This window comes from Streptomyces sp. Tu 3180 (assembly GCF_009852415.1).
Classification (GTDB): domain Bacteria; phylum Actinomycetota; class Actinomycetes; order Streptomycetales; family Streptomycetaceae; genus Streptomyces.
In genome coordinates this window covers 1,424,925-1,537,489 of record NZ_WOXS01000002.1, presented here as the reverse complement: position 1 = coordinate 1,537,489, position 112,565 = coordinate 1,424,925, and the positions used below count along the sequence as shown (strand labels likewise).

Annotated in this window: 108 protein-coding genes, 2 pseudogenes and 1 riboswitch (2 of these 111 cut by a window edge); of the genes and pseudogenes, 56 read left to right on the top strand and 54 right to left on the bottom strand. The window is 75.0% G+C overall.

Translation table 11 applies throughout. The annotated features are described in order from the left end of the window. The 3 genes from GL259_RS07820 to ccrA form a co-directional block, all read left to right on the top strand. Window positions 1–6,820, top strand: partial view of a non-ribosomal peptide synthetase gene (locus GL259_RS07820; RefSeq protein WP_159530503.1) — the 3' portion only. The gene continues 1,916 nt to the left of window position 1, outside the view; only the last 6,820 of its 8,736 coding nucleotides appear in the window; its start codon lies off the left edge, out of view; the stop codon is at window positions 6,818–6,820. Continuing rightward, entirely contained in the window at window positions 6,813–10,616 is a 3,804-nt protein-coding gene (locus tag GL259_RS07815; RefSeq protein WP_159530501.1) for a type I polyketide synthase, read from the top strand. Before GL259_RS07820 ends, GL259_RS07815 begins: the two co-directional genes overlap by 8 nt. Before the next feature lie 73 nt (window positions 10,617–10,689). Further along, window positions 10,690–11,919 carry a crotonyl-CoA carboxylase/reductase gene (gene ccrA / locus GL259_RS07810; protein WP_159530499.1) on the top strand — a complete coding sequence of 410 codons (1,230 nt, stop codon included), beginning with the start codon at window positions 10,690–10,692 and terminating at the stop codon, window positions 11,917–11,919. A gap of 84 nt (window positions 11,920–12,003) precedes the next feature. Here ccrA and GL259_RS07805 read toward each other — a convergent pair whose 3' ends face one another. The 3 genes from GL259_RS07805 to GL259_RS07795 form a co-directional block, all read right to left on the bottom strand. Then, window positions 12,004–12,747: an enterobactin synthetase gene (locus GL259_RS07805; protein ID WP_159530497.1), complete on the bottom strand. Its 744-nt coding sequence runs from the start codon at window positions 12,745–12,747 to the stop codon at window positions 12,004–12,006. Window positions 12,748–12,973: 226 nt separating this feature from the next. Then, entirely contained in the window at window positions 12,974–14,458 is a 1,485-nt protein-coding gene (locus tag GL259_RS07800; RefSeq protein ID WP_159530495.1) for an AMP-binding protein, read from the bottom strand. Then, complete coding sequence (locus GL259_RS07795; RefSeq protein WP_159530493.1) at window positions 14,458–14,706, bottom strand: acyl carrier protein; 249 nt, start codon at window positions 14,704–14,706, stop codon at window positions 14,458–14,460. The genes GL259_RS07800 and GL259_RS07795 overlap by 1 nt, the downstream gene beginning before the upstream one ends. A gap of 378 nt (window positions 14,707–15,084) precedes the next feature. Here GL259_RS07795 and paaA point away from each other — a divergent pair, with 378 nt between their 5' ends. The 9 genes from paaA (at window position 15,085) to GL259_RS07750 (ending at window position 22,705) form a co-directional block, all read left to right on the top strand. Then, a complete protein-coding gene (paaA, locus tag GL259_RS07790; RefSeq protein WP_243762550.1) occupies window positions 15,085–16,053 on the top strand; it encodes a 1,2-phenylacetyl-CoA epoxidase subunit PaaA in 969 nt (322 codons plus the stop codon). Continuing rightward, window positions 16,050–16,361 carry a 1,2-phenylacetyl-CoA epoxidase subunit PaaB gene (gene paaB, locus GL259_RS07785; protein WP_159530489.1) on the top strand — a complete coding sequence of 104 codons (312 nt, stop codon included), beginning with the start codon at window positions 16,050–16,052 and terminating at the stop codon, window positions 16,359–16,361. The genes paaA and paaB overlap by 4 nt, the downstream gene beginning before the upstream one ends. An 82-nt stretch (window positions 16,362–16,443) precedes the next feature. After that, the gene (gene paaC, locus GL259_RS07780) at window positions 16,444–17,178 is read left to right on the top strand and encodes a 1,2-phenylacetyl-CoA epoxidase subunit PaaC (RefSeq protein WP_243762549.1); all 735 of its coding nucleotides are present in this window, start codon (window positions 16,444–16,446) and stop codon (window positions 17,176–17,178) included. After that, complete coding sequence (paaD, locus tag GL259_RS07775) at window positions 17,175–17,687, top strand: 1,2-phenylacetyl-CoA epoxidase subunit PaaD (protein ID WP_243762272.1); 513 nt, start codon at window positions 17,175–17,177, stop codon at window positions 17,685–17,687. Before paaC ends, paaD begins: the two co-directional genes overlap by 4 nt. A gap of 47 nt (window positions 17,688–17,734) precedes the next feature. After that, complete coding sequence (locus GL259_RS07770; protein ID WP_347814648.1) at window positions 17,735–18,868, top strand: 2Fe-2S iron-sulfur cluster-binding protein; 1,134 nt, start codon at window positions 17,735–17,737, stop codon at window positions 18,866–18,868. 57 nt (window positions 18,869–18,925) lie between these two features. Beyond that, entirely contained in the window at window positions 18,926–19,702 is a 777-nt protein-coding gene (locus tag GL259_RS07765; protein ID WP_159530483.1) for an SDR family oxidoreductase, read from the top strand. A 33-nt stretch (window positions 19,703–19,735) separates the two neighbouring features. After that, entirely contained in the window at window positions 19,736–20,584 is an 849-nt protein-coding gene (locus tag GL259_RS07760) for a tryptophan 2,3-dioxygenase family protein (protein WP_159530481.1), read from the top strand. After that, on the top strand, window positions 20,574–21,422 hold the full coding sequence (locus GL259_RS07755) for an alpha/beta fold hydrolase (protein WP_159530479.1): 849 nt from the start codon (window positions 20,574–20,576) through the stop codon (window positions 21,420–21,422). The genes GL259_RS07760 and GL259_RS07755 overlap by 11 nt, the downstream gene beginning before the upstream one ends. Then, the gene (locus GL259_RS07750) at window positions 21,419–22,705 is read left to right on the top strand and encodes an aminotransferase class V-fold PLP-dependent enzyme (protein WP_159530477.1); all 1,287 of its coding nucleotides are present in this window, start codon (window positions 21,419–21,421) and stop codon (window positions 22,703–22,705) included. Before GL259_RS07755 ends, GL259_RS07750 begins: the two co-directional genes overlap by 4 nt. Window positions 22,706–22,877: 172 nt before the next feature. On the opposite strand, the gene GL259_RS07745 is transcribed toward GL259_RS07750, so the two are convergent. Beyond that, window positions 22,878–23,789: a GNAT family N-acetyltransferase gene (locus GL259_RS07745; protein WP_208026450.1), complete on the bottom strand. Its 912-nt coding sequence runs from the start codon at window positions 23,787–23,789 to the stop codon at window positions 22,878–22,880. 418 nt (window positions 23,790–24,207) lie between these two features. Between GL259_RS07745 and GL259_RS07740 the strand changes: the two genes are divergently transcribed. From GL259_RS07740 to GL259_RS07725, 4 genes are all read left to right on the top strand, one after another. Continuing rightward, window positions 24,208–24,837 carry a PadR family transcriptional regulator gene (locus GL259_RS07740; protein ID WP_159530475.1) on the top strand — a complete coding sequence of 210 codons (630 nt, stop codon included), beginning with the start codon at window positions 24,208–24,210 and terminating at the stop codon, window positions 24,835–24,837. A 288-nt stretch (window positions 24,838–25,125) separates the two neighbouring features. Beyond that, window positions 25,126–25,713, top strand: coding sequence for a Clp protease N-terminal domain-containing protein (locus GL259_RS07735; protein WP_159530473.1), 588 nt, complete (start codon window positions 25,126–25,128; stop codon window positions 25,711–25,713). A gap of 80 nt (window positions 25,714–25,793) precedes the next feature. Further along, window positions 25,794–26,798, top strand: coding sequence for an EamA family transporter (locus GL259_RS07730; protein WP_159530471.1), 1,005 nt, complete (start codon window positions 25,794–25,796; stop codon window positions 26,796–26,798). A gap of 222 nt (window positions 26,799–27,020) precedes the next feature. Next, window positions 27,021–27,977: an EamA family transporter gene (locus GL259_RS07725; protein WP_159530469.1), complete on the top strand. Its 957-nt coding sequence runs from the start codon at window positions 27,021–27,023 to the stop codon at window positions 27,975–27,977. 50 nt (window positions 27,978–28,027) lie between these two features. Here the strand turns inward: GL259_RS07725 and GL259_RS38625 are convergent. Together GL259_RS38625 and GL259_RS07720 are read right to left on the bottom strand one after the other, a co-directional pair. Further along, window positions 28,028–28,437: pseudogene (locus tag GL259_RS38625) on the bottom strand (hypothetical protein); the annotation flags it as partial. Then, window positions 28,437–29,120, bottom strand: coding sequence for a pyridoxamine 5'-phosphate oxidase family protein (locus tag GL259_RS07720; protein WP_159530467.1), 684 nt, complete (start codon window positions 29,118–29,120; stop codon window positions 28,437–28,439). The pseudogene GL259_RS38625 and the gene GL259_RS07720, both read right to left, overlap by 1 nt. A 35-nt stretch (window positions 29,121–29,155) precedes the next feature. On the opposite strand from GL259_RS07720, the gene GL259_RS07715 reads away from it, so the two are divergent. Beyond that, window positions 29,156–30,493, top strand: coding sequence for an aminotransferase class I/II-fold pyridoxal phosphate-dependent enzyme (locus GL259_RS07715; RefSeq protein WP_159530465.1), 1,338 nt, complete (start codon window positions 29,156–29,158; stop codon window positions 30,491–30,493). 34 nt (window positions 30,494–30,527) lie between these two features. Here the strand turns inward: GL259_RS07715 and GL259_RS07710 are convergent, their stop codons facing one another. Beyond that, a complete protein-coding gene (locus GL259_RS07710) occupies window positions 30,528–31,475 on the bottom strand; it encodes a DMT family transporter (RefSeq protein WP_208026449.1) in 948 nt (315 codons plus the stop codon). A gap of 74 nt (window positions 31,476–31,549) precedes the next feature. Here GL259_RS07710 and GL259_RS07705 point away from each other — a divergent pair, with 74 nt between their 5' ends. After that, entirely contained in the window at window positions 31,550–32,503 is a 954-nt protein-coding gene (locus GL259_RS07705) for a LysR family transcriptional regulator (RefSeq protein WP_159530461.1), read from the top strand. Window positions 32,504–32,580: 77 nt separating this feature from the next. Here the strand turns inward: GL259_RS07705 and GL259_RS07700 are convergent, their stop codons facing one another. After that, window positions 32,581–33,051, bottom strand: a complete 471-nt coding sequence (locus GL259_RS07700) for a pyridoxamine 5'-phosphate oxidase family protein (protein WP_159530459.1) — start codon at window positions 33,049–33,051, stop codon at window positions 32,581–32,583. 114 nt (window positions 33,052–33,165) lie between these two features. Next, window positions 33,166–33,689, bottom strand: a pseudogene (locus GL259_RS07695) (Rieske (2Fe-2S) protein). Between the two features lie 212 nt (window positions 33,690–33,901). Between GL259_RS07695 and GL259_RS07690 the strand changes: the two are divergent. Both GL259_RS07690 and GL259_RS07685 read left to right on the top strand, forming a co-directional pair. Further along, the gene (locus tag GL259_RS07690; protein ID WP_159530457.1) at window positions 33,902–34,666 is read left to right on the top strand and encodes a HipA family kinase; all 765 of its coding nucleotides are present in this window, start codon (window positions 33,902–33,904) and stop codon (window positions 34,664–34,666) included. Further along, window positions 34,663–35,046 (top strand): DUF3037 domain-containing protein, encoded by a 384-nt coding sequence (locus tag GL259_RS07685; protein WP_159530455.1) that lies wholly within the window; start codon window positions 34,663–34,665, stop codon window positions 35,044–35,046. Before GL259_RS07690 ends, GL259_RS07685 begins: the two co-directional genes overlap by 4 nt. Window positions 35,047–35,083: 37 nt before the next feature. On the opposite strand, the gene GL259_RS07680 is transcribed toward GL259_RS07685, so the two are convergent. Beyond that, the gene (locus GL259_RS07680; protein WP_159530453.1) at window positions 35,084–35,644 is read right to left on the bottom strand and encodes an excalibur calcium-binding protein; all 561 of its coding nucleotides are present in this window, start codon (window positions 35,642–35,644) and stop codon (window positions 35,084–35,086) included. A 297-nt stretch (window positions 35,645–35,941) separates the two neighbouring features. Here GL259_RS07680 and fabG point away from each other — a divergent pair, with 297 nt between their 5' ends. The 5 genes from fabG to GL259_RS07655 all read left to right on the top strand — a co-directional run bounded on the left by fabG (window position 35,942) and on the right by GL259_RS07655 (window position 40,712). Then, window positions 35,942–36,703 (top strand): 3-oxoacyl-ACP reductase FabG, encoded by a 762-nt coding sequence (fabG, locus tag GL259_RS07675; RefSeq protein WP_159530451.1) that lies wholly within the window; start codon window positions 35,942–35,944, stop codon window positions 36,701–36,703. A gap of 14 nt (window positions 36,704–36,717) precedes the next feature. Then, window positions 36,718–37,476: an SDR family oxidoreductase gene (locus GL259_RS07670; protein WP_159530449.1), complete on the top strand. Its 759-nt coding sequence runs from the start codon at window positions 36,718–36,720 to the stop codon at window positions 37,474–37,476. 223 nt (window positions 37,477–37,699) lie between these two features. Next, the gene (locus GL259_RS07665) at window positions 37,700–39,286 is read left to right on the top strand and encodes an ABC transporter substrate-binding protein (RefSeq protein ID WP_166461441.1); all 1,587 of its coding nucleotides are present in this window, start codon (window positions 37,700–37,702) and stop codon (window positions 39,284–39,286) included. Between the two features lie 90 nt (window positions 39,287–39,376). Beyond that, the gene (ung, locus tag GL259_RS07660) at window positions 39,377–40,060 is read left to right on the top strand and encodes a uracil-DNA glycosylase (protein WP_159530445.1); all 684 of its coding nucleotides are present in this window, start codon (window positions 39,377–39,379) and stop codon (window positions 40,058–40,060) included. A 136-nt stretch (window positions 40,061–40,196) separates the two neighbouring features. After that, a complete protein-coding gene (locus GL259_RS07655) occupies window positions 40,197–40,712 on the top strand; it encodes a tetratricopeptide repeat protein (protein WP_159530443.1) in 516 nt (171 codons plus the stop codon). A 103-nt stretch (window positions 40,713–40,815) separates the two neighbouring features. Here GL259_RS07655 and GL259_RS07650 read toward each other — a convergent pair whose 3' ends face one another. The 3 genes from GL259_RS07650 to GL259_RS07640 all read right to left on the bottom strand — a co-directional run bounded on the left by GL259_RS07650 (window position 40,816) and on the right by GL259_RS07640 (window position 42,548). Beyond that, window positions 40,816–41,247: a hypothetical protein gene (locus GL259_RS07650; protein ID WP_243762271.1), complete on the bottom strand. Its 432-nt coding sequence runs from the start codon at window positions 41,245–41,247 to the stop codon at window positions 40,816–40,818. A 152-nt stretch (window positions 41,248–41,399) separates the two neighbouring features. Further along, window positions 41,400–41,912: a DinB family protein gene (locus GL259_RS07645; protein ID WP_159530441.1), complete on the bottom strand. Its 513-nt coding sequence runs from the start codon at window positions 41,910–41,912 to the stop codon at window positions 41,400–41,402. Between the two features lie 30 nt (window positions 41,913–41,942). Then, window positions 41,943–42,548 (bottom strand): TetR/AcrR family transcriptional regulator, encoded by a 606-nt coding sequence (locus GL259_RS07640; RefSeq protein ID WP_159530439.1) that lies wholly within the window; start codon window positions 42,546–42,548, stop codon window positions 41,943–41,945. An 88-nt stretch (window positions 42,549–42,636) separates the two neighbouring features. Between GL259_RS07640 and GL259_RS07635 the strand changes: the two genes are divergently transcribed. Both GL259_RS07635 and GL259_RS07630 read left to right on the top strand, forming a co-directional pair. Beyond that, window positions 42,637–43,860, top strand: coding sequence for an FAD-dependent monooxygenase (locus GL259_RS07635; RefSeq protein ID WP_159530437.1), 1,224 nt, complete (start codon window positions 42,637–42,639; stop codon window positions 43,858–43,860). A gap of 13 nt (window positions 43,861–43,873) precedes the next feature. Beyond that, window positions 43,874–44,779 (top strand): Gfo/Idh/MocA family oxidoreductase, encoded by a 906-nt coding sequence (locus GL259_RS07630; RefSeq protein ID WP_159530436.1) that lies wholly within the window; start codon window positions 43,874–43,876, stop codon window positions 44,777–44,779. On the opposite strand, the gene lnt is transcribed toward GL259_RS07630, so the two are convergent. Further along, a complete protein-coding gene (gene lnt, locus GL259_RS07625) occupies window positions 44,703–46,268 on the bottom strand; it encodes an apolipoprotein N-acyltransferase (protein ID WP_159530435.1) in 1,566 nt (521 codons plus the stop codon). The genes GL259_RS07630 and lnt overlap by 77 nt on opposite strands. Window positions 46,269–46,336: 68 nt before the next feature. Further along, a complete protein-coding gene (locus tag GL259_RS07620; protein WP_159530434.1) occupies window positions 46,337–46,822 on the bottom strand; it encodes a nuclear transport factor 2 family protein in 486 nt (161 codons plus the stop codon). Between the two features lie 83 nt (window positions 46,823–46,905). Between GL259_RS07620 and GL259_RS07615 the strand changes: the two genes are divergently transcribed. Then, window positions 46,906–47,526, top strand: coding sequence for a DUF4291 domain-containing protein (locus GL259_RS07615; RefSeq protein WP_159538458.1), 621 nt, complete (start codon window positions 46,906–46,908; stop codon window positions 47,524–47,526). Between the two features lie 47 nt (window positions 47,527–47,573). After that, entirely contained in the window at window positions 47,574–48,314 is a 741-nt protein-coding gene (locus GL259_RS07610) for a glucose 1-dehydrogenase (RefSeq protein ID WP_159530433.1), read from the top strand. Window positions 48,315–48,338: 24 nt separating this feature from the next. Here the strand turns inward: GL259_RS07610 and GL259_RS07605 are convergent, their stop codons facing one another. The 3 genes from GL259_RS07605 to GL259_RS07595 all read right to left on the bottom strand — a co-directional run bounded on the left by GL259_RS07605 (window position 48,339) and on the right by GL259_RS07595 (window position 50,123). Next, window positions 48,339–48,518 (bottom strand): hypothetical protein, encoded by a 180-nt coding sequence (locus GL259_RS07605; RefSeq protein ID WP_159530432.1) that lies wholly within the window; start codon window positions 48,516–48,518, stop codon window positions 48,339–48,341. A 69-nt stretch (window positions 48,519–48,587) separates the two neighbouring features. Beyond that, complete coding sequence (locus tag GL259_RS07600) at window positions 48,588–49,463, bottom strand: undecaprenyl-diphosphate phosphatase (RefSeq protein ID WP_159530431.1); 876 nt, start codon at window positions 49,461–49,463, stop codon at window positions 48,588–48,590. 189 nt (window positions 49,464–49,652) lie between these two features. Continuing rightward, window positions 49,653–50,123: a helix-turn-helix domain-containing protein gene (locus GL259_RS07595; RefSeq protein WP_159530430.1), complete on the bottom strand. Its 471-nt coding sequence runs from the start codon at window positions 50,121–50,123 to the stop codon at window positions 49,653–49,655. A 118-nt stretch (window positions 50,124–50,241) separates the two neighbouring features. Here GL259_RS07595 and GL259_RS07590 point away from each other — a divergent pair, with 118 nt between their 5' ends. After that, entirely contained in the window at window positions 50,242–51,411 is a 1,170-nt protein-coding gene (locus GL259_RS07590) for a thiolase family protein (protein WP_159530429.1), read from the top strand. Window positions 51,412–51,418: 7 nt separating this feature from the next. On the opposite strand, the gene GL259_RS07585 is transcribed toward GL259_RS07590, so the two are convergent. After that, a complete protein-coding gene (locus GL259_RS07585; protein WP_159530427.1) occupies window positions 51,419–52,222 on the bottom strand; it encodes a TVP38/TMEM64 family protein in 804 nt (267 codons plus the stop codon). Between the two features lie 49 nt (window positions 52,223–52,271). Between GL259_RS07585 and GL259_RS07580 the strand changes: the two genes are divergently transcribed. The 3 genes from GL259_RS07580 to GL259_RS07570 all read left to right on the top strand — a co-directional run bounded on the left by GL259_RS07580 (window position 52,272) and on the right by GL259_RS07570 (window position 55,450). After that, on the top strand, window positions 52,272–52,994 hold the full coding sequence (locus tag GL259_RS07580) for a DNA alkylation repair protein (RefSeq protein WP_159530425.1): 723 nt from the start codon (window positions 52,272–52,274) through the stop codon (window positions 52,992–52,994). Between the two features lie 365 nt (window positions 52,995–53,359). Next, complete coding sequence (gene tuf / locus GL259_RS07575; protein WP_159530423.1) at window positions 53,360–54,529, top strand: elongation factor Tu; 1,170 nt, start codon at window positions 53,360–53,362, stop codon at window positions 54,527–54,529. A gap of 75 nt (window positions 54,530–54,604) precedes the next feature. Continuing rightward, window positions 54,605–55,450, top strand: a complete 846-nt coding sequence (locus GL259_RS07570) for a fused MFS/spermidine synthase (protein ID WP_159530421.1) — start codon at window positions 54,605–54,607, stop codon at window positions 55,448–55,450. Here GL259_RS07570 and GL259_RS07565 read toward each other — a convergent pair. Both GL259_RS07565 and GL259_RS07560 read right to left on the bottom strand, forming a co-directional pair. Beyond that, a complete protein-coding gene (locus GL259_RS07565; RefSeq protein ID WP_159530419.1) occupies window positions 55,412–56,722 on the bottom strand; it encodes an MFS transporter in 1,311 nt (436 codons plus the stop codon). The two genes, GL259_RS07570 and GL259_RS07565, sit on opposite strands and share 39 nt — an antisense overlap. A 60-nt stretch (window positions 56,723–56,782) precedes the next feature. Continuing rightward, the gene (locus GL259_RS07560) at window positions 56,783–57,793 is read right to left on the bottom strand and encodes a hypothetical protein (protein WP_159530417.1); all 1,011 of its coding nucleotides are present in this window, start codon (window positions 57,791–57,793) and stop codon (window positions 56,783–56,785) included. Between the two features lie 198 nt (window positions 57,794–57,991). On the opposite strand from GL259_RS07560, the gene GL259_RS07555 reads away from it, so the two are divergent. Next, window positions 57,992–58,429: a DUF4442 domain-containing protein gene (locus GL259_RS07555; protein ID WP_159538456.1), complete on the top strand. Its 438-nt coding sequence runs from the start codon at window positions 57,992–57,994 to the stop codon at window positions 58,427–58,429. Window positions 58,430–58,515: 86 nt separating this feature from the next. Here GL259_RS07555 and GL259_RS07550 read toward each other — a convergent pair whose 3' ends face one another. Together GL259_RS07550 and GL259_RS07545 are read right to left on the bottom strand one after the other, a co-directional pair. Continuing rightward, complete coding sequence (locus GL259_RS07550; protein ID WP_159530415.1) at window positions 58,516–59,184, bottom strand: CBS domain-containing protein; 669 nt, start codon at window positions 59,182–59,184, stop codon at window positions 58,516–58,518. Between the two features lie 78 nt (window positions 59,185–59,262). After that, window positions 59,263–59,727, bottom strand: coding sequence for a cyclic nucleotide-binding domain-containing protein (locus tag GL259_RS07545; RefSeq protein ID WP_159530413.1), 465 nt, complete (start codon window positions 59,725–59,727; stop codon window positions 59,263–59,265). 223 nt (window positions 59,728–59,950) lie between these two features. On the opposite strand from GL259_RS07545, the gene GL259_RS07540 reads away from it, so the two are divergent. Together GL259_RS07540 and GL259_RS07535 are read left to right on the top strand one after the other, a co-directional pair. Further along, on the top strand, window positions 59,951–60,895 hold the full coding sequence (locus GL259_RS07540) for a universal stress protein (RefSeq protein WP_159530411.1): 945 nt from the start codon (window positions 59,951–59,953) through the stop codon (window positions 60,893–60,895). Window positions 60,896–61,159: 264 nt separating this feature from the next. Further along, window positions 61,160–63,538, top strand: coding sequence for a phosphoketolase family protein (locus GL259_RS07535; protein WP_159530409.1), 2,379 nt, complete (start codon window positions 61,160–61,162; stop codon window positions 63,536–63,538). 3 nt (window positions 63,539–63,541) lie between these two features. Here the strand turns inward: GL259_RS07535 and GL259_RS07530 are convergent, their stop codons facing one another. Beyond that, window positions 63,542–64,075, bottom strand: coding sequence for a gamma carbonic anhydrase family protein (locus GL259_RS07530; RefSeq protein ID WP_159530407.1), 534 nt, complete (start codon window positions 64,073–64,075; stop codon window positions 63,542–63,544). 107 nt (window positions 64,076–64,182) lie between these two features. Between GL259_RS07530 and GL259_RS07525 the strand changes: the two genes are divergently transcribed. The 3 genes from GL259_RS07525 (at window position 64,183) to GL259_RS07515 (ending at window position 66,330) form a co-directional block, all read left to right on the top strand. Then, the gene (locus tag GL259_RS07525; RefSeq protein ID WP_159530405.1) at window positions 64,183–65,013 is read left to right on the top strand and encodes an acyltransferase; all 831 of its coding nucleotides are present in this window, start codon (window positions 64,183–64,185) and stop codon (window positions 65,011–65,013) included. A 144-nt stretch (window positions 65,014–65,157) separates the two neighbouring features. Then, window positions 65,158–65,730, top strand: a complete 573-nt coding sequence (locus GL259_RS07520; RefSeq protein ID WP_166461631.1) for an XRE family transcriptional regulator — start codon at window positions 65,158–65,160, stop codon at window positions 65,728–65,730. Between the two features lie 42 nt (window positions 65,731–65,772). Then, a complete protein-coding gene (locus GL259_RS07515; protein ID WP_159530403.1) occupies window positions 65,773–66,330 on the top strand; it encodes a YbaK/EbsC family protein in 558 nt (185 codons plus the stop codon). A 55-nt stretch (window positions 66,331–66,385) separates the two neighbouring features. Here the strand turns inward: GL259_RS07515 and GL259_RS07510 are convergent, their stop codons facing one another. Then, window positions 66,386–67,456, bottom strand: coding sequence for a cation diffusion facilitator family transporter (locus GL259_RS07510; protein WP_159530401.1), 1,071 nt, complete (start codon window positions 67,454–67,456; stop codon window positions 66,386–66,388). A gap of 61 nt (window positions 67,457–67,517) precedes the next feature. On the opposite strand from GL259_RS07510, the gene GL259_RS07505 reads away from it, so the two are divergent. Beyond that, window positions 67,518–67,877: a metalloregulator ArsR/SmtB family transcription factor gene (locus GL259_RS07505; protein WP_166461439.1), complete on the top strand. Its 360-nt coding sequence runs from the start codon at window positions 67,518–67,520 to the stop codon at window positions 67,875–67,877. 30 nt (window positions 67,878–67,907) lie between these two features. Here the strand turns inward: GL259_RS07505 and GL259_RS07500 are convergent, their stop codons facing one another. Beyond that, window positions 67,908–69,131 (bottom strand): 4-hydroxybenzoate 3-monooxygenase, encoded by a 1,224-nt coding sequence (locus GL259_RS07500; RefSeq protein ID WP_159530399.1) that lies wholly within the window; start codon window positions 69,129–69,131, stop codon window positions 67,908–67,910. Between the two features lie 98 nt (window positions 69,132–69,229). Beyond that, window positions 69,230–69,637, bottom strand: a complete 408-nt coding sequence (locus GL259_RS07495) for a CoA-binding protein (RefSeq protein WP_159530397.1) — start codon at window positions 69,635–69,637, stop codon at window positions 69,230–69,232. 117 nt (window positions 69,638–69,754) lie between these two features. On the opposite strand from GL259_RS07495, the gene GL259_RS07490 reads away from it, so the two are divergent. The 5 genes from GL259_RS07490 to GL259_RS07470 all read left to right on the top strand — a co-directional run bounded on the left by GL259_RS07490 (window position 69,755) and on the right by GL259_RS07470 (window position 76,035). After that, complete coding sequence (locus GL259_RS07490) at window positions 69,755–70,519, top strand: hypothetical protein (RefSeq protein ID WP_159530395.1); 765 nt, start codon at window positions 69,755–69,757, stop codon at window positions 70,517–70,519. Continuing rightward, complete coding sequence (locus tag GL259_RS07485; protein ID WP_159530393.1) at window positions 70,516–71,049, top strand: histidine phosphatase family protein; 534 nt, start codon at window positions 70,516–70,518, stop codon at window positions 71,047–71,049. The genes GL259_RS07490 and GL259_RS07485 overlap by 4 nt, the downstream gene beginning before the upstream one ends. A gap of 67 nt (window positions 71,050–71,116) precedes the next feature. Then, on the top strand, window positions 71,117–71,743 hold the full coding sequence (locus tag GL259_RS07480; RefSeq protein ID WP_159530391.1) for a YigZ family protein: 627 nt from the start codon (window positions 71,117–71,119) through the stop codon (window positions 71,741–71,743). Window positions 71,744–71,881: 138 nt separating this feature from the next. Then, a complete protein-coding gene (locus GL259_RS07475) occupies window positions 71,882–73,045 on the top strand; it encodes an exonuclease SbcCD subunit D (RefSeq protein WP_159530389.1) in 1,164 nt (387 codons plus the stop codon). Further along, a complete protein-coding gene (locus tag GL259_RS07470; protein WP_159530387.1) occupies window positions 73,042–76,035 on the top strand; it encodes an SMC family ATPase in 2,994 nt (997 codons plus the stop codon). Before GL259_RS07475 ends, GL259_RS07470 begins: the two co-directional genes overlap by 4 nt. 30 nt (window positions 76,036–76,065) lie before the next feature. Here GL259_RS07470 and GL259_RS07465 read toward each other — a convergent pair whose 3' ends face one another. Next, window positions 76,066–76,512 carry an Lrp/AsnC family transcriptional regulator gene (locus GL259_RS07465; RefSeq protein WP_159530385.1) on the bottom strand — a complete coding sequence of 149 codons (447 nt, stop codon included), beginning with the start codon at window positions 76,510–76,512 and terminating at the stop codon, window positions 76,066–76,068. A gap of 93 nt (window positions 76,513–76,605) precedes the next feature. On the opposite strand from GL259_RS07465, the gene GL259_RS07460 reads away from it, so the two are divergent. Beyond that, window positions 76,606–77,082, top strand: a complete 477-nt coding sequence (locus GL259_RS07460; protein WP_159530383.1) for a rhodanese-like domain-containing protein — start codon at window positions 76,606–76,608, stop codon at window positions 77,080–77,082. A 188-nt stretch (window positions 77,083–77,270) separates the two neighbouring features. Here the strand turns inward: GL259_RS07460 and GL259_RS07455 are convergent, their stop codons facing one another. Both GL259_RS07455 and GL259_RS07450 read right to left on the bottom strand, forming a co-directional pair. Next, window positions 77,271–78,959: a DUF885 domain-containing protein gene (locus GL259_RS07455; RefSeq protein ID WP_159530381.1), complete on the bottom strand. Its 1,689-nt coding sequence runs from the start codon at window positions 78,957–78,959 to the stop codon at window positions 77,271–77,273. Between the two features lie 32 nt (window positions 78,960–78,991). Beyond that, the gene (locus GL259_RS07450) at window positions 78,992–79,483 is read right to left on the bottom strand and encodes an Lrp/AsnC family transcriptional regulator (protein ID WP_159530379.1); all 492 of its coding nucleotides are present in this window, start codon (window positions 79,481–79,483) and stop codon (window positions 78,992–78,994) included. 60 nt (window positions 79,484–79,543) lie between these two features. Between GL259_RS07450 and GL259_RS07445 the strand changes: the two genes are divergently transcribed. Continuing rightward, entirely contained in the window at window positions 79,544–80,731 is a 1,188-nt protein-coding gene (locus GL259_RS07445; protein WP_159530377.1) for a PLP-dependent transferase, read from the top strand. A 69-nt stretch (window positions 80,732–80,800) separates the two neighbouring features. On the opposite strand, the gene GL259_RS07440 is transcribed toward GL259_RS07445, so the two are convergent. The 3 genes from GL259_RS07440 to GL259_RS07430 form a co-directional block, all read right to left on the bottom strand. After that, window positions 80,801–82,075, bottom strand: a complete 1,275-nt coding sequence (locus GL259_RS07440) for a GNAT family N-acetyltransferase (RefSeq protein WP_159538450.1) — start codon at window positions 82,073–82,075, stop codon at window positions 80,801–80,803. Window positions 82,076–82,172: 97 nt separating this feature from the next. Then, the gene (locus tag GL259_RS07435) at window positions 82,173–83,759 is read right to left on the bottom strand and encodes an alkaline phosphatase D family protein (RefSeq protein WP_159530375.1); all 1,587 of its coding nucleotides are present in this window, start codon (window positions 83,757–83,759) and stop codon (window positions 82,173–82,175) included. A gap of 120 nt (window positions 83,760–83,879) precedes the next feature. Next, entirely contained in the window at window positions 83,880–84,713 is an 834-nt protein-coding gene (locus tag GL259_RS07430; RefSeq protein ID WP_159530373.1) for an alpha/beta fold hydrolase, read from the bottom strand. Window positions 84,714–84,895: 182 nt separating this feature from the next. Here GL259_RS07430 and GL259_RS07425 point away from each other — a divergent pair, with 182 nt between their 5' ends. Next, complete coding sequence (locus GL259_RS07425; RefSeq protein WP_159530371.1) at window positions 84,896–85,780, top strand: RNA polymerase sigma-70 factor; 885 nt, start codon at window positions 84,896–84,898, stop codon at window positions 85,778–85,780. Between the two features lie 249 nt (window positions 85,781–86,029). After that, window positions 86,030–86,791, top strand: a complete 762-nt coding sequence (locus GL259_RS07420) for a GntR family transcriptional regulator (protein WP_159530369.1) — start codon at window positions 86,030–86,032, stop codon at window positions 86,789–86,791. A 76-nt stretch (window positions 86,792–86,867) separates the two neighbouring features. Here GL259_RS07420 and GL259_RS07415 read toward each other — a convergent pair whose 3' ends face one another. The 3 genes from GL259_RS07415 to GL259_RS07405 form a co-directional block, all read right to left on the bottom strand. Further along, window positions 86,868–88,025, bottom strand: a complete 1,158-nt coding sequence (locus GL259_RS07415; RefSeq protein WP_159530367.1) for an ROK family transcriptional regulator — start codon at window positions 88,023–88,025, stop codon at window positions 86,868–86,870. 101 nt (window positions 88,026–88,126) lie between these two features. Further along, complete coding sequence (locus GL259_RS07410; RefSeq protein WP_159530365.1) at window positions 88,127–88,786, bottom strand: response regulator transcription factor; 660 nt, start codon at window positions 88,784–88,786, stop codon at window positions 88,127–88,129. Window positions 88,787–88,800: 14 nt separating this feature from the next. Continuing rightward, on the bottom strand, window positions 88,801–89,970 hold the full coding sequence (locus GL259_RS07405) for a histidine kinase (RefSeq protein ID WP_159530363.1): 1,170 nt from the start codon (window positions 89,968–89,970) through the stop codon (window positions 88,801–88,803). Between the two features lie 109 nt (window positions 89,971–90,079). On the opposite strand from GL259_RS07405, the gene GL259_RS07400 reads away from it, so the two are divergent. After that, on the top strand, window positions 90,080–91,000 hold the full coding sequence (locus tag GL259_RS07400; RefSeq protein WP_159530361.1) for an ABC transporter ATP-binding protein: 921 nt from the start codon (window positions 90,080–90,082) through the stop codon (window positions 90,998–91,000). Between the two features lie 2 nt (window positions 91,001–91,002). After that, entirely contained in the window at window positions 91,003–91,728 is a 726-nt protein-coding gene (locus tag GL259_RS07395) for an ABC transporter permease (RefSeq protein WP_159530359.1), read from the top strand. A gap of 42 nt (window positions 91,729–91,770) precedes the next feature. On the opposite strand, the gene mug is transcribed toward GL259_RS07395, so the two are convergent. The 8 genes from mug to GL259_RS07355 all read right to left on the bottom strand — a co-directional run bounded on the left by mug (window position 91,771) and on the right by GL259_RS07355 (window position 101,224). Further along, window positions 91,771–92,268, bottom strand: coding sequence for a G/U mismatch-specific DNA glycosylase (mug, locus tag GL259_RS07390; RefSeq protein ID WP_159530357.1), 498 nt, complete (start codon window positions 92,266–92,268; stop codon window positions 91,771–91,773). A gap of 44 nt (window positions 92,269–92,312) precedes the next feature. Next, the gene (gene purB / locus GL259_RS07385; protein ID WP_159530355.1) at window positions 92,313–93,755 is read right to left on the bottom strand and encodes an adenylosuccinate lyase; all 1,443 of its coding nucleotides are present in this window, start codon (window positions 93,753–93,755) and stop codon (window positions 92,313–92,315) included. A 91-nt stretch (window positions 93,756–93,846) separates the two neighbouring features. Continuing rightward, the gene (locus GL259_RS07380) at window positions 93,847–94,623 is read right to left on the bottom strand and encodes an SGNH/GDSL hydrolase family protein (RefSeq protein WP_159530353.1); all 777 of its coding nucleotides are present in this window, start codon (window positions 94,621–94,623) and stop codon (window positions 93,847–93,849) included. Between the two features lie 99 nt (window positions 94,624–94,722). Next, window positions 94,723–95,736: a hemolysin family protein gene (locus GL259_RS07375; protein WP_159530351.1), complete on the bottom strand. Its 1,014-nt coding sequence runs from the start codon at window positions 95,734–95,736 to the stop codon at window positions 94,723–94,725. Then, window positions 95,733–97,130: a hemolysin family protein gene (locus GL259_RS07370; RefSeq protein ID WP_159530349.1), complete on the bottom strand. Its 1,398-nt coding sequence runs from the start codon at window positions 97,128–97,130 to the stop codon at window positions 95,733–95,735. Before GL259_RS07370 ends, GL259_RS07375 begins: the two co-directional genes overlap by 4 nt. Window positions 97,131–97,288: 158 nt before the next feature. Further along, window positions 97,289–97,714 carry a GNAT family N-acetyltransferase gene (locus GL259_RS07365; RefSeq protein WP_159530347.1) on the bottom strand — a complete coding sequence of 142 codons (426 nt, stop codon included), beginning with the start codon at window positions 97,712–97,714 and terminating at the stop codon, window positions 97,289–97,291. 71 nt (window positions 97,715–97,785) lie between these two features. Further along, window positions 97,786–100,353, bottom strand: a complete 2,568-nt coding sequence (locus GL259_RS07360) for an ABC transporter permease (RefSeq protein WP_159530345.1) — start codon at window positions 100,351–100,353, stop codon at window positions 97,786–97,788. Window positions 100,354–100,357: 4 nt separating this feature from the next. Beyond that, window positions 100,358–101,224 (bottom strand): ABC transporter ATP-binding protein, encoded by an 867-nt coding sequence (locus GL259_RS07355; protein ID WP_243762270.1) that lies wholly within the window; start codon window positions 101,222–101,224, stop codon window positions 100,358–100,360. Between the two features lie 193 nt (window positions 101,225–101,417). Here GL259_RS07355 and GL259_RS07350 point away from each other — a divergent pair, with 193 nt between their 5' ends. Further along, window positions 101,418–101,693: a toxin-antitoxin system HicB family antitoxin gene (locus GL259_RS07350; RefSeq protein ID WP_159530343.1), complete on the top strand. Its 276-nt coding sequence runs from the start codon at window positions 101,418–101,420 to the stop codon at window positions 101,691–101,693. Between the two features lie 4 nt (window positions 101,694–101,697). Continuing rightward, entirely contained in the window at window positions 101,698–102,072 is a 375-nt protein-coding gene (locus GL259_RS07345) for a fic family toxin-antitoxin system, toxin component (protein ID WP_159530341.1), read from the top strand. Window positions 102,073–102,081: 9 nt separating this feature from the next. On the opposite strand, the gene GL259_RS07340 is transcribed toward GL259_RS07345, so the two are convergent. The 4 genes from GL259_RS07340 to bioB all read right to left on the bottom strand — a co-directional run bounded on the left by GL259_RS07340 (window position 102,082) and on the right by bioB (window position 106,173). Further along, window positions 102,082–102,774: a class I SAM-dependent methyltransferase gene (locus GL259_RS07340; protein WP_159530339.1), complete on the bottom strand. Its 693-nt coding sequence runs from the start codon at window positions 102,772–102,774 to the stop codon at window positions 102,082–102,084. A 151-nt stretch (window positions 102,775–102,925) separates the two neighbouring features. After that, window positions 102,926–103,642, bottom strand: a complete 717-nt coding sequence (bioD, locus tag GL259_RS07335) for a dethiobiotin synthase (protein WP_159530337.1) — start codon at window positions 103,640–103,642, stop codon at window positions 102,926–102,928. A 1-nt stretch (window position 103,643) separates the two neighbouring features. Next, window positions 103,644–104,924, bottom strand: a complete 1,281-nt coding sequence (locus tag GL259_RS07330) for an adenosylmethionine--8-amino-7-oxononanoate transaminase (protein ID WP_159530335.1) — start codon at window positions 104,922–104,924, stop codon at window positions 103,644–103,646. Continuing rightward, the gene (bioB, locus tag GL259_RS07325) at window positions 104,917–106,173 is read right to left on the bottom strand and encodes a biotin synthase BioB (RefSeq protein WP_159530333.1); all 1,257 of its coding nucleotides are present in this window, start codon (window positions 106,171–106,173) and stop codon (window positions 104,917–104,919) included. Before bioB ends, GL259_RS07330 begins: the two co-directional genes overlap by 8 nt. 147 nt (window positions 106,174–106,320) lie before the next feature. On the opposite strand from bioB, the gene GL259_RS07320 reads away from it, so the two are divergent. Next, window positions 106,321–107,448 (top strand): 8-amino-7-oxononanoate synthase, encoded by a 1,128-nt coding sequence (locus GL259_RS07320; RefSeq protein WP_159530331.1) that lies wholly within the window; start codon window positions 106,321–106,323, stop codon window positions 107,446–107,448. A gap of 50 nt (window positions 107,449–107,498) precedes the next feature. Here the strand turns inward: GL259_RS07320 and GL259_RS07315 are convergent, their stop codons facing one another. Both GL259_RS07315 and GL259_RS07310 read right to left on the bottom strand, forming a co-directional pair. Next, window positions 107,499–107,723, bottom strand: a complete 225-nt coding sequence (locus tag GL259_RS07315) for a DUF397 domain-containing protein (protein ID WP_159530329.1) — start codon at window positions 107,721–107,723, stop codon at window positions 107,499–107,501. A gap of 9 nt (window positions 107,724–107,732) precedes the next feature. Then, window positions 107,733–108,587, bottom strand: coding sequence for a helix-turn-helix transcriptional regulator (locus tag GL259_RS07310; protein ID WP_159530327.1), 855 nt, complete (start codon window positions 108,585–108,587; stop codon window positions 107,733–107,735). Window positions 108,588–108,798: 211 nt separating this feature from the next. On the opposite strand from GL259_RS07310, the gene GL259_RS07305 reads away from it, so the two are divergent. Further along, window positions 108,799–109,272, top strand: coding sequence for an ATP-binding protein (locus GL259_RS07305; RefSeq protein WP_159530325.1), 474 nt, complete (start codon window positions 108,799–108,801; stop codon window positions 109,270–109,272). A 285-nt stretch (window positions 109,273–109,557) separates the two neighbouring features. On the opposite strand, the gene GL259_RS07300 is transcribed toward GL259_RS07305, so the two are convergent. The 3 genes from GL259_RS07300 to GL259_RS07290 form a co-directional block, all read right to left on the bottom strand. Further along, window positions 109,558–110,031, bottom strand: a complete 474-nt coding sequence (locus GL259_RS07300) for a C40 family peptidase (RefSeq protein WP_159530323.1) — start codon at window positions 110,029–110,031, stop codon at window positions 109,558–109,560. A 3-nt stretch (window positions 110,032–110,034) separates the two neighbouring features. Next, a riboswitch (cyclic di-AMP (ydaO/yuaA leader) is annotated at window positions 110,035–110,237 on the bottom strand. A gap of 335 nt (window positions 110,238–110,572) precedes the next feature. Further along, complete coding sequence (locus GL259_RS07295; protein ID WP_159530321.1) at window positions 110,573–110,881, bottom strand: hypothetical protein; 309 nt, start codon at window positions 110,879–110,881, stop codon at window positions 110,573–110,575. A gap of 6 nt (window positions 110,882–110,887) precedes the next feature. After that, window positions 110,888–111,523, bottom strand: a complete 636-nt coding sequence (locus GL259_RS07290) for an ATP-dependent Clp protease proteolytic subunit (RefSeq protein ID WP_159530319.1) — start codon at window positions 111,521–111,523, stop codon at window positions 110,888–110,890. A gap of 104 nt (window positions 111,524–111,627) precedes the next feature. Between GL259_RS07290 and GL259_RS07285 the strand changes: the two genes are divergently transcribed. Continuing rightward, window positions 111,628–111,915: a type II toxin-antitoxin system Phd/YefM family antitoxin gene (locus GL259_RS07285; protein ID WP_159530317.1), complete on the top strand. Its 288-nt coding sequence runs from the start codon at window positions 111,628–111,630 to the stop codon at window positions 111,913–111,915. A gap of 101 nt (window positions 111,916–112,016) precedes the next feature. On the opposite strand, the gene GL259_RS07280 is transcribed toward GL259_RS07285, so the two are convergent. After that, window positions 112,017–112,565, bottom strand: the 3' portion of a protein-coding gene (locus tag GL259_RS07280) for an ABC transporter permease (protein ID WP_159530315.1). 483 nt of this gene lie beyond the right edge of the window; the window shows 549 of its 1,032 coding nt (coding positions 484–1,032); its start codon lies off the right edge, out of view; the stop codon is at window positions 112,017–112,019.

Here is a 112,565-nt window from a genome sequence, read left to right as displayed (position 1 = left end):
GGAGCACTTCGACTTCGGCGCCGACGACGTCTGGACGCTGTTCCACTCCTACGCCTTCGACTTCTCGGTCTGGGAGATCTGGGGCGCCCTGCTGCACGGCGGCCGGGCCGTCGTCGTCCCGTACGCCGTCAGCCGCTCGCCCCGGGACTTCCTGGAGCTGCTGCACCGGGAGGGCGTCACCGTCCTCAACCAGACGCCCTCCGCCTTCGAGCAGCTGATCGACGCCGACCTCGAACGGGACGGCGGGACGGGCGCGTTGCGCTACGTGGTGTTCGGCGGCGAGGCCCTGCGCCCGGAGCGCCTGCGCCCCTGGGCGGACCGGCACGGCCTGGACCGCCCGGCGCTGGTGAACATGTACGGCATCACCGAGACCACCGTGCACGTCACCCACCACCGCCTCACCCGCGCCGACCTGGACGACCCGCGCCGCACCGGCGTCATCGGCCGCCCGCTCGCCGATCTGCGCGTGCACCTGCTCGACGCCGGCGGACGCCCGGTGCCGCCCGGCGCGACCGGCGAGATGTACGTCTCCGGCGCGGGCGTGGCCGCCGGATACCTGAACCGGCCCGAACTGACCGCCGAACGCTTCCTGGACGACCCCCACGGCCCGCCCGGCACCCGGATGTACCGCTCGGGCGACCTGGCCCGGCGCCGCGCGGACGGCACGCTCGACTACCTCGGCCGGGCCGACGCACAGGTGCAGATCCGCGGCTTCCGCGTCGAACCGGGCGAGATCGAGGCCGCCCTCGCCACCCACCCGGGCGTCGCCCGGGCCGCCGTGGTGGTCCGCCGCGCCGACAACGGCGCCCAGCAGCTCGTCGCCTACACCGTCCCCGCCGGCGGCGAACCGCCGAGTCCCGCCGACCTGCGTGCCCACGCCGCGGCCCGGCTGCCCGAGCACATGGTCCCGGCCGCCTGCGTGCCCGTCGAGACCCTGCCGCTGACCGCCAACGGCAAGCTGGACACCGCGGCCCTGCCCGCCCCGGACTTCGCCGCCGCCGCGTCCGGCGCCCGCCCCGCCACACCCCGACAGGTCCTGGTGTGCGGCCTGTTCGAGGACGTCCTGCGGCTGCCGCGCGACACCGTCGGCACCGACGTGAACTTCTTCGACCTCGGCGGCGACTCCCTGCTCGCCACCCGCCTGCTGGCCCGCCTGCGGCACGAGACCGGCGCCGAGATCCCCATCACGGCCCTGTTCGAGACGCCGACACCGGCCGCCCTCGCCGAACGGCTCACCGAACGGACCGGCACCGCCCTCCCGCGCCCCGCCCTGGGCGACGCCGTACGCCCGGAGCGCGTGCCGCTGTCCTTCGCCCAGGAACGCATGTGGTTCCTCCACCGGCTCGACGACGGAGCGGCGACCTACCACATCCCCCTCCTCGTCCCGGCGCCCGCCGGCCTCGACACCGAGGCGCTGCGCGCGGCCCTCGGCGACCTGGCCGACCGCCACGAGACCCTGCGGACGGTGTTCGCCGAGCACGACGGCGTGCCGTACCAGCGCGTCCTGCCGCCCGGCGGCCTGCGCCCGCGGCTGCGCCTGGTGGACTGCCCCGCCGCGGAGACCGCCGCCCACGTCACCGCCGCGCTGCGGCACCGCTTCGACCTGACCGCGGAAAGCCCCCTCGCCGCCTGGCTGCTGGGCACCGGAACCGACCGCACCCTGCTGCTCGTCCTGCACCACGGCGCGGCCGACGGCTGGTCGCTGCGCCCCTTCGCCGACGACCTGAGCACCGCCTACGCGGCCCGCCGCGCCGGCCGGGCGCCCGAGTGGGCCCCGCTGCCCGTGCAGTACGCCGACTACGCCCTGTGGCAGCGCGCCCTGCTGGCCCCCGAGCCGGACGGCCCGGGACGGCTGGAGCGGCTGACCGCCCACTGGCGCACGGCGCTCGCCGGCCTGCCCGAGGAGTGCACCCTGCCCGGCGACCGGCCGCGTCCCGCCGCGCCGCGCGGCGGCGGCGCGCACGTCGAGGCCGACGTCGACGCCGCCCTGCACCGCGACCTGCTGGGCCTGGCCGACCGCGCGGGCGCCAGCCTGTTCATGGTGCTGCACGCCGCGGTCAGCGCCCTGCTCACCCGCTGCGGCGCCGGCGAGGACATCGTCCTCGGCACCCCGGTCGCGGGCCGTACCGAACCCGCCCTGGACCACCTGATCGGCCTGATCACCAACACCCTGGTCCTGCGGGCCGACACCTCCGGCGACCCCGCCTTCCGGGACCTCCTCGCCCGGCTGCGCAAGGACGACCTGGCCGCCCTGGACCACCAGGACCTGCCCTTCGACCGCCTGGTGGACGACCTCAACCCGCCCCGCACGCCCGGCCGGCACCCGCTGTTCCAGGTGATGCTGGCCCTGCAGAACAACGAACCCGCCGAACTCCTGCTGGACGGAAGGCGGAACCGGCTGCGGCCGACCGCCACCGGCACCGCGAAGTTCGACCTCTTCGTCGACGTCCTGGAACGGCGCACCCCCGAGGGCGCGCCCGACGGCCTCACGGTCCACGTCGAGTACGCCACGGACCTGTACGACGCCGGCACCGCCGAGGCGTTCACCCGCGCCCTGCACGACGTCCTGCGCACGGTGTGCGCCGATCCCGGCGTCCGCCTCGGGGAACTGCCGGCGCTCCCGGAGCGCACCCCGGTCCCGCCCGCGCCCGGCACCGCGGAGCTGGAGGGCGCGGCGCTGTCCGTGCCCGGCATCCGCGACGCCCGCGCCCTCCCGGGCACCGACGGCCGTCCGCCGCGCCTGTACGTGGTGCCGGGACGCGCGGACGCCGCCGAACGCGTCGAGGAGGTCCTGCACCGCGCCGGCCACGGCACGGTCCGCGTCACGGCGGTCAGCACGCTGCCCCTCGACGGCGACGGCGCCGTCGACACCGAGGCGCTGCGCGCCCTGCCCGCCGCCGACCGCACCGCGGCCGGGACCTGGCGGGAGCACCTGGCCCGCGTCCCCGGCGTCACCGCCGCCGAGGTGACGGCGGAGGACGTCCCCGAGGAACTCGGCCGCCGCCACACCGGCCTGCCCGACCGCACCGAACCGCCCGCCGCGACCGCCGCCACCGGTCCCGCGTCCACCGTCCCGGCGCTCAGCGAGGGCCCCGCCCTCCGCGAACCGTCCGTGTCCGGCTGGGCGCAGGCCCTGCGGCGCGCCGCCGAGCGGGACCGGGGCGACATCGTCCACGTCCACGCCGACGGCAGCGAGCACCGGCGCAGCTACGCCTCCCTGATCCCGGAGGCCTCCCGGGTGCTCGCCGGACTGCGCCGGGCCGGGCTGCGCCCCGGTGACCAGGTCATCCTCCAGTGCGACGCGAGCGAGGACTTCCTCGCCGTGCTCTGGGGCTGCATCCTCGGCGGCTTCGTCGCCGTCCCGCTGACCGTCCCCGCCTCCTACGCCACGCCCTCCGCGGCGCTGACCAAGCTGGAGGGCATCTGGCGGATGCTCGGCAGGCCCTGGATCGTGTGCTCGGCCGACCGCGAGGCCGGGCTGCGCGACCTCGCAACCCGGCAGGAGTGGCCCGGGCTGCGGCTGACCACGGCCGACGCGCTGCGCGAGGCGCCCGAGGACCACGACTGGCACCCCGCCCGGCCCGACGACCTCATCCTGATGCTGATGACGTCCGGCAGCACGGGCCTGCCCAAGGCGGTGCGCCTCACCCACCGCAACGTGCTGACCCGCTCCGCCGCCACCGAGCAGATGAACGGGCTCGGCGCGGCGGACGTCTCCCTGAACTGGATCCCGCTCGACCACGTCACCGGCGTGGTGATGTTCCACCTGCGCGACGTGTACCTGGGCTGCCGTCAGATCCACGCGCCCACCTCCTGGATCCTCCAGGACCCGCTGCGCTGGATGGACCTCGCCGACCGGCACCGGGTCACCGTCACCTGGGCGCCCAACTTCGCCTTCGGGCTGCTCGCCGAACAGGCCCACCGCTTCGCGGACCGCACCTGGGACCTGTCGCCGATGCGGCTGGTGATGAACGCGGGCGAGGTCGTCGTGGCCGCCGCGGCCCGCCGGTTCCTGCACGCGCTCAGGCCCTTCGGCCTGCCGCAGGACGTGATGCACCCCGGCTGGGGCATGTCCGAGACCTGCTCGGTGGTCACCGACGCCGTGCTGCCGGCCGAACCCGCCGACGGGGAGGGTACGTTCGTCAGCTGCGGCCTGCCCTACCCCGGGTTCGCCATGCGGATCGTCGACGACGCCGGCACGGTGCTCGCCGAGGGCGACGCCGGACGGCTCCAGGTCCGCGGCACCTCCGTGACCGGCGGCTACCACGACAACCCGGAGGCCAACGCCGAGGCGTTCACCGGGGACGGCTGGTTCGACACCGGCGACCTGGCGTTCCTGCGCGACGGCGAGCTGTACATCACCGGCCGCGCCAAGGACGTCATCATCGTCAACGGCGTCAACCACTACAGCCACGAGATCGAGGCCTGTGTCGAGGAACTGCCGCACGTGGTGCGCAGTTTCACCGCCGCGGTCGCGGTGCGCTCCGACCCGTCGGCGCCCACCGACGAACTGGCCCTCTTCTTCCAGCTCGCCCCCGAGGCCCGCGAGACCTCCGGAGGGGACACGGCCGCCGCCCTGCGCGAGATCGCCGGCAAGGTGACCCGGGAGATCGGCGTCAGCCCCGCCTTCCTGATCCCGGTGGAGGCGGACGCCGTCCCCAAGACCGAGATCGGCAAGATCCAGCGCACCAGGCTGCGCAAGAGCTTCGAGGCGGGCGCCTTCGACGAGGAGGTCCGCCGGGCCCAGCTGCTGCTGGGCACCGCCGCCACCGTGCCCGACTGGTTCCTGCGGCCGGTGTGGCGGCGCGCCCGCGCGCACCGGCCCGCCGCGGTCCCGCCCGGCCGGCACACCCTCGTCCTGGCGGGCGCCGACCCGCGCGTCCACCGGCTCGCCGGGCGGGTCGCCGACGCGCTGCGCTCCGGCGGCGGACTGTGCACCGTGGTCACCGACGGCACGGCGTACACCCGGCTCGACGCCGCCCACTACCGGATGCGGCCCGCCGAGGAGGCCGACCACACCGCGCTGCTGGAGCAGTTGGAGCGCGACCTGCGGCCGGTCGACGCCGTCCTCCACCTCGACGGGCTGAGCACCGCCGGGACGCCCGGGGCGGCACCGGCCGGCGACACCGGCCCGGCACGCCTGCTCGCGCTCGTCCGGGCCCTCGCCGCCCGGCCCGGCCGGCCGCGCCCCGTCGACCTGCTGCACGTGACGGCCGGCGCCCGGGCCGTCCGCCCCGGCGACCGCCCCTCCCCGGCGCACGCCATGGCGGGCGCCCTGCTCAAGTCGCTGGGCGAGGAACTCGGCTGGCTGCGCGGCACGCACCTCGACCTGGCCGCGGACACCGACGAGGACCCGCTGCCCGTCCTGCTGGCCGAGACGGCGACGGCACCGTCCGACACCGAGGTGGCCCACCGCGACGGACACCGCCACGTGCGCCGCCTGGCGCCCCTGCCGGACACGCCGCCCCGCGCACAGGCGTCCGCGCGGAGCGGGTTCACCCTCGTCAGCGGAGGACTGGGCGGTGTCGGCAGCGAGGTCGCGGCCCATCTGCTGCGCACGCCCGGCACCCGGCTGCTGATCCTGGGACGCACACCGCTTTCCGGGCGGGACGAGCCGGGACCCGCGCAGGCCCGCCGCGAGGCCCTGAGGCGGCTGCGCGAGCTGGGCGAGGTCCGCTACGCGTGCGCCGACGTCACCGACCTGGCGCAGGTGCGGGCCGCGGTGGACGCCGCCACCGAGGCGTGGGGAGTGCCCCTGGCGGCGGTGCTGCACCTGGCCGGGACCCTCGTCGAACGCCCCGTCGGCGACCTGGACCCCGCCACCTGGCGCCGGGCGCTGGAGGCGAAGGCGGACGGCGCGTGGACGCTGCACCGGCTCACCGAGGACCACCCGGTCGGCTCCTTCGTCACCTTCTCCTCCGTGAACGGCTGGTTCGGCGGCGCCATGAACGCCGCCTACGCCGCCGCCAACGCCTACCTGGACGCCCTCGCGCTGCACCGCCGCAGCCTCGGCCTGCCCGCACAGAGCCTGGCCTGGAGCATGTGGCGCGAGCACGGCATGAGCCGCGGCTACGGCCTCACCGCGCTCACCGAGGCCCGCGGCTACCGGCCGCTCGACGCGGCCGCCGCGCTGCGCTCCTTCGACCTGGCCCGCACCCTGGACGAGCCGCACCTGCTGATCGGCGCCGACCGCACCGCCCCCTGGGTGCGCAGCCACGTCGCCGCCCCCGCCCGCCCGGTGCGGCGCCTCGCCGCACGCGTCGGCCTGGCGGACGGCACCGACCTGGGCGCCCTGTACCGCGCGGCGGCCGACGCCGCCCGCGCGGCGGGCCTGCCCGACGACTGGGTGCTGCGCTCGGCCGGGGCCACCGGACGGCACGGCCAGGCGGACCCGGACGAGGAGGCGCGGCGGCTGGAGAGCCGCCTCGCCGAGGTGTGGTGCGGCGTACTGGGCCGCGACCGGGTGGGCCGGGACGAGAACTTCTTCGACCTGGGCGGCAACTCGCTGCTGCTCGTCACCGCGCAGAGCGCCGTCAACAGCGCCTTCGGCGCCGACCTGTCGGTCGTCGACCTGTTCGCCCACCCCACCGTGCGGGACCTCGCCCGCCACCTGGCCGCCCGGACCGGCCCCGGCACCACGAGCGGTCCGGAACCAGCACCGGACGCACCCGTCGCACGGCGGTCCGACGATCCCGCGCCACCGCGGTCCGCCGGGTCCGCACCGAGCGGCCTGGACCGCGCCAAGGAACGAGCACAGCGGCAACGCGCGGCCCGCGCCCGCCGCACCGCACGGCACGAAAGGGGCCGAGGCCATGCATGACACCACCGAGCCGCAGGACGAGCAGGCACCCGCCGTCGCCGTGATCGGCATGGCGGGCCGCTTCCCCGGCGCCGACGACCTGGACGCCTTCTGGGACAACCTGGCGGCCGGCCGGGAGGCGATGCGGCCGATCACCGACGAGGAGTTCCTCGCCGCGGGCGGGGACCCGCGCGACCTCGACGACCCCTCGCTGGTCCGCGTGGCCGCGGTCGTGGAGGGGGCGGACCGCTTCGACGCGGACTTCTTCGGGTACAGCCCCGCCGAGGCCGCCGTCGTGGACCCGCAGCAGCGGCTGCTGCTGGAGACCGCGTACCACGCCCTGGAGGACGCCGGCTGCCTGGGCGGCGACCGCACGGCCGGGACGTTCGGCGTGTACGCGGGCAGCGGCGACAGCCGCTACTACCCCGCCCACGTGTACCCGCGCCACGCCGGGCGGCCCGGCTCGGTCGAGCTCGTCCACGCGGCCACCGCCAACTCCCTCGGCACGCTCGCCACCCGCGTCTCCTACGAACTGGGCCTCACCGGCCCCAGCGTGTCCCTGCAGACCGCCTGCTCCACCGCCCTCGTCGCCGTGCACACCGCCTGCCAGGACCTGCTCGACCACCGGTGCGACACCGCGCTCGCCGCCGCGGTCTCCCTCAACCCCTCGGCGATGCTGGGCTACCGGCACGTGCCCGACGGGCCCTTCTCGCCCGACGGCCACTGCCGGGCCTTCTCGGCGGACGCCGCCGGCACCTCCTCCGGGGACGGCGTGGGAGCCGTGGTGCTCAAGCGCCTGGAGGACGCCCTCGCGGACGGCGACCGCGTCCGCGCCGTCATCCGCGGCAGCGCCGTCAACAACGACGGGCGCCGCAAGGTCGGTTTCAGCGCGCCCAGCGCCGCCGGGCAGACCGAGGTCGTCCTCGCGGCGCAGGCCCAGGCGGAGGTCGACGCCGGCACCATCGGACTGATCGAGGCGCACGGCACCGCCACCAAGCTCGGCGACCCCATCGAGGTGTCCGCGCTCACCGAGGCGTTCCGGCAGAGCACGGAGCGGACCGGCTTCTGCGCCCTCGGCTCGGTGAAGACCAACATCGGCCACCTGGGGGCGGCCGCCGGCATCGCGGGGCTCATCAAGGCCGTCCTGGCCCTGGAGCACCGGCAGATCCCGCCGAGCCTGCACTTCGACCGGCCCAACCCGCTCATCGACTTCGCCTCCGGTCCGTTCCGGGTGCCCACCGCCCTGGAGGACTGGCCCGAGGGCGACCACCCGCGCCGGGCCGCCGTCAGCGCCTTCGGCATCGGGGGCACCAACGCCCACGTCGTCCTGGAGGAGGCACCGCCCGCCGCCCCCGCCGCGCCCCGCCCGGCCCGGGAGGACCGGCGCCTGGTGCTGCCGCTGTCCGCGCGCACGGCCGGCGCGCTGCGCGGCCAGGCCGAGGCCCTCGCCCGCCACCTGGAGCGGCGGCCGGAACTGCGCCTGGACGACGTCGCGCACACCCTGCGCACGGACCGGCCCGCGCTGCGCCACCGCCTCACCGTGACCGCGGCCTCCCGCGAGGAGGCGCTGGACGCCCTGCGCGTCGCCGCCCCCGCCACACCGCCGACCGGGGACGAGCCCGCCCGGGTGGCGTTCCTGCTGCCGGGCGGCGGCACCCAGTACGCCGGCATGGGCGCCGGGCTCTACCGGGACCACGCGGTCTACCGGGACACCGTCGACGAGTGCGCCCGCATCCTGCGGCCCGCGCTCGGCACCGACCTGCGCACGGCGCTCTTCGAGCAGCAGCAGCCCGGCGACACGGCCGCGTTCCTCGGACTGGTGGTGACCGAGTACGCCCTGGCCCGCACGCTGATGGAGGCGGGCGTGCGCCCGGACGCGCTCATCGGCCATTCGCTCGGCGAGTACACGGCGGCCTGCCTGGCCGGCGTCATCGACCTGGAGGACATGCTGCCCCTGGTCACCGAACGCATCCGGCTGATCGCCTCCGCCGGCGGCGCCACCGTCGGCGTGGCCGCCCCCGCACAGGACGTGACGCCGCTGCTCGACGAGGAGCTGTCGCTGGCCGCGGTCAACGGCCCCGGCGCCTGCACCGTCGCCGGACACCTCGACGCGGTCGAGCGCCTGGAGGCCGAACTCACCCGCCGCGGCGTCCCGTTCCGCCGGCTGCGCATCCCCGTCGCCGCGCACTCCCACGTCCTGGACCCGGTCCTCGGGACCTTCGAGGGCCATCTGCGCACGGTGACGCTGCGCCCGCCGCGCATCCCGTACGTCACCAACGTCACCGGCAGCTGGGTCACCGACGCGCAGGCCACCTCCGTACGGCACTGGATCGACCACACCCGCAGGACCGTGCGGTTCGCCGACGGCATCGCCGCCCTGTGGGAGCGGCTGCGCCCCGTCCTCGTGGAGATCGGACCGGGGGACACGCTCACCAAGCTGGCCGCCGCCCGGCTCGCCGACGAGGCGCCGGTGACGGTGACCACCATGCGGCACGCCAAGGCCGAGGCGTCCGACGGCTTCGTCCTCGCCGAGGCCCTGGGCCGGCTGTGGAGCGCGGGCGTGGACACCGCCCTCCCGCCGGTGCCGGGCACCCCGCGGCGGGTCCCGCTGCCGGGGTACGCCTTCGAGCGGCAGCGCCACTGGATCGACGCACCCGGCGCCCGCACGGACCCCGCCGCGCCGGACGCCCCGGCCGCGGCGGACCGGGGCAGCGCCCTGGCCCCGCGGCCCCGGCTGACCACGCGGCTCGTGCCGCCGCGCACCGACCGCGAACAGGCGGTGGCCCGGCTGTGGGAGGAGACCCTGGGCATCGGCGGCATCGGTGTCCACGACAACTTCTTCGACCTCGGCGGCGACTCGATGCGCGCCGTGCTGCTGGCCGGCCGGCTGCGCCAGGCCGGCGTCCTCGACGTACCGGCCGCGAAGCTGCTGGCCGCGCCCACGGTGGCCGGGGTCCTCGAAGCGGCCGAGGAGGAGACCGCACGGACACCGGGCGCCGCCGCGCTGGGCCCGCTGCTGCCGCTGCGCGCCGAGGGCACCGCCACGCCCCTGTTCTGCGTCCATCCCGGGGCGGGCGTGTCCTGGCGCTACACGGGACTGCTGCCCCACCTGGGCGGCGACCAGCCCGTCTACGGCATCCAGGCCGCCGGTCTGGACGGCACCCGGCCGCCCGCGCCGGACGCCGGCGCCATGGTCACCGCGTACCTGGACCTGGTGCGGCAGGTGCAGCCGCACGGGCCGTACCGGCTGCTGGGCTGGTCGTACGGCGGATTCGTGGCGCACGCCATGGCCTGCGCGCTCCAGGAGCGCGGCGAGCGGGTCGAACTGCTCGCCATGCTCGACGCCCCGCAGCCGCACGGCACCGCCCACGACCCCGGCGCGGCCGAACGCCAGGTCGCGGCCCTGCTGTCGCGGGTCGCCGGGCTGCCGCCCGGGGCCGGGGCGCCGGACGTGGACGCGGTCCTCGACCGCATCGGCGCCCGGGTCGCCGACGACCCGGCCGCGTCACCGGTGACCCGCGAGGAGGCGGCCGCCATCGCGGCCGTGATGCGCAACAACCTGCGCATCGCACCGCAGTTCACCCCGGGCCTCTTCCGCGGTGACGTGCTGTTCTTCAGCGCGGACGAGGAGCCGGCCACGGACTTCCCGGCCGACCTGGCGGTGCTGGCCGGCAAGGCCGACGCCTGGCGGCCCCACGTGGACGGCACCCTGCACGACCACCGAGTCCCTTGCGGCCACTACGAGATGACCGAGCCCGAACCGATCGCCCGCATCGGCGCGGCGGTCGCCAAGGCGCTGCGCGCGCTCGGCGGATGACCCGCCGCGGCGCCCGCCCCCGTTCCGTGTCCCCGGCCCCCCGAGTACGCCCCGACCGTTCAGGAGACCCCACGTGACCGCGACCCAGGACCTCTACGAGCTCGGCGACGCGCCCGAGATCGGCACCGTCCCCAAGAAGATGTACGCCTCGCTCATCCGCCGCGAGCGCTACGGACAGCCCGTCGACGCCTTCCGCACCGAGGTCGTCGACGTGCCGCCCGTCGGCCGCGGGCAGGTCCTCGTGAAGGTGATGGCGGCCGGCGTCAACTACAACAACGTGTGGGCGGCGCTGGGTTCGCCGCTCGACGTGATCGCCGCCCGCCAGAAGGCGGGCGCCACCGAGGACTTCCACATCGGCGGCTCCGACCTGTCCGGGATCGTGTGGGCGGTCGGCGAGGACGTGCGCGGGGTGAAGCTCGGCGACGAGGTCGTCGTCCTCGCCAGCCGCTGGGACGAGGCGGCCGAGGACATCCGCCTCGGCGCCGACCCCGCCTTCTCCACCACCCAGCGGGTGTGGGGGTACGAGGAGAACTACGGCTCCTTCGCGCAGTTCGCCGTCGTCGACGACTACATGCTCCACCCGAAGCCGGCCCGGCTGTCCTGGGCCGAGGCGTCCTGCTACATGGCGACCGCCGCCACCGCCTACCGGCAGCTCTTCGGCTGGGAGCCGCACACGGTGCGCCCCGGCGACCCGGTGCTGATCTGGGGCGGCGCCGGCGGACTGGGCTGCATCGCCATCCAGCTCGTCCGGCACGTCGGCGGCATCCCGGTGGCGGTCGTCTCCAGCGAGGAACGCGGCGAGTTCTGCCTCAAGCTCGGCGCCGAGGGCTGGATCGACCGGCGCGAGTTCGACCACTGGGGACGCATGCCGGACACGTCCGACGACGAGGCGATGCGCCGCTGGCTGACCGGCGCCCGCGCCTTCGGGCGGCGCTTCTGGGAGGTGCTCGGCGAGCGCCGCAACCCGCGCGTCGTCCTGGAGCACTCGGGCGCGGACACCATCCCGACCTCGATGTACCTGTGCGACAACGGCGGCATGGTCGTCATCTGCGGCGGCACCACGGGGTACAACGGCGACGTGGACCTGCGCTTCCTGTGGATGCGGCAGAAGCGACTGCAGGGCTCGCACGTCGCCTCCGCCCGCGAGGCGCGGGAGGTGACCCGGCTGATCGACCAGGGGTTCGTCGACCCGTGCCTGTCGCGGACCTTCTCCTTCGACGAGATCGGCCTGGCCCACCAGCTCATCCACGACAACCGCCACCCGGCGGGCAACATGGCGGTGCTGGTCAACGCGCGGGCGTGAGGGACACGCACCGGTGAGGGGGCGGGGGCCCGCCGGGCCCCCGCCCCCTCACGCCGTGCCCGCGGCGGCCCGCCGGAGTGCGGGTCAGACGGCCGACCGGCCCACGACGTAACTGAACACGCCCCAGCCGACGGGCACCACCCGCACCCGCACCGCGTGCGCGGGACGAGCGCGCCGCTCGATCCGCAGGGCCTCCCCGGACGGACGCGCACGCAGGTCCCGCAGGTTTCCCGGCGGGCCGGGCGCGCCCGTGCCGTCCGGCCCGCGCAGGGCCTTCCACGCGGCCTCCTTGGCCGAGAACAGCGCCGTCACGGACCAGCCGCACGTGTCGTACAGCAGGCCCTCCTCGTCCTCGCGTAGCACCAGGCGCGCCGCGCCGTGGGGGAGGGGCCGCAGCTCCAGGTCGCAGCCGAGCGGGGTGTCCCGGCCCGGCGCGCGGGCCACGGCGACGGCGATCCCGGCGCTGTGCGAGATCGACGCCGGCCGCCCGGGCGCGAACACCGGCAGCCGTCCCGAGCGGGGGATCTCGCCGCAGTCCAGCCCCACCGCGCGCAGTGCCCGGCGGGCGGCGTGCCGGCCGGCCAGGAACTCCTGCCGGCGCCGGTGCGGCATGGACGCGGCGGCGGACGCCTCGGCGGGCCCCGCGGGCGTCAGGTGCGGCTCCGAGACGACGGCGACCCCCAGACCGAGCCCGGCGGCGGCCAGCCGCGGACGCAGCCGCAGCAGCACGTCGACGGTGAGCCGGCCGGGTGCGCCGCGGACCGCGACCGGAGCGCTCGCCGGACCGCCGGCCGGGCGACCGGCACCGGTGGTGTCCGCGCCGGGCACCGCGACCGCGAGGGCCGCCGCAGAGGGAGCCGGAGCGGCCGCCGGACCGCCGGCCGGAGGGGCGCCGGCGCCGCCCGTGCCGGGAGCCGGATCGCGGCGCCCGGTCGGCCCGCCGTGTGCCGGAGCGGGGACGGGACCGGCCGGCCACCGGGTCCTCGTGGTGGCCGGCCGGTCCCGTCCGGGGCGGCCCGTCATCGCGTACCGGTCCGGGTGGTCCCGTGCACCGTCAGGCCCGCAGCAGCTTCTTGACGATCTTGCCGGCCGGGTTGCGCGGCACCTGCTCGATGAACTCCACCCGCCGCGGGCGCTTGTACGGCGCGAGCAGTCCCGCGACGTGCCCCAGCAGCTCCGCCGCGCCCGTGTCCGTGCCCGCCTCCACGACCACGTACGCCAGGGGCACCTCGCCGTAGTCCTCGTCGGGCATCCCGACGACCGCGGCGTCCCGGACCGCCGGATGCGTCAGCAGGGCGCGCTCGATCTCCGAGGGGTAGACGTTCTGGCCCGCCCGGATGATGACGTCCTTGGTGCGGTCCACGAGGTGGATGCGCCCCTCGTCGTCGACGAACCCCAGGTCGCCCGTCCTGATCCAGCCGTCGAGGGTGATCTCGCGGGTGGCCTCCGGGTCGTTCCAGTAGCCCTGCATGACGCCCGGCCCGCGCACGACGATCTCACCGATCCCGCCGTGCGGCAGCTCCCGGCCGCCCTCGTCCACCGCGCGGGCGGACATGCCCGGCACCACGCGCCCGCAGGGGATGCGGGCGGTGACGTCCCCGGGGGCGGGGTGCTCGTCGGGGCCGAGCGTGACGAAGGGCCCGCCGACCTCGGTCATCCCGTACACCTGGCGGAAGCCGCAGCCGAGCCGGCGCACCGCCTCGGCGTACACGTCGAGCGGCATCGGGGCGGCGCCGTACAGGACCTCCCGCAGCGAGGACAGGTCGGTGCGGTGCGAGCCCTTGGCCTGCAGCATGAACCGCAGCATCTGCGGCACCGTCCACAGGTGCGTGGCGCGGTGCCGCTCCACCGCGGAGAGCGCCCGCTGCGGGGTGAATCCCGGCATCAGCACCACGGTGGCGCCGGCCGCCATGTAGGTCAGCGACACCACCATGCTGCCGTGGTACAGCGGGCAGCAGTTGACCAGGACGATGTCGTCGGTGGGCCGCGCCATGACCAGCCAGCCGAGGGCGATGGCCCGGAACGACCCGCTGTCGACGGTGACGCCCTTGGCCTGCCCGGTGGTCGCCGAGGTGTGCAGCACGGCGATCGGGTCGGTGTCGGGCACATGGGGCAGCTCCCGCTCGGGGGACGCGGCGCCCAGTGCCCCGAACGCGGGCTTGTCGAAGGCCATCCGGATCCGCACCGAGGCCGGCAGCTCGGGGTGCCGGTCCAGCAGGTCCGACTCACCGAGGACGGCCACCGCCCCGACGCGTTCGACGATGCCGGCGACCTCGGGCACGGCCAGGCTGTGGTTCAGCGGCACGAACAGCGCGCCGAGCCGGGCGAGCGCGAAGTAGCTCTCCATGACCTCGATGCGGTCCTTGGAGAGCACGGCGACCCGGTCGCCCCGCTCGATGCCCAGCTCCGCCAGCCCCCGCGCCAGTTCGACCGTACGGTCGTGGAACTCGGCCCAGGTCACGGCGCGTTGCTCGTCCACCAGCGCGGTCCGGCCGGGATAGCACTGGCGGTTGCGCTCCAGCAGCTGGGTCAGCCACATCACGCACCACCGGGGGCGCCGGCGACGGAGCGCTCGGCCACGAAGCGCTCGTAGTCGGCGATGGTGTGCAACCGCTCCATGTCCTCGGCGGTGATCTCCACCCCGAGCCGCTGCTCCACGAGCAGGACGAGGCGCACCAGATCGCCGGAGTCGATACCGCTGGCGGCGAGGTCGACGTCGTCACCGACGGCGTCGGCGTACTCGGCCGTGCCGGTGAGCTCGACCAGCAACTCCCTGATGGTGCTCATGGTTTCCCCTTTCGCTCCGGCGTGCCGGCCGCCGTGCGGTTCTCGACTGTCACCCCTACGAGAGGCGGCCGCGGCCGGTCCCACTCCCCGGACCGCCGCGTGAGCTTTGTCACGCGCCCGGGCCGGGAGCGGCGGGGATAGCCGGGGCCCGCGCGCTGCCTCTTACCGCAACGAGGAAACCCGCTCCGCCACGCCCCGCACCGGCAGGGCGCGGGCGTTCGAAGCCGAAGGAGTGATGCGAGTGCCCAGGCAGCCGGTAGGGGTCCGGGCGACGGGACGGTGCCCGGCGCGCCGCACCGACACGGCGGACACCGGTCGTGCGGGCGGTGCCGCGTGAGCGCGGGGGCCGCCGCCGTCGCGCCCGCGGGGCAGGAGGAACTGCTCGCGCGCTTCGACGCGTTCGTCGGCGGGGGCGGGACGGTCGAACCGCGCGACTGGATGCCCGACGGGTACCGCCGCATGCTGATCCGCCAGATCGCCCAGCACGCCCACTCCGAGATCATCGGCATGCAGCCGGAGGGCGCCTGGCTCACCCGGGCCCCGTCCCTGCACCGCAAGTCGGTGCTCATCGCCAAGGTCCAGGACGAGGCGGGCCACGGCCTGTACCTGTACTCGGCGGCCGAGACGCTGGGCGTGGACCGCGCGGACCTGCTGGACGCCCTGCACCGGGGACAGCAGCGCGCCTCGGCCACCTTCAACCATCCCGCGCTGACCTGGGCGGACACGGGAGCCGTCGCGTGGCTGACGGACGGCGCCGCCGTCATCAACCAGGCGCCCCTGTGCCGCACCTCCTACGGGCCGTACGCCCGCGCGATGCGCCGCGTCTGCCAGGAGGAGGCCTTCCACGTGCGGCAGGGCTACGACCTGATGCGCGCGCTGTGCGAGGGGACACCGGAACAGAAGGCGATGGCGCAGGACGCGGTGAACCGCTGGTGGCTGCCGGCCGTGGCGCTCATGTTCGGCCCGCCGGACACCGAGGCGGGCGGTGCCGACGCGCGGACCGCCGCGCCGGGCGCCGCGGTCTCCCGCCGCGCGCGGGCCTGGGGGATCAAGCGCCACACCAACGACGAGCTGCGCCAGCGCTTCGTCGACCAGTGCGTGCCGCAGGCCGAACGCCTCGGCCTGACGCTGCCCGACCCGGCCATCCGCTGGAACGAGGAACGCGGCCACTACGACTTCACCCCGGTCGACTGGGACGTGTACCGCAAGGCGCTGGGCGACGACACGCACTGGGCGCGGCAGCGGATCGCGCACCGCCGGGCCGCCCACGAGGACGGCGCCTGGGTCCGGGAGGCGGCCGCCGCGTACGCGGCCCGTGAGGACACGGCTCCGGGGGAGGCCGCGTGAGCCGGACACGGGAGGGCGCACCGGCGTCCTGGGAGGTCTTCCTGCGGGCCCGCCGGGGCCTGGCCCACCAGCACGTGGGGTCGGTGCGCGCGGCCGACCCGGACACGGCGCTGGCCCTGGCCCGCGACCTGTACACGCGCCGGGGCGATCCGCTGTCGCTGTGGGTGGTCCGCTCGGACGCCGTGCACGCGGCCTCCCCGGACGAGCACGACCCGTACTTCGCGGGCGCCCGCCACAAGCCGTACCGGTACCCGGAGCACTTCGCGCCGCTGACCGAGAAAGGCCCCGAAGGTGACGACCACGAGTGACGCCCCGGCGGAGTCCGCCACCCGGCGCCCGGCCGGGACGGGCGGCACCGCGCCCGCCCCGGGCGCCGGCGCCGACCTCGCCGTGCACCTGGTGCGGCTCGGTGACGACGCCCTGGTCCTCGGGCAGCGGCTGTGCCAGTGGATCACCCGCGCGCCGACCGTCGAGGAGGACCTGGCGCTGTCCAACATCGCCCTCGACCTGATCGGCCACGCCCGGACCCTGCTCACCCGCGGCGGACGGCTCGACGGGAGCGGCCGCACCGAGGACGACCTCGCCTTCACCCGCTCCGAGCGCGAGTTCACCAACGCCCTGCTGACCGAACTGCCCAACGGGGACTTCGCGGTGACCGTGGCCCGGCAGCTCGCGTACACGCACTACGCGGTCCTGTACTACGAGGCGCTGGCCGGCTGCGCCGACGCCGAACTCGCGGCCTTCGGGGCGCGCGCCGCCAAGGAGGTCGCCTTCCACCGGCTGCACGCGGACCGCTGGACCCTGCGGCTGGGACGCGGGACGGCGGAGAGCGCCCGCCGGATGCGGCGGGGCCTGGAGCGGGTGTGGCCCTACACCGGCGAACTGTTCGACGAGGACGACGTGGTGCGGCGCCTGGCCGCGTCGGGCACGGCGCCCTCGCCGGCACCGCTGCGCCCGGTGTGGGAGCGGCGCGTCGCCGAGGTGGTCGCCCGCGCCGGACTCGCCGTGCCCGCCCCCTCCTGGCAGGCCCGGGGCGGACGCGCCGGCCTGCACACCGAGGAGTTCGGCCCACTGATCGCCGAACTCCAGTCGGTGCACCGGCAGTTCCCGGGAGGCACCTGGTGAGCGGGTCGGCACCGGCCACGGCCCGCCGCTCCGTGCGGGAGGTACGGGAACGGGTGGAGGCGGTCCCGGACCCGGAGCTGCCGGTGATCGGCCTGGGCGACCTCGGCGTGGTGCGCTCGGTCGCCCCGGGCGCCGACGGCGTCCTCGAGGTGGAGATCACCCCCACCTACCTGGGCTGCCCCGCCCTGCCCGCGATCACCTCGGCGGTACGGGAGGTCCTGGCCGCCTGCGGTCACCCCGACGGGCGCGTACGGCAGGTCCTGTCCCCGCCGTGGACCACGGACCGCATCACCGCCGAGGGACGGCGCAAGCTCGCCGCGCACGGCATCGCCCCGCCCGCGTCCCCGGCCCCGGACGGCCCCGTCACCGTCGAGCTGGGCGGGGTGCCGTGCCCGCACTGCGGTTCGCGCGCCACCCGGCCGCACAGCGCCTTCGGCCCGTCCCGCTGCCAGTCGGTGCTGTGGTGCACGGCGTGCCGTGAGCCCTTCCCCCACCTGACCGCACTGTGAGGCAGACCGTGAACACCGCCGCCACCCCGCCCGCCGCCGTCCGCGAGGTGCCCCCCGGGGACCGGGGCACGGCCCCGCGCACCGGCTGGCACCGGCTGGAGGTCGCCGAGGTGCGCCGCCTCACCGCCGACGCCGTGGCCGTCGGCCTGGCCGTGCCCGCCGGCCTGCGCGAGGTCTTCGCCCACCGGCCCGGTCAGCACGTCGTCGTCCGGCACCGCCGCGCCGACGGCGAACTGCGCCGCAGCTACTCGGTGTGCCCGCCGCCGCACGACCCGGCCGCCCTGCGCCTGGTGATCAAACGCGGCGGACCCGACGGCTTCGGCGCCCACGCGGCGACCCGTCTCGCGCCCGGCGACCACCTCGAACTCTCCCCGCCCCGCGGCTCGTTCGCGCTGCCGGAGCTGCCCGGCGCCCATCACGTCCTGGTCGCGGGCGGTTCCGGCATCACGCCGCTCGCCGCGATGGCCGCCGACGCGCTGCGCGGGGACCCGGTCTGCCGCGTCTCCCTGGTCCACTCGGCGCCCACCTCCGCGGACGCCCTGCTGGCCGACGAACTGGCCTGGCTGAAGGACGCGTTCGTCGACCGCTTCACCGTGCTGCACGTGCTCACCCGCGAGGACCGCGGACACGGCTGCGTCCCGTTCGGCGGGCGGATCGACGCCGCGAAGCTCTCCCGCCTGCTCACCGCCCTGGACGCCCGGCCCGCACCGGACACCACCTACGCCCTGTGCGGCCCGCCCGGTCTGGTCGCCACCGCACGGCGGGTGCTGGCGGACCGGGGCGCCGACCCCGCGCTGGTCCGCTGGGAGCTGTTCACCCCCGCCGGGACCCCACCGGCGGCACCGCGGGAGACACCGCGTCCGGCCGGGGCGTCCCCGGCAGGACCGGTGCCGGCCGCGGGGGAGACCCGCGTCACCGCGCTGCTCGCCGGGGACCGCCGCGTCGCCACGGTCCTGCCGCGGGACAGGACGGTCCTCGACGCGCTGCTGCGGGCCCACCCCGACGTGCCGTACGCCTGCCGCGAGGGCGTGTGCGGCAGCTGCCGCGCCAAGGTCCTGTCCGGACAGGTGACGGCGGACGGCCAGCACGCCCTGGACGAGCGGGAGCGCGCCACCGGCTACACCCTCGTGTGCCGGGCCAGGCCGCGCACCGCCGAGATCACCCTCGACTTCGACGCGTGACCCGCACCCGCGGCCACGCCGCCCACCGACGCAGCGACCCCGCGAAGGAGAAAGACGTTGACCACCACCGCGCGCCACGCAGGCAAGACCGCCCTGGTCACCGGAGGCAGCCGGGGCATCGGCAGGGCCATCAGCCACCGCCTCGCCCGTGAGGGGGCCCTGGTGGCCGTCCACTACGGACACGACCGGACGGCGGCCGAACGGACCGTCAAGGAGATCGAGGCCGACGGAGGCCGGGCGTTCACCGTCCACGCCGAACTCGGAGTGGACGGCGACGCCGACGCCCTGTGGTCGGACTTCGACCGGGCCCTGGCCGCCCAGGACGCGGAGGCCGGGCTGGACATCCTCGTCAACAACGCGGGCATCACCGTCCCGCGCCGCATCGCCGACGTGACCGAGGCCGACTACGACCGGGTGTTCGCGATCAACACCAGGGCGCCGTTCTTCATCATCCAGCGCGGCCTCGGCCGGCTGCGCGACGGCGGCAGGATCGTCAACATCTCCTCCGTGGCGACCCGCGTCGCCTACCCGGCGATCGTCTCGTACACCATGACCAAGGCCGCCCTCGACTACCTCACCCTCGCCCTGGCCGAGGAACTGGGGCCCCGGGGCATCACGGTGAACGCCGTCGCGCCCGGCTACACCGAGACGGAGATCAACCCCACGCTCGCCGTCCCGGAGATCCGCCGCAGGTACTCCGAGGCCTCCGTGTTCGGCCGGCTCGGCGACCCGGCGGACATCGCCGACGTCGTCTCGTTCGTCGCGAGCGACGACGCCCGCTGGGTGACCGGTCAGTGGATCGACGCCTCCGGCGGTGCCCACCTCGGCGTGTGACGCCCGCCCCCGGCCGCAGCACTAGGAGATGCGATGAACAACAGCACGTCCGCTCTCGCCGATCCGGTGACGGACGACCCCCTGACCCGGCCCTTCGCGGGCGCGAGCCCCTACGACACGTACGTGCACGCGTCCGTCCTCAACACGCTGCAGCACCCGCTCACCGAGGCCCCGGACGAGATGGGCTTCCTCGTCACCACCCAGGTGATGGAGCTGTGGTTCACCCTGATCGTGCACGAATGGCGCACGGCGCGGACGGCCTTCGCGAAGGACGAGGCGCACACGGCGATGGACGCGCTGGTCCGCAGCCGTCGCGCGCTGACCGCGCTCAACGGCGCCTGGGCGCCCATCGCCGCGCTGACGCCCGCCCAGTTCAACGGCTTCCGCGCCGCGTTCGGCAAGGCGTCGGGCTTCCAGTCGGCGATGTACCGGCACCTGGAGTTCCTCCTCGGGGACAAGTCCGCCGGGCTGCTGCGCGCGCACCGGGGCGACCCGGCCGTCCACGAGGCGCTCGCCGAGACCTACCGCGAACCCTCCCTGTACGACGAGGTCCTGGCGTACCTGCACCGGCAGGGCCTGCCCGTCCCGCGGCACGTCCGGGAGCGGGACGTCACGACCCCCTACGCCTCCGACCCCGGGGTGGTGGAGGTCTGGCGGCGCGTCTACGCCGGACCCCAGCACCACCCGCACCTCGCGCTGGGCGAACTGCTCACCGACATCGCCGAACTCGTGACCCGGTGGCGGTTCGAGCACGTCCTGGTGGTGCGCCGGGCCATGGGGGCCAGGCCCGGCAGCGCGGGCTCCGCGGGGCTCGCCTGGCTGGAGCAGCGCGCGGCCCGCCCGGTCTTCCCGGAACTGTGGGAGGTGCGCGGTGACGTCTAGGACCGTCTCGGCCTTCGCGGCCGAGGAGGAGAAGCGCGTCCTGAGCCTGAAGCCGGTGCTGGCACCGGTGCACGGCCGCTACGGGGACCACCCCCACCAGGTCTACGACGCCTGGCCGGCCGAGGACCCCGCGGCCCCGCTGGTGATCCTGCTGCACGGCGGCTACTGGCGCTACGACCGGATGCACCTGACGCCGTTCGCGGCCTGGCTCTCCCGGCAGGGCTTCGAGGTGCTGCTGCCCGGCTTCCGCCGCTCCGGCGGCGCGGGCGGCTACCCCGAGACCTTCGACGACGTCGCCCGGATCGTGGACACCCTGCCCGAGGGCCGGCCCTACGTGCTGGCGGGCCACTGCTCCGGCGGCCACCTGGCGCTGTGGTGCGCGGCGCGGGCCCTGCTGCCCCCCGGTTCGCGCTGGCACACGCGCACCCTGCCGACGAGCGTGCTGGCCCTCGCGCCGATCACCGACCTCACCGCCACCCGGCGGGACGACCTCAGCAACGGCGCGGCCCTCCAGCTCCTCGGCGGCGAGGAGGTGTTCGAGCGGCGGCTGCCCGAGGTCGACCCGCTGACCCTGCTGCGCGACACCGGCACGACGGGGGTGCCCACCGTGCTGCTGCACGGGGCCGTCGACGAGGAGGTCCCGCTCACGCAGTTCGGCGACTACGCGGCCGTCCACCGGGACCTCAGGACGGTCGTCCTGCCCGGCACCGGCCACTACACCCTGATCGAACCGGAAGCACCCGGCGCCCGCGCGGTCGCCGGCACCCTCCGGGAGATGGCGGCCGCCTTCCCCCCGCGGCAGCCCGGCCGGGCGAGCGAGGAGGCCGCGCGCCGATGACCACCGTCCCGTCCGCACGGACCGCGCCCACCGGACGCGGTGCGCCCGCCGCACTGCGCGAACTGGCCGCACGGCTCGACGCCGACGACGTCCTGGCCCCCCTCCGGGAACGGTTCCTGCTCCCGGAGGGCGTCGTCTACCTCGACGGCAACTCCCTCGGCCCGCTGCCCGCCGCCGTGCCGCCGGCCCTCACCGACGCGGTGACCCGCCAGTGGGGCACCGACCTGATCGGTTCGTGGAACGGCAACGGCTGGTGGGAGGCGCCCCTGCGGGTGGGCGACGCCATCGGCGCGCTCATCGGGGCCGCGCCGGGGCAGACGGTGGCGGGGGACTCCACCAGCGTGCAGCTGTTCACCGCGCTCAGCGCCGCCGCGGCGCTCCGCCCGGACCGGCCGCTGCTGGTCACCGACCCCGGCCACTTCCCCACCGACCGGTACCTGGCGGACGCGGTCGCCGGGCACCGGGGCCTCGAGGTGCGGCGGGTGCCGCCGGACGGCCTGCCGCGGTTCCTCGCCGCCGAGGGGGACCGGGTCGCCGTGGTCAGCTACTCGCCCGTCGACTTCCGCACCGGCGAGCTGTACGACATGGAGGCGCTGACCCGGGCCGCCCACCGCGCCGGCGCCCTCGTCCTGTGGGACCTGTGCCATGCCGCCGGAGCGCTGCCCCTGCGCGTCGACGACCTCGGCGTGGACTTCGCCGTCGGCTGCGGCTACAAGTTCCTCTCCGGCGGCCCCGGCGCCCCCGCCTACCTGTACGCGGCCCGGCGCCACCACGCCTCGCTGGAGACGCCGCTGACCGGCTGGAACGGCCACGCCGACCCGTTCGGACTGAGCCGGGACTACACCCCCGCCCCGGGGATCTCCCGCGTCCGCATCGGCACCCCGCCGATCCTGTCCCTGCTCGCCCTCGAAGCGGCGCTCACCGCCTTCGACGGTGTGGACCTGACCCGGGTCCGCGCCAAGAGCCTGTCCCTGACCGGGTTCTTCCTGCGGTGCGCCGGTGAACTCCTGACGCCGCTGGGCCTCACCCCGGTCACGCCGGCCGACCCGGACCGGCGCGGCAGCCAGGTCTCCCTGCGCCACCCGCACGCCCACGGGCTCGCGCACGCACTCGCGGAGCGCGGCGTGATCGTGGACATGCGGGCGCCCGACCTCCTGCGCTTCGGCGTCAACGCCCTCTACACCACCCACCACGACCTGCTCACCGCCGCACTGCGCCTGCGGGACGTCGTGCGGGAGGGCGCCTACGCCCCGGCGCCCGCCGCCTCGGGACCGGTGACCTGAGCGCGTCGCGCCACCGCTCGCGACCGCCGCCGCGCCGCGGGGGCCGCGGACGACGGGCCCGTCCCGCCCCGGCCGGTCCGAGGCGCCGGAGCCGGGCGGGGCCGCCGTCCGCGAGTCCCCGCCCGGCGCCCGGTCAGCTCCAGGTCATGTTGATCTCGCGCCCGATGCCGACTTATCCGGCGCGCCGGAAGGCGTTCGCCATCGGGACGTTGCCGAGGTCCGTGGACGCACGGATGCGGGGGACGTTCCGCTCGGCGAGGACGCGGGTGCCCTCGGCGAGGAGGTCGTCGACGTAGCCGTTGCCGCGGTGCGCGGGAAGGACCGCGAGGTAGGCGATGATCGCGTGGTAGCCGTTGTGCGCCGGCAGGACGAACCCGACCGGCTCTCCCCGGGGCAGCGTGGCGATCCGCCACCAGTCCCGCGGGCTCGTGTAGCGCGCGAGTTCGCCCTCGTAGTGGCGGGAGGCCGCCTCCCGGGCGGACATCCGGGTCAGGTCGTCACGGCCGTGCGCGTCCAGCGTGCCGTCCAGGGCCAGGGCCATCAGGGCCACGAGTTCCCCGGGGTCCCCGGGCGGCCGGAACGCGAGGCGCTCGCCGGGCCTGGGGATCGGCGATCCCGGACGCCGTTCCAGGCGCAGTCGTTCGACGAAGAGCCGGGCACCGGTCCGCTCCAGCAGCGTCATGCGGTCCTCGACGGCCCGTCCGGACGGCGTGTCCTCGCGCCAGTCCGGCGGGACGAGACGGCTGTACTCGGGAGGACGCGAGCCGTCCGGGACAGTGGCGGCCGTCGCGGTGCGCAGAAGCCGCACCCCGTCGTCCACGCGGTCGGGCCGCGGGGCGTCGTCGTCGATGTCGAGGACGTCCAGGACGAGGGGGGTGTCGCCGCCGGGCCGGCTCCACCAGGCCGCCCTGGCCGCCAGGCGGTCACCGCGCAGGGCGACCCACATCCACTCCGGACGCCGCCGGCCTGCGGCGAGGTCGTCCGCCAGTTCCCCGTCGAGGACGTAGGGCAGCCGGCGGAAGAGGTCGAGTTCTCCGCGTCCGTCGATCGGACGCACGGTCAGGTCGTTCTGTTCCACGGTCACGGCACGCTCCGGTGAAGGTGCCCGTCCGCTCCGGGGTCAGACGCGGTCCGCGCTCCCGGAGGACACGAGCGCGGTGATCACGGTGATCATCGGTTCGCCCCTCCTCTCGTCGTCGTGCCCCCCGCCTTCGTGGCAGGGGTCCGGCCACAACGTGTATCCGTCCGCGGCCCTGCGCGCAAACCCTTTTCGGCCCCCGCTCCCGGCCGCTTCCGGCAGGGGCGGTAGTGGGGCGCGCCGGGGCACACCGCGGACAGCGGACCCTCACGTCGCGCGGGGAGGGCCGGGTCGTCCGGGAGCAGGGGCCGGGCCGACAAGGACGGGGCGGGGACGAGGGGATCGTCGGGGGATTGCCACCTCTCCGCTTTCGATATATCGTTGAAGCATCGCGACAGATCAATGATGGAATGGAGTGGTGGCGATGCGCACCCACGGTTTCGAGCACGGACACGGTCACGGCGGCCCGCGCGGCGGCCAGGGCGACTTCGAGAGGCTGCGCGCGGCCTTCGGGCCCTTCGGTCCGGGCGGCCCCGGTGGTCACGGCGGCCCGTTCGGTCCGGGGTTCGGACACGGCCCCTGGGGCGGACGAGGACGCGGCGGCCCCAGGGGAAGGGCGCGGCGCGGTGACGTACGGGCCTCGATCCTGGCCCTGCTGAAGGACCGGCCCATGCACGGCTACGAGATGATCCAGGAGATCGCCGAGCGCAGCGGCGGGGCGTGGAAGCCCAGCCCCGGCTCGGTGTACCCCACCCTCCAGCTGCTGGAGGACGAGGGGCTGATCACCAGTGAGACGGACGGCGGCAAGAAGCTGTTCTCGCTCACCGCCGACGGCCGCGCGGCGGCCGACGGCGGCCCCGAGGCGCCCTGGGAGGAGGCCTCCCGCGGGGTCGACTGGGAGGCGCTGGGCGAGATCCGGCAGGCCGGCTTCGGGCTGATGGAGGCCTTCGGGCAGGTCTGGAAGACCGGCAGCAAGGAGCAGCGGGACAAGGCGCTCGCCGTCATCAACGAGGCCCGCAAGAAGCTGTACCTGATCCTCGCCGACGAGGACTGACCGCGGTGGGTCCCGGGCCCGGTGCGTGCGCACGCCCGCACCGGGCTCCGCCGTTGCGGGCCGTCCGCGGCCGTGGGGACGTCAGGGCGGCCGACGAGGCGGAGCGGGACCGGGCGCCGGGCGGGTCGCGGGGGCGCGGGGCGGGACGGCGCGCGCCCCTCGGGGTGAAACGCCCTGATCTCCTCCGCAAGGAGGAGATTGCGGTCCGCGGGGTCCACTTCCCGTGGGACGCGGAAATGCTTCCCGCCGGGGATGCCCCGGCCCGGCGGGACTGATGGGGTGGGGGGTGTGCAACCCCGTATCCCACGGCAGTCGGCCCATGAGCACCGAGAGCAGGGAATCCACCGCCCGGACAACGATGCCAGACTCAGCGCCGAACTGGCGGCGGTGGTCGCCGGTGCCCGCCGCAGGGCGGTCCGGGACGGGGACCGCCAGATCGACACCGCCCACCTGCTGCACTCGCTCCTGGAGTCCGACGCCGAGGTGGGGGCCCTCTTCGGCGAGGGCCCGCACACCGCCCGGCTGCTCGGCTACCTGGTCCAGCGCAGCATCGGCTACGGCCTGCGCTGGCAGAGCGGCGTCGAGGACTCCGGCGGCGTGCCCGCGGCCGCGGAGGCCGCGGGCTTCTCGCCGCTGGCCGCGGCCTGCATGGAGCGCGCCCACGAGCGCGCCGCCCGGCGCGGCGACGGCCCGGCGCGCGGGGTGGACCTGCTCGCGGCGATCGTCGTGGACCCGCGGGCGCGGGCCGTCGAGGTGCTCGGACGCGCCGGTGTCGATCCCCCGCGGCTGCTCGACCGGATCGAGGCGCGGACCGGCGGACAGTGCGGCGCACGGCCCGGGCGGTACGCCGTCGAGGACGGCGACGCGGCTCACTGAACGACCGGGGGCCGCCGCGCCGTCCGATCGATGAGACAGGTGCCACAGGGGATGACGCTCCTGTCGGCGCCTGTCATCATGTGCCGGTGCATACCTCTGTCAGTACCCGGGGCACTCACGGCAAAGGCGTCGGGCTCGGCCTCGCGCTGCTGTCCGCGGTGGCCTTCGGGGGATCCGGTGTCGCGGCCAAGCCGCTGATCGAGGCGGGTCTGGACCCGCTCCACGTGGTGTGGCTGCGGGTGGCGGGCGCGGCGCTCGTCATGCTGCCGCTGGCGGTGCGCCACCGGGGACTGCTGCGCCGCCGTCCGGGGCTGCTCGCCGGGTTCGGCCTGTTCGCCGTGGCCGGTGTCCAGGCCTGCTACTTCGCCGCCCTGTCCCGCATCCCCGTGGGTGTCGCGCTGCTGGTCGAGTACCTGGCGCCCGCGCTCGTCCTCGGCTGGGTGCGGTTCGTGCAGCGGCGACCGGTGACCCGGGCCGCCGCGGTCGGCGTGGTCCTGGCGGTGGGCGGGCTCGCCTGCGTCGTGGAGGTGTGGTCGGGCCTGGGCTTCGACGCCCTCGGGCTGCTGCTCGCGCTCGGCGCCGCCTGCTGCCAGGTCGGCTACTTCGTCCTGTCCGACCAGGGCAGCGACGCCGGCGACGTGACCCCCGACCCGCTCGGCGTGATCGCCTACGGCCTGCTCGTCGGCGCCGCCGTCCTGACCGTCGTCGCCCGCCCCTGGTCCATGGACTGGTCCGTGCTCGCGGGCAGCACCGAGATGAACGGCACTCCGGTCGCCGCCCTCGTGCTCCTGGCGTGGATCGTCCTGGTCGCCACGGTCGTCGCGTACGTCACCGGGGTGCTCTCGGTGCGCCGGCTCTCGCCGCAGGTCGCGGGGGTCGTGGCCTGCCTCGAGGCGGTCATCGCCACCGTCCTGGCCTGGGTCCTGCTCGGTGAGCACCTGTCGGCGCCGCAGATCGTGGGCGGCGCGGTCGTGCTGACGGGCGCCTTCGTCGCCCAGTCCTCGGCACCGGCGAAGGGCTCCGGCCGGCCGGTGGCGAGCGGTGGGCCCGAGAAGGAGTTGTCCACGCCGGGAACGGCCGCATAGGGTGCTGATCATGTACGCGCACGCACTCGTTCTTCCGCCCCCGGCCGCCTGAGGCGGGCCCTCCGGTATCCGCCCGGCACGTCGCCGGGCGTGACGGTGCTGCCCGCGGACGGAAGCCCGCGGACCCCGCCGCCCCGGCCCCGTGAGGGCCCGGACCCCCCGGGGTCCCTTCCTTCCGCACCACGGCGCCGTGCGTGGTGCGCGCATCTGCGGAGAGAACACGTGCCGAACGCCGTCTCCGGCCTGCCCGTCGGGCGAGGCCTGCTCTACCTGATCGTCGCCGGTGCCGCCTGGGGCACCGCGGGCGCGGCCGCCTCGCTGGTCTACCTGACCAGCGACATGGGGCCCGTCACCCTGTCCTTCTGGCGCTGCGCGGGCGGGCTCCTGCTGCTGTCCGCCGCCCGGCTGGTGCTCCCGCGCGCCCGGACCGCCCGGCCCGTGCCGCTCGGCCGCCGGGTGCTGCGGGCGGTGGCCACCGGGGCGGGGCTCGCCGTCTTCCAGACGGCCTACTTCGCGGCCGTCTCCGCCACGGGGCTCGCCGTGGCCACCGTCGTCACCCTCGGCGCCGGACCCGTGCTCATCGCGCTCGGCGCGCGGGCGGTCCTGGGGGAGCGGCTGGGAGGCGGCGGTCTGGCCGCCGTCGTGGGCGCGCTCGCCGGACTCGTCGTGCTCGTCCTGGGCGGCGGCGGGACGACCGTGGACCCGTGGGGCGTCCTGCTCGCGCTGGCCTCCGCGGCCGGATACTCGGCGATGACGCTGCTCACCCGCCGCTGGGGACGCGACGGCGGGACGGACGCCTCCGGCACGACCGTCGGGGCGTTCGCCGTCACCAGCGTGCTGCTGCTGCCGTTCGCCGCCGTGGAGGGCCTGGTGCCGGCCACCGACGCACCCGGCACGCTCCTGTGCCTCCTGGCGTACGTCGCCACCGTCCCCACGGCGCTCGCCTACGGCCTCTACTTCGCGGGCGCGGCCGTCGTGCGGTCGGCCACCGTGTCCGTGATCATGCTGCTGGAGCCGGTGAGCGCGGCGGTGCTCGCGGTCGTCCTGCTCGGTGAGCGGCTCACGGCGGCCACCCTGGTCGGCACCCTGCTGATGCTCGGCTCGGTCGCCGGGCTCGCGGTGGGCGAGGCGCGCGACGCGCGGACCCGCGGTGCGCGGGAGGAGGCGGTGCCGGCGTGACGGCGAGGGGGCCCGCCCCCAACGGGCGGGCCCCCTCGGGACCGGGTCCGCCGCCGGCGCGGGACGTGCCCGCGGACCGCCGCGTCACGCGCGCCGCCCCGGTCCGCCGGCCCGGCCGTGATCCGGTCCCGCGCCGCCGCCGACCGCTTGCCCGCGTACTCGGACTTCGCCCGCGCGCCCGTCACCCCGAGCCGCGGTCCGCGGATGCCGGACGGCAGCCCCCCGTACGGGGCCTCTCCCACCGCCGCCCGCGCGGAGCCGCCCTCCGGCTGGAAGTGGCCGGCCCGGGCCGGGTGGGTGACCGCCTCGCCGCGTCCGGCGTCGTGGGCGAGGGGGAGGGGCCGGACGCAGGACGGTTCGCCCGGTGGGCCGTTGACCGCCGGCTGCCCGAAGCCGTGCGCGGCCGGCCACTCCTGCCACTCGGCGTCGTCGCGGGGCGGTCCCGGGGGTGGACCGGCATCACAGGGCCGCCAGGTAGGCGGGCAGCGCGGTGCCGGGGGCCAGGCCGGGGTCGGGGACCGGGGCGTCGTAGCCCTTGCGCAGCGGGACGACGCCGGCCCAGTGGGGCAGGGCGAGGTCCTCGGGCTCGTCGTTGACGCCGCCGGTGCGGAGCTTGGCGGAGACCTCGTCGAGGTCGAGGCGGATCACCGCGGTGGCGGCCAGCTCCTTCTTGTCGGCCGGGCGGGAGTCGGCGGCGCGGCCCGGGACGACGTGGTCGACCAGGGCGTCGAGGGCCCGGCGCTTCTCCTCGGGGTCGGTCACGTCGTGCGCGAGGCCGTGCACCACCACGGAGCGGTAGTTGACCGAGTGGTGGAAGGCCGAGCGGGCCAGCACCAGCCCGTCGACGTGGGTGACGGTCAGGCAGACCGGGAGGCCGGCGTCGGCCCGGCCCGCCGCGCGCAGGGGGCGCGAGCCGGTCGAACCGTGCACGTAGAGCCGCTCGCCGACCCGGCAGTACAGCGTGGGCAGCACCACCGGGGCGCCGTCGCGGACGAAGCCGAGGTGGCAGACGTAGCCCTCGTCGAGTATCGCGTGCACCAGTTCCTTGTCGTACGCGGCCCGGTCGGGCGAACGGGTGGGGACGGTGCGCCCGGTGGGCGGGTAGGCGGTGGCGGGCTGCTGCGGCGGCCGGGTCCCCTGCATGGCGCTCTCCATTGCACTAGTGCATAATATGCTTTGTGCTAGGAGAATATCGGATCAGTGGGCGGCGTGCGGCGGAGATTTCCGCGAGCATCGAGCGCGCGGTGGGGGAGGGGGTGCTGTCCCCCGGCGAACTGCTGCCCCCCATGCGGGAGTTGGCGGAGCGGCTGGGGGTGAACCCGAACACCGTCGCTGCCGCGTACCGGACCCTGCGGGAGCGCGGGGTCATCGAGACCGCGGGCCGGCGGGGGAGCAGGGTGCGGCCCAAGCCGGCCACCACGGCGCGCGACGCGGTCCGGCTGGAGGTGCCGGAGGGCGTGCGGGACGTGTCCGACGGCAACCCGGACCCCGCGCTGCTGCCCCCGCTGGCCGGGGCGTTCGCCGCGGCGGCCGGGCTCGGCGACCGGGAGCCCGTGCTCTACGGGTGCTCCCCGGTGGAGCCCGGACTCGCCCGCCTCGCACGGGCCGGACTGGACGCCGACGGGGTCCCGGACGGGCCCGTCGCCGTCACCTCCGGCGCGCTGGACGCCCTGGAGCGGGTGCTCGCGGCGCACCTCAGACCCGGGGACGCCGTCGCCGTGGAGGACCCCGGATGGGGGAGCGTGCTGGACCTGGTCCCGGCGCTCGGGCTGCGCACCGTCCCCGTCGGGGTCGACGACGACGGGCCGCTCCCCGACGACGTGCGGCGCGCCCTGGCGGGCGGGGCCCGGGCGCTGATCGTCACGGACCGCGCGCAGAACCCGACCGGTGCCGCACTGAGCGCCGCACGCGCGCGTGCCCTGCGGTCGGTGCTGGCCGGCCACCCGGAGACGCTGCTGGTCGAGGACGACCACGGCCACCACATCGTCGACCTCCCGCTGCACCCCCTCGCCGGCACCACCCGCAGCTGGGCCTTCGTGCGCTCGGAGGCCAAGGCGTACGGCCCCGACCTGCGGCTCGCGGTGCTCACCGGGGACACCGTCACGCTCGACCGGGTGCGCGGACGCCAGCGCCTCGGGCCCGGCTGGGTCAGCAGGACCCTCCAGCGCGCGGTGGTGCGGCTGTGGGCCGACGGCGCGGTGGACCCGGCGGCCGTGGCGGCGGCGTACGGACGGCGCCGGGACGCGCTGATCGGGGCGCTGGCCCGGCGCGGGATCGCGGCGCACGGGCGCAGCGGCATGAACGTGTGGGTGCCCGTCCCGGACGAGACCGGCGCCGTCGCCCGGCTGCTGCACGCCGGCTGGGCGGTGGCCCCCGGCGCCCGCTTCCGGATGAGCGCGCCGCCGGGCATCCGCGTCACCGTCTCCACGCTCACCGAGGACGAGACCGAGCTCCTGGGCGAGGCGATCGCCACCGCGCTCGGGCCGGCCGGGGAGCCGGCGAGGACGTACGTCTAGGAGCCGTCGGGCGGGGGTGCGGGGCGGGCCGCGGTCACCGCGGCCTCCTCGGCCCGGCCTGCGTGAGCGCCGCGCCCGCCAGCACGATCACCGCACCCACCGGTGTCGACCAGGTCAGCGTCTCGCCGAGGAGCGCGATGCCCGCCGCGGCGGCGATCACCGGGACGAAGTAGGTGACCATCTGGCCGGTCGTCGGACCGACCTCGGCGACCAGGCCGTACTGGATGAGCACCGCCAGACCCGTGCCCAGCGTCCCCAGCGCCGCGACCGCCAGCAGCGGCCCGACGGCGAAGTCGGTCGGCATCGTCGTGAACAACGGTGTCACCACGGCCAGTTGGAGGGTGGCGAGGAGCAGCTGGCCGCCGGTCAGGGACAGGTTCGAGTGGCTGCTGCCCGCCAGGGTGCGGCGGACGTAGATCCAGCCGACGGGGTAGCTCAGCGAGGCCAGCAGGGCCAGCGCCGTGCCCCGGGCGTCCAGGCCCTCGAAGCCCTGCCAGGCGCCCAGCACGGTCAGCACCCCGAGGAAGCCCAGGCCCAGCCCCGCCACCCGCACCCGGGTCGGGCGGTCCTCGGAGAGGGCGACCAGGGACAGGGCCATGCCCCACAGCGGCGAGGTCGCGTTGCAGATGCCCGCCAGCGTGGACGGGATGGTGAGCTCCGCGAACGCGAACAGCGAGAAGGGCAGCGCGTTGAGCAGGAAACCGGCGACCGCGAGATGACCCCAGGTGCGCGCACCGCGCGGCAGCCCCTCCCGCCGTACCGCCATCGCGACCGCGAGCACGGCGGTCCCGAAGGCCAGCCGGCCGAGCGTGACCTGGAAGGGGGCGTAGCCCTGGGTGCCGACCTTGATGAGGAGGAAGCTGAAGCCCCAGATCAGGGACAGCAGGCCGAAGCGGAGCCGCCAGTCCAGGCGGGGACGGGGGCTCTCCGGGGCGGGGCCGGCCTGATCCGGCGTGGTGGTGGTCGCGGTGAGGCTGCTCATGCACGCAACGATGCTGGAGACGATCGCGTAGCACAATCGAGATTTCGCACCCGATATCTCGTAGCATCGCTTACATGTTGAACCTGGAGCGCCTGCGCACCCTCGACGCCCTCGCCCGGCACGGCTCGGTCAGCGGCGCGGCCGAGGGCCTGCACATCACGACCTCGGCCGTCTCGCAGCAGATGTCCAAGCTGGAGCGCGAGGTCGGCCAGCAGCTGCTCGCCAGGAACGGGCGGGGCGTCCGGCTCACGGACGCGGGCCGGCTGCTCGCCGAGCACGCCGCGCGCATCCTGTCCCAGGTGGAGCTCGCCCAGTCCGACCTGGAGGCGCAGCGCGGTCAGGTCGCCGGCGAGCTGCGCGTCTCGGCGTTCCCGACCGCCGCGCGGGGACTGTTCCCCGTGGCGCTCGCGGACCTGCGCCGGAGGCATCCCGCGCTGCGCGTGCGCTCCCGCGAGCTGGAACCGGAGCGGGGCATCGCGGGGGTGGTGCGCGGGGACCTCGACCTCGCGGTGGTGCTCGACTGGTACAACAAGCCGATGCCGCTGCCCGACGGCCTGGTCAAGGCGCTCATCCTGGACGACCCGGCCGACGTGGCCCTCCCGGCCGGCCACCGGCTCGCCGGCCGCGAGGAGGCGGACCTCGCCGAGTTCGCCGAGGACGAGTGGATCACCTGGGGCGAGGGCGAGTTCTGCCACGAGTGGCTGATGTTCACGCTGCGCTCCAAGGGCATCGAGCCGATCGTCGCCCACCGCGCCGCCGAGAGCCACACCCAGCTCGCCCTGGTCGCCGCGGGGCTCGGCGTCTGCATCGCCCCGCTGCTCGGCCGCGACCCGCTGCCCGACGGGGTGGTGACCCTTCCGCTCAGGCAGCGCATGCGGCGGCACGTGTTCGTCGTCTGGCGCGCGGACGGCGACCGCCGCCCCTCGGTCCGCGCGGCGGTGCGGGCGCTGCGCGAGGCCGGGGAGAACGTGCGCGGGGCCGGGCGGGAGCACGGGACGGAGGGGCGCGAGGTGAGCGGAGAGGCGTGAGAGGGGCGGCGCGGGGCAACGGGGCGTGGGAGGGGCGGTGGGCGGTCCCGCCGCCCCGCCCACCGCCGAGCCGCCCGCTACCGGAGCGTCCGCAGCTTCCTGAAGTCCCAGGACACGACCTTCTCCGGCGTCAGCCGCAGCCAGGCGTGCCGGCCGTCGTGGGGCATCTCGTCCAGGCCGAAGTTCTTGCGGGCGAACAGGGTCTCGGGGACGTCGAGTTCCGCGCACAGCTCGCCGGTGCGCGGGATCTCGCCCACGAACTCCACCCGACCGGACAGCTCCGCGCCGCGCAGCTCGTCGTACTCCTCACCGGTGTCCACCACGATCGCCACCCGGGGATCCCGGCGCAGGTCCGCCCAGCGTCTGCTGCGGACGACCGAGTACAGCCACAGCGAGGTGCCGTCCCAGGCGAACCAGAGCGTGCTGACGTGCGGCGCGCCGTCGGCGGACACCGTGGCGACCCGGCAGGTGCGCTGGCCGGTGAGGAAGTCGTCCAGCTCGCCCGGCGTCATCATGATCTTCCGGCCCCGGCGCTGCGTGGCGGTCATGCGGTCCCCCTTCTCCCGCGTCGTGCCGGAGGGAGATCCTCTGGCACCGCGTCGGGAAAGGATGGGCCGTCTTCCTTCCCCGCGCAACGTCGGGGCGCCCGTCGCGGCACCCGCTCAGGCGAGGGTGATCGAGTCACCGCTGACGGTGATCCGCACGGGGGCAGGGGTTTGGTCGCCGGACCGCTCTGCACGCTGCCGTCGGCGATGGAGAAGTTGCTGTTGTGGCAGGGGCAGTTGATGACCCCGTCGGCGACGCTCTTCACCGCGCACCCCTGATGGGTGCAGGTCGCCGAGAACGCCTTGAACTCGCCCGCCGTCGGCTGCGTGACCACCACCTTGCGGTCGGCGAAGACCTTCCCGCCGCCCTCGGGGATGTCGGCGGTCGCGGCGAGCGCGGCACCGGCGGCGTCGTCGCCTCCGCCCGAACCACCGCTGCCCGCGTCGCCCTGCGAGCCGCCGGCGGAGCCGGAGTCCGCGGAGGAGGACGACGACGCGCCGTCGTCGGATCCCCCGCACGCGGTCAGCGCGACGGCGAGACCCGCCGCCCCGGCCGCCGCCACGACGGTCCGGCGGGCCGGTCCCGCGGGGGCACCGCCCCGCTCGAGCGAGGCCGGGGGCTCGGGGAGGACTGAAGCGATGCGCTGGTCATGCCGGTGTGTTCCTTCCGGGGAGAACGCGTGATCTGTGGAGAGGTACGGTCGACGGGCCCGCGCCGTTCAGGCACTGCCGAGAGCTTGGCCCGCCCGGGGTCGGACCGGCGTAAGCCACGACTGTCGTTTCGCTGTCGGCGGAGGCACCCCGCCCACCCGGCCGCCTCCGACGTGCGGCGACGCGCCAGTAGCCTGGGGCGATGCTGAAGGAAGTCATCGCGACCCGCTTCATCGCGCCCCTGCGCGAGGGCGGCTCGCTGCCGGGACTGATCGAGGCCGACGACCTCGGGACCTACGTCCTGAAGTTCACCGGTGCGGGACAGGGCCGCAAGACGCTGGTCGCCGAAGTGGTCTGCGGGGAGCTCGCCCGCCGGCTGGGACTGCGGGTGCCGGGTCTGGTCACCGTCGAACTCGACCCCGTGCTGGGGCTCGGCGAGCCCGACCAGGAGGTGCAGGAGCTGCTGAAGTCCAGCGGCGGCACCAACCTCGGCATGGACTTCCTCTCCGGCGCCCTCGGCTTCGACCCGCTCGCCTTCGAGGTGAGCCCCGAGGAGGCCGGGCGGATCGTCTGGTTCGACGCGCTGGTGAACAACGTCGACCGCTCCTGGCGCAACCCCAACCTGCTCCGCCTGCGAGGTGAGCTCTGGCTCATCGACCACGGGGCGACCATGATCTGGCACCACAACTGGCCCGGTGCCGCGAGCTCCGCCGCGCGCCCCTACGACGCCTCCGACCACGCCCTGAGGTCCTTCGCGCCGGACGTGGCCTCCGCCGCCGCGGAACTGGCCCCGCGGGTCACCGAGGACCTGCTCGCCGAGGTCACCGCGGAGATCCCCGACGTGTGGCTGGCCGGCGAGCCCGGCTTCGGCACGCCGGACGAGCTCCGGCGGGCCTATGCCCGGCCGCTGCTCGCCCGCGCGGCCACCGTCCACCAGCGCATCCACGGCCTCGAGGGGGACCGGTGAACGAACGACACGTCTTCGAGTACGCGCTGCTGCGGGTGGTGCCGCGCGTCGAACGCGGTGAGTGCGTCAACGCGGGAGTGCTCGTGTACTGCCGCCCCAAGTCGTTCGTCGCGGCCCGCACGCACCTCGACGAGCCGCGGCTGCTGGCCCTCGACCCGGAGGTCGATCTGCCCGGCGTACGGGCCGCGCTGCGCGCCGTCGAGGGCGTCTGCGCGGGGGGCGGGGCGGCGGGGCAGGCCGCGCGGGACGATGCCGGGCGGCGCTTCCGCTGGCTGATCGCGCCCCGCTCCACCATCGTCCAGCCGGGTCCCGTGCACACCGGACTCACCGCCGATCCGGCGGCGGAGGTGGAGCGGCTGCTCGACCTGCTCGTGCGCTGACCCGGCCGGCCCGGCGGCGGAGCCGGCGCTCCGGCCGTCACGGCCGGCGGCGCTTGACCAGGTACGCGGTCGCGAGGAGGGCGCCCGTCACGAACGTCACGCCGATCCCCACGTCCCAGCCGCTCGGTCCGGTGTCCGACGAGCCGCCCGTGCCGCCCCGCACGCCGCGCGCCGGCACGGCGGTGGCGGGTGCCGCCGGTGCGGGGGGAGTCACGGATGCGGCGGGTGTCGCCGGTGCGGCGGGAGTCGTCGGCGCGGTGGGCGTCGCTGTTCCGGCTGGAGGGACGGGGGCCGCGAGCAGGTCCGGAGGCGTCACGGGCGCCGTCGGGCCGGTGGCGGCGGGGACGGGCGTCCGGGGCCGGGCGGCGGACGGGACGAGGCCGCGCCGGGGGAGCTTCTCGCAGGCCACTCCGTCGTCCGGTCCCAGCTCCGCGTCGAGCCGGTGGGGATCGCTCGGGTCCGCGCCGAGCAGGTTCTGCGCGTCCTCCTGGAAGGCGAGGTCGCGGCAGTCCGGGTCCCGGGCGTGAGCGGTGTCGGCCGTCGGCACGAGCGCGGCGAGCGCGATCAGCGTGCCCACGGCACCGGTGCGACGGTGCACGGAGCACCTCCTTTCCGGCCACGGGTGGCCCGCGCTTCGACGCCAGGGGCCGCCCGGGGCGGCGCGCAGCGCTGGGCCGATCGGGTGCTCCGCGCGGGCGTGGGAACGGGCCGCCGACGGGCGGAACACGGCCTGTCGCGGAGCCGGCCGTGCGGGGAATGGATCACACCCGCGCGGTGTGCCGTTGACACCGGGTGCCGGGGCTTCTAGCGTCACGTCTGCTGAAGGTACTAAGCGGTCGCTCACTCATGGAGTCCGGCCGCAGGAGCCGCATCCCAAGGGCGAGGAGAAGCAGCAATGTCCACCACTGAGCAGCGGGTCGCGGTCGTCACCGGCGCCGCGCGCGGCATCGGCGCCGCCACCGCCGTACGACTGGCCGCCGAGGGCCGGGCGGTCGCCGTGATCGACCTCGACGAGGCCGCCTGCGAGGACACCGTCGAAAAGATCACCGCCGCGGGTGGCAGGGCCGTCGCGGTCGGCTGCGACGTCTCCGACGAGGCGCAGGTCGAGGCCGCCGTCGCGCGGATCGCGGACGAGCTCGGCGCGCCGACCATCCTGGTCAACAACGCGGGCGTGCTGCGTGACAACCTGCTGTTCAAGATGAGCGTCTCCGACTGGGACACCGTCATGAACGTGCACCTGCGCGGCGCCTTCCTGATGTCCCGGGCCTGCCAGAAGCACATGGTGGACGCGGGCTTCGGCCGGATCGTCAACCTGTCCTCCTCCTCCGCGCTCGGCAACCGAGGCCAGGTCAACTACTCGGCCGCCAAGGCCGGTCTGCAGGGCTTCACCAAGACCCTCGCCAAGGAGCTCGGCAAGTTCGGCGTCACCGCCAACGCCGTCGCCCCCGGCTTCATCGCCACCGAGATGACCAAGGCCACCGCCGACCGCGTCGGCATGGGCTTCGAGGACTTCAAGGCCGCCGCCGCCACCCAGATCCCGGTGAACCGCGTCGGCGAACCGGAGGACATCGCCAACGCCATCGCCTTCTTCACCGGCGAGGAGGCCGGCTTCGTCTCCGGCCAGGTGCTGTACGTCGCCGGCGGACCGCTCGACTAGGGAGGACCGAGGACATGACTTCTGTGGAACTCTCGGGCAAGGTCGCCCTGGTCACCGGTGCCAGCCGCGGCATCGGCTACGGCGTCGCCGAGGCGCTGGTCGCGCGCGGCGACCGCGTCTGCATCACCGGCCGGGGCGAGGACGCCCTCAAGGAGGCGGTCGAGAGGCTCGGCGCCGACCGCGCCGTGTACGTCGCCGGCAAGGCGCACGACGAGGCCCACCAGGCCGCCGCCGTGGAGCGCGTGATGGAGGCCTTCGGCCGCGTCGACTACCTGGTCAACAACGCCGGCACCAACCCGGTGTTCGGGCCGATCGCCGACCTCGACCTGAACGTGGCGCGCAAGGTGTTCGAGACCAACGTGATCTCGGCGCTCGGCTTCGCGCAGAAGACCTGGCACGCCTGGCAGAAGGACAACGGCGGCGCGATCGTCAACATCGCCTCCGTCGCGGGCCTCGCGCCCTCGCCGTTCATCGCCGCCTACGGCGTCAGCAAGGCCGCGCTGATCAACCTGACCCAGCAGCTGGCGCACGAGTTCGCGCCCAGGGTGCGGGTCAACGCCATCGCCCCGGCCGTGGTGAAGACCAAGTTCGCCCAGGCGCTGTACGAGGGCCGGGAGGCGGAGGCCGCCGCGGCCTACCCGCTGGGCCGGCTCGGTGTGCCGTCCGACATCGGCGGTGCGGCCGCGTTCCTCACCTCGGAGCAGTCGGACTGGGTCACCGGCCAGACCCTGGTGGTCGACGGCGGCATCTTCCTGAACGCCGGCGTGGCCTGACCCGCCCCGCCGTCCGGACCCCCGCGCGCCCCGGCGTGCGGGGGTCCCGGCACGGGTGTCCGTCGACGGAAACGGCGCCCGTGCCGGCGTTCCGGGCCCCGGAGGGCGCTGACAACGTAGTCATCCGCAGGTCGGTCTCAAGGGTCGTACGGGAGAGGTCCACGGGGCGGAACACTGCGGTATGGTCTGCCGACCTTGGTAGGGCAGATCGAGGAGCGTGCGCGTGTTCAACCGGAACCGATGCCTGCGGCGGGTGGCGGCCATCGCGTCCATATCGTCCCTGGTGGCCGGATGCGGCGTCCTGTCGTCCGACACCCCGGAGGACGAGGGACCCATCATTCTGGGAACCACCAGCTCCCCCAGCACGCTGGACCCTGCCGCCTCCTGGGACAGTTCCTGGGAGCTGTTCCGCAACATCTACCAGACGCTGTTGAGTTACCCCGTCGGCGCGAGCACGCCCCAGCCGGACGCCGCCGAGAGCTGCGAGTTCTCCGACAGCTCCAACCAGGTGTTCCGCTGCGAACTGCGCGAGGGACTGAAGTTCTCCGACGGCAGCGCGCTCGACGCCAAGGCCGTCAAGCACTCCATCGACCGGATCCGCGAGATCAACGTCAACGGCGGCCCCGCCGGTCTGCTGGGCAGCCTCGAACGGGTGCAGGCGCCGAACGAGCGCGAGGTGGTCTTCTACCTCAACAAGCCGGACGCCACCTTCCCGTTCGTGCTCGCCACCCCCGCCATGTCGATCGTCGCCCCCGGCGCCTACCCGGCCGGCGCCCTGCGCAAGGAGGGCGGCGTGGTCGGTTCCGGGCCGTACACCCTCCAGTCGTACGAGGAGGGCAAGGAGGCCGAACTCGTCCGCAACGACCGCTACAAGGGCCAGGCCGAGCGCCGGAACAACGCGGTGACCATCCGCTACTTCCAGGACTCCGGCACCATGGTCGAGGCGCTGCGGGACGAGCAGATCCACCTGACCTACCGCGGTCTGGCCGCCGGTGACATCATCGACCTCCAGGGCAAGACCTCCAAGGAGGAGGAGATCCAGCTGGTCGAGGGCACCGGGACCGACATCAGTTACCTGGTGTTCAACCCGAAGGACCCGTGGGCCGGCAAGAAGGCGGTGCGCCGGGCCGTCGCCCAGGTCGTCGACCGCGCGGCGATCGCGCACAAGGTCTACAAGGACACGGTCGACCCGCTGTACTCCATGGTCCCCAAGGGCCTGACCGGTCACACCACCGGTTTCTTCGACGACTACGGCGACCCCGACGTCGGCAAGGCCCGGCAGATCCTCACCTCGGCGGGCATCACCGAGCCGGTCCCGCTCACCCTCTGGTACACCACGGACCGCTACGGCTCCGAGACCGCGCTGGAGTTCAAGGAGCTCGAGCGCCAGCTGGAGGCCTCGAAGCTGTTCGACGTCACGCTCAAGAGCCGCCCCTGGAAGACCTACGTCGAGGGCTACCAGAAGGGCGAGTACCCGGTGTTCGGGCGCGGCTGGTTCCCCGACTTCCCGGACGCGGACAACTTCATCGCCCCGTTCGTCGGCAAGCAGAACGCGCTCGGCACGCCCTACGAGGCCACCAAGATCACCGACGACCTGCTGCCCAGCTCCCGCCGCGAGAGCGACCGCGGCAACGTGGTGCAGCAGTTCGAGGAGGCCCAGCAGATCCTCGTCGACGACGTGCGGCTGCTGCCGCTGTGGCAGGGGCGGCAGTACGTGGCCGTGAGCCGGGACATCTCGGGGGCGGAGCGGGCGCTGGACCCGTCCACGATCATGATGGTGGGGGAACTCTCCCGGAAGACCAGCTGGTAGGACCGGGCACGGCCGTCCGCGGGGCCGGCTGTCAGTGGTCGCCTGTAGGTTCTGGAGCCTGGAAGCGACCGCACACGTGAGGACAATGACGTGACCGACATCGCCATGCTGCCCGAGTCCTGGCGCGGGGTTCTGGGCGACGAACTGCAGCAGCCCTACTTCAAGGAGCTGACCGAGTTCGTCGAGGAGGAGCGGGCGAAGGGTCCCGTCTACCCGCCCCGCGAGGAGGTCTTCGCGGCGCTGGACGCCACGCCGTACGACAAGGTGAAGGTCCTGGTCCTCGGCCAGGACCCCTACCACGGCGAGGGGCAGGGGCACGGCCTGTGCTTCTCGGTCCGGCCCGGGGTGCGGATCCCGCCGTCGCTGCGGAACATCTACAAGGAGATGCAGGCGGAGCTGGGCACGCCCATCCCGGACAACGGCTATCTGATGCCGTGGGCCGAGCAGGGCGTGCTGCTGCTCAACGCGGTGCTCACGGTCCGCGGCGGCGAGGCCAACTCGCACAAGGGCCGCGGCTGGGAGAGGTTCACCGACGCCGTCATCCGCGCGGTGGCCGGCCGTCCCGACCCGGCGGTCTTCGTGCTGTGGGGGAACTACGCGCAGAAGAAGCTGCCGCTCATCGACGAGACCCGGCACGTGGTGGTCAAGGGCGCCCACCCCTCGCCGCTGTCGGCGAAGAAGTTCTTCGGCTCCCGCCCGTTCACGCAGATCAACGAGGCGGTGGCCGCGCAGGGCCACGAGCCGATCGACTGGACCATCCCGAACCTGGGCTGACGCCTCCCCGGGGTGCGGTCCGGTCCGCCGGATCCCGTCCCCGGCCGCCCGGGTGCCACGGAGCGGCCTGCCCGGTATCGGCCCCGCCTGCCGTTAGCGTCGGGTGCGACAGCCGGCGAGCGGTGCGGAGGGCGTGGTGGCGGAGCGACAGGGGCAGGCGGCGCCGGATGCCGTGCTGACACGGATCGGGCAGGTCGTGATGCTGCACCACGCGGGCGACCGCGAGGAGGCCCGGCACCGCCTCCTCGGCCTGTGGGCGGAGATCGGCGCGCACGGCGACCCGCTGCACCGCTGCACCCTGGCCCACTACCTCGCCGACACCCAGGACGACCCCGAGGACGAACTGGCCTGGGACCTGCGGGCGCTGACGGCCGCGGAGGAGGTCGTCGGGGACCGGCCCGCCGGGTACGAGGGGTCCCTCGCCGTGCGGGCCCTCTACCCGTCGCTGCACCTGAACCTGGCCGCCGACTACGCCCGCCTCGGCCGTCCCGACGCCGCCCGCACCCACCTCCACCGGGCCCGGGGCGCGGCCCGCACCCTTGCCGACGACCGCTACGGCGAGGGCGTGCGGGCCGCCATCCGGCGGCTGGAGGACCGGCTGGGCGAGGGCGGGGCGCCCGGTGGGTGGCGGCCGCCGAGGCAGCGCCCCTAGGGTCCGCCGGCGACCCCCGTCCGCCCGGCGGTGTCCGGCGCGCGGGAGCGCGGCGACGCCCCCGGCACCCCGGTGGGGCGGCGGGGCGTCGACGGCGGCCGGATCAGCCTCCGTACGCCTTCTCGCAGATGGTCGACTCCGGGCTGCCCGGGCGCCAGCCGCCGTACTTCCTGCCCAGCGCGCAGGGATCCGCACCGCCGCCCTCGGCAGGGCGCGCCGGCTCCGGGATCTCGGGGAGGGCCCGGGGCCGTTGCGGGGGACCGGACGGCCTCGGCCGCGGCCGGGCCGGCCGGGCCCGCTCGTTCCGGTCGCCGGGCGGCGCCTTGCGCTCCGGTGCGGTGGTCGGGAGGACGGCGCGGTGCGACGGGGTCCCCGGCGTCTTCGTGGGCCGGGACGGGCCGACCATCTCCAGGGCCTCGCGCGCCGGTGCCTGCACGACCGGACGCGCCTCGGACGGCCGGGGCGGTGCCGCCGGCGGGCCGGGCACGGCAGGACGCTCGACCGTCACGCAGCCGGAGAGGGCCGAGACAGCCACGGTCAGCACAAGCGTTGCTGTGGTCGTCTTTCGATGCACCCGCGCCACTTTGCTGGCTCGGGCCGTCCGGGGGAGGGCGGACAGGCGGAGCATGCCCCGCACGGGTGATCTCCGGCCCCGTACGGGGGGTCGTGGACGTGCCGTGGGTGACGTCAGTCGCCGGTGGCGCCGTCGATCCGCTCGCGGACCAGGTCGGCGTGGCCGTTGTGGCGCGCGTACTCCTCGATCATGTGGGTGTAGATCCAGCGCAGGCTGAACGGTTCGTCGTCGGCCCTGCCCCGGCCCTTGGACAGGTCGTCCAGCGCGAAGCCGGCCGCGTTGCGCCGGGCGGCGTCGATCTCGGCCTGCCAGGTGGTGTACGCCTCCTGCCAGGTGTCCGCCGCGGTGAGGTGGAACTCGCCGTCCCGGTCGGCCTCGCTGTAGTGGATCGGGCCGGCGTCCTCGGCCGCGAGCACCCTGCGGAACCAGGACCGTTCCACCTCCGCCATGTGCCGCACCAGCCCCATCAGGGACAGTTCCGAGGGGGGAACCGACGCGGTGCGCAGCTGGTCGTCGGTCAGTCCCTCGCACTTGAGGGCGAGGGTGCGGCGGTGGTAGTCGAGCCAGCCCTCCAGCATGGTGCGTTCGTCGGCGTTCCGGTCGGGTTCGCGGCGCTCGGTCGTCATGCGGACATCCTCACCCGCTCCCGCCCCCGCTCACCAGACGTCCCGGGGACCGCCGAGCATTCCGGCCAGCAGCTCCCCCAGGTCCGAGCGCACCTCCGCGAGGCTCGGCACGCGCGCGCTGAAGGACCCGGCCACGCAGGAGAACATCAGCCCGTCCGCCCAGGCGATCAGCGACAGCGCGTGCCGGTCCGGCTCGGTGGAGCCGAGCCCGGTGACCAGTGCGGTGAGCTGGTCGCGGAAGCGGGCACCGGTCGCGTCGAAGTACGCCCGCAGTTCGGGGCGGCGGGTGGCCTCCAGGGCCAGCTCGTAACGGGCGAGGGTGAGTTCGCGGTTGCGGGTCAGCGCGCGGTGGGCGGCCCGTGCCAGGGCGTCCACCAGGGAGCCGGCGCCGGCCCGCGGGTCCGGCATCTCGTGCAGCGCGAGGACGCGCGCCTCCCGCTCGGCGAGCCGCCGCACCGCCAGCTCCAGCAGCGCCTGGCGGGTGCGCGCCAGGTTCGAGGTGGATCCCTGGGGGAGTCCGGCCGCCTGGTCGACCGCCCGGTGGGTGAGCCCGCGCATTCCGCGTTCGGCGAGCAGGGCGAGGGCGGCGTCGGCGACGAGGTCGGCGCGGGAGGCGCCTGCGGTGGGGACGGACATGGAGGCCAACCTACCCGCCGCACTACGTCTGTAGTACGTTGGAGCCGAAGGTTCACTACAGATGTAGTCAACGATCCGAGGAGGAGCCATGACACGGGTGCAGCGGGCCATCGTGATCGGCGGCGGAATCGGCGGCCTGACGGCCGCGGTCGCCCTGCACCGGCGCGGTGTCCGCGTCACGGTGCTGGAGCGCGCCGGCTCCCTGGAACCGGTCGGCGCGGCCATCTCCCTGTCCCCGAACGCGCTGCGCGGGCTGGACGTCATCGGACTCGGTGACGACATCCGCGCCCTGTCGGCGTGGCAGGGCGACGGAGGTCTGCGCGCGCCCGGTGGACGGTGGCTGTCGCGGACCAGTGCCGCCGTCGCGGCCGAGCGTTTCGGGGGACCCCTCGTCCTGCTCCACCGCGCCACCCTCGTCGGCCACCTCGCCGCGCGGCTGCCGTCCGACGCCGTCCGCACGGCCACCGACGCCCGTCTCCTGGACCCCGGTGCCGCGGGCGACCCCGGCCGGCCGGCCCGTGTCGCCACCCCCGGCGGCGACCTGGAGGCCGACCTGGTGGTGGCCGCCGACGGCATCCGCTCCGCCGTGCGCCGCGCGCTCTTCCCCCAGCACCCCGGGGCGGTGTACTCCGGGTTCACCACCTGGCGGGTGGTGATCCCGCTCCCCGGGGTGGAGTTCGCCTCGCACGAGACCTGGGGCCGGGGCCGCATCTGGGGCACGCACCCGCTCAAGGACGGCAGGGTCTACGCCTACGCCGCCGCCGTCGCCCCCGCGGGGGAGCACGCCCCGGACGACGAGCGCGCCGAACTGCTGCGGCTCTACGGCGACTGGCACACCCCGGTGCCCGAGGTCCTGGCCGCCACCCGCCCCGAGGACGTGCTCCGCCACGACGTCCACCACATCGCCGAGCCGCTGCCCGCCTACCACCGCGGCCGGGTGGCCCTGGTCGGCGACGCCGCGCACGCCATGCCGCCGACCCTCGGACAGGGCGGCAACCAGGCCGTCGAGGACGCGGTCACCCTCGCCCACCACCTCGACGACCTGCCCGGTTACACAGCGGTCCGGCTGCCCCGCACCACCGCGATCGCCCGCCGGGCCGTGCAGGTGGCACGCGTCAACCTGATGACCGGCCGCGTGGGCACCGCCGTACGCGACAGCGCCCTCGTCGCGCTGTCGAAGGCCGCTCCGGGGCTGTTCCTGCGGGGATTCGACGGCATCGCCGACTGGCGACCGCCCGGGGGCACCACCCGCTCGAGTGAGGGCGGCAGCGGGGAGGCCGTATGCTCGCAGACCACGGCAGGCAAGGGCTAGAGGAGAACACCCCGTGAAGGTCGGCTGCATCGGACTCGGTGACATCGCGCAGAAGGCCTACCTCCCGGTGCTCGCCGTGCAGCCCGGGGTGGAACTGCACCTGCAGACCCGCACCCCCGCCACGCTCGAGCGGGTCGCCGACAGCCTGCACCTCCCGGCCGGGCGGCGCCACGCGGACCTCTCCGCGCTGCTCGCCCAGGACCTCGACGCGGCCTTCGTGCACGCGCCGACGCAGGTCCACCCGGAGATCGTGACGCGTCTCCTCGAGGCGGGCGTACCGACGTACGTCGACAAGCCGCTCGCCTACGCACTCGACGACTCCACGCGGCTCGTGGAGCTCGCCGAGGAGCGCGGCACGAGCCTCGCCGTCGGCTTCAACCGGCGCTTCGCCCCGGCCTACGCCCAGTGCGCCGACCATCCGCGCGAACTGATCCTGATGCAGAAGAACCGGGTCGGACTGCCGGAGGAGCCGCGCACGATGATCCTCGACGACTTCATCCACGTCGTCGACACCCTGCGCTTCCTGGTGCCCGGCCCGGTCGACGACGTGACCGTGCGCGCCCGCACCGAGGGCGGACTGCTGCACCACGTGGTGCTCCAGCTCGCCGGGGAGGGCTTCACCGCGCTCGGCGTGATGAACCGGCTCAGCGGATCGGCCGAGGAGATCCTCGAGGTCTCCGGGCAGGACACCAAGCGCCAGGTGGTCAACCTCGCCGAGGTGATCGACCACAAGGGACAGCCGACCGTGCGCCGGCGCGGCGACTGGGTGCCGGTGTCCCGCCAGCGCGGCATCGAGCAGGCGGTGCTCGCCTTCCTGGACGCGGTGCGCGCGGGCGAGGTGCTCAGCGCCCGGGACGCGCTGGCGACCCATGAGCTGTGCGAGCGGGTGGTACGCGCGGTCCACGAGCGCCCCGCCTGAGGCGCACCGCCTCGATGACGGCCCAGGCGGCCAGGACCGGCAGCGCGGCGTGCAGCGGCCAGTCGCCGAGGCGGACGTAGGGCGTGGTGCCGTGCGCCAGCGGGACCTCGTACACCTGCGCGGCGCCGGTGTCCGTGCCGAGCCACGGGCCGACGCGCTCCCCTCCCGGTCCGTACACGGCGGAGACGCCCGTCAGGGTCGCGTGCACCATCGGACGGCCGGTCTCGGCGGCCCGCAGCGCGGCGAGCGTGGCGTGCTGCCCGGGAGCCCAGCTCTGCTGGAACGTCGAGGTGGACGACTGGGCGATCAGGACGTCGGCGCCGTCCTCGGCGAGGTGCCGGCTCATGTCGGGGAACGCGCTCTCGAAGCACACCATCGGGCCGATCCGCGGCCCGTTCCCCGCGTCCATCACCACCTGCCGCGAGCCGCGCCTGCGGTCCTCGCCGGCCGCCTCGCCGACGGAGGTCGCCCAGCCCAGCAGGGAACGGGCCGGGACGTACTCGCCGAACGGGACCAGCCGCATCTTGTCGTACCGGTCACCGGTCGGACCGTCCGGGCCGACCAGCACCGAGCTCTTGTGGATGCCGGGCCGGTCGGAGCGCCGGGCGTCCACGTTGACCAGGATCCCGGCGCCCGTCTCGCGGGACAGGGCCGCGAGCCGCCGCGCGAGGTCGGGCCGGTCCCCGAGGTCGAAGCCGACGCTGCTCTCGCCCCAGACGACCAGGGCGACGTCCTGGCCGACGAGTTCACGGGTGAGCCGCTCCTCGAGGTCGAACCGGCGGTCGGGGCTGTCGCGCCCGGAGACGACGCCCGGCTGCACGACCGCGATCCTGACCCGGTCGCCGGTGTCCGGCCGGGGCGACCACACCCACGCGGCGCTGGTCGCGGCGGCCGCCGCGACCAGCCCCGCCACGGCGGGCACGCGGGCCCGCCGCACCGCGACCAGCACCGCCACGGCGACGTTCAGCGCCACCACCAGGAAGCTGAGCAGCCACACGCCGCCGACCGACGCCAGCCGCAGCGCCGCCTCCACCTGCCACTGGCTCGCGCCGAGCACGCCCCACGGGCCGCCGAGCCCCTCCCAGGAGCGGACGAGTTCCACGGCCAGCCAGCCCGACGGCAGCACGACGAGCGCCGCCAGGACCCGGCCCCGCGACGGAACCCCGCCGAGCAGGCGGCGCACCAGCCAGCCCCACGGCGCCCACAGCGCGCCGAGCAGGGCGGCGATGACGAACGTGAACACGTGCAGGTTCGGCAGCAGCCAGTGGTGCATGGCCAGCATGAAGCCGAACCCGCCCCACCAGCCGTCGCGGGCCGCCCGACTCCCCGTCGGTGCGGCGCGGGCCAGCAGGATCCAGGGGACCAGGGCGACGTAGGCGAACCACCACAGGGACGGGGCGGGAAAGGCCAGGACGGGCAGGGCACCCGTGACCGCGGCGACGGCCGAGCGCCGCCACGGGGAGGTGAGCCGGTGGCCGAGCGTCTTCATGGGCCCTCCCTACCCCGTGCTGTCCCCAGTGTGCGTCCCGGAGGTGATCCGGGACAGTGCGCGCCGGGTCAGTCGATCACAGGATCCGTCCGCGGGGCGGGAAGGCGGCGCCACTTCTCCCGCACGACCACCTCGCTCAGCCGCCAGCCGTCGTCCGTGCGCAGCACGGTGAACGCGTACCGGCCGCCGCACACGAGGTCCGGCGCGGCGGACCCGCCGTCCCGCCCGGGGCGGCCCAGCGGGCTCACGTAGTCGGCCCGCACCTGCGCCGTGTCGCCGGTGTCCTGCTCCCAGACGCCGAACCGCACCCTCCGGTTGACGATCAGGTGCTGCCGCACGGGGAACCTCCCCAGGTTCTCCGCGAGCCATCCGGCCACCGTCCGGGCGCTCCCCTCGATCCCGCCGGCCGAGCGGTAGTCCGCCCGCCCCTGTGCCGTGAACAGCCCCCGGTACGCCTCCCAGTCACCGTCGTCCACGGCCACCGCGTACTCGGTGACGAGCCCGTCGACGGCCAGCCGGTCCCTCACGGCCGCGAGCTCCGCACGCTGCGTCATCGGTTCAGTCTTGGACATGCGGCGGGCGGAGCCAAGGGGCGTGCGCGGATATTCGCTGGCTCCCGACGCCGCTGGGGCCGAGGCTGTACGCCGTGAACGATCAGCCGGCCGGCACCCGCCCCAGGTTCGAGGTGCGTGCCCACCACACCGAGTCCACCCTCACCGTCTACCAGGCATACCGCCCGAAGATCGGCCGCGCCGCGGCGCGCGACGGCCGTTTCCCGCCGTCCTGGAGCCGGGAGCGCATGACCTGGATCAAGCCGTCCTTCCTGTGGATGATGTACCGCTGCGGCTGGGGCACGAAGAAGGACCAGGAGACCGTGCTGGCCGTGGAGATCAGCCGCGAGGGGTTCGTCCGGGCCCTGCGGAACGCGTGCCTGTCGCACCACGTCCCCGTCCTGCACGGTGACGCGGCCGCCTGGAAGCGGGAGCTGCGGCAGGCGCCCGCGCGGGTGCAGTGGGACCCGGAGCGGGACCTGCACCTCGGCCCGCTGCCGTACCGCTCGCTCCAACTGGGGCTCGCGGGGGAGGCGGCCGCCCGGTACGCCGACGAGTGGATCGTGGGCATCGAGGACGTGACGCCGCTCGCCACGGAGATCCGGGGGCTGGTGCGCGCGGGGGAGACGGAGCGGGCGGCCGGGCTCCTGCCCGAGGAGCGGCCGTACCCCCTGGACGACGACGTCCTCGCCCGTCTGCGAGCCTAGAACCCCCTCAGGGATCTTCGGCTCGGACCTTTCACCGGGAGGAACTCATGAAGCGTCTCGTCACCGTGGTCACCGGCGGCAGCCGGGGGATCGGCGCCGCGATCTGCCTGCGGCTCGCGGCGGAGGGACACGACGTGGCGGTGGGGTACCTCCGGGACTCCGCCGCCGCCGAGGCGGTGGCGGAGGGGGTGCGGGCGGCGGGGGCCCGTGCCGTGACGGTGCGGGGGGACACCTCGGCCGAGGCGGACGTCGACCGGCTCTTCGAGGTGGCGGAGCGGGAGCTGGGCCCGGTGACGGGGCTGGTGAACAACGCGGCGGTGACCGGGCCGCTGGGGCGGTTCGCCGAGGCCGACACCGCGACCCTGCGCCGGGTCGTGGACGTCAACCTCATGGGGCCGCTGCTGTGCGCGCGGCGGGCCGCGCGGCTCATGACGCCCCGGGGCGAGGGGGTGATCGTGAACATCTCGTCCGGTGCCGCGACGCTGGGAAGCCCGGACGAGTACGTGCACTACGCGGCGACCAAGGCCGCGGTGGACACGCTGACGCTGGGGCTGGCCAAGGAGCTCGGCCCGGACGGCATCCGCGTCAACGCGGTCGCTCCGGGCCTGATCGACACGGACATGCACGCCGCCATGGGCGCCCCGGACCGGGCCCGGCGGATGGCGCCGACGGTTCCGCTGCGGCGTGCGGGGCGGGCGGAGGAGGTCGCGGCGGCCGTGGCGTGGCTGATGTCGCCGGACGCCTCGTACACCACGGGGGCGGTGCTGCGGGTGGCGGGCGGACGCTGAGGCGCGCCGCCCGGGGCGGGCGGGTCAGGCCGCTTCGACGACCTCGCCGCGGACCGCCGCCGCCCACTCGACCACCAGCATCTCGTACTCCTCGCGCTCCTGGGCCGAGAGGGAGCCGCCCGCCCGCAGCCACAGCGCGCGGATCTGCTCGTTGACCTCGGCGGCGGACCGCACGGAACCAGGGGTCGTTAAATCGGGGGACATGCGGACAAGCCTAGGGCCAGACACTGACAGTGCGCTACCGGACGGCCACGCGCCCGGCGGGAGCCCCGGTCAGTGCGCCGGCTCGCCGGCGTCGGGGCTCAGCACACCCGCGCCGACCAGCACGATGATGACGATTCCCAGGACGATGCGGTACCAGACGAACGGCATGAAGCTCCTGGTCGAGATGAACTTCATGAACCAGGCGATCACGGCGTAGCCGACCGCGAAGGCGATGACCGTCGCGAAGGCCGTCGGGCCCCAGGAGACGTGCCCGCCCTCCGCGGCGTCCTTGAGTTCGAACAGGCCGGAGGCCAGCACCGCGGGGATGGCGAGCAGGAAGGAGTAGCGGGCCGCGGCCTCGCGCCGGTACCCCATGAACAGGCCGCCGCTGATGGTGGCGCCGGAGCGGGAGACGCCCGGGATGAGGGCCATGGCCTGGCAGACGCCGTAGATGAGGCCGTCCTTGACGCTCAGGTCCTCGAGCTGCTTGCGCTGCTTGGCCGCGCGGTGCCGGCCGCCGCTCTCGTCCCGTGCCGCGAGGCGGTCGGCGACGCCGAGCACGATGCCCATGCCGATCAGCATCGCCGCGGTGATCCGCAGATCGCGGAACGGGCCCTCGATCTGGTCCTTGAGCGTCACCCCGAGCACGCCGATCGGGATCGAGCCGACGATGACGAGCCAGCCCATGCGCGCGTCGTGGTCCCGGCGCATCTCCTTGTTCGTCAGCGAGCGCGTCCAGGCCGACAGGATCCGCCCGATGTCCTTGCGGAAGTAGATCAGCACCGCGGTCTCGGTGCCGATCTGGGTGATCGCGGTGAAGGCCGCGCCCGGGTCCTCCCAGCCGGAGAAGGCCGCGGTCAGCCGCAGGTGCGCGCTGGAGGAGACGGGGAGGAACTCGGTCAGCCCCTGGACGAGTCCGAGGATGAGGGATTCAAACCAAGACATGAGGTAGCGGAGTCCAAGTGCCGATCGTTCAACGGGCGAAGGGCACACGGCATCGCACCGCGGCGTGCGGTGATCGATGATCGGGTGCGCCGAGGCGAAGCGTAGCGCCCCGAGATGACGGGCCCGACACAGGGGCTTCACGCTCCGCCGGAGCCCGAGCCCGGAGCCCGTGTCCGCCCGGGCGGCGGCTCAGGCCGCCGCCGGGCCGCCCACCGTCCACCCCGGGGCCTGCGGACGGGGCGTCAGGTCCTCGTGGCGCACCCGGTCGCCGCAGGCCCGGCAGGTGACGACCGGGACGAGTTCGCCGCCGCAGACGTGCTCGAGCACCATGGGCCGGTCGTCGTCCCGGCGCAGATGGCGGTCGCCCCACTCCATCAGGGTCAGCAGGACGGGCTCCAGCTCCAGCCCCGCCCGGGTGGGGCGGTACTCGAAGCGCTGCGGGCGTTCGCTGTAGGGGCGCTTGGTCAGGATCCCGGCGTCGACCAGCCGCTTCAGCCGCGTGGCCAGGATGTCGCGCGGGGCGCCGATGTTGCGCACCAGCTGGTCGAAGCGGCCGTTGCCGAGGCACACCTCGCGCAGCACGAGCAGGGAGTACTTCTCGCCGACGAGGGCCAGGGTGTCGGCGATCGAGCAGGGGCGCGGGTCTTTGGAGGCGGCCATACGGCCAAGTCTAGGTGAGGGTTTGTTTTTCCAACTTACCGGGTTATGGTGAGTCCGGATTTCCTACTCACCGGTAATCGCCCCGGTCACCGCCCGGGCGGCCAAGGAGGCCCGCACCATGCGTGACGCAGTCGTCGTCGAAGCCGTACGCACCCCCATCGGCAAGGGCAAGCCGCAGGGCGCCCTCGCCCACGTCCACCCCGTCGAGCTCCTCGCCCACACCCTGCGCGCCCTCGTCGAGCGGTCCGGTGTCGACCCGGTACTGATCGACGACGTCATCGGGGGCACCGTCGACCAGGTCGGCGAGCAGGCCATGAACACCACGCGGTACGCGGTCCTGTCGGCCGGTCTTCCCGAGTCGGTGCCGGCGACCACCGTGGACCGCCAGTGCGGCTCCTCCCAGCAGGCCGTGCACTTCGCGGCGCAGGGCGTCGTCTCCGGCGCGTACGACCTCGTCGTCGCCTGCGGCGTGGAGTCCATGAGCCGGGTGCCGATGTGGTCCAACGTTCCCCCCGGCGAGGACCCGTTCGGCCCCGGGGTCGCCGAGCGCTACCCGGACGGACTCGTCCCGCAGGGCATCAGCGCCGAACTCATCGCCGCGAAGTGGTCGATCACCCGCGAGCGGATGGACGCCTTCGCGGTCTCCTCGCACCGCAAGGCCGCCGCGGCGTGGGACGCGGGTCTGTTCGACGCCGAGGTCGCGCCCCTGGACGGCGTCGCGCGTGACGAGTGCGTACGGCCGGACAGCACCGTCGAGACCCTGGCCGGCCTCCGGCCCGCCTACCACGACCCGGTCCTCGCCGAACGCTTCCCGCAGATCGAGTGGAACGTCACCGCGGGCAACGCCAGCCCGGTCAACGACGGCGCCTCCGCCGTGCTCATCACCTCGAGCGAGACCGCCGCCCGGCTGGGCCTGCGTCCGCTCGCCCGGCTGCACAGCTTCGCGGTCACCGGCTCCGACCCGCTGCTGATGCTCACCGGTGTCGTCCCGGCGACCGAGAAGGTGCTGCGCCGCGCCTCGCTGTCGCTCGACGACATCGACCTGTTCGAGGTCAACGAGGCGTTCGCCAGTGTGGTCCTGGCCTGGCAGCAGGAGACCGGCGCCGACCTCGGCAAGGTCAACGTGCACGGCGGCGCCGTCGCCCTCGGCCATCCGCTCGGCGCGAGCGGCACCCGGCTGACGACGACCCTGGTCCACGCGATGCGCGAACGCGGCGCCCGTTACGCCCTGCAGACCATGTGCGAGGCGGGCGGACTCGCCAACGCGATGATCCTGGAAGCGGTGTGACGGTCCGTCAGTGACCGCGCAGCCGGTGCCGCCTGCGCCACGCCACCACCGCGCCCACCAGGCCCGGTACGGCGATGCAGGCCAGCGCGATCAGGAAGGCCGGGGAGGTCGGCGTCGAGGCGCGGGCGCCGGCCACGACGTAGGCGGCGGTGTTCGGGATCGAGCCGAGCGCCGTCGCCAGCAGGAACGGCGGCAGGCCCATGCGGGAGACGGCGGCGCAGTAGTTCGAGGCGGCGAACGGGATGCCCGGGAACAGCCGGGCCGCCAGCATGGAGCGGAAGCCGTGCCGGCTCAGCTGGTGGTCCGCGGCCCGCAGCCAGCGTCCGCGCAGCAGCGGACGCAGCGCGTCCTGGCCGAGCACCCGTCCCAGGCAGAAGGCCAGCCCGGCGCCGAGCACCGTGCCGCCGAGCGCGGCACCCAGGCCCAGCTGGGAGCCGAAGAGGGCGCCCGCGGCGAGGTTCAGCAGCGGGCGCGGCACGAACGCCACCGTGCACACCCCGTAGGCCACCGCGTACGCCACCACCGCCGCGGACCCGCCGAGCCGCGACGGCGGCCAGCCGTCGGTCAGCAGCCGCTGCGGCTCGAACAGCAGCACCGCCGACGCGGCGCAGGCGAGCAGCACGACGAGCAGGGACAGCCGTGACCGCGGCGACAGCAGGACCCTGGCGCAGCGGGCGGCGAAACCCGTCGCGGCGACGGGCGGGGGTGCGGACGGGGGCGCGGCCGTGGGGACGGCGGCCGCGAGGTCCGTGGCGGTGGCCCGGGGAGAGGCCGTGGCGGTGCCCCCAGAGCGGGTGGTGGCATCGAGCATTCGGTGACACTAACCGACAAATGTGTGTGATCGCCGTAGCGTTCGTCTCATGAGCGTCACAGAGGTCCCGTCACCCCGCGCACCGGACAGCCCGCTCGCCGACGCCGTGCTGGAGCGGCTCACCGCCGCCTACGGGGCCGCCGCCGATCCGGAGCGGGCCGTGGTCATGCGGGCGTACATGAAGGACGTGGCGCCCTTCCTGGGCCTGGCCGCGCCGGTCCGCAGGGCCCTGTCCCGCACCGTCGTCGACGGTCTGCCCCGCCCCGGCGAGGCCGACTGCGCCGCGGTCGCCCTGCGCTGCTGGGCGCTGCCCGAGCGCGAGTACCGGTACTTCGCCGTGGACTACCTGCGCCGCCACGTGCGCCACTGCTCCTCCGGGTTCCTGCCCGTCGCCCGGCACCTCGTCACCACCACCCCCTGGTGGGACACCGTCGACCCGCTCGCCGCGCACGTCGTCGGCGCGCTGGTCGCCGCCGACCCGCGGCTCACGGCGGACACGGACGACTGGATCGGCGCCGACGACCGGTGGCTCGTGCGCACCGCCCTGCTCCACCAGCTGCGCCTCAGGGAGCGCACCGACGCCCGGCGCCTGTTCGCCTACTGCCGGCGCCAGGCCGGACACCAGGACTTCTTCGTCCGCAAGGCCATCGGCTGGTGCCTGCGCGAGTACGCCAGGACCGACCCCGACGCCGTGCGGGCCTTCCTGGCGCGGGAGCGGGGACGGCTCGCGCCGCTGTCGGTGCGGGAGGCGCTGAAGAACATCGGCGGCTGACCGCCGGCGCGCGGGCGGGCCGGCTCCGTACCGCTCCGTGCCCCCGTACGCTCCGCGCCGCTGCGTACCGCTGCGCGCCGTGGAAAACCATTCGACGGGGGGCGACGGGTCGGCGATGATCGACGCCATGTTCCGGTACGCCTTCCACCTCGCGACATCCGCCGCCGCGGATGCCCCGAAGGCTGCCGTTCCCGCATTCCCGGTTGCCGTCGACGGCGCCCGAAGCTGACCCTCCCCGGATCGTCCGGCGGACCCCGCAGGGGGAGGGTCGGCACCTTTCCGGGGGTCCCCGTCCCGCCGCGCGCCGCATCCGCCGCGCGCCGGGGCGCTCACGCGTCATCACCGAGAGGCTTCGAGGTACCGCCATGTCCAAGACGGCGTACGTCCGCACCAAACCGCATCTGAACATCGGCACGATGGGCCACGTCGACCACGGCAAGACCACCCTGACCGCCGCCATCACCAAGGTCCTCGCCGAGCGTGGCTCCGGCAGCTTCGTGCCGTTCGACCGCATCGACCGGGCGCCCGAGGAGGCGGCGCGCGGCATCACCATCAACATCGCGCACGTCGAGTACGAGACCGACACCCGGCACTACGCGCACGTCGACATGCCCGGCCACGCCGACTACGTCAAGAACATGGTCACCGGCGCCGCGCAGCTCGACGGGGCGATCCTCGTCGTCTCCGCGCTCGACGGGATCATGCCGCAGACCGCCGAGCACGTCCTGCTCGCCCGTCAGGTGGGCGTGGACCACGTCGTGGTCGCGCTCAACAAGGCCGACGCGGGCGACGAGGAGCTCACCGACCTGGTCGAGCTGGAGGTCCGCGACCTGCTGTCCGCGCACGGCTACGGCGGCGACTCCGCGCCCGTCGTCCGGGTCTCCGGGCTGAGGGCCCTGGAGGGCGACCCGCGCTGGACGGCGTCGATCGAGGCGCTGCTCGACGCGGTGGACACCTATGTGCCCGTGCCCGAGCGGTACCTGGACGCGCCCTTCCTGCTGCCGGTGGAGAACGTGCTCACCATCACCGGCCGGGGCACCGTGGTGACCGGCGCGGTGGAGCGCGGCACGATCCGCGTGGGCGACCGGGTCGAGGTGCTCGGCGCCGGGGTGGAGACCGTCGTCACCGGTCTGGAGACCTTCGGCAAGCCCATGGCGCAGGCGCAGGCCGGGGACAACGTGGCGCTGCTGCTGCGCGGGGTGCCGCGCGACGCGGTGCGCCGCGGGCACGTGGCGGCCGCGCCGGGCAGCGTGGTGCCGAGCCGGCGCTTCACGGCGCAGGTGTACGTGCTGTCGGCCCGCGAGGGCGGCCGCACGACACCGGTGTCGACCGGCTACCGGCCGCAGTTCTACATCCGCACCGCGGACGTGGTCGGCGACGTCGACCTCGGCGAGGCGGCGGTCGCCCGGCCCGGGGACACGGTCACGATGACCGTGGAGCTGGGGCGCGAGGTGCCGCTGGAGCCCGGGCTCGGCTTCGCCGTCCGCGAGGGCGGGCGGACGGTCGGGGCCGGCACGGTCACGGAGGTCGGCTGAACGACGGCACGCGGGTGCCCGTCCCCGGGAAGGGGGACGGGCACCCGGCCGTACGGGCGACGGCACAATGGCACGGTGAACGAGCCCCTCCCCGTGACCCGTGCCGTCGATCACGGCACCGCCAAGCTGATGCCCGACGTCGACCGGGAGCGGGCCTGGCTGCTGACGGTCGACGGGGCGCCGCAGTCGTACGTCGACCTGGACGAGCCGACCCATCTGGAGTTCGAGTACGCCCGGCGGCTCGGGCACGTCCTGGACACCCTCGCCGAGCCGGGACGCCCGCTGGACGTGGTGCACCTGGGCGGCGGCGCACTCACCCTGCCCCGTTACCTGGCCGTCACCCGGCCCGGCTCCCGGCAGGACGTCGTCGAGGCCGACCGGGCCCTGCTGGAGCTGGTCGCCGAGCACCTGCCGCTGCCCGAGGGCGCCCGCGTCGCGCTGCACGCGGCGGACGCCCGCGCCTGGCTGGAGGCCGCGCCCGCGGACTCGGCGGACGTCCTGGTCGCCGACGTCTTCGGCGGCTCACGGGTCCCGGCGCACCTCACCTCCGTCGCCTACGTCCACGAGGCGGCGCGCGTCCTGCGGGACGGCGGGGTCTACCTCGCCAACCTCCCGGACGCGGCCCCGTTCGCCTTCCTGCGCTCCCAGCTCGCCACCCTCGGCACGCGGTTCGAGGAGCTGGTGCTCATCGCCGAGCCGGGAGTGCTGCGCGGGCGCCGGTTCGGCAACGCGGTGCTGGCCGCCGCGCACCGCCCCCTCGACACCGCCGCCCTGGCCCGGCTCACCGCGGCCGACGCCTTCCCCGCCCGGGTGGAACACGGCGCGGCCCTGCGGGACTTCGTCCGCGGCGCGCGGCCGGTGCGGGACGAGGACGCCGTGCCGTCACCCGAGCCCCCCGACGGGGCGTTCGGCATCGGCTGATCCGCTGCCCGCGGCCGTGTCCGTGCCGGGTGCCGCGCCGGTGACGTGCCGGGTCCGGCGGCGCAGGTTGCGCACGTCCGGTACGCACAGCACCGCGGCCGTGACCACCACGACCAGCACGGCACAGCCCCACAGCGCCTCCGGGCGCCCGAACGCCGTCTCGGCCGGGCCCGCCAGCGCCATCGCCGCCGGCATGAGCGCGACCGAGCCGAACCAGTCGTACGCCGAGACCCGGGACAGCTTCTCCTCCGGTATCTCCTGGTGCAGCGCGGTCATCCAGGAGACGCCGAACACCTCGAGGGTCACGCCGGTCACGAACATCACCGCGCACAGCACGCCGACCGGTACCGGCACGGCGAGCGCGGCGGACGGCAGGGCCAGCGGGAACACGCACAGGGTGCCGACGAACAGCAGGCGGCGCGGCTGCCAGCGGGTCATCAGCAGCGCGCCCACCACCGTGCCCGCGCCGAAGAAGGCCAGGGCCAGGCCCCACGGCGCGGCGCCGCCCAGGTGGTCGCGGGCCACCAGCGGCCCGTAGACCGCGTCGGCGGCGCCGACGACCGCGTTGGCGACGGAGAACTGGACGACGACGCCCCACAGCCAGGGCCGGCCGGTGAACTCCCGCCAGCCCTCCCGCAGATCGGCGAGCATGCCGCCGCCCGGGGCGCGCGGCGGTATGTGCTTCACGTCGAGCAGGGCCCGCAGGGCCGCGGCGAGGGCGAAGGCCGCCGCGTCCGCCGCGAGCACCCAGCCCGGCCCGATCGCGGCGACCATGGCCCCGCCGAGGGCGGCCCCGCCCAGGGTCGCCCCGTGCATCGCCATCCGGAACACCGCGAACGCCCGGCCGGCCTGCTCGCCGTCGACCGAGGACAGCAGCATGCCCTCGGCGGCCGGGTTGAAGAACGCCTGACCGGCCCCGCCCAGCGCGCTGAGCAGCATCATCTGCCACAGCCGCGCCTCACCGGCCAGGACCAGCGCCGCGAACGCGGCCTGCGAGACACAGTTCAGCGCGTTGGCCGCGACCATCACCCGGTGGCGCGGGAGGCGGTCCGCGACGGCACCGCCGATCAGCAGGAACAGCACCAGGGGCAGGGTGCGGGCGGCGGCCACCAGCCCCACGTCACCGCCGTCGCCGCCCGCGCCCAGCACGGCGAAGGCGGAGGCGATCAGCGCGCCGTGGCTGCCGAGGTTGGTCACCACGGCGGCGGCGGTCAGCAGGGTGTAGTTGCGGCCCGCCCAGGCGGGGCGGCGGAAGGCGGTGGTGGTCGGCACCCCGTGACTATCGCCGGGGCGGGGCCGACTTGCCAAACCCGGTTCCCCGCCCCCGGCCCGTCACGACTCCGTGGGCGGTTCCTCGCTGAGGCGCACCGTGCTGAGGATCTTCTCCACGGTCGAGTCGGGGATCTCGTCCTTGACGCCCTTGGCGCCGTACAGGTTCCAGGTGACGAAGTCCCCGGCGCTGTTCTTGAACGCGAAGGTGATCGCCTTGCCGTCGCTGTCGCACTTGCCGTTCTGCGGCGTGTTCTCCGAGTGCGCCCGGGCGACGCTGCCCTTGATGCCCGACTTGGTGGTGTAGGGCTTCGGCTTGTCGTACTTCACGCTCTTCTTGTCGGGCTGCGTGTACCCGCCGTAGATCCACCAGGGCACGCGGGTCTCGGCCGCCATGTCCGTGTTCTTGGCGCCGTTCTCCCCGCGGGTCCCGGCGGTGACGAGGGCGGTGTCCTCCTCGCGGCCGTCCTTGTCGTCGTCGCTGGTGCACCACTTGGACTTCAGGTAGGCCGGGGCGGTGACGGTGGTGCGGTCCAGCTCACCGTTCTTCTCCTCCCATTCGAAGCCCACGCTGGTGCCGGGATCCTCGATCTCCCAGTCGGCGGGGACGTCGAACTTGGTGCCGAAGCGCGTGTTGACGACGACCTTCCAGCCCGGAACGGTCGCCTTCTCCTCCTCGCCGCCGCGGGGATTGTCCGCGGAGCCGGAGGTGCTCGGCTCCGCCGACGTGCTCGGCGACGCGCTCCGGGACGGCTTGCCGTCCTTGCCGCCGCCGGCCTCGTCGTCCTTGTCGCCGCCGAGCACCAGGAACCCGGTGACACCGGCGGCCACGACGACGGCGGTCGCCGCCACGATCGCCACCAGCTTCGTCCGGTTCCCGCCGCCCCCGCCCTGCGGTGGCCGGGGCGTGCCGGCCGTGGACGGCGTCCCCCACTGCGGCTGCTGTGCGTACGGGTTCGGCTGCTGGTAGCCGGGCTGCTGATACGGATTCGGCTGCTGGTACCCCGGCTGCTGGTACGGGTTGTTCGACTGCGGGTTCTGCTCGCCCCCGGGCGGCTGCTGTCCTGGCCACATGGGCAGCAACCCTAGCCGCGCCCGGGACACGATTCGGTCACCGCCCTTTGACGGGGACGTAGCAACTCGGGGAAACACGGCGCGGCGGGCCGCACGGAGGGCGGGCGGACCGGGCCCGGCGGCGCGGACGGCGGGCGGCGCCGGATCTGGCCAGCGGATACTACTCGTGGGTAACGTACGGGCATGAGCGCAGACCAGATGTCCGTCGGCGACATGCTCGCCGCCACGGTGCCCATGGCCCGGACCCTCAACCTCCAGTTCCTGGAGACCACGCCGGAGCGGGCCGTGGTGGCCCTGCCGGACCAGGGCGACTACCACAACCACGTGGGCGGCCCGCACGCCGGTGCGATGTTCACGCTCGGCGAGTCGGCGAGCGGCGCGATCGTGCTCGCCGCGTTCGGGGACCAGCTCTCGCGCGCCGTGCCGCTGGCCGTCCGCGCCGAGATCGCCTACAAGAAGCTGGCGATGGGACCCGTCACCGCCACCGCGACCCTCGGCCGCCCGGCCGCGGAGGTCGTGGCCGAGCTGGACGCGGGCCGCCGCCCCGAGTTCCCGGTGTCGATCGCCATCCGCCGCGAGGACGGGGCGGTCACCGGCGAGATGACGGTCGTCTGGACCCTGCGCCCGGGCGGCTGACCACCGTCCCGGCGGCGGACCGTGCGGGGCGGCCGGGCCGGCGGCGCCGGAGCCTCGCCGGCCCGGACCGGCACCGCACGCCCCCGCTACGGCGGGACCGGGGCGGAGGACGCCTCCTTCGTCGGTGCGAACTCCACGTCGACGACGCCCTCCACGGCCCGGATCAGCCGGGCCGCCGCGGGCACCAGCGAGGTGTCCCGGACCCGGCCCACCAGCCGGACCACGCCGTCGCGCACCTCCACCCACACCGCCGACCGCGGCCCGGGGAACAGGTGCGCCACCACCTCGCGCCGTACCTGCTCGGCCAGTTCCTCGTCGTCGCGCAGGAACACCCGCAGCAGGTCGGCGCGGCTGACCACGCCCTCCAGCGAGCCCTGTTCGTCCACCACCGGAAGCCGCTTCACCCGGTGGCGGGCCATGAGGCCGGCGGCGTCCGCGAGCGTCGTGCCGGCCCGGACCGTGACGGCCGGGGAGGTCATCAGCTCCCGCGCGGTCAACGCCCCGGCCTTCCACAGGTCCGGGAGGCGGCGCAGCTGCGTCCGCCGGTCGGGGTCGCTGTCCCGGAACTCCTCCTTGAGCAGCAGGTCCGCCTCGGACACGACGCCGACGACCCGGTCCCCGTCCTCCAGCACGGGCAGGCCGCTCACCCTCCGGTCCCGCATCAGCCGGACGATCTCCTTGAAGGCGGCCTCCCCTGCGACGGAGGCCACCGACCGGGTCATGACGTCACCGACGGTGTGCGGCGCACCGCGCATGGTCCCTCCTCGCTCCTCACTCCTCGTTCCTCGCTTCCCGCTCACCGCGGCTCACCGCCGGCGCGGGCGCCGCCGTTCTCAGAGGCCGCTGCCGGCGCCGTACGGGCCGTACAGGTCCAGCAGCCGGATCCGGGCGGCGTGCAGCCGGTGGGCGACCACGTCGCCGACCCAGCGGGTGAGGTCCCGCCCGAACCCGGGGTCGTCCCGGCACAGCGCGCGGACGGCCGCGGCGTCGAACTCGTGGGCCCGCACCAAGGTGGCCGCCTCGGCGCCCAGGTGCCAGACGTGCGGGGTGAACAGCCACGACCAGCCCACGAGTTCGTTGTGACCGAGGCGTTCGATGACGGCGGCCCGCCGGCCGGGCACCCGCATGTCGAGGTCGACGGAGCCGGTGCGGATCACCCAGAACCGGTCCGCGCGGCCGCCCTCCTCGAACAGCCGGGTCCCTTGCGGGAAGGACACCTCACGGGCGGTCTGCAGGAGCCGCGCCCGGTGCTCTGCGGGCAGGGCGCGCGGCATGCTGGGGGACGGGGGAGCGAACACGGCGGACCTCCCGGACCACGTCACGGACTGCTTGCACTGCCAGCCTCCCGCGGCACCGCGTCCCGGGCCATGGGCCGTACGGCCCCCGGGGGAAGGGCGTTCGGCCCTGCCCGGCAGCCGTACGGGGGCCGTTCGGCGCCGGTCCGGGACCAGCGGCCCCTCCCGCCGGGCCCGGACCGGGGCGAAGCTGGGAGTGTCCCCCCACAGCAGGAGGTGCACCACCATGACCCGCACCGTCACGGTCGGACTCGACGGCTCCCCCGAGAGCCGGGCCGCCGCCGAGTGGGCGGCCCGTGAAGCGGCACTGCGCGGCCTGCCGCTGCGGCTGCTCCACGTCCGGCAGCCCGTCGCGGAGCCGGCGGCCCGGGCGCCGCTGTCCGGCGCCGGGACGCAGGCCCACCGGGGCGAACCGGGCGCGACGGGGCCGCCCCCGGCCGAAGGCTGGGAGAGGACCCTGCGCGAGGCCGCCGAGGGGCTGCGGCTGCGCCACCCCGGGATCGAGGTCACCCAGGAGCAGGTCGACGGCCGTCCCCGCGAGGTGCTGGCGAGGGCCGCGGGGGACGCCGGGCTGCTGGTGCTCGGCTCCCGGGGGCTCGGCGGCGTCGGCGGGTTCCTGGTCGGCTCGGTCGGACTCGCCGTCGTGGCCCACGCCGAGGGCCCCGTCGTCCTGGTCCGCGCCGGCGAGCAGGCCGCCGACGAGCACGAACCGGACCCCGTGGGCATCCCGTCCGCCGCCACGCGCTACCGGCCCGTCCTGCTCGGCCTGGACGCCGACGAGCCCGACGACTCGGTGATCGGGTTCGCCTTCGCGGAGGCGGCGCGACGGGACGCCGCCGTGCGCGTCGTGCACGGCTGGGCCCTGCCGCCGTACCTCGCCTACGGCCTGGCGGCCGCTCCCGGGACCTACCACGACGTCGCCCGGCAGCAGGCCGGGACGCTGACGCGGGTGCTCGCCCCCTGGCGTGAGAAGTTCCCGCAGGTGGAGGTCGCCGAGGAGTCCTTCGGCGGCAGCCCGTCCGTCCGCCTGGTCGAGGCCTCCGCCCGGTCCTCGCTGGTGGTGGTCGGCCGCCGGATCCGCCGCAACCCGGTCGGCGCGCACATCGGGCCCGTCACGCACGCGGTGATGCACCACTGCGCCGCCCCCGTCGCCGTCGTCGCGCACGGCTGAGGGGCGTGGAGCGAGGCGGCTCCTCCTCGTCGCGGGCGCCGGCGGGCCCGGCCCGCGCGCCGCGGACCGGCCGCGGCGCCCACGGCCGCCCCGCCCCGTGCGCCCGCGCGGATTGCGCCACATGCCGCTGTCCGGCCGCGCGGGGGGTGTCGAAGCGCACGAGACCGGTACCCCGTCCTGGTGCCCGGCGCGGAGCGCGACCCGCGCCGTCCACCCGCCCCGTCACCGCCCGACCACCCGCGTCGACCACTCACGGAGTCATCCATGCCCGAGGCCACGGACACCCGGACCGTACTGAGCGACGAGGAACTGCGCACGCTGGACGCCCACTGGCGGGCCGCCAACTACCTGTCGGCGGGGCAGATCTACCTGCTGGCGAACCCGCTGCTGACCGAGCCCCTCGCGCCCGAGCACATCAAGCCGCGGCTGCTCGGGCACTGGGGCACCTCACCCGGCCTGAACCTGGTCCATACCCACCTCAACCGGGTGATCACGGCGCGCGGGCTGGACGCCCTGTGCGTCTGGGGACCGGGCCACGGCGGCCCCTCCGTCCTGGCCAACTCCTGGCTGGAGGGCAGCTACAGCGAGACGTATCCGGACGTCGGCCGGGACGCGGCGGGCATGGAGCGGCTGTTCCGGCAGTTCTCCTTCCCCGGCGGCGTGCCCAGCCACGTGGCCCCCGAGGTCCCCGGCTCCCTCCACGAGGGCGGCGAACTCGGCTACTCCCTCGCCCACGCCTACGGCGCCGCCCTCGACAACCCCGGCCTGCTGGTCGCCTGCGTGATCGGCGACGGCGAGGCGGAGACCGGGCCGCTGGCCGCCTCCTGGCACTCCAACAAGTTCCTCGACCCGGTCCACGACGGCGCCGTCCTGCCGATCCTCCACCTCAACGGCTACAAGATCGACAACCCGGCGGTCCTGGCCCGCCTGCCCGAGGCCGAACTCGACGCGCTCCTGCGCGGCTACGGCCACGAGCCGCTCCACGTGAGCGGCGACGAGCCGGCCGCCGTCCACCGCGCGATGGCGCACGCCCTGGACACCGCGCTGGACCGCATCGCCGAGGCGCAGCGTGCCGCCCGCGAGGACGGCTCGACCGAGCGGGTGCGCACGCCGGTGATCGTGCTGCGCACCCCGAAGGGCTGGACCGGCCCCGCGGAGGTGGACGGAGAGCCCGTCGAGGGCACCTGGCGCTCCCACCAGGTGCCGCTCGCCGGTGTCCGCGACAACCCCGAGCACCTGCGGCAGCTGGAGGCCTGGCTCAGGTCGTACCGGCCCGAGGAGCTGTTCGACGACGCGGGCCGGCCCGTCGCGGACGTCCTCGCCCACGTCCCGGAGGGCGCCCGGCGACTGGGCGCCACCCCGCACGCCAACGGCGGGCTGCTGGTGCGCGAGCTGCCGATGCCGTCCCTCGACGACTTCGCCGTCCCCGTCGACAAGCCCGGCACCACGCTGCACGAGCCCACCCGGATCCTCGGCGACCTGCTCGAACGGATCATGAAGGACACCGCGGACCGGCGGGACTTCCGGCTCGTGGGCCCGGACGAGACCGCCTCCAACCGGCTGCAGGCCGTCTACGAGGCCGGTGGCAAGGCCTGGCAGGCCGGCGTCCTGGACGTCGACCGGCACCTCGACCGGCACGGCCGGGTGATGGAGATCCTCTCCGAACACCTCTGCCAGGGCTGGCTGGAGGGCTACCTCCTCACCGGCCGGCACGGGCTGTTCTCCTCCTACGAGGCGTTCGTGCACATCGTCGACTCGATGGTCAACCAGCACATCAAGTGGCTGAAGACCTCGCGGGAGCTGCCCTGGCGCGCGCCCATCGCCTCCCTCAACTACCTGCTGACCTCGCACGTGTGGCGCCAGGACCACAACGGCTTCTCCCACCAGGACCCCGGCTTCGTCGACCACGTGCTCAACAAGAGCCCCCACGTCGTGCGGGTCTACCTGCCGCCGGACGCCAACACCCTGCTGTCCGTCGCGGACCACGCGCTGCGCAGCCGCGACCACGTCAACGTGATCGTGGCCGGCAAGCAGCCCTGCTACGACTGGCTGTCGATCGACGGGGCGCGCACCCACTGCGCACGGGGCGCCGGGATCTGGGAGTGGGCCGGCACCGAGAACGGCGGCGAACCCGACGTGGTGCTGGGCTGCGCCGGCGACGTGCCGACCCAGGAGGTGCTGGCCGCCGCGCAGCTGCTGCGGCGCCACCTGCCCGAGCTGGCGGTCCGCGTGGTGAACGTCGTCGACATCGCCCGGCTGATGCCCCGCGAGGAGCACCCGCACGGCATGACCGACTTCGAGTACGACGGCCTGTTCACGGCGGACAAGCCGGTGATCTTCGCCTACCACGGCTACCCGTGGCTGATCCACCGCCTCGCCTACCGCCGTCACGGACACGCGAACCTGCACGTGCGCGGGTACAAGGAGTCCGGCACCACGACCACGCCCTTCGACATGGTCGTCCGCAACGACCTCGACCGCTACCGGCTGGTCATGGACGTCGTCGACCGCGTCCCCGGCCTCGCGGTGCGCGCCGCCGCGGTACGCCGGCGGATGGCCGACGCGCGCACGCGGCACCACGCGTGGATCCGCGAGCACGGCACCGACCTGCCGGAGGTCGCCGAGTGGAGCTGGAACGCGTGAGCGCTACGGCCCGCCGTGCGCGTCGCGGTGGGCCTTCGCCAGCTCCGCGTACATCGTGCCGTTGAGCGTCAGCCCCGCGCGCTCCTCCTCGGTCAGCTCCCGCCGCACCTTCGCCGGCACCCCCGCGACGAGCGACCCCGGCGGCACCCGCATGCCCTGCGGCACCAGCGCCTGCGCGGCGACGAGGGACCCCGCGCCGATCACCGCGCCGTTGAGCACCGTGGCCCCCATGCCGATCAGGCAGTCGTCCTCGACGGTCGCGCCGTGCACCACGGCGTTGTGCCCGATGGAGACGCGCTCGCCCACGCTGACGGGGAAGCCGGGGTCGGCGTGGAGCGTGCAGTTGTCCTGGACGTTGCTGCTCGCGCCGACACGGATCCGTTCGACGTCGCCGCGCAGCACGGCCCCGTACCAGACGCTCGCTCCCGCCTGCAGTGTCACGTCCCCGATCACGGCGGCCGTGGGGGCCACGAACGCCCCGTCCGCCACGTGCGGCTCCTTGCCGCCGATGCCGGTGATCAACGCCCGGTGCGTCATCGTCGCCTCCTCGTCGGGTGATGCAGGCACCGTACGCCAACGCCGTGGGGTGAAGATCACAGGGTCACCGGCTCACCGGCGCCGCACCCGCCGACTACGGTGAGCGGGTGCCGAAGAGCAAGAACACGTTCTCGTCCTGGCCGCGCCGCCTCGCGCAGCGCGCGGTCCACGCGGGCTGGTCCTGGGCGCAGCGCACGGGCTCGGTGACCGCCGAGCACCCCGGCCGCTTCCGCTTCGGTTCCATGGGAACGGGTACCAGGCTCGCCTTCCCGCTCGGCACGATCTTCGGCGAACCCTGGATCCACGTCGGGGCCCACTGCATCGTGGGCGAACAGGTCACCCTCACCGCCGGTCTGATGCCCGGCCTCGACCTCGGCCCCGAGCCGATCCTGCGCATCGGCGACGGGGTCGTCCTGGGCCGCGGCAGCCACGTCATCGCCGACACGGCCGTCACCATCGGCAGCGACTGCTACTTCGGGCCGTACGTCTACGTCACCTCCACCAACCACTCCTACGACGATCCGCACGAGCCCATCGGCAAGCAGTGGCCGCGGATGGAGCCGGTGCGGATCGGCCCCGGGTGCTGGGTCGGCACCGGTGCGGTGATCCTGCCGGGGGCGCGGATCGGACGGAACGTGGTGGTGGCCGCGGGCGCGGTGGTCCGGGGCACGGTGCCCGACCACGCCGTGGTCGCGGGCGCCCCGGCCCGTGTCGTGCGCCGCTGGACCCCCGCCGACGGCTGGCAGCCGCCCCTGCGCACCCCGGCGCCCGTGCCGATCCCGGAGGGGGTCACCCCGGAGCAGCTGCGGGCGCTGTCGGAGCTGGACGAGGAGACCGCGGCCCGGCTCGCGGAGCTGGACGAGCAGGACGCGGCCCGGCCCGCCGGACCGGACGGGGACGGCGCGGCCCGGCTCGCCGAACTGGAACCCGAGGGCTGAGACGCCCCTCCCGCCCGTCGCCGGCGGCACCGGCCCCACCGGGACGGGCCCCGCAGTACAGTGCGGTGAACGATCGGGTGCGCCCCACCGTGGTCGAGTGAACTGAACTCCAACATCCATTCCATGGAACGAAAGGGACGGAACGTGTCGGACCTCGACCTGCTGACCCGGTCCCTGGCGCGCAACGTCAAGCGCTGGCGCACCGAGCGCGGCTTCACCCTGGACGCGCTGGCGGCACGGGCGGGCGTCAGCCGCGGCATGCTCATCCAGATCGAGCAGGCCCGCACCAACCCGAGCATCGGCACGGTCGTCAAGATCGGCGACGCGCTGGGAGTCAGCGTCCCCACCCTGCTCGACTACGAGCGGGGCCCCAAGGTCCGCATCGTCCCCGCCGACCAGGCCGTACGGCTCTGGCACACCGAGGGCGGCAGCTACAACCGGCTGCTCGCGGGCACCGAGGCCCCCGGCCCGCTGGAGATGTGGGACTGGCGGCTCATGCCGGGCGAGAGCAGCGACTCCGACCCGCACCCCGCCGGCACGGTCGAACTCGTCCACGTCACGTCCGGGGAGCTGGCGCTCACCGTCGACGGGGTGGAGCACCGCGTGCCGGCCGGCGCGAGTGCCTCCTTCGAGGCCAACACCGCGCACACCTACGGCAATCGGGGCGACGTCCCGATGGAGATGATCATGACCGTCTCCGTGCCGCCCGTGCACTGAGACACCCCTCCGGGGGCCGGCGGGTGCTGTTACGGTGCGGCCATGCGCGCACCCATCGGAGACTTCGACCACGCCACCCCCGCTCCCGACTGCCTCGACGAGCTCACCGCCCCGGTCGCCGCCGCCGTCCGCGCCTGGAGCGGCGGCGTCCCCGCCGACCAGATCCTCTACGTCGACACCGATCCGCGCTGGGCCGACACCGCCGTCTTCGTGGAGCACTACGGCCGGGACCTGCTGGAGCGGTCGGCGAACTGCGTGGTGGTCGCGGGCAAGCGCGGCGGGGGGAGCACGCTCGCCGCCTGTGTCGTGCCGTCCACCACCCGGGTCGACGTCAACGGGGTCGTGCGCCGTCACCTCGGTGCCCGCAAGGCGTCCTTCGCCCCGATGGACACGGCGACGGGGGAGACGGGCATGGAGTACGGCGGCATCACCCCGGTCGGGCTGCCGGACGACTGGCCGGTGCTGGTGGACGCGACCGTCGTCGACCTGCCGTACGTGCTCGTGGGCAGCGGCCGGCGCCGGGGCAAGCTGCTGGTGCCGGGCAAGGCGTTCGCGGAGCTCCCCGGGGCGGTCGTCCTGGAGGGACTGGGGGTCGCCTGAGGGCGCTCCGCCGCGGCCGCCGCCCGGCCCCCCGGCCGGGCGGCGGCGCCGGTGATCAGGACGCCCCGCGCGCCGCGTGGTGGGCCAGCGCCAGGTGCGGATCCGCCTCGCCCGGCACCGGCTCCGGATCGGCGTGGACCAGGGCCGCGGTGAGGCGCGGCACGGCGTGCAGCAGGGCGTGTTCCGCGTCGACCGCGATGCGGTGCGCCTCGCGCACCGTCGCCCCGCCGTCCACCACGACCGCCACCTCGGCGCGCAGCCGGTGGCCGATCCAGCGCAGCCGCAGCTCGCCCACGCCGCGCACCCCCGGGACCCCGCTCAGCGCCCGCTCGGCCCGGTCCACCAGCGCCGGGTCGACGGCGTCCATCACCCGCCGGAACACCTCCCGCGCGGCGTCCCGCAGGACCAGCGCGATCGCCGCCGTGATCACCAGTCCCACGACCGGGTCCGCGAGCCGCCACCCGAGGGCCGCGCCGCCGGCGCCCAGCAGCACGGCCAGCGAGGTGAACCCGTCGGTGCGGGCGTGCAGTCCGTCGGCGACCAGGGCGGCCGAGCCGATGGCGCGGCCGACGCGGATGCGGTAGCGGGCCACCCACTCGTTGCCCGCGAACCCGACGAGCGCCGCGACGGCGACCGCCGGCACGTGCTCGACGGGGCGCGGGTCGAGGAGCCGGCCGAACGCGGTCCAGCCGGCGAAGGCCGCGGACGCGGCGATGGTCAGCACGACGAGGATGCCGGCCAGGTCCTCGGCCCGCCCGTAGCCGTAGGTGAAGCGGCGGGTGGCGGCGCGCCGCCCCAGCACGAAGGCGATGCCCAGCGGTACGGCGGTCAGCGCGTCCGCGGCGTTGTGCACCGTGTCGCCGAGCAGGGCCACCGAACCCGAGACGGCCACCACGGCCGCCTGCGCCAGCGCGGTCGCGCCGAGCACCGCCAGCGAGACCCACAGCGCGCGCACGCCCCGCGCCGAGGACTCGAGGGCGGGATCCAGTTTGTCCGCGGTCTCGTGGGAGTGGGGGGCGAGGAGATGGGCGAGGCGGTGGCGCAGGGGCGCCCGGGGGCGCCCGGGGGCGGGCTCGTGCCCGTGGTGGTGCCCGTGCTCGTGGTGGTGTGCGTGCCGTCGGTTCACGCGGGACCCCTTCCGGTGCGCGAGGTGGACGTGGTGACGTCCGCGGGACCATTATGTGCGTATGAGCGCACGCATGCACCTGTCACCTGCGCACGATGCGCACCCACGCACGCCGGGCGAGGAGCACTTCGCGCTCGCGGCGGAGCTCCTCGCCCTGCTCGGCGACCGCACCCGGCTGACCCTGCTGCACGCCCTGACCGGCGGCGAGGCCGACGTCACCACGCTCACCGAGGTGTGCGGCGCGGCGCGGCCGGCGGTCAGCCAGCACCTGGCGCGGCTGCGCCTGGCGGGGCTGGTGGACACGCGCAAGGAGGGCCGCCGGGTGATCTACTCACTGCGCGACGGACACCTGCGCCGCCTGGTGGACGAGGCGCTGAACGTGGCCGACCACCGGATCGGCGACCGGCCGCCGCACGACTGACGGGACCGCGGCCGGCGGAACGCCGGCGACTCAGTACCGCGCGGCCGTGCCCAGGTACTGCTCCGCGAAGGCGGCGGCGGCGCTGGGCGAGGCGAACAGGCGGCGCAGCCGGGCGAGCGTGGTGCCGGCGCGGAACGGGTCTCCCGCCGCGGTGCCGTGGTACAGCTCGGACAGCCACTGCGAGAACTCCTGGTAGTCCCACACGCGCCGCAGGCACGCCGCCGAGTAGCCGGCCAGTTCGCTGTCGTCGCCCTTCGTGAGCCGGGCGGCCAGCGCGTCCCCGAGCAGGAAGGCGTCGTGCAGGGCGAGGTTCATGCCCTTGGCGGCGATCGGCGCGACCAGGTGGGCCGCGTCCCCGGCCAGGAAGAGCCGCCCGAACACCATCGGCTCGGTGACGTAGTCGTGCATGGCCAGCACGCGCTTCTCGAGCAGCGGCCCCTCGGCCGGCGGGGGCGCCCCGGCCGCCCCGAGCCGGCGCCGCAGTTCCGCCCAGACGCGTTCGTGCGGCCAGTTGTCCGGGTCGTCGCCGGGCGGGCACTGGAGGTAGTAGCGGGTCACCTCCGGACTGCGGGGCATCTGCCCGGCGAAGCCGTCCGGATGGCAGCCGAACAGCACGCAGTCGGCGGACGGCGGCGCCTCGGCGAGCAGGGCCAGCCAGCCGATGCCGTAGTCGTGCCGTGCGACGCGGGCCCGCTCCGGCGCGACGGAGGCCCTGGTCACCCCGCGGGCTCCGTCGCAGCCCGCGACGAAGTCGCACCGGACGACCTGCCGCCGTCCGGTCTCCGGGCAGAGATACGACACCGACGGCCGGCCGCCGTCCAGGTCGTGCAGCCGCACGTCGCGCACGCCGAACCGGATCCGTCCGCCGCGGACGTCCGCGTACTCGCGCACCAGGTCCGTCACCAGCAACGGCTGCGGGTAGACCCAGTGGTGACTCCCCGTCAGTTCCTGGTAGGGGAACCGGTACCGCTCCCCGTCGAAGCGGAACTCGCACGCGGTGTGCAGCTCGGCCCGCTCCAGCAGGTTCCGCGCGAGACCGCGCCGTTCCAGACCGCGCACCGCCCGCTCCTCGATCACCCCGGCGCGGGGCCGCCGCTCGACGGACTCCCGGGTCTCGCTCTCCAGGACCAGGCAGTCCAGGCCGGCCGCCCGCAGGATGTTGCCGACGGTGAGCCCGGCGGGTCCGGCGCCCACGACGACGACCGGAAACCGTTGCGGGGCAGGGGAGCCGGAGCGGTGGGGGGTCTGGTCCACCGGGTCATTATGGCGGCACGGCAGCGCGGGGGCACCGCGTCGTACGGGCCCCGCGCCGCACGGGACCCCGGCGGACGGGACCCCTCGGTGGACGGGCCCTAGCGGAGCCGGGGGATCTCGATCGCCGGGCAGCGGTCCATGACCATCTCCAGCCCCGCCGCGCGGGTGCGCCCGTAGGCCGCCTCGTCGACGACGCCGAGCTGGAACCACACCGCGTCGGCGCCCTTGGCCACCGCCTCGTCCGCGACGGCTCCGGCCAGGTCGCTGTTGACGAACACGTCCACGACGTCCACGTCGAAGGGGACGTCCGCGAGCGAGGCGTAACCCCGCTCGCCGTGCACCGTCTCGGCCTTCGGGTGCACCGGCACCACGCGCTTGCCGAAGCGCTGCAGCACCTGGGCGACGCCGTACGCCGCGCGCTGCCGGTTCGACGACAGGCCCACCACGGCCCAGGTGTCGCCGAGCTCGGTGAGGATCTTGCGGACCGTTGCCTCGTCGCCGTACACCGTCGGCCTCCCGGAGTGTCGTGAAAGTGCTGTTCCCGCGACAACGACCCGGGGCGCGCGGTGATTCCCGGCGGCGGCCGGCCCGGATCCGCCACGACGAGCCGGAAAGCGTGCGAGATGCCCGCGCACGGCCGCCCGCGCGCCTACGCTCACCTCGTGCTGCGCATCACCGACGCCCGAACCGGCGAGCTCGTGGAGGCCGCCCCCGCCCGGCGGGGCCTGACCCGCGTCCAGGCCCACACGCACGGGTCGGACCCGGCGGACCTGCGCGTGCTGCTCGTCGCCGACCTGCTCGTGCGCGCCCTGGAGCTCGGCGGCACCCCGGTGTGGGCGCTGCTCACCGGCGAACGGCAGCAGGGGGAACTGCGCGCGGCGGGCGCGGCACTCGGCGTCCGGCCCTTCGAGGACGGCCGGGACACGGGCACCGGCCTGGGCGAGGCGCAGGTCCTGCACGTGGTGGGCGAGGGCGGCGCGGCGCCCGACGGGGTGCGCGTCCTGGTGGGCCCCGTCCACTGGGAGGCGCCCGGCCCGCCCGGCGACGCCGACCCCGCCGTGCTGCGCCTCGCCCTGCTCGCGCACCCCAGGGGCACACCCCTGCGGATCGGCACGGCCGCCCTGGGCGACGCCGGGGACACCCTCGCCCACTGGCGCCGCGCGGTCGCCGCCTGGGCACGCCGGCCCTCGCGCCCCATCCCCGACCGGGTGCGCGCGGACCTGCGCACCGCGTGGGAGGACGATCTGGACACGGGCGGCGTGCTCCGCGTCCTGCGCGCGGTGGGGACCGACCCGGACACGCCGGACGGCGCCCGCTTCGAGACGTACGCCTACGCGGACCGGCTGCTCGGCCTCGAGCTCACCCGTGACCTGGGATCCCCGGCATGATCGAGCGCCCCGGGGCGGGACCGCTGCGCCGCCTGGTCGTCCTGCGCCACGCCAAGTCCGCCCGGCCCGGGGACGTCACCGACCACGAACGCCCCCTCGCCCCGCGCGGCCGCAGGGACGCCCCCGCCGCCGGACGCGCGCTCGCCGAGGCCGACTGCCTGCCCGGCCTCGCCCTGTGCTCCACCGCCGTACGCGCCCGCCGGACCTGGGAGCTGGCCGCCGCGCAGTGGGGCACGCCCCCGCCGGTCCGGTACGACCCGAGGCTGTACGCCGCCGGCGTCCCCGAACTGCTGGCCGTGGTGCGCGAGACGCCGGCCGACGTCGAGACGCTGCTGCTGGTCGGCCACAACCCCGGCCTGGAGGACCTCGTCCTGACGCTGGCCGACGACGGCCTGGACGACACCCTGGACCGCGTCCGCGAGAAGTTCCCGACCTCCGCCGTCGCCGTCCTGGCCTGGCGCGGCGCCGACTGGCGGGACCTCGCCCCCGGCGCCGCGCTGCTGACCTCGGTGATCGTGCCCCGGGGGTGACCGTGCCCCGGGGCGGGAAGCGGTGACCGGGGCGGCCGGCCCGCACGGCGGCGCATAGGCTGGCCGGATGCAGGACGAGTACCGCACCGTCGCGCGCGCGGGTGTGCACGAGACCGAGATCAACCGCTCCCGCTTCCTGTGCGCCCTCGCCCCGGCGGCCACCGAGCGGGAGGCGCAGGACTTCATCGCCGCCGTGCGCAAGGAGCACGCCGACGCCACCCACAACTGCTGGGCCTACGTCATCGGCGCCGACGCCTCGACCCAGAAGGCCAGCGACGACGGCGAACCCGGCGGCACCGCGGGCGTCCCCATGCTCCAGATGCTGCTCCGCCGCGACATGCGGTACGCCGTCGCCGTCGTCACCCGCTACTACGGCGGCGTCAAGCTCGGCGCCGGCGGCCTCATCCGCGCGTACGGCGGCGCCGTCGGCGAGGCCCTGGACGCCCTCGGCACCATCACCCGGCGCCGCTTCCGGCTGGCCACGGTGACCGTCGACCACCAGCGGGCCGGCAAGGTCCAGAACGACCTGCGCGCCACCGGCCGCGAGGTGCGGGACGTGCGCTACGGCGAGGAGGTCACGATCGAGATCGGCCTCCCGGACGCCGACGTGGCGGCCTTCCGCGCCTGGCTCGCCGACGCGACCGCGGGCACGGCCGGGTTCGAACTCGGCGGAGAGGCGTACGGGGACGCGTGACGGGCGCCGGGCGCGCACACCCGCGTCCGGGAGCGTGACGGGCGCGCCCGGGCCGGGCCGTGACGGAGCGGTGCGGGAGCGACCGATACGGGAGCGACCGCCCGTGCCGCCGGGCCCGGCGGATACCCTGCGGGAATCATGAGACTGCTGCACACTTCCGACTGGCACCTCGGCCGGGCGTTCCACCGGGTCAACATGCTCGGTGCCCAGGCCGCGTTCGTCGACCACCTCGTCACCACCGTGCGGGAGCGCGACGTGGACGCGGTGGTCGTGTCGGGAGACGTGTACGACCGCGCGGTACCGCCGCTCGCCGCGGTCGAGCTGTTCGACGACGCGCTGCACCGCCTCGCCGGCCTCGGCGTGCCGACGGTGATGATCTCCGGCAACCACGACTCGGCCCGTCGTCTCGGCGTCGGCGCCGGGCTCATCGGGCGCGCGGGCATCCACCTGCGCACCGAACCGTCCGCGTGCGGCACGCCCGTGGTCCTGTCCGACGCCCACGGCGACGTCGCCCTCTACGGGCTGCCGTACCTCGAACCCGCCCTGGTGAGGGACGAGTTCGGCGTGGAGAAGGCCGGCCACGAGACGGTGCTCGCCGCCGCCATGGACCGGGTCCGCGCCGACCTCGCCGCACGCGCGCGCGGCACCCGCAGCGTCGTCCTCGCCCACGCCTTCGTCACCGGCGGCAGGCCCAGCGACAGCGAACGGGACATCACCGTCGGGGGAGTGGCCGCCGTGCCCGCCGGGGTGTTCGACGGCGTCGACTACGTGGCGCTCGGGCATCTGCACGGCTGCCAGACCCTCACCGAGCGGGTGCGCTACTCCGGCTCCCCGCTGCCGTACTCCTTCTCGGAGGCCGGCCACCGCAAGAGCATGTGGCTGGTCGACCTGGCCGCCGACGGGGCCGTCACCGCCGAGCGCGTCGACTGCCCGGTGCCGCGGGCCCTGGCCCGGATCCGCGGCACCCTGGAGGAACTGCTCGCCGATCCCGCACTGGCGCGGCACGAGGAGGCGTGGGTCGAGGCGACGCTCACCGACCCGGTCCGCCCGGCCGACCCCATGGCCCGGCTGACCGAGCGCTTCCCGCACACCCTCAGCCTCGTCTTCGCCCCGGACCGGCCGGCGGACGACCCCGAGGTGTCCTACGCCCGCCGCCTCGCCGGCCGCGGCGACCTGCAGATCGCCGAGGACTTCGTGGCCCACGTGCGCGGCGCCGGCCCCGACGAGCACGAGCGCGCCGTCCTGCGGGACGCCTTCGACGCGGTCCGCGCGGACGAGACGGTGCGGGAGGTGGCCCGGTGAGGCTGCACCGGCTGGACATCACCGCCTTCGGGCCCTTCGGGGACCTCCAGACCGTCGACTTCGACGAGCTGTCCGCCGCCGGGCTCTTCCTGCTGCACGGCCCCACCGGCGCCGGGAAGACCTCGGTGCTGGACGCCGTCTGCTACGCCCTGTACGGCTCCGTCCCCGGGGCCCGGCAGAGCGGTCAGGGCACGTCCCTGCGCAGCGACCACGCCGCACCGGGGACCCGCACCTCGGTCACCCTGGAACTCACCGTCGCCGGGCGCCGGTTGGAGATCACCCGGCAACCGCCCTGGGAGCGCCCGAAGAAGCGCGGCACGGGCACCACGCTGGACAAGGCCCAGACCTGGCTGCGCGAGCACGACGCGGCCCGGGGCACCTGGAAGGACCTCAGCCGTTCGCACCAGGAGGTCGGCGAGGAGATCACCCAGCTCCTCGGCATGAGCCGGGAGCAGTTCTGCCAGGTCGTGCTGTTGCCCCAGGGCGACTTCGCGCGCTTCCTGCGCGCCGACGCCGAGGCGCGCGGCAAGCTGCTGGGCCGCCTCTTCGACACCCGCCGCTTCGCCGACGTGGAGAAGCGCCTCGCCGAACGCCGGCGCGCCGCCGAGGCCCGGGTGCGGGACGGCGACGCGGACCTGCTGGCCGACGCGCACCGCATGCAGCAGGCGGCGGGCGGCGTCATGGAGCTGCCCGAACTGGCGCCGGGCGAACCGGGGCTGGCCGAGGCGGTGCTGGGCGCGGCCGCCGTGGCCCGCAGCACCGCACGCGAACAGTACGCCGTCGCCCACTGCCGCCTCGCCGCCGCCGAGTCCGCCCAGGCCGCCGCCGACCGGGCCCTGGACGACGTACGCGAACGGGACCGCCTGCAACGGCGGTTCGCCGAGGCGCGGGAGCGGGCCGCGCGCCTGGAGGAGCGGGCCGGCGCCCACCGGGAGGACCAGGCCCGCATGGAGCGGGCCCGCAAGGCCGAGGCGGTCGCCCCCGCCCTGGAACTGCGGGACGCCGCCGACGCGGAGCACCGCCGGGCGGCCGCCGCCGAGGCGCACGCGCGGGCCCTGCTCCCGGCGTCCTTCGCGGACGAGGGGGCGGCCGGACTCGCGGCCGCCGCGCGCCGCGCGGCCGAGGAGCTGGGCGGGCTGGAGTCGGCCCGCCGGGCCGAGCGGAGGCTGGCGGAACTCCTCGAGGAGCGGGCCGGGCTGGAGCGTCAGGAGCGCGCCGACGAGGAGGTGCTGCACGACGCGGAGAGCTGGCTCGCGGACTGGGAGGGGACCAGGGCCGGTCTGCAGGACCGCATCGAGTCCGCGCGGCAGGCCGGGACCAGGGCCGGTGAACTCGCCGTGCAGCGCGACCCCGCGCGCAGGCGGCTGGACGCGGCCCGGACGCGCGACCGGCTGGCCGAGGACGCCGAGAGGGCCGCCGAGCAGGTCCGCACCGCCCGGGAACAGGCCCTGAGGGCCAAGCAGCACTGGCTCGACCTCAAGGAGCAGCGACTGGGCGGCATCGCCGCCGAACTGGCCGCGGGCCTCACCGACGGTGCGCCCTGCGCGGTCTGCGGCGCCACCGAACACCCCGCCCCCGCCCGCAGGGTCGACGGGCACGTCGACCGCGAGGCGGAGGAGCGCGCCCTGGCCGACCACCAGCGCGCGGAGGAGCGGCGCGCCGGGGACGAGCGGCGCCTCGGCGCCGTGCGCGAGGCGCTGGCCGCCGCCCGCGCCGAGGCCGGTGACACACCCACCGAAGAACTCGCCCGCGCCGTGGAGGAGTTGGAGCAACGCCACGCCGAGGCCCGGGCCGCCGCCTCGGTCCTGCACTCCGTCCAGGAGGAGTTGCGCCGGGCGGAGCACGAGCACGGGACGCGGATCGCCGCCCAGCGGGAGGCCGCGGTCCGGGCCGCCTCCCGGGTGGGCCACCGCGACCGGCTGGACCGTGAGAGGGCCGCCCTGGAGGAGGAGCTGGCCCGGGCGCGGGGGGCCGCGACCAGCGTGGCCGCGCGCGCCGAGCAGCTGGAGCGGAGCGTCACCCGGCTCACGGACGCCGCCGACGCCGTCCGCGCCGCCGAGGACGCGGCCCAGCGGCTCAAGGAGGCCGACGCCCGGCTCGCCGACGCCGCCTTCCGCGCGGGCTTCGACACCCCGCAGGCCGCGGCCGACGCCCTCCTCGACGACACCGCCCACCGCGCACTGCAGCGGCGCCTGGACGCCTGGTGGCAGGAGGAGGCCGCCGTCCGCGCCGTCCTCGCGGAGCCGGAGACCGCGGCCGCCGCGCAGCTGCCGCCCGCCGACCCCGCCGCCGCGCAGCGGACCGCCGAGGAAGCGGCCCGCCGGGTGCGCGAGGCGGCCTCCGCGCGCGACGCCGCCGCCCGCCGCTGCGCGGAACTCGACCGGCTCTCCGCACGGGCCGCCGCCTCGGTGCGCCGGCTGGGGCCGCTGCGCGAGGAGTACGGCCGCGTGGCCCGCATGGCCGGCCTCACCGCGGGCACCTCCGCCGACAACGAGCGCAGGATGCGCCTGGAGTCGTACGTCCTGGCGGCCCGCCTGGAGCAGGTCGCCGCCGCCGCGACGGTACGCCTGCACCGCATGTCGTCCGGCCGCTACACCCTCGTCCACTCCGACGACCGCACCGGGCGCGGCCGCAGCGGGCTCGGCCTGCACGTCGTGGACGCCTGGACCGGCCGGGAGCGCGACACGGCGACCCTCTCGGGCGGCGAGACGTTCTTCGCCTCGCTCGCCCTCGCGCTCGGTCTCGCCGACGTCGTCACCGACGAGGCGGGCGGGGTCCGGCTGGACACCCTCTTCATCGACGAGGGCTTCGGCAGCCTCGACGACCAGACCCTCGACGAGGTCCTGGACGTCCTGGACTCCCTGCGCGAACGCGACCGCAGCGTGGGCATCGTCAGCCACGTCGCCGATCTGCGGCGCAGGGTCCACGCCCAGCTGGAGGTCGTGAAGGGCCGCGCGGGGTCGGCGCTGCGGCAGCGCGGGGTCCGCTGACCCGGGGGACGGGTCCGGTGCGCCGCGCCGTCAGCGCCCCAGCGCGCGGCGCGGCAGCGGCGAGGAGTAGACGACGCTGGTGGTCACCGACCCCAGCGCGCCGATCCGGCCCGACACCTCCTCCAGGTGCCGCATCGAACGGGCGGCGACCTTGATGACGAAGCAGTCGTCGCCCGTGACGTGGTGCGCCTCCAGGATCTCGGGCGTCGCGGCGACGAGGTCGTGGAACGGCTTGTAGTTGCCGGTCGGGTAGCGCAGCCGGACGAAGGCCAGGATCGGCAGGCCGATCCGCTCCGGGTCCACCACCGCCGTGTACCCCCGGATGACCCCGGCCTCCTCCATGCGGCGCACCCGTTCGGTGACCGCGCTCGCGGACATGGAGACGGCACGGGCCAGCTCGGCGAAACTGGCCCGCCCCTCACGCTGGAGGACGTCGAGGATGCGCCAGTCGGTGGCGTCCGGGGAATACGCGGTCATCACCGAGGAATAGCAGGGGATCCACGGCGGATCAAGGCCGGGGCCGGGGAACGCCCCTTCGGCCGGGGGCCCCGCGGCCGTAGTTTCTCCGTCATGACCTCCACCACGGTGAACCCCGTCCTGCGCGTCGCCCCCGCCTCCCCGGCCGCGGCCGCCGCCCACTTCCGCGCGAGCCTCGCGTTCCACACCGACGTCTCCGACGTGGCAGCCGCCCTCGCGGCCGGCGGCGACCCCGGTTTCGTCCTGGTGGACTCGCGGTCCACCGAGGCCTGGGACCAGGGCCACGTCCCCGGCGCCGTCCACCTTCCGGCGGCCCTCGTGCCCGAGCGGGCCGGGGAACTGCTGGACCCGTCGGTGCCGGTCGTGACCTACTGCTGGGGCCCCGGCTGCGACGGCGCCGCCCGCGCCGCACTGGCCCTCGCCGAACTCGGCTACCGCGTCAAGGAGATGCTCGGCGGCTTCGAGTACTGGGTGCGCGAGGGCTTCGAGTCCGAGTCCCGGCACGGCCGCGAACAGCATGCCCCCGACCCCCTGACGGCCCCGGTGGGCGTCGCCGACTGCGGTTGCTGACCCCGCCGGCGGAACGCGCCGGCCGGCCCCGCGGGTCCGCCCCGCGGGGCCGGCCGCCGGCGCGATGCGCGGAGCCGGGCGTCCCGGCGGCCCCGCCCGCCCGTCGCGCGGCCGGCCGCGCGACGAGGCGGACCGGATCACCGGTCCGGGTCATCGGCTCCGGGGGACTCCGGCGCCGGCCGGCCGGATCACAGCGCCGACAGCTCCTCCACCAGGTCGTCCAGGCCCAGCGAACCCTGGGACAGGGCCGCCATGTGCCAGGCCTTGAGGTCGAAGGCGTCGCCGTGCCGCCGGCGCGCGTTCTCCCGGCCCAGCAGCCACGCCCGCTCGCCCAGCTTGTAGCCGATCGCCTGGCCCGGGATCGTCAGGTAGCGGGTCAGCTCGCTCTCCACGAAGTCCGCCGGGCGGCTGCTGTGCGCCCCGAAGAACTCCTCGGCCAGCTCCGGCGTCCAGCGCTCACCCGGGTGGAACGGAGAGTCCGCCGGGATCCGGAGCTCCAGGTGCATGCCGATGTCGACGATGACCCGGGCCGCCCGCATCATCTGCGCGTCCAGGTAGCCCAGCCGCTCCTCGGCGTCCGCGAGGAACCCGAGCTCGTCCATCAGCCGCTCCGCGTACAGCGCCCAGCCCTCGGCGTTGGCGCTGACCATGCCCACGGAGGCCTGGTAGCGGGAGAGGTCCTCGGACACGTGCACCCACTGCGCCAGCTGGAGGTGGTGCCCGGGGACGCCCTCGTGGTACCAGGTGGAGACCAGGTCGTAGACCGGGAAGCGGGTCAGGCCCATCGTGGGCAGCCAGGTGCAGCCCGGCCGGGAGAAGTCCTCCGACGGGGGCGTGTAGTACGGCGCCGCCGCGCTGCCCGGCGGGGCGATCCGCGACTCCACCCTCCGCACCCGCTCGGCGAGGTCGAAGTGGGTGCCGTCCAGGGACTCGATCGCCCGGTCCATCACGCCCTGGAGCCAGTCGCGGACCTCGTCGACGCCCTCGATGTGCCGGCCGTGCTCGTCGAGGTGCGCGAGCGCCACCCACGGCGTCCCGGCACCCGGCAGGATCTTCTCGGCCTCCTTCCTCATCTCGCCGAGCAGCCGGTGGTACTCGGACCAGCCGTACGCGTACGCCTCGTCCAGGTCCAGGTCGATGCCGTTGTAGTAGCGGGCCCAGCGGGCGTAGCGCTCCCGGCCCACGGTGTTCGGCGCGCCCTCGACCGCCGGCGCGTACACGTCGCGCATCCAGTCCCGCAGCTCCACGACGGCGGCGGTGGCCGTGCGGGCCGCCTCGTCGAGGTCCGCGCGCAGCGCGTCCGGACCGGCCGAGGCGAAGTCCTCGAACCAGCCGCGGCCCTCGCCGGTGTCCGCCCACTCGCCGAGCTGCCCGACGAACGTGGCCGTCGGACGCGGAGCCGCGTACAGCTTGCGCTCCAGGCCGAGCGCGAGGGACTCGCGGTACCCGGCCAGCGCGGCCGGCACCGCGCGCAGCCGCTCGGCGATCGCCGCCCAGTCCTCCTCCGTCTGCGCCGGCGTCACCGTGAACACCTCGCGCACCGTGTGCGCGATCGTGCCCAGGTTGCCGACCGAGCGCAGCCCCTCGTCGGCCTCGTACACGGCCAGTTCGGCGGTGAGCCGCTCCCGCAGCAGGCGGGCGCAGCGGCGCTCGATGCCGCTGTCCGCGCCGGGCCTGCGCTCGGCCTCGTCGAGCCGCGCGAGGGTGGCCCGCCGGAGTTCGGCGAGCGCCTCCTGGCCGGCGGGCGAGAGGTCGGGCAGACGGGCGGAGCTCTCCTTCACGCCGAGGAAGGTCCCGGTGATCGGGTCGAGGGCGACGAGCTCGTCGACGTAGGCGTCGGCGACCTGACGGGGCAGCGCGCTGTTGGTCTGAGACATGCGGACCATCCTGGTACGCGGCCCGCGGCACGTCATCCGCTTTGTGCTGAGGGCGAAGGCGGCAGGAGCGGCCCGCAGTCCCACTGCTGGAAGATCAGCCGGGTCTCCACCCGCGCCACCTCCCGCCGCGCCGTGAACTCGTCCAGCACCAGCCGCTGCAGATCCGCCATGTCCGCGACCGCGACGTGCACGAGGTAGTCGTCGGGACCGGTCAGGTGGAACACGGTCAGCGACTCCGGCAGTGCCCGGATCCGCTCCACGAACGGCCCCACCAGCTCCCGCCGGTGCGGTCTGACCTGCACGGACAGCAGCGCCTGCAGACCCCGTCCCAGCTTGGCCGGATCCAGCTCCAGCCGGTGCCCGAGGATCACGCCGGAGCGGCGCAACCGGGTCACCCGGTCCAGACAGGTCGACGGCGCGACCCCGACCTGCGCGGCGAGCTCCCGGTACGTCGTCCGGGCGTCGTTCTGCAACAGCCGCAGCAGACGGAGGTCCACCGGATCCAGTACGACAGATTCGGCCACCGGCCGAACGTAGCACGGGGACCGGCTCCCGGGACCCGGTCGGTGTTCACCCTTCCGTCCATGAACTTGGGCACGGACACGCACACCACCGGGAGAGCACTCGACACCGAGGCCGTGCACGCGGGCCGCGACGACCTCGCCGGCCGGGGACTGCACGCCCCGCCGATCGACCTGTCCACCACCTACCCCTCGTACGACAGCCGCGGCGAGGCCGGCCGGATCGACGCCTTCGCCGCCACCGGTGCCGAACCGGACGGCCCGCCGGTCTACGGACGGCTCGGCAACCCGACCGTCGCCCGCTTCGAGACCGCCCTGGCCCGCCTCGAGGGCACCGAGTCGGCGGTCGCGTTCGCCAGCGGCATGGCCGCGCTCAGCGCCGTCCTGCTGGCCCGCGGCGCGACGGGCCTGCGCCACGTCGTGGCGGTGCGGCCCCTGTACGGGTGCAGCGACCACCTGCTGACCGCCGGACTGCTCGGCTCCGAGGTCACCTGGACCGACCCGGCCGGGGTCGCCGACGCGCTGCGCCCGGACACCGGTCTGGTGCTGGTCGAGTCCCCGGCCAACCCCACGCTCGCCGAGGTCGACCTGCGGGCCGTCGCCCACGCCTGCGGCTCCGTGCCGCTGCTCGTCGACAACACCTTCGCCACCCCGGTCCTCCAGCGCCCGGCCGAGCACGGGGCGCGGCTGGTGCTGCACAGCGCGACCAAGTACCTCGGCGGTCACGGGGACGTGCTGGCGGGCGTGGTGGCCTGCGACGAGGAGTTCGCCGGGCGGCTGCGCCAGGTGCGGTTCGCCACCGGTGGCGTACTGCATCCGCTGGCCGGCTACCTGCTGCTGCGGGGCCTGTCGACGCTGCCGGTGCGGGTGCGGGCCGCGTCCGCGAACGCCGCCGAACTCGCCCGCCGGCTCGCCGCCGACCCGCGCGTGGCCCGCGTGCACTACCCGCGCATCGGCGGGGCGATGGTCTCCTTCGAGGTGCACGGCGACCCGCACGCGGTGATCGCCGGCGTACGGCTGGTCACCCCGGCGGTGAGCCTCGGCAGCGTGGACTCCCTCATCCAGCACCCGGCGTCCATCAGCCACCGCATCGTCGACGCCGACGACCGCAGGAACGCCGGGGTGAGCGACCGGCTGCTGCGGCTCTCGGTCGGCCTGGAGGACGTCGAGGACCTGTGGGCCGACCTGGACGCGGCCCTGGGGGAGCGGGCCGGTGCGACGGCCCGGCCGGAGGAACTGGCGCGGGGCTGAGTCCGTGCGCGCCCGTCGGTCCGCACGGCGGCATCCGCCGTGCGGACCGACGGGCCGCCGTACGGGGAGCTACGGCCGGCCGGTCCCCGTCCGGCGGCCGCGCAGTTCCAGGAGGCGGCCCGCGGCCGGCTCGGCGTCCAGGCGGGCCGTGACGACCAGGGTGCCCTCCTCGATCTGGTAGTCGAGGGGGAGCCCGAGGCCGCGCATCGCGGCGACCATGCCGGTGTTGGACGCCTGCGTCACGGCGTACACGGTGGCGCAGCCGGCCTCGACGGCCATGGCGACCAGCCGGGCGAGGAGTTCACCGCCGACGCCCCGGCGCTGCCAGGCGTCCTCCACGATCAGCGCCACCTCGGTCTCGTCGCCGTCCCACAGCAGGTGGCCGAGGCCGACGATGCGGCCCGAGGCGGTCTGCGCCGCGAGCGTCCGTCCGAAGCGCGGACCGAGCAGGTGGTTCAGGTAGCGGTCCGCGTCGCCGACCGGCCCGTGGTACCGCATGCGCAGGGTCCGCTCCGAGCACCGGTCGTGCATCGCCCGCGCCGCCCGCAGGTCGTCGGTGTCCGCCCGGCGCACCGAGATGTCGCTGCCCTCGGGCAGCGTGAGCACGTCCCGGCCGTGCGGGATCCGCGGGCCGAGCCGGGCGTCGAGGTCCACCAGCGCCCGGGCCCGGGCGAACTCGGTCGGGGTGAACGGCAGGTACGGCCGTTCCACGGTGATCACCCCGCCCTCCGGGGCGCGCAGCCGCATCACGGTGTTCTCCAGGGTCCCCTCCACCGGCACGGCCGGCGCCCTCCCGTGTCCGCCGGCCGGTGCGGCGGGCAGCGAACGGATCGTGCACCGGCCGAGCAACTGGCGCAGCGCCAACGGCAGTTCCGCCGTGTCCTGGGCGGTGCGGGCGGCCAGCCCCAGCACCCGGGTCGGGGCGTCCACCAGGTCGTGGGCGTCGGCCCGCTCGATCCAGGTGTCCGAACCCCCGGCGCGCGACACCGCCGCGGTGAGGTCCGTGCCGGCCGGTGCCCGCAGCAGGAACTCGTCGACGGTGTCCTCGCCCAGCGGGTGCGCCTGCAGGCTCAGGATGTCGACCCGCCGCTCGGCCAGCGCCGTGCACAGCGCGGCCAGCGAACCCGGCTCGTCCTTCACCGTCGTCCGCATCCGCCACAGCACGCGGTCCCCGGCCGCGGCGGAGGGCGGCCGGGCACCGCCGGTATCGGACGCCGGCGGTGCGTGGCCGTGGCGGCGTGCCCACCGTGTCCGGAGGGCGACCGCGCACCGCGCGGCGAGTCGGGCCGGGTCCCACCGGCGGTGCCCGGGGTGTTCGTGTCGGGTGTTGGTCACTTCGGACATGTCTCGGCTCATGCAGCCACTGTGAAGGAATCGTGTTTCGCGATCACGAACGTACTGTGACTGACGAGTAAAGAGTATTTATGTCTGTTTTGCTGGGTTACTGGCCGACCAGCCCGGGCTGCAGCGTCTTGGTGAACAGGACGGTGCCGTCCTGCTCCCGCATCCGCACCGTCAACTCGCCGCTGTCGCCGTCGATGTCGACCTCGCCGAAGAACTGGTAGCCGCCCGCCGGCGAGACGTTCGAGGCGGTCGGCGCCTTCACCCACACCCGTTCCGGGCCGAAGGTGCCGTCGAGCGCGCTGGCCGGGAAGGCGCCCGCGTTCAGCGGACCGGAGACGAACTCCCAGAACGGCTCGAAGTCGCCGAACGCGGCCCGCGAGGGCTGGTAGTGCTGGGCCGAGGTGTGGTGCACGTCGGCCGTCAGCCACACCGTGCCGGTGATCCGCCGGTGCTTGACGAACCGCAGCAGCTCCGCGATCTGCAGCTCCCGCCCCAGCGGCGCCCCCGGGTCGCCCTGGGCCACCGCCTCGACGTTCTTGCGGCCCTCGGAGGTGTCCGGCACCACCAGGCCGATCGGCATGTCGGCGGCGATCACCTTCCACACCGCCCGCGACCGCGCCAGTTCCCGCTTGAGCCAGTCCAGTTGCTCGCGTCCGAGGATGCCCTGCGGGTCGACGGTCTGGTCGCCGGAGGAGTTGGCGCCCCGGTACGTCCGCATGTCCAGCACGAACACGTCGAGCAGCGGCCCCTGCCGCAGCACCCGGTACACCCGCCCCTCCCGGGCGCCCGGCCGCAGCGTGGACATCGGGAAGTACTCGCTGAACGCGCGCCGCGCCCGGGCCGCCAGCACGTCGACGCTCTTCTCCGTGTACCGCGCGTCGGTGTCCGCGATCCGCTGGCCGGGGTACCAGTTGTTGCGCACCTCGTGGTCGTCCCACTGCACGACGGACGGCACCCGGGCGTTGAACCGGCGCAGGTTCTCGTCGAGCAGGTTGTAGCGGAAGTTGCCGCGGAACTCGGCGAGGGTCTCGGCGACCTTGGACTTCTCCTCGGTGGTGACGTTCCGCCAGACGCCGCCGTCCGGCAGGGCCGCGGTGGCGGCGATGGGGCCGTCGGCGTAGACGGTGTCACCGCTGAACAGGAAGAAGTCCGGGTCGAGCCGCGCCATCGCGTCGAAGATGCGGTAGCCGCCGAAGTCGGGGTTGATGCCCCAGCCCTGCCCGGCCAGGTCGCCCGACCACACGAACCGCACGCCGTCGCGCCGCCGCGCCGGCACCGTGCGGAACGTGCCGGTGACCGGCTCGCCGGTGCGGCGCGGGTCGTCGGGGTCGGCGAGCAGCACGCGGTAGTGGATCTGCTCGCCGGGCGGCAGTCCGCGCAGCCGGGTCGTGCCGGTGAAGTCGGTGTCCGGGCCGACCAGCGGGCCGTGCCATCTGCGCGGATTGCGGAACGACTCGGTCGCCGACGTCTCGACGACCATCCGGGCCGGGCGGTCGGAACGCACCCACACCAGCCCGGAGTCGCGGGTCACGTCACCCGTCTGCACCCCCCAGCCGGCCTGCGGGCGCCCGGACCGGGCGAAGGCGGGCGCCGCGCCGAGCGCGGTGGGCAGGGCCAGGGCCGCCGGGGCCGCGAGGGAGCCGCGCAGGACCGCGCGACGGCCCGGGAACGGACGGTGTGACATGGGGATGCGCCTCCAGGGACGGGATCCGGCCAGTGTGTGCTGCCACACCTACTCGGGCGACGCGGCCCGCGCGCGAACCCCGGGTGAACAACCGGTCGCGCGGGGGCGGTCGTACGGCCCTCAGCGGCGGCTGCCGTCGAGGATGACGCGCGCGACCAGCGCCGGGTCGTCGTTCATCGGGACGTGGCCGCAGCCGGGCAGCCGGACCAGCCGGGCCCGGGGGATGACCCGCTTGGCGCGGACGCCCTGCCGGGGCACGAGCAGCCGGTCCCGGGCGCCCCAGGCCACGGTCACGGGGATGTCCGGCACGTCGTCGGCGAACCGCACGGTGGTGCCCGCGCGCAGGGTCTCGGCGAAGCCGGTGGCGCCGGCGAGCGCGAGCGTCTCGGCGACCACGGCCTCGGGCGAACGGCGCCCGGGGCGGGCGTAGATGGTGCTGGTCAGCGCCGCCCGGCCGGCCGCCGAGCGGGCCAGGCGCTCGACCAGCGGCAGCGGCATCCGCTCCGCGATCCGCCGCATGCCGGTCAGCACGGCGAAGGCGTACCGCCGCTCGGCCCCGGTCCAGAAGCCCGCCGGGGACAGCGCGGTGACGGACCGTACGCGCCTGTGGCGGCCCATCTCCAGGGCCAGCAGACCGCCGAGCGAGTTGCCCGCGACGTGCGGCCGGTCCAGCCCCAGCGCCTCGCACAGGGCGCCGAGCGCGGCGTTCATGGTCGGCAGGTCGTGGGCGAGGCCGTCGGGCAGCGGCGGGGAGGCGCCGAAGCCGGGCAGGTCCACGGCGATCACCTCGCGCTCGGTCGCCAGGATGTCCGCCACCGGGTCCCAGGCCTGCCGGTGGTGACCGATGCCGTGCAGCAGGAGCAGGGGTTCACCGTGTCCCGCGCGCGCGTAGGACAGGGTCACGGTCTGCGGGCCGAGGGGGGAGGGGACCTCGAAGGAGACGGTCGCGGACATGAGGGTGCTCCTCGTCTGGGACTCGCGGAATCGGGCGCCGCCTGGCGCCGTAGACAGCTTGTCAGCAATTACTACCGACGGGTAGCCCCTGGATCCGCCCCGTCGCCGGGCGGCGGCCCGCCGCGCCCGGCACGTGCCGGTGCCGCCTGGACACGGCCGTGCGGGTCGGCTGGGATGGTTCCGTGACCACCGACACCGTGACCGACGTCTTCGAAGAGCACCGCCCCGTTCTCCTGGGGGTCGCCTACCGGATGCTGGGCCGGGTGGCCGACGCGGAGGACGTGGTCCAGGACGCGTGGCTGCGCTGGTCGGGCGGCGACCGGTCCGGGGTGCGCGAGCCGCGCGGCTACCTGGTGCGCATCACCACCCGCCTCGCCGTCGACCGGCTGCGCCGGATCAAGGCGCGCGGCGAGACCTACGTCGGCCCGTGGCTGCCGGAGCCGTACCTCACCGACTTCGGCGACACCGCCCCGGACGCCGCCGAGCGGGCCGTGCTCACCGACTCCGTCTCCCTCGCCCTCCTCGTGGTCCTGGAGTCCCTGTCGCCGCTGGAGCGCGCGGTCTTCGTGCTGCGGGAGGCGTTCGGCTACCCGTACGCCGACATCGCGGCCATGCTCGACCGCGGCGAACCCGCCGTGCGCCAGCTCGCCGGACGCGCCCGCAGGCACGTCGAGGAGCGGCGCCCGCGCTACGAGGTCGACCCCGCCCGGCGCCGCGACCTCACCGAGCGGTTCCTGGCCGCGGCGGCCGGCGGCGATCTGGGGGCGCTGATGGAGCTGCTCGCGCCGGACGTGCGCCTGATCGGCGACAGCGGCGGCAAGTCCCGCGCTCCGCTGCGGGTCCTGGAGGGCGCCGACCACGTGGGCCGCTTCCTCCTCGGCGCCGCCCGCAAGGGCGTTCCGGACCTCTCCTTCCGCTTCGTGGAGCTCAACGGCGGCCCCGCGGTGCTCACCCTGTCCGGCGACAGGCCCGACTCCGTCCTCCAGCTCGACGTCGCCGACGGGCGCGTCCGGACGGTGTACATCATCCGCAACCCCGACAAGCTGCGTTCGCTGGCCGCCGCCTGACGGGCGGACCGGCGTCCGCGACACCGGGGCCCCCGCCGCGGCGGGGGCCCCGGTGCGTCCGCAGGGGCGCGTCCGGGCGCGGACGCCCTCCGCACGCTTCGTGGCCGCGCGATCACGCCGCGCGCGAGCGGACCGGGGATTGGTATTGACCAAGGGTGGGGGGCGTCCTATGGTCGCTGATAAGTGAAACAACCTTTAATAAACAAGGGCGCTAAAACGCCGCCGGACACGGCGATCGCGGAGGACAGGGTGGGGACCACGCAGCTGGAAACGGTGCCGGAACCGAAGTACTGGCACCTCAGGACCGTGCTCAGCGAGGCGCTGGACTCGGAGTTCTCCGTGGGCGAGATCCTGCCCAACGAGCGCGACCTCGCCGCCCGCTTCGGCGTCGCCCGCGCCACGCTCCGGCAGGCCCTGGAACAGCTCGAACTGGAAGGCAGGCTGCAGCGCCGCCGCGGTGTGGGCACGACCGTCGCGCCGCCGCGCATGGGCGTGCCCGTCGGCACGGCGCAGCACTCCTGGCCGGGCGGCCCGGACGACGCCTGGCAGATCCTCGACTGCACGCTCGAGGTGCCGCCCGCGGCCGTCGCCGAGACCCTGGCGACCGGCCGCGAGGAGCCCGTGCACGTCGTGCGCCGCTCCCGCGTGTCGCACGGTCAGCCCGTCGCGGCCGAGCTGCTGTACATCCCGGCCGGCTCGGTGCCCGAGCTCTCCGGCATCGACGCGCCGTCCGGCGCGCCGCGCGCGCGTGCGGTGCTGCGTGAACTGCAGCGCCTGGAACTGGAGCGGCAGGAGAACACCGTGGAGCTCGGCTCCGCCCGCGCGGACGACGCCAGGGAACTGGACCGCCTGCCGGGCGCGCCCGTCCTCGTCGTCACCACCCGCTTCATCGCCCGGGGCCGCACCGCCGCGCTCTCCGCGGCCACCTACCGCGCGGACACCTGCCGGCTGACCTTCGGCGACTCCGGCGGCGTGGAGATCCACCACGGGCCCGAGCGCGCCGCCTCCTGAGAGCCCCGGCGTCCCGGTCCCGCCGCCCTCCCGGGCGCGGCGGGACCGGGCAGGCCCTCACCGGCGTACCGGCTCCTCACCGGCGCGCCGTCACCGTGCCGTCCACCGCGAAGAGCTGTTCCTCCACGTGGTCCAGGGCGAGCCGCAGCGCGCCCGTCGCCACCGCCGCCTCCCCGAGGAGGGACAGGGCGACCTTCGGCGGACGCAGGCAGTAGCGGGCCAGTTCGCGGCGCAGCGGCTCCAGGACCCCGTCCAGGCCGGCCGCCCAGCCGCCGATCACCACCAGTTCCGGGTCGAGTGCCAGCACCAGCGCCGCCACGTCGTGCACGAGCCGCCGGATGAAGCGGTCCACCGCCGCGAGCGCCCGCTGGTCGCCCTCGCGGGCCTGGGCGAAGACCTCGGCGACCGCCTGCTCGTCGAGCGGGTGCAGCGGTTCGTCCGTGGTGGACAGCAGCGTCTCCGGAGTGGCCTCCCGGCCCAGCAGGTGCAGCGCCCCGATCTCGCCGGCCGCCCCGCCGTACCCCCGGTGCAGCCGCCCGCCGATCAGCGAACCGGCTCCCGGGCTCAGCCCGGCCAGCACGAACACCACGTCGTCGGTCTCCTTGGCGACGCCCTTCCAGTGCTCGGCGACGACGGCCGCGTTGGCGTCGTTCTCCACCAGCACCGGGCACTTGAAGGACCGGCGCAGGCGCTCTCCGAGGCCCAGCCCCGTCCATCCGGGCAGCGCCGTGCCCAGCCGTACGGTCCCGTCGGCCTCGACGATCCCCGGCGTGCCCACGCCCACGGCCCGCAGGGAGCCGCGTGCCACACCGGCCCGGCGCAGCAGCTCGGCGACGGCGGCGCGCAGCCGCTCCAGCCGCTCGTCGGCCTCGACCGTCTCGTCGACGTCCCGGACCTGGGCGCCGATCACCCGGCCGTCCAGGTCGGACAGCAGCGCGGCCACCCGGTGCACGCCGATCTCCAGGCCCAGCAGGTGCCCGGCCTCCGCGCGGAACCGGAACCTCCGCGCCGGCCTTCCCTGCCGTCGCGCGGCGCCCTCCTCGGCCGCCTTCTCGACGACGAGACCCGCCTCGATGAGCCCCTCCACGACGCCCTCGACGGTCGGCCGGGACAGGCCCGTCACCCGGGTGACCTCGGTCAGCGTCGCGCAGTCCGTGGCCCGCAACGCGTGCAGCACCACCGCGGAGTTGATCCTTCGCAGCAGCGAGGGGTCCCCGCCGGTCAGCCGACCCACCGTCCGTCCTCCCAGCTCATGCGCGTGTGGGCCGGATGGTACTCGGCGCGGCACACCCCGGCGACCTCCGGGCACGGCCGCCGCCGGCCCGCGGACGCGGCTCATCCCGGCGCCACGAACCCCGACTCGTACGCCGTGATCACCGCCTGCGTGCGGTCCCGCGCCCCGAGCTTCGCCAGCACGGCGCTCACGTGCGACTTCACCGTCTCCGTCCCCACCACCAGCCGGGCGGCGATCTCCGCGTTCGACAGCCCCCGCGCCATCAGCCGCAGCACCTCCGCCTCCCGCCCGGTCAGCCGCGCCCGCTCCAGCACGGCCCGCGCCGCGCGATCGCCGCCGTCGCCGTACTCGGCCGCCAGCCGGCGCACCGAGGCGGGGAACAGCAGTGACTCGCCCTCGGCGACCAGCCGCACCGCGTGCACGATCTCCGCGGGCCGCGCCCGCTTCAGCAGGAACCCGTCGGCCCCGGCGCGCAGCGCCCCGTAGACGTACTCGTCGTTCTCGAACGTCGTCACCACCAGGATCTTCGGCGGCTCCCCGACCGTCCGCAGCAGCGCGCGCGTGGCCTCGATCCCGTCCATCAACGGCATGCGCACGTCCATGGCGACCACGTCCGGCCGCAGCCGCCGCACCAGCGGGATCACCGCCGCCCCGTCGGCCGCCTCGCCGACCACCTCGATGTCGGGCTGCGCCTCCAGCACGGCCCGCAGCCCCGCGCGCACGAGGGGCTCGTCGTCGACGAGCAGAACGGTGACCGGCATCCGGCCAGCCTAGATCAACGCGACTCGGCCCCGTTCAGCGGCAGTTCGACCCGCACCGCCCAGTCGCCCCCGTCCGGCCCCGTACGCGCGCGGCCCCCGAGCAGCGCGGCGCGCTCCCGTACGCCGCGCAGCCCGCTGCCGGGCCCGCCGCCGGGTACGTCCCGCACCAGCGGGTTGCGGATCTCCAGCAGGAGCGTGCCGCCGGCGACGCGGATCCGGACCCGCACGGGGACCGTCCCCGCGTGCCGGAGCGCGTTGGTCAGCGACTCCTGCAGGATGCGGTGGCCCTCGCGGGAGACCGGGCCGGGCACGGTGTCCAGGGGGCCGCTCACCTCGGCGTCGACCTTCGCCCCCGAGGCCCGGGCGGACTCCAGCAGACGGCCGGCGTCCGCGAGGGTGGGCCGGCCGCTCAAGGGCCTCTCCGGCTCGCGCAGGATGCCCAGGACCCGCTCCAGGTCCTCCAGGGCGGCCCGGCCGGTCTCCTCGACGGCCTCCAGCGCCCGGTCGGTGAAACCGGGATCACCCGCCGCCCGCGCGGCGCCGGCCTGCACGACGGCGACGGTCAGGGCGTGGCCGATGGAGTCGTGCAGCTCGCGCGCGATGCGGGTGCGCTCCAGGAGCTGTTCGGTCCGGGCCTCCAGGGCGGCCAGGCGCTCGGCGGGGGAGGGGCCGAGCAGCCGGCGCGCGACGGCGGTGACCAGCCCGCCCAGACCCACCACCACCGCGTACAGCACGATCAGGGGGAGCGGCACCAGCAGGGCGTGGGCCCAGTGCGGCCGCGCGTCCTCCAGCACGGGCACGCCCTCGGGCGTGCCCCCCGCCGCGACCTCGCCCGCGGAGTACGCGAGGAGCGGCAGCCAGACCGTGGCGACCGTCGTCACCCCCGCCAGCGCCACCCGCACCGCCAGCCACAGCGCGGTCCGCAGCCGGTCGCGCCACGTCGCCGACGGCTCCTCGGAGATCCCCGGCTCCCGCTCGCCCGGCGTCAGCAGCAGCCGGGCCTGCACGCCCTCCCCCCTGCGGACCGCCGGGACCAGTCCCAGCGGAACCAGCACGAGCGCGGGCACCCAGGGGGCCGTCGGGAGGACGAACATCCACACGCTGAACGGCAGCGCGGGTATCCACAGGTGCAGCAGACGGGTGTACGTCGTCCCCCGCAGGAGGGGACGCAGGACGGTGGTCATCGCGTCATCGTGCCAGCCGGCGCCGGCGGCCGGCCTCCCCCGCACGGGGGAGACGGTCTCCACGGCCGGGGGAGGCCCCGGACGCGCCCGGACGGCCAGGCTGGCGCCCATGACCAGCATCGACGTCCAGAACCTCACCAAGGAGTACGGCACCCGGCGAGCCGTCGACGGCCTCACCTTCCGCGTCCTGCCCGGCCGGGTCACCGGCTTCCTCGGCCCCAACGGCGCCGGCAAGTCCACCACCATGCGCCTGGTGCTCGGCCTCGACCACCCGACGTCCGGCACCGCCACCCTCGGCGGACGCGCCTACGCCACCCTGCCGGAGCCCCTGCGCCGTGTCGGCGCCCTGCTCGACGCGCGGGCCGCGCACGGCTCCCGCACCGGCCGCGACCACCTGCGCGTGCTGGCGGCGAGCAACCGCCTCCCGGACCGCAGGGTCGACGAGGTGCTGGAGGAGACCGGCCTGGCGCCCGTGGCGCGCCGCCGGGTGCGGACCTACTCCCTGGGCATGCGCCAGCGGCTGGGCATCGCCGCCGCGCTGCTCGGCGACCCGGAGGTGATCATGCTCGACGAGCCCTCCAACGGCCTGGACCCGGAAGGCATCGTGTGGATCCGCACCCTGCTGCGCCGGCTCGCGGACGAGGGGCGGACCGTCCTGGTCTCCAGCCACCTGATGAACGAGACCGCCTCCTTCGCCGACCACCTCGTCGTCCTCGGGCGGGGCCGTCTGCTGGCCGACACCCCGATGCGGGAGTTCGTCCGCGCACGCGTGCGGCCCGCCGTCCGGGTCCGCACCTCCGACCCCACCGCCCTCAGGAGCGTCCTCACCGGGCACGGTCACGACGCGGTGGAGCACCCGGAGGGGCACTGGACCGTGCCGGACGCGCGGGTGGACGACATCGGACGCCTCGCCTCCGCCGCAGGGGTGCCGATCCTCGAACTCGCGGCGGACGAAGGCACGCTGGAACAGGCCTACCTGGACCTGACCGCGGCCGAGACCGAGTTCACCGCACCGCGCCGGGAGGCCTGACCATGCAGTTCGCACCCGTACTCCGGTCCGAGTGGCTGAAGATCCGCACGCTCCGCCCGCTCCTCGCGACCCTCCTGGCGCTGTTCGCCGTGACCACGGCGTTCTCCGCGCTCGCCGGGGCGTCGGACTCCTCGGACCCCGGCTCCGACCCGCTGTTCACCGCCCTGTCCGGCGTCATGCCGGGCCAGATCGCCGCGATCTCCTTCGGCGCGGTGGCGATGTCGTCGGAGTTCCAGGGCGGCGCCCTGCGCACCTCCCTGGCGGCGGTTCCGCGGCGCGGCCGCTGGTTCGCGGCCAAGATGACGGCGATCGCCGTGCCGACGCTCGTCGTCGGGCTGCTCACCTCCCTCGCCGCGCTCCTCGCGGGACGCGCGGGGGCGGGGTCCGCGGCGGACGGGCTCACCGGGGGCGAGCAGGCGCGCGCGGTCGTGGGCTGCGGCGTCTACCTCACGCTGACGGCGCTGTTCGCCGCGGGCCTCGCGACCCTGCTGCGCAGCGGCGTGGCCACCCTGTCCCTGCTGATCCCCTTCATCCTGGTCGTGTCCTTCGTGATCGGCGACGCGGCCGGCACCGTCGTCGAGTTCATGCCCGACCGGGCCGGACAGCTGGTCCTCCACCGGACCCACGAGGGAACGCTGGGTCCCTGGTCGGGTCTCGCGGTGACCGCGTCGTGGACGGCGGCCGCGCTGCTGGCGGGAGCGTGGAGCCTGCGCCGCAGGGACGCCTGACCGGAAACCGGCCGGCGCCCCGCGGGGCGGGCGGCCCGGCGCCTACCGCCCCGCGGCCTCCCGCAGCCGCGCGAACTCCTCGGCCAGGGTCGCCGGTGTCCAGTGCGCGTTCAGCCCGCTCGGATTGGGCAGCACCCACACCCGCGTGTCGCCGATCGTCCGTGCCTGGGGCCCCACCCGTGCCGTGCGGTCGTCGAACGCGACCCGGTACGCGGTGATCCCCAGGACGGCCAGCCACCGCGGACGGAGCCGGGTCACCTTCAGGGCGAGCAGCCGCCCGCCCTCCCGGTACTCCTCGGCGCTCAGCTCGTCGGCCCGCGCGGTCGCCCGCGCCACGACGTTGGTGATGCCGAGGCCGTACGACAGCAGCTCCTCCTGCTCCGAGGGCCTCAGCAGCCTCGGGGTGAAGCCGGAGCGGTGCAGCGCCGGCCAGAAGCGGTTGCCGGGGCGGGCGAAGTGGTGGCCCGTCGCGGCCGTCATCAGGCCCGGGTTGATGCCGCAGAACAGCACGCGCAGGCCGTCCGCGGCCACGTCCGGCACCAGCCGGTCGCGGGCGGCCTCCAGCTCCTGGGGGGTGAAGCGGGTCAGAGGATCGCCCCGGGGACGTAACCGGCGGCCTCCGGGCGCTGCTTCACGATCGCGTCGACGCGGGCGACCACGCCGGCGACCTGGTCGCCCGCGGCGCCGGTGAAGGACAGCTTGTCCGCCATCAGCGCCTCCAGCTCGGCCCGGTCGAGCGGCAGCCGCTCGTCGGCGGCCAGCTTGTCGAGCAGGTCGTTGCGCTCGGCGCCCCGCTCACGCATCGCCAGGGCGGTGGCGACGGCGTTCTCCTTGATCGCCTCGTGCGCGACCTCGCGGCCGACGCCCGCGCGGACCGCGCCCATCAGCACCTTGGTGGTGGCCAGGAACGGCAGGTAGCGGTCCAGCTCCCGGGCCACGACCGCCGGGAAGGCGCCGAACTCGTCGAGCACCGTCAGGAACGTCTCCAGCAGGCCGTCGAGCGCGAAGAACGCGTCCGGCAGCGCGACCCGGCGCACCACGGAGCAGGACACGTCGCCCTCGTTCCACTGGTCGCCCGCCAGCTCGCCGGTCATCGACGCGTAGCCGCGCAGGATCACCATCAGGCCGTTCACGCGCTCGCAGGAGCGGGTGTTCATCTTGTGCGGCATCGCGGAGGAACCGACCTGGCCCGGCTTGAAGCCCTCGGTGACCAGCTCGTGCCCGGCCATCAGCCGGATCGTCTTCGCCAGCGACGACGGCGCGGCCGCCAGCTGCACCAGCGCGGTCACCACCTCGTAGTCCAGCGAGCGCGGGTACACCTGGCCGACCGAGGTGAACGCCTCGGAGAAGCCCAGGTGCCCGGCGATCCGCCGCTCCAGCTCCGCCAGCCTGTCCGCGTCGCCGCCGAGCAGGTCCAGCATGTCCTGCGCCGTCCCCACCGGGCCCTTGATGCCGCGCAGCGGGTAGCGGCCCAGCAGCTCCTCCACCCGGCCGTACGCGACGAGCAGCTCGTCGGCGGCGGTCGCGAACCGCTTGCCGAGGGTGGTGGCCTGCGCGGCCACGTTGTGCGAACGGCCGGCCACGACCAGCTCGCCGTACTCCCCGGCCAGCCTGCCCAGGCGCGCCAGCACGGCCACCGCGCGGTCGCGGATCAGCTCCAGCGAGAGCCGGATCTGCAGCTGCTCGACGTTCTCGGTGAGGTCGCGGGAGGTCATCCCCTTGTGCACGTGCTCGTGCCCGGCGAGGTCGTTGAACTCCTCGATCCGCGCCTTCACGTCGTGCCGGGTGACCCTCTCGCGCTCGGCGATCGAGGCCAGGTCGACCTGGTCGAGGACACGCTCGTAGTCGGCGATCGCCGCGTCCGGCACCTCGATCCCGAGGTCCTTCTGGGCCCGCAGCACGGCGAGCCAGAGCCGCCGCTCCAGCTTCACCTTCTGCTCGGGGGACCAGAGCGTGGCGAGCTCGGCGGAGGCGTAGCGTCCGGCGAGGACGTTCGGGATACGGGGCTTGGCGGGCGCAGCAGTCACGTGTACGGAGTCTACTGGCGATTCGTGCAGGCCAGCGCCACGGGGTGGTTCGTCGGAAGCTACAAGGGGCCGGGCCCGGGAGCGCGCACCGCTACCCGTCCCCGTACGGCAGCAGTTCGGGGCGCTTGGGCGGCAGGCCGTCGCCCGAGGAGCGGCCGGTGAGCCGGCGGCCTATCCACGGCAGCAGGTGCTGCCGGGCGAACCGGGCGTCCGCGACCCGGCGGGCCACCCAGCGCGGCGGCAGCGTCGCCTCCGGGGGCAGGTGCCAGTGGGGGTCCTCGGGCGGGTAGCCGAGGGTCTGCCACACCGCCTCCGCGACCCTGCGGTGCCCGTCCGCGGTCAGGTGCAGCCGGTCCACGTCCCACAGCCGGGGATCGCTGAGCGAGGGCGCCCCGTACAGGTCGACGACGAGTGCGCCGTGCCGCTCGGCGAGCTCGTCCACACAGGCGAACAGCGCCTCCATGCGCGGCCGGAAGCGCTCCAGGACCGGGCCCTGGCGGCCGGGGCTGCGCATCAGCACCAGCTGTTTGCAGTGCGGGGCCAGCCGCTCCACGGCCTCGGTCAGCAGGTCCCGCACCCGTCCCATGTCGCACTTGGGCCGCAGGGTGTCGTTGAGCCCGCCGACCAGGGTGACCACGTCGGCCCGCATGGCCGCCGCGGCCTCCACCTGCTCGTCGACGATCTGCTGGATCAGTTTGCCGCGCACCGCGAGGTTGGCGTACCGGAAGCCGGGCCGGACGGCCGCCATCCGCGAGGCGAGGAGATCGGCCCAGCCCCGGTACGTGCCGTCGGGCAGCAGGTCCGACATGCCCTCGGTGAAGGAGTCGCCGAGGGCGACGAGGCTGGTGTGGGTGGGGTTCGTGTACATGGCGACAGAGATGGTATCCCGTGCACATACCCGCCGGTCGGTCGCCCTCCCCGCCCCGTCGCCCCTGTCCGGCCGTCTCCCGCCCCGTCGTCCTTCCGCTCAGGTCCGCTGCCCGAACAGCTCCCGCAGGACGTCCTCCATCGTGACCAGCCCCGCCAGCCGCCCGTCGGCCCCGAGCACGGCCGCCAGGTGCGTACGGCTGCCCCGCATCGCCGTCAGGACGTCGTCCAGCGGTGTGCTCTCGCGCACCCGGGCGATGGGCCGCATGTCCCGCAGCCGGAACGGCAGATCACGCGGTGAGGCGTCGAGGGCGTCCTTCACGTGGAGGTAGCCGACGATCCGCCGCCCCTCGTCCACCACGGGGAAACGGGAGAACCCGGACCGGGCCGACAGCTCCTCCAGTCCCTCGGGAGTGACCCCCACGCGCGCGTAGACCACGCGCTCCAGTGGCAGCACCACGTCCCGCACCGGCCGCCGGCCCAGCTCCAGCGCGTCGTGCAGGCGTTCCAGCGCGCGTTCGTCGATCAGGCCGGCCTCGCCGGAGTCCTTCACGATCTGGGCCAGCTCGGCGTCCGAGAAGGAGGCGGTGACCTCGTTGCGGGCCTCGACCCGCAGCAGCTTCAGCAGGGTGTTGGCGAAGGCGTTGATGGTGAAGATCACCGGGCGCAGCGCCCGGGACAGCGCCACCAGGGGCGGACCCAGCAGCAGCGCGCTGCGCACCGGCTCGGCGAGCGCGATGTTCTTCGGGACCATCTCGCCGAGCAGCATGTGCAGGTACGTCGCGAGGGTCAGCGCGATCACGAAGGACACCGCGTGCCCCGCGCCCTCCGGCACACCCACCGCGTGGAACACCGGCTCCAGCAGGTGCTCGATGGCCGGCTCGGCGACGACGCCGAGGACCAGGGTGCACAGGGTGATGCCGAGCTGCGCGGCCGCCATCAGCGCGGACACGTGCTCCAGACCCCACAGCACGCTCCTGGCGCGCCGGTCGCCCCGGTCGGCGTACGGCTCGATCTGGCTGCGGCGGACCGAGATCAGCGCGAACTCCGCGCCCACGAAGAAGGCGTTGACGACGAGGGTCGCCAGACCGATCAGCAGCTGTACGGCGGTCATCGCCGCGCCTCCTTGCCGTCCGTCGCCCGGTCCGTGCGCGTCCGCGCGGGCGCGGCCTCGTCCGTCCCCGCAGCGGTGGGGAGCTCGTCGTCGGGGGGAGCGTGCATGAGGACGCGGGCCGCGCGGCGGCCGGTGGCGTCCAGCACCTCCAGCCGCCAGCCGGCGACCTCGAGGGCGTCACCGACGGCCGGGATGCGGCCGAGTTCGGTCGCCACGAGTCCGGCGAGGGTCTCGTAGGGCCCCTCCGGCGCGCGCAGGCCCACCCGGGTGAGCTGGTCCAGGCGGGCGGAGCCGTCGGCGGAGAACAGCGCGCGGCCGTCCTCGTCGTCGCCGGCCCGGGCGAGGTCGGGGGTCTCGTGCGGGTCGTGCTCGTCGCGGACGTCGCCGACGACCTCCTCGACGATGTCCTCCAGCGTGGCGACACCGGCGGTGCCGCCGTACTCGTCGATCACCACGGCCATGGTGCGCCGTCCGGAGAGCCGGTCCAGCAGCCGGTCGACGGTGAGCGACTCGGGCACCAGGAGCGGTTCGCGCATCAGCTCCGACACCGGGACCAGGGCCCGGCGCTCCGCGGGCAGCGCCAGCACGTCCTTGACGTGCGCGGTCCCGACGACCGAGTCGAGGGTGTCGCGGTAGACGGGGAAGCGGGACAGCCCGGTCGCCCGGGTCACGTTCGCCACGTCCTCGCAGGTCGCCCGGACCTCCAGGGCGACGACCTGGACGCGCGGGGTCATCACGTTCTCCGCGGTGAGGTCGGCGAGGTTCAGCGTGCGGACGAAGAGTTCGGCGGTGTCCGGCTCCAGCGCGCCCTGCTTCGCGGAGTGCCGGGCGAGCGCGGCGAGCTCCTGGGGCCCGCGCGCGGACGCCAGTTCCTCGGCGGGCTCCACGCCGATGCGGCGCACGATGCGGTTGGCCGTGTTGTTCAGGTGGGTGATGAAGGGCCGGAAGGCGGCGCTGAACCAGCGCTGTGCGTTGCCCACCCGCTTGGCGACGGCCAGCGGCGACGAGATCGCCCAGTTCTTCGGCACCAGCTCGCCGACCACCATCAGGAACACGGTGGACAGGGCCGTGCCGATCACCAGCGCGAGGGAGTGCGCCGCCGGGCCGGAGACGCCGACGTCCTCCAGCGGGCCCGAGATCAGCGCCGCGATCGACGGCTCGGCGAGCATGCCGACCACCAGGTTGGTGACCGTGATGCCGAGTTGCGCCCCGGAGAGCTGGAAGGTCAGATTCCGTACGGCCTTCAGCGCACCCGGAGCTCCCCGCTCGCCGCGCTCGGCGGCACGCTCCAGCTCGGCGCGCTCGACCGTGGTGAGGGAGAACTCGGCCGCGACGAAGGCACCGCAGGCGAGTGAGAGCAGGATCGCCACCAGAAGGAGGAGCACTTCGGTCATCGGGTCACCTCCGTCCCATGGTCGGACAGGAGGGGACGAATGCGCGGTGTCGCGGACCGGGGGGCTCGCCCATGGGCGGACGCACACAACCTTTCATGGAGGACCGAGTGGCCCTACCAGAGTAAAGGATCGGCAAAGGAGTCCCGTCGGGCCGTGGATCACCCGATGAGCGGCTTCACCCAGCGACGCCACTGCTCCTGCGGCGCGTACCCCGCGGCGCCCCAGGCGTGGTGCGCGGTCTCGTTGCGCCGGAGCACCATCGCGTCCGCGCGGCGCCCGCCGAGCCGTACGAACCGCTCCTCCGCGCCGGCCAGCAGGGCGGAGGCGATCCCCCGCCGGCGGTGGTCCGGGTGCACCGCCAGCCGGTACAGGTGGCAGCGCCAGCCGTCGAAGCCGGCGATCACCGTGCCGACCAGTTCGCCGTCCAGCTCGGCGAGGACCAGGGCCTCGGGGTCGCGGGCGACCAGCCGCTCCACGCCGTCCCGGTCGTCGCTGATGCTCGTGCCCTCGGCGGCCGTCCTCCAGAAGGCCAGCACGGTGTCGAGGTCCTCGGGCGCGGCGGCCCGTACGCGCAGTTCGCTCATGAGGGGATCCCAGCACGGGGAACCACCCGCCGGCCCGGCATTTCCACGATGCGGACCACCCGTCACCTGGCTCACTCGTGTGCGATCGCCGCCAGCACGTTCATCCGCGACGCCCGCAGGGCCGGCAGCAGCGCCGCCGCGACGCCGACGACCGCCGAGCCGACGACGACCGCGACGACGGTGCCCCAGGGGATCGCGAGCGTGGTCATGCCCTCCAGGGCCAGCACCTGCTGGACGCACAGGCCCCACACCAGCCCCAGCACGAGCCCCAGGACCGCGCCGAAGACCGCGATCACCACCGACTCCAGCCGGATCATCCGCCGCAGCTGCCGCCGGGCCAGGCCGATCGCCCGCAGCAGCCCGATCTCCCGGGTCCGCTCCACCACCGACAGCGTGAGGGTGTTGACCACGCCGAGCACCGCGATGACGATCGCCAGCCCCAGCAGGGCGTAGACGAGGTGGAGCAGGACCGCGATCTGGTCGTGCACCAGGTCCTTGTAGTCGGCCTGGTCGAGGGTCCGCACCTGGGGGTACGGGTCGAGCGCCGTCTCCAGCCGCTCGCGCAGCTCGTCCGCGCTCGTGCCGGCGGCGGCGTTCACGTACAGCGCCGAGTCCTGCCCGCCCGGTACGTACTTCTCGACCGTCGCGATGCCGAAGAACAGCCCGCCCCGCACCCCGAAGCCCTCGCCGGTCTCCAGGTCGGTGAGGGCGGCCACCGTCAGCTCGGTGCCCCTCCTGCCGGGGAACTCGACCGGCACCGTGCCGCCGAGGCGGACGCCGTGCTCCCGGGCGAAGTCGACGTCCATGGCGAGGTTGCCGTCCGCCAGGGCCGCCGCCGTGCCGCCGCTCGCGTACGTCACGCGCGCGACGTCGTCGACCCGGTCGCCGTACCCGGCGGCGGTGGTCTCGATCCGCTCGCCGTCCGGCAGCCGTACCGCCACCGGCGCGAACCGCTGCCGGACGACGAGCCCCACGCCCTCCGTCTTCCGGACGCGGTCGGTGACCTCCTGCGGGAAGGGCTTGAAGTTGGCGTCCTGGATCACGAAGTCGGCGCCCAGCGTCTTGTCGATCTGCCGGTCGAAGGAGCGGGACATCGAGGCGCTGGCCACCGAGATGCCGCCGACCAGGGCGAGCCCCACCATCAGCGCGGCGGCGGTGGCGCCGGTGCGGCGGGGATTGCGCAGGGCGTTGCGCCGGCTCATCAGGCCGACCGTCCCGAACAGCGCGGGGAAGGCCGCGCCCAGCACCCGGATCACCGGCCGCACCAGCAGCGGACCGGCGATGACGGTCGCGATCAGGGTGAGGACCACCCCGAGCCCCAGCAGGGAGGCCGCCGAGGACGTCTCGGTGGCGGCCGCGGACCCGATCAGCGCCGCCGCCCCGAGCGCCCCCGTCACGGAACCCACCACCGCGCGCGTCCGCAGCGGCCGGCCGACCCCCGCGACCTCGGCGTCGGCGAGCGCGGCCATCGGCGACACGCCCGCCGCGCGGCGGGCCGGGAGGTACGCCGCGACGAAGGTGACGCCGACACCGACGACATACGCCGTCCCGGGCGTCACCCAGCCGACGACCACCTCCGAGGTCCTGAGGTTCATGCCGAAGACGCCCATGAGACGGATCAGCCCGAGGGCGAGCCCGATGCCGGCCACCAGTCCCAGCGTCGAGCCGACCAGACCGAGCAGCACCGCCTCGGTGAGCACCGACCGGCGCACCTGCCGCCGGTCGGCGCCCAGCGCCCGGAGCAGGCCGAGTTCGCGGGTGCGCTGGGCGATCAGCATCGAGAAGGTGTTGACGACCAGGAACACGCCGACGAGCACGGCGATCCCGGCGAAGCCGACCATCACGTACTTGATCACGTCGAGGAACGCGCCGAGCTCGTCGGCGGCCGTCTCGGCCAGTTCGTCGGCGGTCCTGACGTCGTAGGGGCCGGTGCCGATCTCCGCCACCACGCGGCGCTTCAGCTCCGCGTCGGTCACCCCCGGCGCCGCGTCGACCGAGATGCCGGTGGCCCGGTCGGCGGAGCCCAGCAGCCTGGTCGCGGCGACCTCGGGATCGAGGAAGAGGGGCGCCGCACCCGGGTTGGTGGTGGTGAACGTGGCGATGCCGACGACCTCCACCCGGAACGTGCCCGGCTGCGCCTGCACGGACAGCGTGTCGCCGATCTCCACGCCCTCGGCGCCGGCCGTGTCCGCGTCCAGGACCGCCTCGCCGTCCGCGCGCGGGGCGCGCCCGGAGGTCAGCTCCACGACGCTGTGCTCGCTGACGTACCAGCCCACCCCGACGACCGGCGCGCCCGTCGCCGGCCCCACCGGCTCGTTGCCGCGGCCGACGACCGTGATGTTCCCGGCCTCGACGTCCGCGTGGGCCGACCCCACGCCGTCGACCCGGGCCAGCCGTCCGGCGAGCGACGCCGGCACCGTCTGGACCGCTCCCGAGGGCACCGGCGAGTCCAGCTCCTCCCGGGGCGAGACGGTGACGTCGGCGGAGCCGGACGCGAAGAGCCGGTCGAAGGTGCGCGAGACCGTGTCGGAGAAGATCAGGCTGCCCGCGACGAACGCCACGGACAGGACGACGGCCAGCGCGGACAGCAGCAGCCGTCCCCTGTGCGCGAGGAAGCTCCGGAGCGTCGCCCTCAGCACGGTCTCAGTCCTTGCGGGGGGTGGTCTCGTCCCGCCGGCGGGCGGCGTCGCCGGCGGGGACGGCGCCGAGCGCGGGGCCGCCGCCGTCGGACGGGGCGCGGATCACGTCGAAGCGCTTCATCCGCTCCAGCACCGCCTCCGCCGTGGGCTGCCGCATCTCGTCGACGATCCGGCCGTCCGCCAGGAAGAGCACCAGGTCGGAGTGGGCGGCGGCGCCCGGGTCGTGGGTGACCATCACGACGGTCTGGCGCAGCCGGTCCACGGCCTCCCGCAGGAAGCCGAGCACCTCCAGACCGGCGCGCGAGTCGAGGTTCCCCGTCGGCTCGTCCGCGAAGATCAGCTCGGGCCGGGAGGCCAGCGCCCGTGCGCAGGCCACGCGCTGCTGCTGCCCGCCGGAGAGCTGCGCGGGCCGGTGCCGCAGCCGGTCCCTGAGCCCGAGGGTGTCGATGACCTGGTCCAGCCACCGCCCGTCGGGCTTCTGCCCGGCGATGTCCATGGGCAGGGTGATGTTCTCCAGCGCGTTCAGGGTCGGGATGAGGTTGAACGACTGGAACATGAACCCGATCCGGTCCCGGCGCAGCCGGGTCAGCTCGCGGTCCTTCAAGCCGGTGATCTCGGTGTCCCCGAGCCACACCTGTCCGGCCGAAACGGTGTCCAGCCCCGCCAGGCAGTGCATCAGCGTGGACTTCCCCGAGCCCGAGGGGCCCATCACCGCGGTGAACCGGCCGCGCACGATGTCCACGTCCACCGCGTCCAGGGCGAGCACGGTCGTCTCACCCGAGCCGTACGCCTTGGTCAGGCCGCGGGCGCGGGCCGCGATCCCGTCGGCCGACGCGAGGCCCGGGGAGTACCGGGCAGAAGGTGTGGACAAGGCCGCCTCCTCCGTGAGGACGTCGGGTCGTACCCGTCGCGCCCGAGGGTAATGTGATCCCGCCCACACCTGGTATCCCCAGGCGTGCGGGTCACTCCCCCTGGTCCGGCCGCCGATGCCGGTGCAAGGGGCACGCACCTCCCCGGGGCGGTTGCCCTTGCCGGAGCTAGCACCTCGGCGCTAGCTTCGAGGTATGGCGAAGACCCAGCTGAACGTGCGCGTGGACGAGGGCACCGCCCGAGCGGCGCGGGAACGCGCCCTGGCCCGCGGGATGAGCGTGAACCGCTACATCGAGGAACTGGTCCGGCAGGACACCGGCGAGGCCGGCCGCGCGTTCGTCGAGGCCGCCGCCGACTTCATGAAGCAGTACGAGGCCGTCTTCGCCGAGGAGTTCGACGGGGGTTCCGCCGCGCGGGCCGCGTCGAGGGCGCGGGAGGACCGCGCGGGCACGCGCGAAGGTCGCCACTGATCCGTTGGAGGACCTGCGCATCGACCTCGCCTGGCTGCTGATGCTCGCCGAGCAGCAGACACCGGGAGACCCCCAGGTCACCGACTGGGGCGCCCTCGTCGCCGCCGTCGCGCGCCACCGGGCCGAGATATTCGGCGTCCCCGTCTACGACAGCCCGCACGCCCGCGCCGCCGCCCTCCTCCAGCTGCTGATCCACGTCCCGGCGCTGGAGCGCTCCAACGCCCTGTTCGCCTCCGCCGTCGCGTACGCCTACCTCGTCGCCAGCGGTCTGAAGGTCGTCACCTCGCCGGAGCAGGTCCGTGATCTGGCCCGGCTGGTCAAGGACGGCGAGGCGACCGTCGACGACATCGCGGCCGAGCTGCGCCGCTGGAGCGAGTGAGACGAGACGTCAGCGTCCGGCGTCCGCCGCGTCGGCCACCGGGCGCCACGCGGTGCCGGTGACGCAGTAGGAGGTGGGCAGCCTCGGTCCGTTCTCCGGCATCAGCGTCCGCCGGTAGGGGCCGAGCTCGAACCCCGCCTTCCGCAGCGCGCCGACCGGGTCCCGCGCCAGATGGCACCCGCCGGCCAGCGGCGGCCACACGGTCCGGTCCAGCGCGCGCTGGGTGAGGGTCATGAGGCGGCCGCCGCCCCGGCCGTGCTCGAAGAACCGCAGCTCGCCGCCCGGCCGCAGCACCCGCCTCAGCTCCGCGAGCGCCCGCGGCACGTCCCGCACGCTGCACAGCACCAGGGAGACCACCGCCGCGTCGAACGCTTCGCTCTTGACCGGCAGCGCCTCCGCCGCACCCGGTGCCACGTCCACCGGCACCTCGGCGCGCAGGGCGGCCTGCACGGCCAGCCCGCGCAGCGTCCGCTCCGGTTCGATGGCGACGACCTCCGAGACGGTGCCCGGGTAGTGCGCGAAGTTCAGGCCGTTGCCCGCGCCCACCTCGATCACCCTCCCGGACAGCCCGCCGAGCAGCCGGCGGCGCACCTCGGCCATGCCCGCCCGGGTCTCGGCGGTGACGCTGATCCGTGCGTAGCAACGGGCGAACAGCGGATGGTGCACGGGATCCCGCGTCACCTTCGCGGAGCCGGCGGACATGGCGGGTACCTCCCTGCTCATGGGGGAGAGACCGGGGGCCCGGGGAGGCACGGGGCCTCCCCGGGGCGGGCCTCACCGCGATTCTCCCCCGCGGGGGCCGCTCGCATCCCTCTGCCGCGGGGGGCGTTTCCCGCGCACGCCCCCGCCGCCGTCAGGGCGCCTCCCGCACCCGGAACACCTCCGCGTCCCACGTTCCGTCCAGCCGGGGCGCCAGCCAGTGCGGTGCCGAGGTCCGGAAGCCGGCCGGATCCAGGGCCGCCGCCCCGGCCGGTACCGCGCCCAGCAGCGGGGCCCCGGTCACGTCCGGCAGATCCAGCAGGTTGCAGCGCGAGGCCAGATCGGGCCGTGCGGGCCAGCTGCCGATCACGAGACCCGCCAGGCCGAGCCCGCGCCCGCGCACCTCACGGGCCGTCAGCTCGCTGACGTTGAGGGTGCCGAGGCCCGCCGACGCCACCACCAGCACCGGCGCCGCCAGCAGCGCCGCCGCGTCCGCCAGCGTCCCGCCGGCCGCGTCGAACCGCACGAGCAGCCCGCCCGCGCCCTCCACCAGCACCAGATCGTGCTCGGTGGCCAGCTTGGCGGCCCGCTCGGCGACGTCGTGCGGATGCACCGGCGCCCGGCCGGCCCGGCGGGCGGCCGTGGCCGGCGCCAACGGATCGGGGTAGCGGGCGAGTTCGGCCTTCGTCACGGCACCGGCGAGCCGGGCGACCTCGTCGGCGTCCCCGGGCTCGCCGGGCCCCACGCCCGTCTGCGCCGCCTTCAGCACGGCCACCGACCGGCCGGCCGACAGCGCCGTCGCCGCGACCGCGGCCGTCACCACCGTCTTGCCGACCTCCGTGCCCGTGCCCGTGATCACCAGTACCGGCATGTCATCCCTCCTCCGCGGCCGCGCGCACCGCCCGCGCGATCAGTGCCACGTCCTCGTCGCCCGTGACGTACGGCGGCATGGTGTAGATCAGGTCCCGGAACGGCCGCAGCCACACACCCTCGCGCACCGCGGCCCGGGTGGCCGCCTCCATGTCCACGGCGTGGTCGAGCTGGACGACACCGACGGCGCCCAGCACCCGCACGTCCCGGACCCCCGGCAGCCGTGCCGCCGGCGCCAGCCCGTCGCGCAGGCCCGCCTCGATGCGCTTGACCTCCGCGGCCCAGTCCTGCCCGAGCAGCAGTTCGACGGAGGCGCAGGCCACCGCCGCCGCCAGCGGGTTGCCCATGAACGTCGGCCCGTGCGCCAGCACCGGCACCTCGCCGCGCGAGATGCCTCTCGCCACCCGCGCGGTGCACAACGTCGCCGCCAGGGTCAGGTAACCGCCGGTCAGCGCCTTGCCCACGCACATCACGTCCGGGGTCACCGCCGCGTGCTCCGCCGCGAACAGGGCGCCCGTGCGCCCGAACCCGGTCGCGATCTCGTCGAACACCAGCAGCACGTCGTGCGCGTCGCACGCCTCGCGCAGCACCCGCAGGTAGGCGGGGGAGTGGAAGCGCATCCCGCCCGCGCCCTGCACCACCGGCTCCACGATCACCGCGGCCAGTTCACCGGCGTGCCGCCCGATCAGCTCCCGCAGGTGGTCGGCGTAGGACTCCTCGTAGCGGGCGGGCGGGGCGCCGGCGAACACCTGACGCGGCAGCACCCCGGTCCACAGCTCGTGCATCCCGCCCTCGGGGTCGCACACGGACATCGGCTGCCAGGTGTCGCCGTGGTAGCCGCCCCGCCAGGTCAGCAGCCGCCGTTTCTCCGGCCGGCCCAGCGAACGCCAGTACTGCAGGCACATCTTGACCGCGACCTCGACCGACACCGACCCCGAGTCGGCGAGGAAGACGTGCTCCAGGCCGTCGGGCGACACGTCGACGAGGAGCTTCGCCAGCCGGACGGCGGGCTCGTGCGTGAGCCCGCCGAACATCACGTGGCTCATCCGCGCGAGCTGCTCGCGCGCGGCCTCGTTCAGCACCGGGTGGTTGTAGCCGTGGATCGCCGACCACCAGGACGACATCCCGTCGACCAGCTCGCCCGAGCCGTCGGCGAGCTTCAGCCGCACCCCGCTCGCCGACTCCACGACGAGCGGGTCCCGGCGGCCCGGCATGGGCCCGTACGGATGCCAGACGTGCCGCCGGTCGAGCTCCAGCAGGTCGGTGACGGAGAGCTCAGGCATTGGGCGCGAGGTCCGTTCCGGCACCCCGGCGGCGGACGGCGACCAGATCGGTACGCGGTTCACCGGCCCGGCGCACGGTCTCCGCGTCCGCGTCCGCGCTCGCGCAGGAGCCGGCACCCTCCGGTGCCGAACCGCACACCCCGCCGTCCTCGTGCGAGCCGCACCCGCCGTCCTCGTGCGAGCCGCACCCGCCGTCCTCGTGCGAGCCGCACCCGCCGCCCTGGTGCGAGCCGCATCCGCCGCCCGCCCGGTGCTCGGGCAGGGTCACCTGGTCGGTGCCCTCCACCTCGAACCCGGCGTCGGCGATCATCTCCAGGTCGGCCCTGCCCGCCTGGCCCTCACTGGTGAGGTAGTCGCCGAGGAAGATCGAGTTGGCCAGGTGGAGCGCGAGCGGCTGCATCGTGCGCAGGTGCACCTCGCGGCCGCCCGCGATCCGCACCTCGACGTCCGGGCACACGAACCGCACCATCGCCAGGATCCTGAGGCACCGCTGCGGGGTCAGGTTCCACTCCTTGGCGAGCGGCGTGCCCTCGAACGGGATCAGGAAGTTGACCGGTACCGAGTCCGGGTCCAGCTCGCGCAGCGAGAAGACCACGTCGACCAGGTCCTCGTCGCTCTCGCCCATGCCGGCGATCAGCCCGGAACAGGCGGACAGGCCCGCCGCGTGCGCCTTCTGCACGGTGTCCACGCGGTCGGCGTAGGTGTGCGTGGTGGTGATGTCCCCGTAGGTGGACTCGGAGGTGTTGAGGTTGTGGTTGTAGGCGTCCGCGCCCGCCTCACGCAGCCGTTCCGCCTGGCCGTCGGAGAGCAGGCCGAGGCAGGCGCACACCTCCACGCCCTCGTTCTGCTCCTTGATCGCCTTGATGGTGTCGGAGACCCGGTCCACGTCCCGGTCGGTCGGACCGCGGCCGCTCGCCACCAGGCACACCCGTTTGGCCCCGCCCGCGAGTCCGGCGGCGGCCGCCTTCGACGCCTCGTCCGGCTTGAGCCAGGTGTACTTGAGGATGCCGGCCTTCGAGCCGAGCCGCTGGGAACAGTAGGAGCAGTCCTCCGGGCACAGGCCGGACTTGAGGTTGACGAGATAGTTGAGTTTCACTCGACGGCCGAACCAGTGCCGCCGCACCTTCCCGGCCGCGGCCACCACGTCGAGCAGGTCGTCGTCGGACGTCGCGAGGACGGCCAGCGCTTCCTCACGGGTCGGCGTCTCGCGCCGAAGCCCCTTGTCCACCAGCGTGTTCAGCAGGTCCATGAGAGCCGATCCTGTCCTACTCGGCCCGCCCGGGCCAAGGAGAGTTCGTACAACAGAGCCGCTTCGAGGTGTGGGTATTGCCACACAGTGGTCCGTCGGCCGTCCCGCTAGTGTCTGTGCACTGCCTACAAAATCCCCGGAGGACCCATGGCGTTCGGCTGGATCGACGAGCAGGCGGAGCTGCGCCGCCGGGCCGGACTCGTACGGACGCTGCGTCCCCGCCCCGCCCACTCGCCGCTCCTCGACCTCGCGAGCAACGACTACCTGGGCCTGGCCCGCGACCCGGAGGTCGTCGGACGGGCGGCGCGGTCCGCGACGCTCTGGGGCGGCGGTGCGACCGGCTCACGCCTGGTCACCGGCACCACCGAACTCCACGCCGCGCTGGAGCGCGAGCTGGCCGACTTCTGCGGCTTCGAGGCGGCCCTGGTCTTCTCCTCCGGGTACGCGGCCAACCTCGCCGCGGTCACCGCGCTGGCCCCGCACGGTTCGCTGATCGTCTCCGACGCCGGAAACCACGCCTCGCTGATCGACGGCTGCCGGCTGGCCCGGGGCACCACCCAGGTCGTCCCCCACTCCGATCCGGAGGCGGTGCGCAAGGCCCTGCACACGCACGCGGGCACGGCGGTCGTCGTGTCCGACACGGTCTTCTCGGTCGACGGCGACGCGGCCCCGCTGGCCGAGTACGCCGAGGCGTGCCGGGAGCGCGGCGCGGGTCTGCTGGTCGACGACGCCCACGGCCTGGGGGTGCTCGGCGACGGCGGCCGCGGCGCCCCGCACGCGGCGGGGCTCGCGGGCGCCGACGACGTCGTCGTGACGGTCACGCTGTCCAAGTCGCTCGGCAGCCAGGGCGGTGCCGTCCTCGGTCCCGCACGGGTGATCGAGCACCTGGTCAACACGGCCCGGACGTTCATCTTCGACACGGGCCTCGCCCCCGCGTCGGCGGGCGCGGCCCTGGCGGCCCTGGGGTTGCTGCGCCGCGAACCGGAGCGGGCGGAGCGGGCGCGTGCGGTGGCGCACGAACTCCACGCACGCCTGACGGCCGCGGGTCTGGAAGCGGTACGCCCGGACGCCGCGGTCGTCTCCGTGCGCGCCCCGTCCCCGGAGCAGGCCGTGCGGTGGGCGGCCGACTGCCGTGCGGCCGGCCTGGCCGTGGGCTGCTTCCGTCCTCCCTCCGTGCCCGACGGCGTCTCACGGCTCAGACTGACCGCCCGCGCTGACCTGTCCGGGGCGGAGATCGAACGCGCTGTACGGGTGATCGGCGAAACGCGGCCATGAGTCGGCGTGGCACGGCCGTGCGTCGCCCGGTGAAGGGCTGACCGGCGGGGTCAGCGGACCGCGGTCAGGAACTTCGCCCAGCTGTCGGGGGAGAAGAGCAGCACGGGCCCGGCCGGGGCCTTGGAGTCGCGCACGGCGAGCAGTCCGGCCGGGGGGCCGGAGGCGGGCCGGGCCGTCTCGACGCAGTTGTTCGCGCCCGTGCTGTAGCTGCTGCGCAGCCACCGCACACCGTGCAGGTCGAGGCTGGAGGGAACGGTCCGAGGCGGTACAGGCATCGTGCCTCCTTACGCGCCGGCGGCTGCACCGGCGATGAAATCCAACGAGTCCTCGGGTGAAAGGGCGTGGACCGAAAGGGCGTTGAAGGCCTCCGAGTAGGCCCGGAGGTCTTCTTTCCGCTCCAGGTAGAGGCTACTCGTCAAGTGGTCGAGAACAACCACGTCCAGATCAGAAGTGCGCGAAAATGAAAAGATTACGAAAGGACCGGTCACGCCGATGTGCGCCCCGGCGCTGAACGGCAGGACCTGCAACCGCACCTGGGGCAGCCGGGCCGCCTCGACCAGCCGCGCCAGCTGACGGGCCATCACGCCGGGACCGCCGACCTCCCGGCGCAGCACCGCCTCGTCCAGGACCGCGCTCAACTCCAGCGGAGGATCGGACCGCAGCACGTCCTGCCGGGCCAGCCGCACCTCCACCAGGGCGTCCAGCCGCTCCTCCGAGGCGCCCTCCAGCGCGGCCCGGGTCACCGCCCGCGCGTACTCCGGCGTCTGCAGCAGGCCGGGGACCACCGTGGTCTCCAGGGTGCGCATCGCGCTCGCCTGGGACTCCAGGCTGATGAAGTCCCGGTAGGTCGGCGGCAGTACGCCGCGGTAGGCGTGCCACCAGTGGTGCCGGCCGTCGCCGGAGCCCGACAGCACCAGCAGCAGGTCCCGCAGCTGCGGATCGGTCACGTCGTAGGCGTCGAGCAGTAACCGGACGTCGGCCGGTTTCACCCCGCTCGTGCCCGTCTCGATCCGGCTCACCTTCGACTGGTGCCAGCCCACCAGCCGGGCCGCCTCGCCACTGGTGAGCCCCGCCGAGGTGCGCAGCGTGCGCAGTTCGGCGCCCAGTTTCCGACGGCGCACCGCGGGACCGTACTGCATGGACTCTCCCTACTCCCTCCGGGTCGCCCGTATACGGTCTTCCGTCGCAGAGTTCACCGCTTCGGGCGACAGATATATGCATATCTTGGTGGATCGCCGCCCTGCCCCGTGTGGTGATGGCAGTCTGGCGACGAAGCACCAGTGCGGGACCGTACTCGAACCATCCGCTCCGTGTCGGACTGCGGTCCCGTGGGAAAGGGACGACGTCGCCATGGCAGACCACCTGGAAGCATCCGTCACTCTGCCGAGCGATCCCGCCTCGGTCTCCGCGGCCCGTGCCTACGTGGTGGGGATGCTGGCGGAGTGGGGCATGCCGGCGGACGCGGACGTGTCCGACACCGTCCGGCTGATCGTCTCCGAACTCGCCACCAACGCCGTGGAGCACACGTGCGGGCAGTCACCCACCTTCACGGTGGACGTGGTCCTCGACCGCGACGAGCGGTTGCACGTCGGCGTCACCGACAGCCATCCCCGCCTGCCCAAGCGGCTGCCCGCCGCGGTCCAGCAGGACAACGGCCGCGGACTGGTCATCATCCGCTGGCTGACCGCGGAATGCGGGGGGAGGCTCAGGATCCGTCCCACGCGTGAGGGGGGCAAGACGGTCTCCGTCGAACTGCCGTGGGCCCTCCCGGTCACGGCACCGGTCACCGAGCCGGTCACGGCGGCGGGCCGGCAGGAGCCGTAGGGGCCGTCACCGCGCGGAAGCGGCCGGCGGCGTGCCGGTGCGGCTCGGAGCGGCCCGAGGCGGCTTCGGCGCGGCACGCGGCACCGCGGGTGCGCGCCCGGCCCCGGGGCGTCCGCGGGCGGTGGGCGGCACGGCGGTGAGTGCGGCGGTGGGCACGGCCGGCGGCGGGGGCCCGCCGCGTGCGGTGCGGGGGTGACACCGGGCCGTGCCGGTGACGGGCACCCCGCCGAGGCCGTGTCACGCCCGGCGGGGCGGCGGCGCGTCGGGGCGCCGCCGCCCCGCGGATCAGTTGACCCGGCCGTACCAGACGCTGCGGGTCCAGATCTTCTGCAGGCGCACCACGTCCCCGGTCTTCGGGGCGTGCCAGATCTTGCCCTTACCCGCGTAGATGCCGACGTGGTAGACGTTGCTGCCCGAGTGGAAGAACACCAGGTCGCCGGCCCTGCGGTTCGAGGCGGAGATGTGGCGCGTCTTGTTGTACTGCTGGGCGGCGGTGCGCGGCAGCTTCTTGCCCGCCTTCTTGAACGAGTACAGGGTGAGTCCGGAGCAGTCGAACCGGTACGGCCCGGTGGCGCCCCACTTGTACGGTGAGCCCTTCTTCGACGCGGCGACCTTCAGAGCCTTGGTGGCCGTGCTCGCGGCCGCCGCCTCCGAGGCGGCGCCCGGGACCACGATCGAACCGCCCACGGCGGCCAGGGTGAGGGCCGAGGCCGTACCGGCCCGGGCCACGAGAGACGGGACACGATTGAGCGCAGTCATGCGCAACCCTTCGTCAGCCGCCTGTGAAGGATGACCTGTCGGATTCGGGCTGGCGAAGTTGCCCGGCCGCACACGTGCGGCTTCACCCCAAGGGCTGCTCGGAACCGGGGTCCCGGCGACCCGTCGTGCTTGGGTCCTCCACTCCTGCCGATCCACTCCTGTCGACCGGTCATCCGGGCGGCGGCAGGACTCGGCGTCCGCCCGGATCGCCCCGCCGCGGTGGCGGGGGCTTGTCGTCAGTCAGGGATCTTGACTCATGGGCGGCCCGAAATCCCAACGGAACCGGGGATTTGTGTTGTTACTCACCACTCACCCGTTCGGGTGGACACCTCCCTGTTCGAGCCGTTGTCAAGAGCGCCAAAGGGCCCCGGACCAGCATTGGAATGCCCCATTCCGCCCTCGGGACGCGCGCGTTGTGCAACTTCGACGGCCCGAAAACAGCAGGTTCTCCTACGCCGGATGGGGGTAAGCCTTTTGGTCCGTTTCGGCCCCGGCCCGGACACACCGCCGGCGAGGGCGGCCGTCCGGACCGGTGCGGGCGTCAACTCCCGCGGGCCGGCGGCAGCATGAGCCGGGCCGTGCGCCGCTCGCCGTCCAGCACCCGCAGTGCCCGGACCAGCGTGGCGGAGTGCAGTTCGGTCTCGCCGCGCCGGTGCATCACGGTCAGCGCGTCGCGCAGCGCGACGGCCTTGCCGACCAGTGCCTGCGCGGCGCGCAGCCCGCGGTAGGTGTCACCGTCCGAAGCGGGGTTGATGCGGCCGAGCAGGTCGACGACCTCGAGGTAACGGTCGATCAACTCGGCCTCGGCCCGGGTCAGCGCGGGCAGGGGAGGCAGCTCCGGTGGCAGCATCGGGGCTCACCTCGCGCCGGCGGCGGTCCGGACGTCCCCGCGGCCGGGCACGATCCGGTCCGCCAGGCCGTGGTCCACCGCCTCCCGCGCGTCGAGCACCCTGTCCCGCTCGATGTCCGAGCGGACCTGCTCGGCGGTGCGGCCCGTGTGCCGGACGAGCAGCTCCTCCGTCCGGGACCGGATGCGGGCCAACTCCTCGGCCCGGACCGCCAGGTCGTCGGCCCGGCCCTCGGCCGGCTCGGTCAGGGCGGGCTGACGGAGCACCAGGCGGGCTCCGGGCAGCACGAGCCGCTTGCCCGGGGTGCCGGCGGCCAGCAGCAGCGCGGCGGTCCCCTCGGCCCGGCCGAGGCAGACCGTCTCCACGTCGCAGGTGACGTGGCGCAGCGTGTCGTAGATCGCCGACATGGCGTGGAACGGGCCGCCGGGGGAGTTGACGTAGAGCGAGATGTCCCGGTCCGGCGCCCGGTGCTCCAGGTACAGGAGCTGGGCCGCCACGTCGTTCGCGGAGTTCTCGTCGATCCGGGTCCCGAGGAGGACGATCCGCTCCTGGAGCAGCTTCGCGTACGGATCCGTCGTCCGGTGCCCGTGCACCGTGTGTTCGGTGAACCCGGGCAGGGCCTGGCGGGCGGTCGGTCGGGTCATGCGAACCCCTCCTGTGGCAGGGCGCGGCCGTTTCCGGCACGCGCGTCGCTGGCTGCGGCCTCTGTAAAAAATGTACAGGACGTACATGACGTTATGATGGACGCATGGCCTACGAGATTCCGGTGACGCAAGCCAGGGCTGAGCTCGCCGACCTGATCAACCGGGTGGTGTACGGCGGTGAACGCGTCGTCGTGACCCGGCACGGAAAACCCCTCGTCGCCCTCGTGTCCGCCGATGACCTGCGACGGCTCGAAGAGCTCCGGGAGCCTCAGGAGCCCGCGCAGGAGCAGGTGATCAGCACGGTCGCCGGCGTCCGCGGGGCCGCGTCCGCCTCCCGCGAACAGCAGCGGTTCGGCATCGCCGCGGAGCACCGGGGGACGGCCACCTCGTAGGCCCCCCTCGCAAGCCCTCGGGGCGGGCCCCCTCGGACGAGCAGGAGCGTGCGCCCCCGCCACGGCGGGGGCGCACGCTCCTGTCGTCTCCTCGCGGCCGGTCAGCCGACGGCGACCGGGCTCCGCCCGGGTGCGGACTCCGCGTTCCCCGTCCGCTGCCGCAACGGGCCGGCGAGCAGCACGGCGCCCAGGCCCAGCGCCGCCCACCAGGTCAGCGTCAGGGCGGGACCGGTGCCGGCCGCGCCGTCGAAGAAGGACACCGAGCGCAGCAGCGACACGCCCGCGCCCGGCGGCAGCCACTGGCCGATCGCCCCGGCCGGCTCCGGCAGCATCTCCGGCGCCGAGGAGGCCCCGGAGAAGGGGTTGCCGAGCAGCATGACCAGGAGGGTGCCGAGCCCGATGCCGGCCTGCCCGAACAGCGCCGCCAGTCCCGCGACCGCCGCGCCCACGGCCAGCGCGGCCAGTCCGAACGTCCCGGCCACGGCCCACCAGTTCCCCGGGACGAGCTCCAGCCAGCTCTGCGCCAGCGCCGCGGCCACCGCGCCGACCAGGGCGGCCGACCCCACCAGCGCGACCACCGCGCGCACACCGCGCAGCCCCAGCAGGGTCACCGCGGCGCCGGCCCCGATGCCGGCCAGGGCGAGCGGCAG

Bases quoted from the DNA above. Each gene is read 5' to 3' on its own strand.
- GL259_RS07815 (WP_159530501.1), top strand. From the start codon at position 6,813: ATGCATGACACCACCGAGCCGCAGGACGAGCAGGCACCCGCCGTCGCC.
- GL259_RS07800 (WP_159530495.1), bottom strand. From the start codon at position 14,458: ATGTGGCTGACCCAGCTGCTGGAGCGCAACCGCCAGTGCTATCCCGGC.
- GL259_RS07795 (WP_159530493.1), bottom strand. From the start codon at position 14,706: ATGAGCACCATCAGGGAGTTGCTGGTCGAGCTCACCGGCACGGCCGAG.
- GL259_RS07760 (WP_159530481.1), top strand. From the start codon at position 19,736: ATGAACAACAGCACGTCCGCTCTCGCCGATCCGGTGACGGACGACCCC.
- GL259_RS07750 (WP_159530477.1), top strand. From the start codon at position 21,419: ATGACCACCGTCCCGTCCGCACGGACCGCGCCCACCGGACGCGGTGCG.
- GL259_RS07740 (WP_159530475.1), top strand. From the start codon at position 24,208: ATGCGCACCCACGGTTTCGAGCACGGACACGGTCACGGCGGCCCGCGC.
- GL259_RS07720 (WP_159530467.1), bottom strand. From the start codon at position 29,120: ATGCAGGGGACCCGGCCGCCGCAGCAGCCCGCCACCGCCTACCCGCCC.
- GL259_RS07710 (WP_208026449.1), bottom strand. From the start codon at position 31,475: ATGAGCAGCCTCACCGCGACCACCACCACGCCGGATCAGGCCGGCCCC.
- GL259_RS07705 (WP_159530461.1), top strand. From the start codon at position 31,550: ATGTTGAACCTGGAGCGCCTGCGCACCCTCGACGCCCTCGCCCGGCAC.
- GL259_RS07700 (WP_159530459.1), bottom strand. From the start codon at position 33,051: ATGACCGCCACGCAGCGCCGGGGCCGGAAGATCATGATGACGCCGGGC.
- GL259_RS07690 (WP_159530457.1), top strand. From the start codon at position 33,902: ATGCTGAAGGAAGTCATCGCGACCCGCTTCATCGCGCCCCTGCGCGAG.
- fabG (WP_159530451.1), top strand. From the start codon at position 35,942: ATGTCCACCACTGAGCAGCGGGTCGCGGTCGTCACCGGCGCCGCGCGC.
- GL259_RS07670 (WP_159530449.1), top strand. From the start codon at position 36,718: ATGACTTCTGTGGAACTCTCGGGCAAGGTCGCCCTGGTCACCGGTGCC.
- GL259_RS07645 (WP_159530441.1), bottom strand. From the start codon at position 41,912: ATGACGACCGAGCGCCGCGAACCCGACCGGAACGCCGACGAACGCACC.
- GL259_RS07640 (WP_159530439.1), bottom strand. From the start codon at position 42,548: ATGTCCGTCCCCACCGCAGGCGCCTCCCGCGCCGACCTCGTCGCCGAC.
- GL259_RS07635 (WP_159530437.1), top strand. From the start codon at position 42,637: ATGACACGGGTGCAGCGGGCCATCGTGATCGGCGGCGGAATCGGCGGC.
- lnt (WP_159530435.1), bottom strand. From the start codon at position 46,268: ATGAAGACGCTCGGCCACCGGCTCACCTCCCCGTGGCGGCGCTCGGCC.
- GL259_RS07620 (WP_159530434.1), bottom strand. From the start codon at position 46,822: ATGACGCAGCGTGCGGAGCTCGCGGCCGTGAGGGACCGGCTGGCCGTC.
- GL259_RS07610 (WP_159530433.1), top strand. From the start codon at position 47,574: ATGAAGCGTCTCGTCACCGTGGTCACCGGCGGCAGCCGGGGGATCGGC.
- GL259_RS07605 (WP_159530432.1), bottom strand. From the start codon at position 48,518: ATGTCCCCCGATTTAACGACCCCTGGTTCCGTGCGGTCCGCCGCCGAG.
- GL259_RS07600 (WP_159530431.1), bottom strand. From the start codon at position 49,463: ATGTCTTGGTTTGAATCCCTCATCCTCGGACTCGTCCAGGGGCTGACC.
- GL259_RS07595 (WP_159530430.1), bottom strand. From the start codon at position 50,123: ATGGCCGCCTCCAAAGACCCGCGCCCCTGCTCGATCGCCGACACCCTG.
- GL259_RS07590 (WP_159530429.1), top strand. From the start codon at position 50,242: ATGCGTGACGCAGTCGTCGTCGAAGCCGTACGCACCCCCATCGGCAAG.
- GL259_RS07585 (WP_159530427.1), bottom strand. From the start codon at position 52,222: ATGCTCGATGCCACCACCCGCTCTGGGGGCACCGCCACGGCCTCTCCC.
- GL259_RS07580 (WP_159530425.1), top strand. From the start codon at position 52,272: ATGAGCGTCACAGAGGTCCCGTCACCCCGCGCACCGGACAGCCCGCTC.
- tuf (WP_159530423.1), top strand. From the start codon at position 53,360: ATGTCCAAGACGGCGTACGTCCGCACCAAACCGCATCTGAACATCGGC.
- GL259_RS07560 (WP_159530417.1), bottom strand. From the start codon at position 57,793: ATGTGGCCAGGACAGCAGCCGCCCGGGGGCGAGCAGAACCCGCAGTCG.
- GL259_RS07555 (WP_159538456.1), top strand. From the start codon at position 57,992: ATGTCCGTCGGCGACATGCTCGCCGCCACGGTGCCCATGGCCCGGACC.
- GL259_RS07550 (WP_159530415.1), bottom strand. From the start codon at position 59,184: ATGCGCGGTGCGCCGCACACCGTCGGTGACGTCATGACCCGGTCGGTG.
- GL259_RS07540 (WP_159530411.1), top strand. From the start codon at position 59,951: ATGACCCGCACCGTCACGGTCGGACTCGACGGCTCCCCCGAGAGCCGG.
- GL259_RS07535 (WP_159530409.1), top strand. From the start codon at position 61,160: ATGCCCGAGGCCACGGACACCCGGACCGTACTGAGCGACGAGGAACTG.
- GL259_RS07530 (WP_159530407.1), bottom strand. From the start codon at position 64,075: ATGACGCACCGGGCGTTGATCACCGGCATCGGCGGCAAGGAGCCGCAC.
- GL259_RS07515 (WP_159530403.1), top strand. From the start codon at position 65,773: ATGCGCGCACCCATCGGAGACTTCGACCACGCCACCCCCGCTCCCGAC.
- GL259_RS07505 (WP_166461439.1), top strand. From the start codon at position 67,518: ATGAGCGCACGCATGCACCTGTCACCTGCGCACGATGCGCACCCACGC.
- GL259_RS07490 (WP_159530395.1), top strand. From the start codon at position 69,755: ATGCCCGCGCACGGCCGCCCGCGCGCCTACGCTCACCTCGTGCTGCGC.
- GL259_RS07485 (WP_159530393.1), top strand. From the start codon at position 70,516: ATGATCGAGCGCCCCGGGGCGGGACCGCTGCGCCGCCTGGTCGTCCTG.
- GL259_RS07480 (WP_159530391.1), top strand. From the start codon at position 71,117: ATGCAGGACGAGTACCGCACCGTCGCGCGCGCGGGTGTGCACGAGACC.
- GL259_RS07475 (WP_159530389.1), top strand. From the start codon at position 71,882: ATGAGACTGCTGCACACTTCCGACTGGCACCTCGGCCGGGCGTTCCAC.
- GL259_RS07465 (WP_159530385.1), bottom strand. From the start codon at position 76,512: ATGACCGCGTATTCCCCGGACGCCACCGACTGGCGCATCCTCGACGTC.
- GL259_RS07460 (WP_159530383.1), top strand. From the start codon at position 76,606: ATGACCTCCACCACGGTGAACCCCGTCCTGCGCGTCGCCCCCGCCTCC.
- GL259_RS07455 (WP_159530381.1), bottom strand. From the start codon at position 78,959: ATGTCTCAGACCAACAGCGCGCTGCCCCGTCAGGTCGCCGACGCCTAC.
- GL259_RS07445 (WP_159530377.1), top strand. From the start codon at position 79,544: ATGAACTTGGGCACGGACACGCACACCACCGGGAGAGCACTCGACACC.
- GL259_RS07440 (WP_159538450.1), bottom strand. From the start codon at position 82,075: ATGTCCGAAGTGACCAACACCCGACACGAACACCCCGGGCACCGCCGG.
- GL259_RS07435 (WP_159530375.1), bottom strand. From the start codon at position 83,759: ATGTCACACCGTCCGTTCCCGGGCCGTCGCGCGGTCCTGCGCGGCTCC.
- GL259_RS07430 (WP_159530373.1), bottom strand. From the start codon at position 84,713: ATGTCCGCGACCGTCTCCTTCGAGGTCCCCTCCCCCCTCGGCCCGCAG.
- GL259_RS07410 (WP_159530365.1), bottom strand. From the start codon at position 88,786: ATGCCGGTCACCGTTCTGCTCGTCGACGACGAGCCCCTCGTGCGCGCG.
- GL259_RS07405 (WP_159530363.1), bottom strand. From the start codon at position 89,970: ATGACCACCGTCCTGCGTCCCCTCCTGCGGGGGACGACGTACACCCGT.
- GL259_RS07400 (WP_159530361.1), top strand. From the start codon at position 90,080: ATGACCAGCATCGACGTCCAGAACCTCACCAAGGAGTACGGCACCCGG.
- GL259_RS07395 (WP_159530359.1), top strand. From the start codon at position 91,003: ATGCAGTTCGCACCCGTACTCCGGTCCGAGTGGCTGAAGATCCGCACG.
- GL259_RS07380 (WP_159530353.1), bottom strand. From the start codon at position 94,623: ATGTACACGAACCCCACCCACACCAGCCTCGTCGCCCTCGGCGACTCC.
- GL259_RS07375 (WP_159530351.1), bottom strand. From the start codon at position 95,736: ATGACCGCCGTACAGCTGCTGATCGGTCTGGCGACCCTCGTCGTCAAC.
- GL259_RS07370 (WP_159530349.1), bottom strand. From the start codon at position 97,130: ATGACCGAAGTGCTCCTCCTTCTGGTGGCGATCCTGCTCTCACTCGCC.
- GL259_RS07365 (WP_159530347.1), bottom strand. From the start codon at position 97,714: ATGAGCGAACTGCGCGTACGGGCCGCCGCGCCCGAGGACCTCGACACC.
- GL259_RS07350 (WP_159530343.1), top strand. From the start codon at position 101,418: ATGGCGAAGACCCAGCTGAACGTGCGCGTGGACGAGGGCACCGCCCGA.
- GL259_RS07340 (WP_159530339.1), bottom strand. From the start codon at position 102,774: ATGTCCGCCGGCTCCGCGAAGGTGACGCGGGATCCCGTGCACCATCCG.
- bioD (WP_159530337.1), bottom strand. From the start codon at position 103,642: ATGCCGGTACTGGTGATCACGGGCACGGGCACGGAGGTCGGCAAGACG.
- GL259_RS07330 (WP_159530335.1), bottom strand. From the start codon at position 104,924: ATGCCTGAGCTCTCCGTCACCGACCTGCTGGAGCTCGACCGGCGGCAC.
- bioB (WP_159530333.1), bottom strand. From the start codon at position 106,173: ATGGACCTGCTGAACACGCTGGTGGACAAGGGGCTTCGGCGCGAGACG.
- GL259_RS07320 (WP_159530331.1), top strand. From the start codon at position 106,321: ATGGCGTTCGGCTGGATCGACGAGCAGGCGGAGCTGCGCCGCCGGGCC.
- GL259_RS07315 (WP_159530329.1), bottom strand. From the start codon at position 107,723: ATGCCTGTACCGCCTCGGACCGTTCCCTCCAGCCTCGACCTGCACGGT.
- GL259_RS07310 (WP_159530327.1), bottom strand. From the start codon at position 108,587: ATGCAGTACGGTCCCGCGGTGCGCCGTCGGAAACTGGGCGCCGAACTG.
- GL259_RS07305 (WP_159530325.1), top strand. From the start codon at position 108,799: ATGGCAGACCACCTGGAAGCATCCGTCACTCTGCCGAGCGATCCCGCC.
- GL259_RS07300 (WP_159530323.1), bottom strand. From the start codon at position 110,031: ATGACTGCGCTCAATCGTGTCCCGTCTCTCGTGGCCCGGGCCGGTACG.
- GL259_RS07295 (WP_159530321.1), bottom strand. From the start codon at position 110,881: ATGCTGCCACCGGAGCTGCCTCCCCTGCCCGCGCTGACCCGGGCCGAG.
- GL259_RS07290 (WP_159530319.1), bottom strand. From the start codon at position 111,523: ATGACCCGACCGACCGCCCGCCAGGCCCTGCCCGGGTTCACCGAACAC.
- GL259_RS07285 (WP_159530317.1), top strand. From the start codon at position 111,628: ATGGCCTACGAGATTCCGGTGACGCAAGCCAGGGCTGAGCTCGCCGAC.